The sequence below is a fragment of the Paraburkholderia sp. SECH2 genome, assembly GCF_030464795.1.
GTDB lineage: Bacteria > Pseudomonadota > Gammaproteobacteria > Burkholderiales > Burkholderiaceae > Paraburkholderia > Paraburkholderia aspalathi.
Genome location: NZ_JALPRH010000002.1, coordinates 323,525 through 437,671 on the forward strand (window position 1 = coordinate 323,525; position 114,147 = coordinate 437,671).

Sequence of the window (114,147 nt, forward strand, 5' to 3'; positions counted from 1 at the left end):
TGAGCTCAAAGTTATCCGGCACGTTATCGAGCGTAAGGCCGTGTTCGTGCGCATGCGCTTGGGCGAATGGGGCGCCGTCGATCGTGGCGCTGACGAACTCGAGTTGTTCGCCCATCAGTTCGAAATTCGCGGCGTGGGACGCGTCCGGGTTGCGGCACACCCGCATCGTGTTCCTGACGACGGTGCGTTCGGGGATCAGATCGAACTCGAGTGCGACGGTGTCGATCAGGAAGGCGGGCGGCGCGTAATCGGCGCGGCGGATCACATTGGGCGTTGCGGTATCGGCCATGGCGTTCTGTAGTGATGGGACTCGAGCCGTCAAGCGTGCTTATGGCGCGCGAGCCGGGCTTGTCGAGCCATTGTACAAAGGCTCGGCGGATTGTGCGGCTCGAACTTTTTGCCGATTCGCCTGGTCAGCGTATTATCGGCGCGCGCGTGGAATAAAAAAGGCCAGCGCGTCGTTGAAATCGAGTGGCGACAGGCGCAACGCTAACAATCCAGAAGCAAACTAAAGGCCTTAAGAGGTAGACCATGAACATTAATCGATGGACCCGCCGCGCCACACTGCTGCTGGCCACGCTGACGGTGCTGCTGTCGGGCTGCACGAGTTACGTGACCTCGCAGGTCACGGCGTTCTCCGACTGGAGCGGCAACGACGCCAGCCGTACCTATGCGTTCACACGGGCGGGCGATCAGCAGAACAATCTTGAACTCACCACCTACGAGCGCCTTGTCGGCAACGAACTCGCCACGCATGCGTTCCGTCAGGTCGACACGTCCCAGGCGCGTTATCTGGTCGGGCTCTCGTACGGGATTCGCTCGGACATGGTGACGGTTGCGCAGCCGGTGTATTACAACCCCTGGCCGGCGCCGTACTGGGGCCGGCCGTTCGATCCGTGGGGACCGTGGGGTGCGTTTCCGACCGCCTATGTGAACCAGAGTTACCCGATCTTCACGCACCTGCTCGGCGTGCGGATCACCGAGCGAGCCAGCGGCAAAGAGGTCTATAACGTGACGGCGCGCAACTCGGACGAAGAATCGTCGCTGGTGAGAGCCATGCCGTATCTGGCGCGCAGCGCGCTGGCGGACTTCCCGCTCGGCAACGGCGTCGTCCATACCGTGAAGCTTCCCGTCGACAAGAACGGCGGGGTCTCGAACGAAGTCGCGACGACGGGTGCCGCGCCCGCGGCTGCACCAGCCTCGGCGCCGGGTGCGAAAGTCGTGCAGTAAGCGCAAAAAGCACTGTAAGCACTGCACCGGCACGGCGAACAGTATGCGCTGCGGCGCAACAAAAACGGCCCGGCAGGTCATTCTGCCAGGCCGTTTTGCTTTGCTGCCGGCGCGAGCGTGTCTTTGACCGGAAGTGGGTAGCGCCACCGCGATATGGCAAAAACGACGTTACGGTAAGCCTCCGTAAGTCGCGCACGAGAATCGAAAAATGCACGGCATTTCACTCAGCAGGCCGGCCCCAAAGCGTTGAAATGTTCCGAAACGAAACACTTGTTTAGAAAGTTAAATGAAAGTATTCGCGTCTATTTGCTGACGTAGCAGCGCCCATCTGGCCCGCGGAGCTCGCCGCAAGGCGGCTTTGCAGACTGCTCACGATCGCGCAAGGGCCGCCAGGCCTATATTTTGACGTTGTCCAGGCATCCGTCGCACCTGCGATACGGATACAGATAGATACGTCTTTTGTGGCTGATTTAATCCACAATATTCAGTATGATTCCGGCGACCACAGGGAGCCTGAGTCAATCCATCAGACTAATTGGCGAAGGCGCCTAAATAATCGGGGCCACGTGCCGTTAAAACGCTGAACCCTATATAAGAAGATTGGATTGACCCCGGCTGGAGATTGTCGTTCCGCGCGGCGCGCATACGCTGTGACGGCTGCGTATTCCGTCAGGCGCCCTCAGCCTCTCCTCGCTTCTACGCGCGAACACCGATATGCCCGATCTGCACTGGACCATTCCGGTCGCTCGCTGGTCTAGCTGGCCTGCTGCCGCATCTGCCGCACCCGACATCGGCTTCATCGAGCCGATCGTGCGGCGTCGCCTGAGCACGCTGTCCAGAGTCGCCCTGAAGGTAGCGCACGACTGTGTGGCGCAAGATGAGGTCCGGGTCGTGTTCGCTTCACGTCACGGCGAATTGCGGCGCACCACGGACATCCTGCGTGCCATCAGCGCGGGAGATCCGGTCTCGCCGACCGCTTTCAGCCTCTCGGTGCTGAACGCCATGACCGGCGTGTTCGGCATCGCGCGCGGCGATCGTTCCGCTGCCAGCGCGATCTCGGCCGGCGCCGAGACGCTCGGCTACGCGCTGCTGGAAGCGTACGCGCAATATGCAACGCAGCCCGGGGCACCAGTATTGCTGGTGTACGCTGACGAACCGGCCGATCAGGCGTACGGCACGATCGAAGACGAAGTGCAGGGCGGCGCGATCGCGATCCTGCTGAACGGCGAAGCGGCGACGGGGCAACTGGTCTGCACGTTGTCCGGCGCGGGTGACGAGGCAGCCGTGGCCGCGCAGGAGGCAAGCACGGAAGAACGTTTCACGACCCAGAGTCAGGCGCTGCAGCACTGTCTGGAAACGGGTAGGCCCGCCGTCTGGCAAGGCGCCGGCGCGGCCTGGCATTGGAGGTGGCATGAACGCGCGGCTTGATTACGTTTGGCGGTTCTGCGCGACAGGCATGGCCTTCGTGGTGTTCGGCATCTGCGGCGTGCTGTTTTCGGTGCTGGTGTTTCCGCTCGCGTGGCTGTGGCCGCACCGGGCGTCGCGTCAGCGCGTGGTGACGACCGTGATTCACTGGTTTTTCCGCGCGCTGGTCGCGGTGTTGCAGCGCATCGGCGTGATGGAGCTCGAGGTATCGGGTGGGCAGGCATTGCGCGCCGGCGGCCCGGCGATCGTGGTCGCCAATCACCCGACCTACCTGGACGTGATGGTGTTGTTGTCGCTCACGCCGCGCGCCTGTTGCGTGGTGAAAAACGCGCACTGGGGCAACCCGTGTTTCTGGGGGATCGTGCGCTCGGCGGAATATGTGAGCAACGCGGATCCGTCGGAACTCGTCGAAGCCGGCGCGCGACAGCTGGCAGCGGGCTACACGATGATTATTTTTCCCGAGGGCACGCGCAGCCCCGCGCCGAACCGGCTGCACGCGTTTTCACGCGGGTTCGCGCACATGGCATTAAAGGTCGGCGCGCCGATCGTGCCGGTGCTGATGGACTGCGATCCGCCGGCGTTCACCAAGCAGATGCGCTGGTATGACGTGCCGGCGCGCGCTTTCAGGATCCGTGTGAACGTGCTCGAGCCGCTTGGCGTCGAGCAACTCGCCGACCACGACACTTCACCGTCTCTCGCGGCGCGCAGCGTGACCAGCGCCATCGAAGCTCACATTACTCAGCACCTGTTCGATTATGGATTCTTTAAAACTGGAAATTAAACAGCTTCTGATCGAAGCCCTCGATCTGGAAGACCTGAGTCCGGCCGATATCGACGACGACGCCCCGTTGTTCGATACCGACGGCATCGGTCTCGACTCGATCGACGCGCTCGAGATCGGCATCGTGCTGCGCAAACAATACCAGCTGACCATCGCCGCGAACGACGAACGCACCCGCGAGCACTTCCGTTCGATCAGCACGCTGGCCGCGCTGGTCGCGAGTCAACGCGAAACGGCGCATGCTGTGAACGAAACCACAAGAAAAGGGGATTAATCGTGAACGAGGCAGAGATTCTTGAGCGCATCCGCGCCATCTTCAAAGAGAACTTCGCGATCGAGCCGGAGCGCGTGACGCCAGACGCGCATCTCTTCGAGGACCTCGATCTCGACAGTATCGACGCCGTCGACCTCGCGATCAAACTGCAGGAAATGACCGGCCGCCGCATCAAGCCGGAAGAATTCAAGTCGGTGCGCACGGTCGGCGATGTGATCGGTGCGGTCGAATCGCTGCTGGCGGCACAAGGCTGATGCCATCCGTGCGCTCGCGAATGCAAGCGGCGGCGAGCCGGCCCGCCGAGGCTTCGCCCGGCACTGAGCGCCACTGGGCCAAAACGGTGGTGCAGGTTCTGTTGAAACTCGCGTATCCCGCGTTGATTCTGTGTGCCTGGCGCTGGGACACGCCGCGCTATGTCGGCTGCATGCTGTTTGCGATTCTGTGGCTGCAACGCTGGGCCGGCAGCGGTCCAGTCGCGACCTCGCTGCGCCGGCTCTCCACGATCGACTGGACCGTGGTCGGCTTGCTGAGCTGCGCCTCGGCGGCCATCGTGTTCACCAACAGCGAACTGCTGCTGCGCCTCTATCCTTCGCTCGTCAATCTGGGTCTGCTGATCGCGTTCGGTGCGACGCTCGTGCGCGGGCCGTCGATGATCGAAAAATTCGCGCGGCTGGGCAATCCGGATCTGCCGCCGGGCGCCGTGCGCCATACGTGGCGCGTGACCCAGGTGTGGTGCGTTTTCTTCGCGCTGAACGGCGCGTTCTCCGCTTATACGGCGCTCTATTGGAGCCGCGCAAACTGGTCGCTCTATAACGGCGCGATCGCTTATGGGTTGATCGGCGTGCTGCTGGTAGCCGAGGTCATCTGGCGTTATCTGGTGGTGCTGCCGCGAGCCGCGCGTTCGGAGGCGGCATGATCGCGTTGCACGACCTGTTGTCGGCGGGCCATGGGGCCGCCGTCGTGAATGCGCCGGTATGCCGCGACGGCGCGACGGTGCTCGACCGCACAGCGTTTCGCGCTCGTGTGTCGACGCTGGTCACGCTGATGCAAACGCAAGACGCGCGCCGCTATGCGTTGTGTATCGATGATCCGTTCGATTTCGCCTGCGCGCTGTTTGCGCTGTTCGCGTGCGGCAAGGAGCCGGTGATTCCGGCCAACGCGACGCCGGGCTATCTCGCCGATCTGGCCGATGTGTACGACGCCGTGCTGACCGACGCCGACCTGCCACTTGGCGTGGGAGACGCAGACGCTGATGCTTCGCACACGATCGATCCGCAAGCTCCGTTGACGCTCTACACTTCCGGCAGCAGCGGCGCCCCCAAACCGATCCGCAAGACCCTCGCGCAATTCAATGCCGAAGTGCACACGCTCGAAAAGCAGTGGGGCGCTTTGGTCGGCGATGCGACGATGCTCGCGAGCGTGCCGCATCATCACATCTACGGTTTGTTGTTTCGCGTGTTATGGCCGCTTGCAGCGGGCCGCGCGTTTGACCGCACCATCAGCATCGAGCCTTTGCATCTGCAAGCGCAGATCGAGCAATGCGGCGCGACGGTGGTTGTCTCGACGCCCGCGCAATTGTCGCGTTGGCCTGCGCTGCCCGGCTTCGCCGCGTTGACGCCGGCGCCGCGCGCGTTCTTTTCTTCAGGCGGCCCGCTCGCCCTGGAAGCCGCACAGGAATACGCCGCCGCTTATGGCGCTGCGCCGCTCGAAATCTACGGCAGTACGGAAACCGGTGGCATCGCGTGGCGTCGTCAGGATCATACCGATGCCTGGCAGCCGGTCGTCGGCATTGAAGTGCGCCGCGACGAAGACGGCGCGCTGAATGTCCGCTCGCCGCATCTGGATCACACCGGCTGGCATCGCACGGACGACAAGATCGCGTTCGACGCCGATGGCCGCTTCCGCCTGCAAGGCCGCCTCGATCGCGTGCTCAAGCTGGATGGCAAGCGCGTGTCGTTGCCGGAGCTCGAAGCGCGTCTCGCGCTGCATCCGTATGTTGCGCAAGCGGCGATCGTGCCGCTGGAAGGCGCCTCGCGCGAGCGCGTCGGCGCCGTCGTGGCGCTGACGGAAGCCGGCTGCGAGGCATTGCGCGGCGATGGCCGCGTGCAACTCGCGCGCACCCTGCGCCGACATCTCGCTGCCTATTTCGATGTGGTGGTGCTGCCGCGTCATTGGCGTTTCCGCCTCACGTTGCCGTTCGACGCGCGCGGCAAGCTGCCGGTGGCCGCTGTCGCGGCGGCATTCGAACCGCGCGCGGATGGCGTGGAAGTGCTCGCCGAAGCCCGCAGCGCCGACACGTTGCACTACGAACTGCGCGTGCCGCCGACGCTCGTGCATTTCGCCGGCCACTTCCCCGGTCTGCCGATCCTGCCGGGCGTTGTCCAGGTGCACTGGGCCATGCATCTGGCCGCTGAACACGTGCCCGCCGTGCGAGCACTGGCATCGGTCGATCGCCTCAAGTTCATGGCGCCGGTGCCACCGGGCGCGGTGCTGAATCTCACGCTCGCACACGACGCCGCGCGTGGCCGCGTGCAGTTCGCGTACCGGCTGAGCGGGCGTGAATGCGCGTCCGGTGTGATCGTGTATCGGGAGCCCGCATGATGCGCTTCGCTCCTTGCATCGTCATTCCGATTTATAACCACAAGGACGCGATCGGCGCGACCGTTGCCCATCTCGCGGTGCACGGCTTGCCGATCTTTGTCGTCGACGACGGCAGCGATGAAGCGACCCAGTTGGTGCTCGCTTCGCTCGCGCAACAGTACGCGGAGCAGCTTACGCTCCTACGTTTGCCGGTCAACGGCGGCAAAGGCGCGGCGGTGATGGCGGGACTACGTGCCGCACGCACCGCGGAGTACACGCACGCTCTGCAGATCGATGCCGACGGCCAGCACGACGCGACGGACGTGCCACGTTTCATCGACGCGGCGCTTGCCGAACCGGGCGCGGTGATCCTCGGCCGCCCGGTCTACGACGAGAGCGTGCCGAAATCGCGCCTCTACGGCCGTTATCTGACACACGTGTGGGTGTGGATCGAAACGCTCTCGCTGACGATCCGCGATTCGATGTGCGGCTTCCGTCTGTATCCGCTTGCGCTTGCTTGCGAGCTGATCGACAGCGTGCAACTGCCGACGCGCATGGACTTCGACATCGAAATTCTCGTGCGTCTGCACTGGCGGCGCGCCGCGTTCCGTTCGATTCCGACGCGCGTCATCTATGCAAGCGACGGCGTCTCGCATTTCGACGTGCTGTGGGACAACGTGCGCATCAGCCGCAGCCACACGCGCCTCGTGTTCGGCATGCTGTGGCGTCTGCCGATGCTGCTCGCGCACAAAGTGATGCCACGCCGTTCGGCTATTGCAAGTGAGGCGGTCAAGCAGGGCGATCAGAACGAACCCGGCCAGCACGCTGAACAAAACGAACAAAGCCCCCAGGACTGGTGGCGAATCGCCGAACGCGGCAGCCATCTGGGCATGTCCTTGCTCGCCCTCAGTTGCAAGTTATTCGGCCGCCGTTTCACCGCGCTCTGGCTGCATCCGATCGTCGCGTATTTTCTGCTGACGGGTCGTGCCGCACGCGAGGCGTCGAGCAACTACTTCACGCGTCTCGGTGCGGCCGCACCGCACGGCGATACGCCGCGCCCGGGTTGGCTGTCCGCCTATCGCCACATGCTGGCGTTCGCGCAATCGGGTTTCGATAAGCTCGCGGCGTGGTCCGGTCGTGTCAACAACGCCGACGTCAAATTCGAAGACCCATCGGCATTCGAAGCCTTGGTGGCGAGCGGCAAAGGCGCGCTCGTGATCGGCGCACATCTCGGCAATCTGGAAATGACCCGCGCGCTCGCCGCGCAGGGCGCCTACGCGAAAGTCACCGCCGTGGTCTACACCGAACACGCGCGGCGTTTCAATAGCGTGCTGGCGTCGGCGAATAGCCAGTTCGCGCGGCATCTGCTCGAAGTCAGCGACTTCGGTCCCGAGACTGCGATGATGATGCAGGAGCGCGTCGATGCGGGCGAGCTGCTGGTGATCGTCGGCGACCGCGTGCCGGCCCACGAAGCGGGTCGCACGACCGAAGCGCAATTTCTCGGCTCGACTGCGCCGTTCGCGCAAGGCCCCTACGTGCTCGCACATGCGTTGGGCTGCCCTGTCTATCTGTTCTTCTGCCTGAAAGAGCGCGACGGTTATCGTTTGTATTTCGAACCGTTCGCCGAGCGCATCGAGTTGCCGCGCCGCGAACGCGCGCAGCATCTTGCCGCGTGGGCGCAGCGGTACGCGGCGCGCCTCGAACACTATTGCCGCAAGGCACCTTATCAATGGTTCAATTTCTTCGATTTCTGGGCCAGCCCCAAGCGAGGCACACATGGCCGAACATGATCTGATCGAGGCGCAGAGCGCTAGCGCAAGTGAGAACACCCGCGCGAACGCGGCAGCGGTAACGATCGGCGGCCGCAAGCTGACGATCGAAGAAGTCGTTGCGATCGCTCACCATCGCGCACCGGTTGCGTTGAGCGCCGATCCGGCGTGGCGTGCGCGCATCCAGCGCGGCGCGGATTTTCTGCGCCGGCATCTGGCGTCGGGCGCGACCGTGTACGGCGTCAACACCGGCTATGGCGACGCGTGCGTGGTCGACGTGCCGATGGAACTCGTCGAAGCGTTGCCGTTGCAGTTGACGCGTTACCACGGCTGCGGCATGGGCCAGTATCTCGACGACGCACAAACGCTCGCGGTGATCGCCGCGCGACTCAACTCGCTGGCCTATGGTTTCTCCGGCGTGCGCCCCGTGTTGCTTGAACGCCTTGCCGATCTGATCAATCATCGCGTGTTGCCGCGCATTCCGTCGGAAGGCTCGGTCGGCGCAAGCGGTGACCTGACGCCGCTCTCGTATGTAGCCGCCGCGCTCGCCGGCGAACGCGATGTGATGTTCGAAGACAGTCTGCGCAACGTGCGCGAAGTCTGGGCCGAACTGGGTCACGAGCCACTGACGCTCGCGCCGAAAGAAGGCCTTGCGCTGATGAACGGCACCGCGGTGATGACGGGCCTCGCCTGTCTCGCGTTCGCGCGCGCCGATCATCTGACGCGCCTCACCGCACGTCTCACCGCGCTCTCTACCGTGGCACTCGACGGCCGCGCCGCGCACTTCGACGCAATGCTGTTCGAAGTGAAGCCGCATGCAGGCCAGGCCGAAGCCGCGGCGTGGATTCGCGACGATCTGAGTGGGCGCGACGATACGCCGGGGCATCGTCTACAGGACCGCTATTCGATTCGCTGTGCGCCTCACGTAATCGGTGTTGCGCGCGATGCCTTGTCGTGGGTGCGCCGCGATGTCGAGAACGAACTGAACAGTGCGAACGACAACCCGCTGATCGACCCCGACAACGGGCGTGTGCTGCACGGCGGCAACTTCTACGGCGGCCATATCGCGTTCGCGATGGACTCGCTGAAAGTCGCGGTCGCCAATCTCGCCGATCTGATGGACCGGCAGCTCGCGCTGCTGGTCGACGTGAATTTCAATAACGGCTTGCCGCGCAATCTGTCGGGTGCTGCGCCCGCGCGCGCAGCGATCAATCACGGTTTCAAGGCGGTGCAGATTTCGTCGTCCGCATGGACGGCCGAAGCGTTGAAGAACACGATGCCCGCCAGCGTGTTCTCGCGTTCGACCGAAGCGCACAATCAGGACAAGGTCAGCATGGGCACGATCGCTGCGCGCGACTGTTTGCGCGTGCTGGAGTTGACCGAGCAGGTCGCCGCCGCGCATACGCTGGCGACGGTGCAAGCCGCGCGCCTGCGCTTGAAGATCGACAGCGCCACGCCTGTTCCCGCGCCGCTGCAAACGTTCATCGATAGCGTGACGGCGCAGTCGCCGTTCGTCGACGAAGACCGCGCGCTGGAAAGCGACCTGCGTGCGCTGACTGCGCGCATCGCCGCCTGCGATCTGTTGAACGACTATCGCGGAGGCCCGAACGCATGAGCGGCTCCCCTAAAGTGTTGACTGCCAGCGCGATGGTCGAAGTGCCGTTTCACGACGTCGACGCGATGAACGTGTGCTGGCATGGCCACTATCTGAAGTACTTCGAGATCGGCCGCGCGGCGCTCCTGCGCACGTTCGACTACGACTACCGCGAGATGCAGGCTTCGGGTTACCTATGGCCGATCGTCGAAGCACATCTGAAGTATGTGCGCCCGGCTACTTACGGCCAGGCGCTCGAAGTGCGCACGCAACTGCTCGAACACGAAAACCGACTTAAAATAGGCTATGAAATTGTCGACTGCGCATCCGGTACGCGATTGACGAAGGGCTACACGATCCAGGTCGCGGTCGATGCCGCGACGCAGGAATTGCAGTTCGTGTCGCCGCCCGTCGTATTCGAAAAGCTGGAGCGCGTATGGGGACGATGAGCTTGCGCGGTGTGGCAGCGGGAGCGTTGCTCACGCTAGGCACCCTAAGCGTATCGAGCCTGGCAGCATGGCCGCTGGTGGCGTCTGCGGCTGAAGCCGCGCAGTCCGCCGGCAACCCGGCACTCGTCTCGCAGATCGCCTCCCACCTTGCCCAGGCCAAGGGCGTCCGCGCGCAATTCACGCAAACGCAAACGCTCGCCGCGATGAAGCAGCCGCTCGTCAGCACGGGTTCGCTGCTGTTCTTCCGCGATCGTGGTGTGATCTGGCAGATCGACACGCCTTACAAAGCCACCTACGTGATCACCGACGCGGGCGTCGCCGAAGTCGACGCCAACGGCCAGCGTGTGACCGCTCACAGTGCCCAGGGCACACGCGGCGTCGCGCAGGTTTCGAAGATGATGCGCGCGATGCTAGGCGGCGATCTGTCGGCGCTGTATTCGCAATTCGACGTGCAGGCCGAAGGCAGCGCCGCGCAGTGGCGCATGCAGCTCACGCCGAACCAGCCGCAGATTGCGCAGTCGATCAAAGGTTTGCAAATGAACGGCGGCGACTATCTGCAGAGCTTGCGCATCACGCTCGCGAACGGCGACATCACGAAGCTCGACTTTGCGAAAAGCGCTGCGGTGAGCGAACCAACGTCGGCTGAGCGTAGCCTTCTCGGAGCGCCGTAATGCAGGTGCTGCAACAGCGGTCCGCGAAACAGGCGTGGGGCATGCGCGCCGCGTGGCTGCTGCTCGCGCTCGCCGCGGCGCTGTATTGCGGTTGGCGTTTTGCGGGACCCTCACCGCTGCAGACCAATCTGCTGGCGTTGCTGCCTGCCACGGAAGCGGATCCGGTCGCCGAGAAGGCGGTCGATACGCTCGCGAGTGCGCTGGGCGACCGCACGGTTTTCCTGGTCACCAGCAACGATGACGCGCACGCCAAAACGGCTGCGAAACAACTCGGCGCATCGTTGCAGAAGAGCGGGGCGTTCGGCTCGGTGACGGCGGAGTTGCCGCCGTTCGATCTGTCGCAGATCGCCGCGCTGTATATGCCGTATCGGTTCGGTTTGCTGGCGCCCGCTGACCGCGCGGCACTCGCGCAGAGCAATGCTGCAAGCCCCACGCTGCACGACGCACTTGCACAACGCATCTACAGCCCATTGCACGGCGGCCTGACCACGCCACTCGCCGACGATCCGTTCGGTTGGCTCGAACACTGGCTCGGCGGTTTGCCGCTCGCCACGTCGAATCTCGAACTCGAAGACAACATGCTGGTGTCGCATCGCGGCAACGCGACCAGCGTGCTGATCGTCGCCACGTTGCCGGGCTCGGCCTACGAATCGAAAACGCAGCACGCCGTGCTCGCCGCGCTTGCGCAGGGTGAAAGCAGCTTGAAGCAGGCGTTCCCTGACGTGTCGGTGGCGAGAACCGGTGCGGTGTTCTACGCGGAGTCGGCACGCAGCGCATCGGAGCATGAGGTGCATCTGATCGGCGTCGCGTCGCTGTGCGGGATTGCGTTGCTGATGATGTGGGTGTTCCGCTCGCCACGTCTGTTGCTGCTCGGTTTCGTTTCGACGGCGCTCGGCATCGTCTGTGCGCTCGCGGTGACGATGCTGGTGTTCGGTCAGTTGCATCTGTTGACGCTGGTGTTCGGCGCGAGCCTGATCGGCGAAGCGGTCGATTATTCGATTCAGTATTTCGTGGTCTATCTCGGCGCGCAGCGCGATTGGGATTCGCGCCGTGGCGCGCGTGCCGTGCGCCCGGCCTTGACGGTCGCGCTTGCCACCAGCCTGCTTGGCTACGCGATCCTCACGTGGGTGCCGTTCCCGGCGCTCAAGCAGATAGCATGCTTCGCGATTGCGGGCATTGTGACGGCGTATGCCTCCGTGCTGTGGCTGTTGCCCGCGTTGCTCACGCGCCCGCCGAAGCGCGGCCCGCGGCATCTGTTCGCTGGTGCGGCGCGTGTGCTGACGGTCTGGCATCGCACGATCGGCGGCAAGCGCGCGTGGTTTGTCGCAGCGTTGTTGCTGATCGTGGCAATTCCCGGCTGGTTGCGTCTGACGAGCGACGACGATATCCATCTGCTGATCCAGCGTGATCCTTCGCTGGTCGCGCAGGAAGACAAGGTGCGCGCGGCGGTGGGTGTCGATAACAGCGCGCAGTTTTTTGTCGTGCGCGGCGAGACGCCGGAAATCGTTTTGCAACGCGTCGAAGCGCTGGGTACGAAGCTCGACGGGTTGAACGGCCCCGCGAACAAGGTGGGCAGCTATCAGTCGGTGGCGCAATTCGTGCCGTCCGTGAAGCAGCAAAACGCAGACCGTGCATTGCTTGCGCAGCACGTATTCAACAATCCCGCGGCGTTGCGTGCCACGCTGCTGCAGGCGGGCTTTAAAGACGAAGTCGCCGATGCCTGGCTCGCCGCGTATGCGAAACCGCAGCCGCTGCTTACGGTCGAGACGTGGCTCGCCGCACCGTGGTCGCAGCCCTACAGGCATCTGTGGCTGGGTGAAGTCGATTCGGCCACCAAAGCGTATGCGTCAGTCGTGGTTCCACAAGGCGTGACGCCGCAGAACGAACCTGCGCTAATCGCCACCGCGCAGGCGCTGCCCGGCGTCGTATTCGTCGACAAGGCGGCGAGCGTCTCGAAGCTGTTCGGCGCGTATCGCGTGGATAGCGGTTGGTGGCTCGGCGGTGCGCTCGCGCTCGTGCTCGTCCTGTTGATGCTGCGCTACCGCGCGCGCGGCGGCATTGCCGTGACGTTGCCGGTGCTTCTCGCAGTCGTCGTCACGCTTGCGGTGTTCGGTTACGCTCACGTGCCGCTAAATCTGTTCAACTGGCTCGCGCTGATGCTGGTGCTCGGCGTTGGCGCAAACTATGCGGTGTTTCTGCGCGAAGGCTGCTTGCGCGCGGACGCCGATCTCGGCGCGGTGTGGACCGGTGTGCTGCTGTCGTCGGCCACCACGCTGTTGTCGTTCGGCATGCTCGGCATGAGTGCGATGCCCGCGCTGAAGAGTTTCGGCGCCACGCTCGCGCTCGGCATCCTCGTATCGGTGCTGCTCGCGCCGATCGGCATGCCATCGGAATCAAGGAGGGCCGCATGAAGGCGCCATCAGTTTATTTGCACGCGCTCGGCATGATCAATGCGCTCGGCGGCGACCTCGATGCAATCGTCCCGGCGCTTGTTGCCGGTCACGCACCCGGTATGGCGCATGCGCATACGGGCATTGGCGAAGCATTTGTCGGCAGCGTACTCGCGCCGCTCGATCTGGCGCCGCCCGCCGGGCTCGCACGCTACGACTGCCGCAATAACCGCTTGCTGCTGGCCGCGCTGACGCAGATCGCGCCCGCGGTCGACGCGGCTCGCGAGCGTTACGGCGCGCAGCGGATCGGCGTGGTGCTCGGCACCAGCACGTCGGGTATCGAAGCGGCCGAAGCCGCATTCGTCTATCAGGCACAAGCGGGCAAGCTGCCCGCAAACTTCAATTACCGGCAGATGGAGATCGGCACCGCCGCGCCGTTTGCCGCCGCCGCGCTTGGCGTGCAGGGCCCGGCCTTCACGATCTCGACCGCTTGCACCTCGAGCGCGAAGGCCTTTGCGTCGGCGCGCCGTTTGCTGCAATTACGACTGTGCGACGCGGTGGTGGTGGGCGGTGTCGATTCGCTGTGCGAGTTGACGGTGCAGGGTTTCGCCTCGCTCGAATCGACCAGCGGCGTACGCACCAATCCGATGAGCCGCAATCGCAGCGGGATCAACGTCGGCGAAGGCGCAGCCGTGTTTCTGATGAGCCGCGAAGAAGCGGCGGTGCGGCTCGCGGGTGTCGGTGAATCGAGCGATGCACATCATATTTCCTCGCCGGACCCCCAGGGTGTGGGCGGCGAACTCGCGTTGCAGGCGGCGTTGGCCGATGCGGGCGTCGCATCGTCGGCCATCGGCTATGTGAATCTGCATGCCACCGCCACACGCAAGAACGACGAGATGGAAGCGAAGCTGATGGCGCGTGTCTTCCCCAACGGCGTGGCAACAAGCGGCACGAAGCCGCTGACGGGTCACCAGCTCGGCGCGGCAGGCGTGACCGAACTCGCCTTCGCATGGCTGACGCTGGCGGGCGCGAATGGCTCGCAACCCGTGCCGCTGCCGCGCCATCTGTGGGACGGCGAGGCGGATCCGGCGTTGCCGACGTTGGACCTGGTCGAAACGGAACGCTTTTTGCCGCAAGGCGCGGGACCGCAGTACGTGATGAGCAATTCGTTTGCGTTCGGCGGCAGCAATGTCAGCCTGATTCTTGGACGGTGACGCGCACGATGACCCAGACGCCCTCCATTCAGGATCTCATCCGGCAACCGATCGAAACGATCATCCCGCATCGCGGCACCATGCTGCTGATCGATGCCGTGAGTACGTTCAGCGAAGAGGCACTGAGCGCCCGCGCGACCGTCCATGCTGACGCCTGGTATGCCGACGCAGACGGTGCGATGCCCGCGTGGATCGGTATCGAGCTGATGGCGCAGACCATCGCCGCGCACGTCGCGCTGCTGGCCATGCGCGGCGGCGGTCAGGCGCGTCCTGGTGTGCTGCTCGGCTCGCGCAGCTATCGCGCGTTACAACCGTCGTTCGCCGGCGGCGCCCAGTTGCTGATCCATGCAACAGAATTACTGCGCAGCGAAGAAGGCCACGGCGCCTACGAATGCACGATCCACCATGGCGACGTGTGTTGCGCCGAGGCGGTCATCAAGGTCTTTCAGCCGCGCGATTTTCAGTCATTCATCGAAGGGAGTTTCAGTTCATGAGCCGGCGTGTTCTCGTTACCGGCGCAAGCCGCGGCATCGGCCGCGCGATTGCGTACAAGTTGGCCGCCGACGGTTTCGCGGTGTCGGTGCATTGCCGCACGGGTCGCACCGAAGCCGAAGCCGTGGCAACGGGCATCGCCGCACAAGGCGGGACGGCGCGCGTGCTGCAATTCGATGTGCGCGATCGCGCCGCGTGCCGTGAAGTGCTCGAAGTGGATGTCGTGGCGCACGGCGCTTACTACGGCATCGTATGCAGTGCGGGCGTGACGCGCGACGCCGCGTTCCCCGCGCTCACCGAGGAAGACTGGGACATCGTGATCGAAACCGGTCTCGACTCGTTCTACAACGTCGTCCATCCGCTGACCATGCCGATGGTGCGGGCGAAGAAGGGCGGGCGCATCGTCACGATCGCGTCTGTCTCCGGCGTGATGGGCAATCGCGGCCAGGTCAACTACAGCGCGGCGAAGGCCGGCCTGATCGGCGCATCCAAGGCGCTCGCCGTCGAACTGGCGACGCGCAACATCACCGTCAATTGCGTCGCGCCGGGTTTGATCGATACCGGCATGCTCGACGACATGCCGCTCGAACAGGCATTGAAGACGGTGCCGATGAACCGCGTCGGCCAGCCTGCCGAAGTGGCGTCCGTGGTCAGCTTCCTGATGTCGGATGCGGCCTCGTATGTCACGCGTCAGGTGATCGGCGTCAATGGTGGGATGGTGTGATGAAACGTGTCGTCATTACCGGCATGGGGGGCGTCACGGCGTTCGGTGACGACTGGAACGCAATCGAAGCACGCCTGAAGAGCGGCGTGAATGCGGTGCGCCGCATGCCCGAGTGGGATTACTTCGAGTCGCTGCACACGCGGCTCGCGTGCCCGTTGCCGGGCTTCACGGTGCCCGCGCACTATCCGCGCAAGAAAACCCGCTCGATGGGGCCGGTGTCGATGTACTCGGTGCGCGCGAGCGAACTGGCGCTCGCCGATGCGGGCCTCGCCGACGACACCAGCATCAAGGACGGCCGCATGGGCGTTGCCTACGGTTCGTCGTCGGGCTCGGTGCAGCCGATTCGCGCATTCGGCACGATGCTCGAAACCGGCTCGATGAGCGACGTCACGTCGAACAGCTACGTGCAGATGATGCCGCACACCACGGCGGTGAACGTGAGCCTGTTCTGGGATCTGAAAGGGCGGATCATTCCGACCTCGTGCGCGTGCGCATCGGGCAGCCAGGCGATCGGCTACGCGTATGAAGCGATCCAGAGCGGCAAGCAGACGCTGATGCTGGCTGGCGGCGCGGAAGAAATGTCGGGCCCGGCGGTCGCGGTATTCGACACGCTGTACGCCACCAGCACGCGCAACGACGAGCCGCATCTCACACCGCGTCCGTTCGATGCCGCGCGTGACGGTCTCGTGGTGGGCGAAGGCGCGGCGACGCTGGTGCTCGAAGAATACGAACACGCGGTGGCGCGCGGCGCGCGGATTCATGCGGAGATCGTGGGCTTCGGCTGCAATTCGGACGGCGCGCATATGACCCAGCCGACCGCAGAAACCATGGCGCTGGCCATGCAGCTCGCTTTGAAAGATGCGCAACTGGCGCCCGAGGCGATCGCCTATGTGAACGCGCACGGCACCTCCACGGACCGCGGCGACATTGCCGAAAGCCATGCAACCGCGCAGACCTTCGGCGCGCGCATGCCGATCAGTTCGCTCAAGAGCTATGTCGGCCATACGCTTGGTGCATGCGGTGCGCTGGAAGCGTGGTGGACCATCGAGATGATGAAGCGCAACTGGTATGCGCCGACCTTGAACCTGGAGAACGTCGATCCGGCCTGTGCGCCGCTCGATTACATCGTCGGCACGGGTCGTGAGATCGACGCCGAACATGTGATGAGCAACAACTTTGCATTCGGCGGCATCAACACGTCGCTGATTTTCAGGCGCGTTCGATGAGCGTGCCGCTGCAACGCGTGGTCGTCACCGGCATGGGGATCGTGTCGTGCCTCGGCAATACGCTCGACGACGTGTCCGCCGCGCTGCGCGCGGGCCGCTCACGCATCGAGCGGATCGACGCGTGGCGTGAGCGCGGCTTCGGCTCGCAGGTGGCGGGCGTCGCCTCGGTCGCGCAGGAGCCGCCGTTCGATCGCAAGCTCGAACGCTTCATGGGCGACACCGCGCGCTTTGCGTGCCACGCGGCGAAGAAAGCGATCGACGATGCCGGGCTCGACCTCGCCGCCTTGCGCTTGCCGCACGCCGGCACGGTGATCGGCTCGGGCGTCGGCACGATGTCGAGTTACGACGTGTCCATGTCGATTGCGAATACCCGCGGCGTCGATAAAGTGCCGCCGTATACGGTTCCGCATGCGATGAGCAGCACCGCGTCGGCCAACGTCGCGCAGGTGTTCGGTCTCGAGGGCGTGAGCTATTCGCCATCGTCGGCGTGCACGACGTCGGCGCTCGCGATCGGCCAGGCGATGCAGTTGATCCAGACCGGTCGCCAGCAGATTGTGCTGGCCGGTGGCAGCGAGTCCTTGCACGACAACATGACGTTGATGTTCGACGCGATGGGCGCACTGTCGCGCAACTTCAACGACACGCCGCAGCATGCTTCGCGTCCTTACGACACGGCGCGCGACGGCTTCGTGATCGCCTCGGGCGGCGGCGTGCTGGTGCTCGAATCGCTCGATCATGCGTTGGCGCGTGGAGCCCGCATTTACGCCGAGCTGACCGGTTTCGGCGACTGCACCGACCGCGCGGGCATGGTCACGCCGCATGCGGCAGGCATCGCACGTGCGATGCGTGGCGCGTTGGGCGAAGCGGGCAAGCGCCCGGATTACGTCAACACGCATGCACCGTCGACGCCGCTTGGCGACGTCGAGGAATTGCGCGCATTGGTTGGCGTATTTGGCGCCGACGTCCCCTCGTTCTCGTCGACCAAAGGCATGACCGGACATCCGCTCGGCGCTTGCGGCGCGCACGAGGCGATCTACACCTTGCTGATGATGCGCGACGGTTTCATCGCGGGGACGACGGGCATCGAGACGCCGGAGCCGGGCGTCGACGGCATGCCGCTCGTGCGCACGACGCGCGACGCTCGCATCGGTTCGGCGATGTCGATTTCATTCGGGTTCGGCGGCAGTTGCGCAAGCCTGATGTTTGAAGGGTGGCAGGGCGGTTGAACCGGCCGCGATTTTAAAAAACGAGGGCAATAAAAATGAAAAAAGTTTTTGTGCTGGGTGCGTTGGCGGCGGTGGTGCTGACGCAAGCGGGATGCGCCACAGATGTTAAATCGGTACCGCTCGCGGCGGCCGGCGGTCAGTCACGCGGGGGCGTGCCGGTGTATTTCGGTCAGCAGAGCCACCCGGCGGTGACGGAGAGGCTTGGCGACGTGTCCTACTCGGTGCGGATCGCGCGCAAGGTGGCAAGTCCCGACGATGCATGTCATGAGGCGCTTGCCGAAGCCGTGCAGAAGCTGCGCGCGGCAGCTCGCGAACGCAACGCCAACGCCGTGATCGACGTATCGACACGTTTTCATAGCACCCAGAGCAACTCGTCGACCGACTTCACCTGCGGCGTGAGCCCGAGCGCGGCGGCCATCGCCGTGAGCGGCCAGCTCGTCGTGCTGGAAGCGAACTAGGTCGAATCGAATTTAGAACTCACTAAAGCAACAAAAACCACTCAGGAGTCTCGATGAAACGCAATCTGCTGTTTGCCGCGCTGTTCGCTTCGCTCGCCACGCTGAGCGCTACTCAGGCCTTTGCCCGCGACACGGTTGATAACTATCCGGTTGCACCGGCGCTGCAAAGCGAACCGGGCAAGGTCAGTGACGACATCGCGCTGTACTTCGCGGGCCAGCAGCATCCGGCCGTGCTCAAAACGATCGGTGAATTCGCGACCAACAAGAAGACCAATGCCTTCGGCAAGAGCGACCTGGCAGCGTGCCAGCACGTGTTCCTTTCAGCGGTGATCGAGTTGCAGGAACGCGCGCGCAAGGAAGGCGGGAACGCCGTGATCAACATCAAGAGCAACTACAAGAATGAAGTGCGTGAGAGCGCGACGGAGTTCACGTGTGGCGCGGGCGCGGTAATTGCTGGTGTGGCGCTGAAGGGCGATGTGGTGACGCTGCGCGGCAAATGATCACCGAAGTGGTGTTGAGCGTGCAAACAAGCGTGCAAATAAGTACGTCGTGATGCTTACCAGTGCGGGGGTATACCACCGCACTGGCGAAATTCAGTCTGCCTTGACTGCAGCGACATTGACCAGCGTTTCACGACGCTTGCCAGGTTGCGGGTGGTACAGGCCGAGGCGCTCGAAGAGCCCGAAGTCTTTCGCGCGGCTCCACCAGAGATACGGCAGCGAGACGTTGCGCTGCTCGAAGCGGAAACCGCCGCGGCGGATCATGTCGAGGTAGCCGTTGGCGCTTTTCTGCACGTGCATGGGGTGACGGAACAGCAGCCGGATCACCCACGATTTGATGTACGCGTCGGTGGATTCAGCGAACAGCAGGATGCCGCCCGGTTTGAGCACGCGGCGGAATTCGGCGAGTGCGCGGTCCTGCTCGACGAGATGGTGGAAGGTTTGATGACAGAACACGATGTCGGCGCTGGCATCGGGCAGCGGCAATTGCGCGCAGTCGCCGTGCAGCACGTCGATATCGGCGAGCTTGTCGCGGCACGCGCGCGCTGCATTGGCGGCAAGCGCGAGCGATGGTTCGTGGAAATCGACGCCGACAAGGCGGCGCGGCTTGAACGCGTCGGTAAGCAGGTGAAATGAAATGCCTTGCCCGCAGCCGACGTCGACGATCACCGGCGCGGCGGGCAAGGGCGCGTCGATCAGGCGTTTGAGGTCGTTGATCGCGACCCGCAGGACGTGATGTTCCCACGTGTAGGTGCGCAGGAACCAGATTCCGAAGGCCGTTTCCGGTACGAAAGGCACGCTGGATGTTTCGGATGGCGACACGCTGGACTCCGACGAAATTTGTTCTTGCTGTGAAGCGTAATTGTAACGAAAAGTAAGGATGCAGCGTAATGCTGTTCAGTGCAAGCAAACGATTGAGGCAACCTTGAGTACACATTCGTCAAAGCGCATAACCGTCGACGTAGCGATCATTGGTGCGGGTCCGGCAGGCGCAGTCGCGGCGGCGCTCCTGCGCCGGTCGGGCCGGTCGGTGCTGGTGCTGGAGCGCCAGCATTTTCCGCGCTTCTCGATCGGCGAAAGTCTGCTGCCGCAAAGCATGGCCTACCTCGAAGAGGCGGGCATGCTGCAGGCGGTGGTCGAAGCCGGTTTCCAGTACAAGAACGGCGCGCATTTCATTCACCGCGGCCGGTCGTCGGCGTTCGACTTCCGCGACAAGCATTCGCCGGGGTGGGGCACCACGTACCAGGTCGAGCGCGCGGTGTTCGACGATATTCTGATTCGCTGCGCGGCCCAGCAGGGCGCCGACGTGCGCTTCGGCCATACGGTGCGCGCGATGCAAACCGGGGAGAATGGCAACAAGCCGGTACTCGACGTGATCGACGAAGCGGGAAGCGCGTATGAAGTGGAGGCGCACTTCGTGTTCGACGCGAGTGGCTTCGGCCGCGTGCTGCCACGCTTGCTGAATCTCGAAGCGCCTACGCGCATGCCGACACGTGCCGCGATCTTTACGCACGTACGCGATGGCATTCCGGTCGGCGTGACCGATCGCAACAAGATCTGCGTGGCGACGCACCCGGAGCGCCGCGACGTGTGGTTCTGGATGATTCCGTTGGCGGGTGGCCGTTCGTCGGTGGGTTGCGTGGCGGAGGCCAGCTTCCTCGACGTGCCGGAAGCTGAGCGCGACGCGAAACTGCGGGCATTGATCCAGCAGGAGCCGACACTCGGGCCGTTGATCGGCAATGCACCGTTTCTGATGCCGGTGCGTCATATCGGCGGATACGCGGCGAACGTCGAGCGCTTGCATGGACCCGGCTACGCGTTGCTCGGCAATGCGGGCGAATTTCTCGATCCGGTGTTCTCGTCCGGCGTAACGATCGCGTTGCGTTCCGCGCATCTCGCGGTGCAGACGTTGAGCCGGCAACTCAATGGCGAGCAGGTCGACTGGTCGGCTGCTTACGACGTGCCGTTGCGTAAGGGGATCGATACCTTCCGCGCGTTTGTCGAACGCTGGTACACGGGCGAGCTGCAGGACATCATTTTCTATCCGGACCAGACGCCGTCGATCCGTCGCATGATCAGCGCGGTGCTGGCGGGTTATGCATGGGATGAGTCGAATCCGTATGTCGCCGATCCGGTGCGGCGCTTGAATGCGTTGCACGACGTGTGCACTCACGCTTGACCGTTGATCGCACTGCACGGTGCGGGCAAATGAAAACGGCGCTTCCTCAAGGAAGCGCCGTTTTTCATTCAACCGCCTGAATTAGCTCAGGCGTTAGCCCACAGATCCAATCAGGCCGCGATCTTCGCCGCGCGCGGCGCATGCTGACGCACGCCGTCGCGACGATGCACGCGCTTGCCCGCGGCATACGTTTCATAAATCGCGCGGTCGTCGCCGAGCAGCGCGAACGCGAACAGCAGTTCTTCGAGCGACTCGGTGCGTGCGGTACGGCGCGCGAGCAGCGGCGTGGCTTGCGGATCGAGCACGACGAAATCGGCTTCCGACTTCGGCTTCAGGGTGCCGACCTTGTCGGCCAGATCGAGCGCTTCAGCGGCACCTGCGGTGGCGAGATAGAACATCCGCGTGGCCGTCAGATGATGACCCGTCAGACGCGCGACCTTGTGCGCTTCGTTCATCGTTTGCAGCATCGAGAACGAGGTGCCGCCGCCTACGTCGGTTGCCAGCGCGATCGGCATGCCGGCTTCGTCGGCCTTGTCGAAGTCGAACAGGCCGCTACCGAGGAACAGGTTCGAGGTCGGGCAATGCGAGGCGACCGTGCCGGTTTGCGCCATGCGCTTGCGGTCTTCCTCGTCGAGGTAGATGCAATGGCCGTACACCGCGCGGCGGCGCAGCAGGCCGTAGTGATCGTAGATGTCCAGATAGCTGCGGTGGCCCGGGAACAGATCGGCGACCCATTTCACTTCGTCGGTATTTTCGGCGACGTGGCTCTGGATGAAGATGTCCGGATGCTTGCCCGCCAGCACGCCGCACGCTTCGAGTTGCGCTTCGGTCGAGGTCGGCGCGAAACGCGGCGTGAGCGCGTACATCTGGCGGCCACGGTTGTGCCAGCGGCCGATCAACTCGGCGCTGTCGTCATAACCCGATTGCGCGGTGTCGCGCAGAAACTCGGGGCAGTTGCGGTCCATCAGTACCTTGCCGGCCACCATGCGCAGATTGCGCGCTTCGCTCTCGGTGAAGAGGGCGTCGGCCGATTCCTTGTGGACCGTGCAATACACGAGCGCGGTGGTCGTGCCGCAAGCCAGCAGTTCTTCGACGAAGAAGCTCGCCGTATCGCGCGCATACGCCGGATCGGTGAAACGGCGCTCGGTCGGGAACGTGTACGTGTCGAGCCACGGCAGCAGACCCGGCGCCGGCGACGCGATCATGTCGGTCTGCGGGTAATGGATGTGCGTATCGATGAAACCCGGCACGATCAGCTTGTCGCGCATTTCCTGCACATGGGTGCCCGGCGCGAGTTGAGACGCGAGCGCTGCATACGCGCCCGCCGCGACGACATGGCCGTCTTCGATGATCAGCAAACCGTCCTCGTTGAAGACCGCCGCGTTGGGCGATTGCGCAGGGTCGCCGTTGAAGGTCAGCAGTTGTGCGCGGAACGCTGATTGTGTCGGTTGAGTCATGGAAAAACCGTCTCCGTATTTGTGAGGAGCTAAACAGCGCAGACGGCGGCTTGATTCCAGGTGTGAAACGAACCCGTGCCGCCGCCGGCTGCCATTCATTGGCCCGTCATTGCGGGCCGCCTGGGTGCCAGTGCGCGTCGAGCTTCGCGATCAGTTCGCTGCGTTGCTCGGGCGTGACGAACGACGCTTCGAAGCTGTTGCGGATGATCGTGTAGACCTCGGCATCGTTGAGCTTCAACGCGTCGATCGTGGCGAAATAGTTGGCGTTCACGTAACCGCCGAAATAAGCCGGATCGTCGGAATTCACCGTGACGGCGACGCCGCGATCGAGCAGGTCCTTCAGCGTGTGCTTGGTCATGTCGTCGAACACGCAGAGCTTGAGGTTCGACAACGGACACACGGTCAGCGCGACGCGCGAATCGGCGAGGCGCGTGACGAGCGCCGGATCTTCGATACTGCGCACGCCGTGGTCGACGCGATCCACTTTGAGCAGATCGAGCGCTTCGTAGATATACGACGGCGGACCTTCTTCGCCCGCATGCGCGACCAGTTTCAGACCGAGCGCGCGTGCCTTGGCGAAGACGCGTTCAAACTTCGAAGGCGGATGGCCGCGTTCGGACGAATCGAGACCCACGCCGATCAGGCGATGCTTGTACTGCTCGAACAGCGGCAGCGCTTCTTCGAACGTGGCGAGCGCGTCTTCTTCCGATAGGTGGCGCAGGAAACACAGAATCAGCTTGCTCGTCATGCCGCGCTTTTCCGCATCGGCCAACGCGCGATCAATGCCGGCGACGACGGTCGCGATCGGCACGCCACGTTCCGTATGCGTCTGCGGATCGAAGAAGATTTCGCTGTGGATCACGTTATCGGCGAGGCAGCGTTCGACATACGCCGTCGTCATGTCGTAGAAGTCCTGCTCGTGCAGCAGCACGCTCGCGCCGGCGTAGTAGATGTCGAGGAACGATTGCAAATCGGTGAACGCATACGCGGCGCGCAGCGCTTCGATCGACTCGTACGCGAGCTTCACGCCGTTGCGTTCGGCGAGCGCGAAGATCAGCTCGGGTTCGAGCGAGCCTTCAATATGGATGTGCAACTCGGCCTTCGGGGCGCGAGCGGCTTTCTCAATGAGTGCCGTGGGGGTAGCGGTTGTTGTATTCATGGTCGGTCAGCATTTAGTTTGGAGTCGGTTCGCGCCGGATGCGGGATGCAGGACAGGATGCAATCGCTGTGAGGCGGCAGGTCGATTGTGCGGCAAATCAGACCGTCTGCGCTGCGTGCGCGCCCGCATTCGCCTCCACTGCCTGCAACACTTGAGCCGCCGCGGAGATCGCAATGATCTCCGGCGACTTGTCGACGATACCGTCGACGCCGAGCGGGCACTTCATCCGTGCAATCTGCGAAGGATCGATGCCACGCGCGGCCAGCCGATGTTCGAACTGCTTGCGCTTGCTGTGCGAGCCGATCATGCCGAAGAACGCGAAATCGCCACGCCGCAGAATGCGCTCGGCCAACTCGAGATCGAGCGCATGGTTGTGCGTCATCACGATGAAGTACGTGTGCGGCGCAGCCTTATCGATGGCTTCGTCGGGTGCATCGTTCGGATCGATCTTTACGTTCGGCGCATGCAGCGTTTCCACGGGCGGAAACTGCGCGTCGCGCTCGTCGACCCAGCGCACGGTGCAAGGCAGCGTGGCTAGCACGCGAACGAGCGCCGCGCCCACGTGACCGGCGCCGAACAGCACGACCTGGAAGTCGCCTGGCGCGATGGTCTCGGTGAGCAGCGCGCCGCTGTCGTCGAAGCCGGCGCCGTCCCACAGCAGGCAGTCGGAGGCATCGACACCCGGCTCGGGGTCGGACAGCATCACCGCATCCGGTGCGGGGCCGAATGATACGCTACGCACCGTCGAAAGGCCCGCGGCCACGCGTTTCGCGAGGGAGGTGATCCAGCCGAGGTCGCCGATGTCGAGGCGCTCGAAGGCGAGAATCACGGCGCCGCCGCAGCACTGACCGAGACTGGGGCCAAGCGCGAAACGTTCGAGGCGGCGCATATGCGGCGAGCGCATGCCGTCGCGCAGCACCTGGCGCGCGGTCTCGATGGCTTTCCATTCGAGGTGTCCGCCGCCGATCGTGTGCTTGGCCGAATCGCGCGTGACGATCATCTTGGTGCCGGCTTCGCGGGGCGCCGAACCTTCGACGCGTGCGACCGTCACCAGCACGGCGGCGTCGCCGTGCGCGAGCAGTTGTTGCAGGTCAGGTAGCCAGGCTTGCATCCGGCGGTTCTCCATACGTGGCCGCACGGGGTGTCCGTGCGGCCGGTTGAGTGTGGCGCAACGCGTTCGTGTCGCGTCGGGCCCAGGTTTTAAGTTGCTTAACGTCGTTCAACGCTTCATCAAATTGCTAAACCGGCGTGGTGGCGGTTGTGGTTGTGACTCCCACCGTCGCTTCCGTTGCTTGTTCCGTTGGCTGTGCTGTTGCGGGTTCCGTCGCCGTCGCGGGCGATTGCAAAGCATCCAGCGCGTCGAGAATCGCTTCGGGTGTCGCCGGTGCGCGAAGCTGCGGCGCGTTTTCCGCACCCGGCACCGCGGCCGCAACCGCGTCACGAATCGCGAGGAATACCGAGAACGGCAGCAGCAGTGGCGGCTCGCCTACTGCTTTCGAGTGAAACACGGTCGGCTCGACGTTCTGATTCTGATAAAGCCGCACATTGAACGCCGCGGGCGTATCGCTGACGGCCGGAATCTTGTAGGTCGACGGCGCGTGCGTCATCAGGCGGCCATCGCGGTTCCACCACAATTCTTCGGTGGTGAGCCAGCCCATGCCCTGAATGAAGCCGCCTTCCACCTGGCCGAGATCGATCGCCGGATTGATCGATTGGCCGGCGTCGTGCAACACGTCCGCGCGCACCAGTTTCCATTCGCCGGTCAGCGTGTCGATCACCACTTCCGACACGGCCGCACCGTACGCAAAGTAATAAAACGGGTGACCGGTCAGCGTTTTCGCATCCCAGTGCACTTTCGGCGTCGTATAGAACCCGTCCGACCACAACTGCACGCGCGCCAGATACGCGGCGGCGACCAGTTGCTCGAATGGCATCGCACCGCCGTTCACCGACACTTCACCGCTGGCGAATTCCACTGCATCGGCGCTGCCGCCGAGTTGCTTCGCCGCGAGTGTGGCAAGCCTGTCGCGAATGGTCCGCGCAGCGGCTTCGGCGGCTTTGCCGTTCAGGTCGCTGCCCGTTGAGGCGGCGGTCGCCGAGGTGTTGGCGATCTTCGACGTATCGGTCGCCGTCACGCGCACGCGGGAAAGCGGCAGGCCAAGCTGGTTCGCGACGACTTGCGCGACCTTCGTGTTCAGCCCCTGACCCATTTCGGTGCCGCCGTGATTGACGAGTACGGAACCGTCTTTGTACACGTGCACCAGCGCGCCGGCCTGATTCAGAAACGGCACGTTGAACGAGATACCGAACTTCACCGGCGAGAACGCGAGACCGCGTTTTAGCACCGGACTTTTCGCATTGAACGCGGCGATCGCTTCACGGCGCGCGCGGTAGTCGCTGGTTTCGAGCAACTCATCCGTTAGCGGCACGATGATGTTGTCGTCGACGCGCTGTCCGTACGGCGTCGTGTCGCGTTCGCCGATGCCGTAGTAGTTGGCGAGCCGCACGTCGAGCGGATCGCAGTGCAATTGACGTGCGATGCTGTCGAGCATCACTTCCATCACCAGTGCGCCTTGCGGGCCGCCGAAGCCGCGGAACGCGGTGTTCGATTGCGTATTCGTCTTGCAGCACAGCGCGACGATGTCGACGTCGGACAGGTAGTACGCGTTGTCGAAGTGACAGACGGCACGGGTCGCGACCGCACCGGACAAATCAGCGGAATAGCCGGCCCTCAAGGCGATTTCGACGCGCGCGCCGAGAATGCGGCCGCTGTCGTCAAAGCCTGCTTCGTATTCGTAGACCGCGTCGTGGCGCTTGCCGGTGATCATGAAATCGTCGTCGCGGTCGGCACGCAGTTTGACCGGCCGGCGCAGCAGTTTTGCCGCCAGCGATGCCACGCACGCGAACACCGCCGATTGCGATTCCTTGCCGCCGAATCCGCCGCCCATCCGCCGGCATTCGCACACGACGTTGTGCGCCGGCCAGCCGAGCATATGCGCGACGACCTGCTGCATTTCGCTCGGATGCTGCGTCGAGCTGTAGACGAGCATGCCGTCCATTTCCTTCGGCACGGCGTACGCGATCTGGCCTTCGAGATAAAACTGTTCCTGGCCGCCGACTTCGAACGTGCCGCGGATCTTATGCGGCGCGGCGGCGATTTTCGCATCGGGTTCGCCGCGCCTCAGATGGAGCGGCGGCAGGACGAATTGCTTATTCGCCTTTGCTTCGGCTGGCGTGAGGATGACCTCGAGCGGCTCATATCGCACGACGTCATCGCTTTTGGCCAGCGCTGCGGCGCGCCGCGCGAGCTCATGACTCTCGGCGATCACCGCGAACACCGGTTGGCCGAGATACAGCACTTCGTCTACAGCGAGAATCGGATCGTCGTGCAGCACAGGTCCGCAATTGTTCTCGCCAGGGATGTCTTCGGCGGTCAGCACGGCGATCACGCCAGGCGCTTTTCTGACAGCGTCCAGATCGAGCGACACGATCCTCGCGTGCGCATGCCGCGACAGCCCAAGCGCCGCGTGCAGCGTGCCTTGCAATTCGGGGACGTCGTCGGTGTAGGTGGCTTCGCCGCTCACATGCAGCGCGGCTGATTCATGCGGCAAGGAGATGCCGATCGCCGTCTCGCTCTCCTGAGCGGCGGCGTGCTTGTCAGCCTGCTGCGCAGCATGTTCGACGAAAGCATCGGTCCGGTTCATCACGACGACTCCTTCGCAACGGCCGCGTCGGGCGCGCCGGCTTCGTACGCGAACGCATTCACGTCGAAGAGGGCGAGCGGCGCGTCATCGCGCGTTTCGAGGTGGAAGCGCCACAACACATTGCGCGCCACCTTCAGTCGATAGGCGCTCGAGGCGCGCATGTCGGTGAGCGGCTGGTAATCGGCGACGAGTGCGTTCATCGCTTGCCGCGTGGTGCTTTCGTTCCATGTCGCGCCAATCAGCGCGGCCTCGGTTTGCGCGGCGCGTTTGGGCGTCGCGGCCATGCCGCCGAACGCGATGCGGGCGTCCCTGATCGTGCCGTCTTCGCCGATGTGCAGCGCGAATGCGGCGCACACCGCGGAGATGTCCTGATCGTAACGCTTTGACACTTTGTACGTGCGGAAGCGCAGATCGCGGGCCGGACGCGGCACGCGCAGCGCCGCAACGAATTCGCCTGCCGCGAGGGCGGTTTTCTGATAGCCGAGGTAGAAGGCGTCGAGTTTCAGCGCGCGGGTTTTGGCGCCGTGGCGCAACACGACTTCGGCGTCGAGCGCGAGCAGCGCAGGCATCGAATCACCGATTGGCGAGCCGTTCGCGACGTTGCCGCCGAGCGTGCCGGCATTGCGGATCGGCAGCGACGCAAAGCGCGTCCACAGTTCGGCCAGTTCGGGGTAATCGGCGGCGAGCGCCGCGTAGGCGTCTTCGAGCGTGACGGCGGCGCCGATCGTCAGCGTCTGCGCATCGCGTTCGATCGTCTTCAATTCGGCGACGTTGCCGATGTACAGGATGTCGCCGAGATCGCGGAACTGCTTGGTGACCCAGAGGCCGACGTCGGTGCTGCCTGCCAGCAGGCGCGCTTGTGGATGCTCGGCGCGCAGTTTGGCGAACGCGTCGAGCGAGACCGGTGCATGGAACGTGGGCGAGCCGAACGCAGTGCCGCGCGTATCGGGCGCGCTGTACTCGAAGGTGTCGCGGCGTTGGATCTCACGCAGCTTGTCGGCGACCGCTTTGCGGTCCAGCGTCACGCGTGGGTATTGCGGGTAGTCGAACATCTTCTGCGACGCGTCGACGATCGGCCGGTAGCCGGTACAGCGGCACAGATTGCCGGACAGCGCGGCGTTGATCTCATCGCGGGTGGGCAGGCCGGCGGCGGCCGGCTGGTTTTCATACAGCGCCCACATCGACATCACGAAGCCGGGGGTGCAGAAACCGCACTGCGAGCCGTGGCAATCGACCATGGCCTGTTGGACGGGGTGCAGGGCGCCGTCGGCGGCGCGCAGGTCTTCGACGGTGAAAAGGGCTTTGCCGTCCAGCGTCGGCAGGAACTGAATACAGGCGTTGACCGCTTTCAGCGCGAGCCCGCCTTGTGCATCCAGTTCGCCGATGACCACCGTGCAGGCGCCGCAGTCGCCTTCCGCGCAGCCTTCCTTGGTGCCCGTGCAATGCAAATCCTCGCGCAGGTGCTGCAGCACGGTGCGCGTCGCCGGGACGCCCGCGACCTCACGGACGGACCCCTGGTGATAAAAGCGGATGGTTTGCGTTGTCATGGCGAATCCGAAAGACAGTGCGGACCGGGCGCGCGTTACGCATGGGGTCGCGCCAAAGCCGGCCTCGCGCACGTAGATCGCCATCCAGTTCCGAAGATAGCATTACCTTGTCCCGAAAAGATTTCCCAACCCGCATGAAGCTTATTCGGAAGCGGTCATGTAATTAATACGATTCGCGCCGCGGTGGGAAGTTGCTTAAAGCGTGGCGGAACGGGGAAAACGAGGCAGGATGGGGCAGCGCGGAGAATGACGGAGGCCGGGTGCTGACTCGCGGGCGGCCGGAAAGAGGGGCTGGCTGTATTTACGGGGCCGGAGCAGATGTGAAAACGCCGGCCTTCGAACCGCCCTGGCAGGCGGGGCAAAGGTCGGCGTGAGGCCGGCTATTCCGATCGGAGCGGCTGGAACAGCCGGTTCAGGCGATCCGGCGGCGATTCTTGATCAGGCTCAGCGCCAGCGGCACGAAAGCGACGACGAAAGCCACCAGCGACCAGGTGGGCAGCGACAGGCCGAGAATCGGCGGATAGGCCGTTTCGCAGAGGCCTGCCACCTTGAAGACGCCGGGCAGCCACTGCGCGGGCGGCAAGCTGTCGACCACCGGCTGCAGCGCGTCAAAGCCACAGCTGAAGCCCGGATTGGCCTGCACATACACGTGCCGCGCGGCAGTCACGATGCCGCCCAGAGCCGACAGGGCCGCCAGCACTTCCAGCAGCCGCACGCCGCGCCAGCTGTTAAAGCGTGCGCCGAGGAATGCAAAAATCGCGATCAGCAGGAAGAAATAGCGCTGGATGATGCACAGCGGGCACGGGTCTTCGTGCAAGCCGTATTGCAGATACAACGCGCCGGCGACGAGGCCGACGCAGATCAGGCCAAGCAGAACCAGCAGGGAGCGCTCGCGGCGCAGCATCGCATTGTCGTTATTCATGGGTCGTGTGGCTGTCTGGAAACGGAAAGGGCAGGTGCCCGCGATTCTAGCGCGAACCCCCGCCCTGGCGCTTATCACGCTTTTAAGGCGCAATCCTCGCTCGGTGTCTGCTCCGTGTCCCGTTCAGCGCCCCCACTCAGCGAATCGCGTTGAGCACCGCTTGGGCGCCGCGGCCGATGGCCAGCAAAGCGTCGTCGGTGTGCGGTGCGCCTGCCAGCATCAGGCCGACGGGCGCGTCGCCGCGCAGATGGCAAGGCAGCGACAGCGCGCAGGTGTCGAGGAAGTTGAACACGCTCGGGTTGCGCAGGATCAGCGCGTTGGTGCGGCCGAAAGCTTCATCGTCGTCGATCAGGTCGGCTACGCGCGGCGGCACCACCGGCACGGTCGGTGCGACGACCGCGTCGAAACGCTGCCACAGCGTGCGCGCGGCTTCGTCGAGCATGGCCTGGCGCTCGGCGAGCAGGTCCAGATAGTCGACGGCGCTGGCCGGCTGGCCTTTCAGGATCCGCACCAGCACGCGCGGATCATATAGGTCGCGGTGCTTTTCCAGCAGCGGACGGTGCCATGCATACGCTTCGATCGGCGAAAAGCCGAAGCGGTTGATCTCGGGCAGACGGTCGAGCGGCGCGAAGCGCACTTCCGTGACGATCGCACCGGCCGCTTCCAGATGCTTGAGGGCAGTATCGATCGCGGCGGCGACTGCCGGCTCGACGCCGTCGGTCACGAAATTGGTCAATACGCCAAGGCGCACGCCTTCGAGCGGCCGAGCCGCCGGAATGCGCGGCTCAAGCCCGGCCAGCATGCGGTCGACCAGCGCGCAGCACGCCACCGAGACGCCGATCGGACCGAACGAATCCAGCGTGGAAGAAAGCGGTACGCCGCCTTGCTTCGGAATGCGATCAGCGGTCGGCTTGAAGCCTGTCAGGCCGCACAGCGCAGCCGGAATACGGATCGAACCACCGGTATCGGTGCCGAGCGCGACGGCGGCCATGCCGTCCGCGACCGACGCCGCCGCCCCCGAGGAGGAGCCGCCCGAAATCCGCTCGTCGCCCTTCACGCCGCGCTGATACGGCGACAGCGGATGTCCGTAGTGCGGGTTCAGGCCGAGCCCGGAAAACGCGAACTCGCTCATGTTGGTACGCCCGACGATTACCGCGCCCGCCCGTTTCAGGCGCGCAACCGCGACCGCGTCCGCCTTGGCGGCGGGCGCGTCGGCCAGCACCACGGAACCCGCTCGGGTCGGCTGGCCTTCGATATCGAACAGGTCTTTGACCGACACCGGAATCCCGGCAAGCGGCGAGAGCACGGTGCCGGCGGCGCGCAGGCGGTCGTGCGCATCGGCGGCGGCGCGGGCGCTGTCGGCGTCGACGTGCATGAAGGCGACCGCACCCTGGCCCGCCGGATCGGCGATCCGTTCGAGCGCGGTTTCAACGAGCGCGCGGCTGGTGGTGCGGCCCGCGGCGAGGTCGGCGGCAAGCTGGGCTAGCGGCGGGAAGGGCGTGAATTCGGTGGCCATGATGTCGGGAAGGACCAGGTTAGATGCGCGGTTAAATGCGCGGTTAGCTTGAGTTCACTTTGTAGCGGGTTCCCGCTGACTGCGCAGCCGGGCCCGCGTTCGGGGTCAGTCAAATCCGGTTGAATAATGTCGCGCGGAACGCTTCGATATGCTTTTGCACCGATTGGCGGGCGCCTTCGGCATCGCGTTCGCGCAGCAGGCGAAACAGCTCCAGATGTTCTTCGTGGACGTCTTCGAGATGATGCGGCTCGGACAGAGAAATGAACCAGAAGCGCAGCGAGCGTTCATGCAGCCCACGCAGAATGTCGGCCAGCACCGGGTTGCGCGACGCCGCCGAAATCGCCAGATGAAACTCGCGGTCGATATCCATCATGCCCTCGATATCATGCGCGGCGACGCACACCGACGAGCGGTCCAGCAAGGCCTGCATCGCGTCGAAATCGTGTTGCTGCGCATGGCGCGCGGCCAGCTCGACGCAGTAGCTTTCGTTGACGAGCCGCACGTCGATGATCGCCAGCACGTCGTCGAGCGAAACCGGCCGGACCATGATGCCCTTTCTCGGCATGATGGTGAGCATGCCTTCGTGCACCAGCCGGTGCAGCGCCTGATGTACCGGTGTTCTGCCGATGCCCGTCAGCACCATCAATTCCGCTTCGTTGAGCACCTCGCTCGGCCGCAAACGCATCGTGATGATCTCGCGCTTGACGAAGGCATAGGCCTGCTCGGCGAGACTCGCCGAGGCGGTTTCGCGGGGGGCACTGGAACGGCGGGCAGTCTGCAAAAGCGTCATGTGAAGAAGGTGCGGGCGGTGTCGTCCGCATTGTAGAGCAAGGTTTTGCGCGGACGGCGCCGGGTGGGCGTTTGCTCACCGGCGCCGTTTGCGCATGACGCGTAGTTAGTTCTCACACGTCACAGCAATCACGGAAATCCTGGCGTGTCAGGCGCTCCTCGGCGTCACCGCCGCGGCATGTTGCACCTTGACGCGCGGCATCATCAACGTGACCAGCCCGCCGACGATCAATGCTCCCGCGATCAGCACCAGCCCGAAGGTCACGCTATGCGTCGCATCCTTCACGATGCCGAGCACATACGGGCTCACATAGCCGGCCAGATTCGCAATCGAGTTGATCACGGCGATGCCGGCCACGGCCGCGGTGCCTTGCAGGAACGTAGTGGACATCGACCAGAAGATGCCGAAGCCCGCCAGAATGCCGATATAGGCGATCGACAAACCGGTGACGGCGAGCGGAATCGAGTTGGTCACCGAGGCGCTGCCGAGCAGGCCCGCCGCGCCGATGAAGCAGCATACGGCGTAATGCCAGCGTCGTTCGCCCGTGATATCCGACGAGCGGCCGATCAGGATCATGCCGATGCCCGCCGCGAGATAGGGAATCGCGGTGACGAAGCCGTTCGTGACGAGATTCGTGACGCCGAGGTCCTTGACGATCTGCGGCAGCCAGAACGAAAAACCCGCATTGCCGGTGACGAGGCAGAAGTAGATCAGCGTCAGCAGCCAGAAGCGGCCCGAGCGCAACGCAACCGCCAGGCTCTGTTCGGCGCCGGCCGCTGCCGCCGCCGTGTTTTCGCGCGAGAGGCGGCCGAGGATCACGCGCTTTTCGTCGTCGGTGAGCCAGGCGGCTTCGCCGGGCGTGTTGCGCAACACGGCGAGCGCCCAGAAGCCGGCGAGGATCGACGGAATTCCTTCGATCAGGAACATCCACTGCCAGCCGCGCAAGCCGTGCGCTTCATGCAGCGCCGACATCAGAAAGCCCGACAACGGCGCGCCGATGATCCCTGCCACCGGAATTGCCGCCATGAACACGGCGACCATCCGCGCGCGCCGGTCGGACGGAAACCAGAAGGTCAGATACAGCACCACGCCCGGCACCAGCCCGGCCTCGGCGACGCCGAGGAAAAAGCGCAGCACGTAGAACATCGTTTCCGAGCGTACGAACATCATCAGACACGACAGCAGCCCCCACAGCATCGTGATGCGGGCGATGGTGGCGCGCGCGCCGAACTTCTTCAACAGCAGATTGCTCGGCACTTCGAACACGAAATAGCCGAAGAAAAAGATCCCCGCGCCGAGTCCGTACGCCGCGTTCGAAAGGCCGAGGTCGCCGGTGAACTGCAGCTTCGCGTAACCGATGTTGACGCGGTCCAGGTACGACAACACGTAGACGAGAAACAGGAACGGCATGATGCGCCAGGTGATCTTGCGCAGAGCGGCGGCTTCGAGCCACGCGTCGGAAGACGCATCGGCGTCGGCGGATAGCGAAGGGGGATTCATGGGTGCCTCATTCGACGATAGGTAACGCGTGCACGCGGTAAGCGTGGCGCAGCGTGCGGTTCAGGACGGGGTCGTGCAGTTCGAGTTCGAGCGCGTCGCCGTCGGCCATCCCGACGATGCCGCCTTGTACCGCCAGCGTGCCGCAGAACATCGCGGCGCCTTCTGCCACGGGTGCGCGTTCCAGCAGATCGGCGGCCGGCAGCAGCGACGCGACGCTGCCTTGCTGATAGACGCGTCGCTCGCCGTTCTTTGTCACCGCGAAGGCGCGCAGTTCGAGTTGATCCCAGTGACCGGCGACATCGTCGAAACGCCATGCGTCGCGTGCGACCGGTTTCGGGCAAACCTGTTTGGAGACCGTGACGCCATAAGCCTCGACTTCGCGGTCGGTATGGTCGGAGCCGACGGTGACAAGTAGCCCCGCTTTCGAGCGCACCAGCACGCACTCTGCTTCACCGCTCGACTTCACGCCCACCACGTCGATCTGTTCGGCCTGTGTCAGCAGTTCGGCGCCGAGGCGGTAGAAGCAGGGCGTGGTAGACGGCCGCTTCACGCCGAGCTCTGCCAGTTCGGCGATGTGATGCTCGATCGCTGCCTGATCGCGCCCGGCCCAGCCGGCGATCGTCAGACGATTCACTTCGACGATATCGGCGCGACTGTCGCCGGAACGATCTACAACATTGAAGGACACCTGCATCACTCGACTCCCAAGAAAATATGCAGCAAATATTATTGTGATATTTCACTGGTGTCCAGCGTGTCAAAAAAGTTTCGGGTCAACGGCCCCGCCGTAAGGTTAGCGATCCGGCCAACCCCACGTCCTTTCGGCTTTTGCGCGATTTGGTGCGCCGCACGAGTACGTTACACTGCGTTTTTGAGACATTACTTTTTGTAAGGGACATATCCATGCATCACGGCATCGGCTTCATTCAGGATCTGGCGGTCGTGATGGCGCTCGCCGGCGTCGTCACCGTGCTGTTCCATCGCCTGAAGCAGCCGGTGGTGCTGGGCTATATCGCCGCGGGCGTGATCATCGGGCCGTACACGCCGCCGTTCCAGCTGATCCACGACGAGCAGACCATCCAGACGCTCGGTGAACTCGGCGTGGTGTTCCTGATGTTTTCGCTCGGACTCGAATTCAGCCTGCGCAAGCTGTTCAAGGTCGGCGCGACGGCGATCGTCGCGGCGCTCTCCGAAATCGTGCTGATGCTATGGATCGGCTACGAGATTGGCAGCGCGTTCGGCTGGAGTTCGATGGACTCGCTGTTCCTCGGCGCGATTCTCGCGATCTCGTCGACGACCATCATCGTCAAGGCGCTCTCCGAACTGGGCCTGAAGCGCGAGAGCTTCGCGCAACTGGTGTTCGGGATTCTGATCGTCGAGGATATTCTCGCCATCGCGATGCTGGTGCTGCTCTCCGGCATCGCGCAGACAGGGCAGTTGAGCGCGGGCGTCGCCGTCGTGACACTTGGCAAGTTGTTGCTCTTCATGACGGTGTCGTTGGTGGTGGGCATTCTGCTCGTGCCGCGCGCGTTGAACTACGTGGCGCGCGCCAAGAGCGACGAGATGCTACTGGTCTCGGTGCTCGGCTTCTGCTTCGGCTTCTGTCTGCTGGTGGTGAAGCTCGATTACAGCATTGCGCTCGGCGCGTTCCTGATCGGCGCGATCATGGCCGAGTCGCGCCATCTGCATCGGATCGAGCATCTGATCGCGCCGCTGCGCGACGCCTTTTCCGCGATCTTCTTCGTGACGATCGGCCTGATGCTGAACCCGGCCGTGTTGGTCGACTATGCCTGGCCGATTGCGGTGATTACGGTGGCGGTGATCATCGGCAAGATCGTGTCGTGCGGACTCGGCACTTTTCTCGCGGGCAAGGATGGGCGCACGGCGATGCGGGTCGGCATGACCGTTTCGCAGATCGGCGAGTTCTCGTTCATCATCGCGTCGCTCGGTCTCACCTTGAAGGTGACGAGCGCGTTTCTGTATCCGATCGCGGTGGCCGTCTCCGCGTTGACCACGCTTTTCACGCCATATCTAATTCGTGCCGCCGATCCGCTGACGCAGCGTCTCGGGCAGGCGATGCCACGTACGCTCGTCAACGTGTTCGGCATGTACGGGCAGTGGCTACGTAGTTTGAGCACGGGAACCGGCGAGCCGACGCTGTTCAGCATGACGCGGCGGATCATTCTGCAGATCGCCGTCAATCTCGCGCTGGTCGCAGCGATCTTCCTGATCGTGTCGTATAGCGCGCCTCACACCAGCACCTTGCTCGCGCACTGGGTGAGCTCCGAGCCGATGCAGCGCGTCGTGCTGTGGAGCATCGCGCTGGTGCTGTCGATGCCGTTCCTGGTCGCGGTCTATCGCAAGACCAAGTCGCTTGCGTTGCTGCTCGCCGAAGTGAGCGTACAGCCGGCGACGGCGGGACGTTTCACCAGTGCGATTCGTTACGCGATCTCCGATCTGGTGCCGGTGGTCTCGATGGTCGGCGTGTTTTTGCTGGTCGCGGCGCTCTCCAGCAGCATCTTGCCGCCGACGGGCCTCCTGACCGTGGTGCTGGTGTGCGCTGCGTTACTGTTGGCGCTGGTGTGGCGCTGGTGCGTGAAAATCCACGCGGCAATGCAGATCGCCCTGCGCGAAACGCTCGAAGAACAGCCGGATCCCTAAGTTAGACGATCTGTGTCTTGAATCGCAACAATGTGAGCAATTGTGTGCGGGTTTGCCGGGCTTGCCGCGCTAGCGGATAATCAGGGCATATTCATTCGTTCGCGTGGAAGGCGCCTGTCTGACTGTCATGAGCGAAAACAAACCTGAAAACGCCGGTAAGCCCGGCAGCCCATCGTCGCCTTCGGCGACGCCAACGCCCTCGACGTCGTCAACACCGTCCGGCGCAACTCCCGGCGCGTCGAAGTCCGACGTCTTGCCGCCTGAGCCGGCGGTCACGTTACCGCTTTCCCACGAAGATTCCATCCAGTCGCCGATCAAGGACGTAGTCACGCCGTCGGCTGCATCGCCTGCTGCCGAGGAGGCCGCGGCGAGATCGTCGACCGACGACCCTGACAGCGCATCCACCGTCACCCCCACCGATGCGCAAACGGCGCGGCAACGCGACGCGGCTGAAGCACGCAGTTCAGCGGCTGCATCGACTGCTCAGCAGGAGGCCGAGGTTCACGAGCGCGCGGCACGCAAGGCGGGACAGGTCTACAAGAGTCCCGTTACACGCCCCAGCACGCTCGGGAGCAGCGAACCGCTCGCCGGTGAATTGAGCGCTCCGGCCGACGAAGCTGCCCTCACCGCAAACGAGGAGAAAGCGGAAGAAGCGGCCGCTGGCGCCCGTCGAGCCGGCTCGCCGCCGCCGGGTTTCGGCGCCGCGCCTGACTTCACCGCAACGAACCCGCCGCCGCCGAATGCGTTGCCGCCTTCGCCGCCGCGCTATCTGAAGCAAAGCGATTCGGCGTGGACCGTGTTCGGCCGCATCATCGCGGCGCGCGCGCGTCAGCTGTTCGATCGCGCGGGTCAACGGATCACGCAGCGCACGCTGCGCATCGGCGTGTCGGCGCGTATCTTTCACCCGGAACCGGGCGCGAAGGGACTTCGAGGCAAGACGCTGCAATACCTCGAGGAATCGATTGCGCACTGGGTGATGTCGCGCGATGTACTGGTGTTCATGATTCCGACGGTCGGCCATCAGGGCATGCTGCACCCGAGCAATATCCGCTTGCGCGACTACGCGAAGCATCTCGACGGTCTGCTGCTGCAAGGCGGCGCGGACGTCTCGCCGCAATCGTACGCGGAACAGGCAACGAGTCCTGAGTGGCCGGGCGACCGCGTGCGTGACATGTACGAACTTGAGCTGCTGCATGAGTTCATCGAGTCGGGCAAGCCGGTGCTCGGCGTGTGCCGTGGTTGCCAGTTGATCAATGTGGCGTTCGGCGGCACCTTGTACCAGGACATCGCCACTGATGTGCCGACTGCCGGCGCGCACGTCAACGAGAACTACGATCAGCATCGGCACAGCATTCATTTCCCGGATGGCTCGACGCTGGCCAATATGTTCCCGGGCCGGCGCGAGGCGATCGTCAACTCGATTCACCATCAGGCGGTCAAGACCATTGGCCGCGATCTGAATATCGAGGCGGTGTCGGCGTCGGACGGCATCATCGAGGCTGTGCGCTATCGACGTGCGCCGTTTGTGATGGGCGTGCAGTGGCACCCGGAGTTTCATCGCGCGGGTGGTCCGGAGCTGCTCGATTGCACGCCGTTGCTCGATACCTTCCTGCGGGTGGCGCGCGAAACGCGGTTTTAAGGGCTCGCCTTTAAGCTGCGCTTTCGAGTTTCGCGTCCGGTCTTTCAAGCACGATAGTCACGAGCCGCTGCCATGTTCGGCGGCGGCTCGTTGTCGCGCTACCTATCTCCATATTTCTGCTCTTCTTGATGTTGGATTCGCGCGAACGCCATGCAGATTGGGAAACGTCTGCACGACGTCATGCGCGAGTCAAATCGTTGCGTTTTTGTCTTATCTGAAATCTTTTATTTCGCGACGGATACGTCCATCCGGCCAAATCATTCGTTATCGATTTATCTCGATTTAAAGTCCGTCAGCGAGACACTTGAATGCTTCGCTTGACGGCTAATCCGCGCGATAATCCAAGGCTGTTTTGGATTTGCATGGAGCATGCACGTATGAAGTACCCCTTAATTGTACGGCGCGCCATGTTGCTCGCGGCCTCGTGTGCGCTGTTGCAGCATGGTGGTTTCGTACTGGCAGCGCAAAGCGACGAAACCGCGCCTCTCGTCGGCACGCGGCCGGCCATCAACACGCTCACGCCGCAACCGGTCGCTGCTGCGCTGCGTAGCGCAGCATCCGCCACACCGGCTAACGTCAGCGATGCGCAAGGCAACGTCGCCGAACTGATGCAGATGATTCACGAAGCGAAGCTGAGCGAATTGCGCACCACATATAACGGCAGCTACGGCGCGAGTCTGTTTTTCTATCCGCAGGAAATGACGTACTACGTCGCGCTTTTTCAGGACAAACATTTCTGGCGCGTAATCAAGTCGGAAGACGTAGGCCGTGCCGAAGCGGTCTATGCAGGTTTCGTCCAGCAGACGGCGCAACTCGCGGACGTCGAGATTCGCCGTACGCAGTTGCGGGCGCAGAAGGCGTATATCGAAGACATCATCGCGTTATCGGAAGAACGCGCGAAGCGCTTGCAGGCCGATCTCGATGTCGCGCGCACGCAGCAGGCCAAGGTCAACGACTACCAGCGGCAGGCGCAAGGCGAGGCGGCGGCGCTGCGCGCGGAAAAGGAAAAGGCACAGGCGCAGTTGCGTCAGGTACAGGGCGAAGTGATGCAGTTGCAGCGGCAAACCGAGTTCGGATTGCCGACACAGAAGTAGGCGTAAGAGCGTAAAAAAGCCCGGCCATGAAGGGCCGGGCTCAGACCGCTGATCAACCCCACGTTTTTCGGAGCGTGGGGTTTTGTTTTTTTGCGCCCCGCGTTGGATGACGATCAAACCAGGCGCACGTACCTCATCGATCCAGCCGGTACACATAGCGCAACGCAGTAATATCCACGCCGCCCATATGATCCGGTTCGGCGCCGACGAACTGCCAGCCTTGCCGTTCATAAAAGCCGATCGCCGGTGTGTTGCCTTCGAGCACGTAGAGATACAACTGCGTTTCGCCTTGCGCGCGCGCCCAGTCTTCGGCAGCACGCATCAACAGCTTGCCAGCGCCGATGCCCTGGTGCCCAGGCAGCGCATGCAGGTTGTCGAGCAGGACACCCCACGCGGACTCCGGCTGTCGTTCGACGCAGACAAAACCGATCGGCTCGTCCGCGAGCTCGGCGATCAGCACGATGCGGCGTTCGCCGCCCGGTGCGCGCAGGCGCGCTTCCCAATAGGCGGCGCGCTCCCGCGTCACCTCGCCGTCGAGGAACGCGTCCGGCAGCAGGCCGCGATAGGTCGCCTGCCAGCTGGCGCTATGAATCGAGGCGATCAGCGCCGCATCCGCGAGGGTCGCAGGGCGCAGTGAAAGTGCGTGGGAGGTTTGCATCGGGATGGTGGTCAACGGGAATGGCCTGTCTGCGAAAAGTCTACCGCAAGGGTGAGCAGATGTTGACTGTAATGAAAATGTATGGAATACGCGACAGCGCCAGGAACGGTAACATTACGTGTTGCGGGTTCCCGGTATTTCACAACGTTTACCCTGATACCATGCAAATGTGTTCAGCATGAAAATGCAGCGCCCCCGGCGCGTTCTAATAATTGAGTTGCCCGCGGCATCCGCTTGCCGAACGCAGTGGATCGTTTCAACTGCCTGAGCGCCGCCCGTCTGCGTGGCGACAGGCTTATCAGAGAATGTCATGTCTACTGCGTCACACGCCACTTCCTCATCCGAAGAATCCAAGTTCAAGACAGTTTTCCGCGTGGTCAGCGGCAACTTTCTTGAGATGTACGACTTCATGGTCTACGGCTATTACGCGTCCGCGATTGCCAAGACCTATTTCCCGAGCGGTAACGAATTTGCCTCGCTGATGCTGTCGCTGTCGGTATTCGGCGCGGGCTTCCTGATGCGGCCGCTTGGCGCAATCGTGCTGGGTGCTTACATCGACCATCACGGCCGGCGCAAAGGCCTGATCCTCACTCTCGGCCTGATGGCGCTCGGTACCCTCACGGTCGCGTCGATACCAGGCTACGCGACCATCGGCGTGCTAGCGCCCGTGTTAGTGCTGGGCGGCCGGCTGCTGCAAGGCTTCTCCGCCGGGGTCGAACTGGGCGGCGTGTCGGTCTATCTGTCGGAGATCGCCACTAAGGGCAACAAGGGCTTCTATTGCGCATGGCAGTCGGGCAGCCAGCAGGTTGCCGTGGTGTTCGCCGCGTTGATCGGCGTGGTGCTCAACAAGGTGCTGCCGGCTGACCAGATGACCGCCTGGGGCTGGCGCGTGCCGTTCCTGATCGGCTGCCTGATCGTGCCGTTCCTGTTCCTGATCCGTCGTTCGTTGCAGGAAACCGAGGAGTTCAAGGCGCGCAAGCATCGTCCGAGCATGGGCGAGATCATGAAGACGATGGCCGCGAACTGGGGCATCGTGCTGGGCGGTATGGGCATGGTCATCATGACCACCGTGTCGTTCTACATGATCACGGCCTACACGCCGACCTTCGGCAAGGAAGTGCTGAAGCTGTCGTCGATCGATACGCTCGTCGTCACCGTCTGTATCGGTTTGTCAAACCTGATCTGGCTGCCGCTCGCGGGCGCGTTGTCGGATCGCGTCGGCCGCCGTCCGGTGCTGATCGCCTTCACGATCCTGACGATCATCACCGCATACCCGGCGCTGCAATGGCTGGTCGCCGACCCGTCGTTTGCTCGCCTTCTGGCAGTCGAGCTGTGGTTGTCGTTCCTGTACGGCAGCTACAACGGAGCGATGGTGGTGGCGCTGACCGAAGTGATGCCGGTCGAAGTGCGGACCGCCGGCTTCTCGCTGGCCTACAGCCTGGCTACGACGATCGGCGGCTTCACGCCGGCCATCTCCACCTTGCTGATTCACACCACCGGCAACAAGGCCGCGCCTGGCCTGTTCCTGGGCGTGGCGGCGATTTGCGGACTGATCGCGACGCTGGTGCTGTATCGCACGCCGGAGTCGCGCAATCAGTATCGCGCGGCTTAAGCGTCACCGTTCACCCGGACAAACAAAAACCCCGCGCTCGTGAGAGCGCGGGGTTTTTTCTTGAGCGTTGCGTCGGCACCGAATTCGCTGAATCCGGCCCAGTTAGCCGCGGCGCAATTCGTTAGCCACTGCCTCCACCACGTCGCCCCATTCGCCGGGTTGCGGCTGGCGCAACAGCGTTGCGCCCGGATACCACGGACTGCGCGACTCGCCGACGAACCAGCGCCAATCCGCAGCGAACGGCAGCATCAGCCATAGCGGTTTTTTCAGGGCGCCGGCCAGGTGAGCGATCGACGTATCGATCGACACGACCGCGTCGAGCCGCTCGATGATCGCCGCGGTATCCGCAAAATCGCCGATCCGCTTATCGAAGCGATGAATCGACGCCGCATGCGGATGCGCGTCGAGCGCCGCGTGTTCCTCGGCGCTCAGTTCAGGTTGCAGCACGATCCAGTCGATCCCTTCGAGCGCGAAAAGCGGAGCGAGCGCGGCGAGCGGCATCGAACGGGTTTCGTTCTGCTGGATGCGTCCTGACCACGCGATGCCGATCTTGCGCTTTGCGTGACCGCCGAGCGAGCCGCGCCATTTGCGGCCGTAAGCCGGCGGTGCGCTGAGGTAGGGCGTGCGGTCGGGAATCGTGTCGTAGGTTGTGCCGAGCGCGAGCGGCAAGCTCAGCAGCGGGCATTGCAGATCCGCCGCTGGACGCGGTGTGCCCTGGGCGATCAGCGTCACGCGCCACGCTTGCGCGGCCGGTGCAAGCAGCGGCAGCAGTTGCGGCTGCACTTCGAGTACAACGCGCGCGGCGCGCTGCGCGACCAGCGGCACGAAGCGGACGAATTGCAGTGTATCGCCGAAACCCTGTTCGGCATGAACGAGGAGCGTGCGTTGTTCAATCGGCTCGCCGTGCCAGCGCGGCAACGTCTGAATGACCGGATGCGCGGTGGTTTGCAGCCGCCATTCGTATTCCGGCAGCCCACGCGCGAAATCGCGCAACGCGAGCCAGGCAAGCGCGCGGTTCATGTGCGCGGAGGCGAGATCGGGGCGCAAGCGCAGCGCCTGATCGAAGGCCCGCACTGCAGCGGCATGCGCGCCCAGTGCCTGGTGTGCGGTGCCGAGACTCAGCCATGCAAGCGCGAACTGCGGATCGAGACCCACCGCGCGTTCGAGATACGGCAGCGCTTGCGCATGGTGTCCCAGCGCCGCGAGCGCGTTGCCGAGCCCGAAGATGGTGGGCGGCAGGTTCGGCTGCAGGGCGAGCGCTGTCTGGAAAGAGGCAACCGCTTCCGCGTGGCGGCCGGTGGCGTCGAGCGTATTGGCGAGATTGAAGTGCGCGGCGACGAAGCGCGGTTCGGCTGCCAGTGCGGCCCGAAATCGCGGGATCGCCTCGTCCGCACGGTCGAGCGCGTTCAGCGACATGCCCATGTTGTTGAGCGCACCCGCATGCCCAGGGCGCAGTTCGAGCGCGCGCTGGAACGACGCGATCGCCTCCGTATGCCGGCCGAGCGCGTGCAATGCATTGCCGAGATTGTTATGCGAAGACGGGTCGTTCGGTTGCAGGCGCAGCGACTTCTCGAAGGCGTCGGCGGCGTCTTCGTGGCGGCCCACCGACGCGTACGCATTGCCCAGGTTGTAATGCGCCATCGGGAAAGACGGCGCAAGCGTCAGCGCATTGCGGAACTGTTCGATGGCGTCGTCGATCTGGCCGAGCGCCTTCAGCGCATTGCCGAGGTTCAGCTGCAGCGCGGCGTCTTCCGGGCGCAGGTTCACCGCGCGCCGCACGAGCTCGGCGGCTTCGGCGTGCTGACCCTGCTGGTGGCGCAGGACGCCCAGCAGGTGCAACGCATCGACGTGCACGGGGTTGCCGTCGAGCGTCGCGCGGTAGCCGCGTTCGGCGTCGTCGAGGCGGCCGTCACGATGCGCCGCGAAGGCGCGGTCAAATACTTGTTGCATGACGGAGGGGTGGCATTCGGGTGAGGCAGAGGCCGCATTTTCCCACACTCGCCGGGCCGCTCTCCAAATTGACCTGTTGTCCCGATATCTGTAACATATGAATACCTGTTCATATGTATGTCAATGATGCCGCTTGCCATGGCTTCCGCTATCTCACCCGTCAGCGTCGAAGACCGCCCGGTGGAGACGATCGTGCCGCTGGCCGACCTGTTTCGCCTGCTTGGCGATCCGACGCGTTTGCGCATCGTGCTCGCGTGCGTCGACGAGCGGCGCGCGGTCGGCGCGATTGCGGAGGGGCTGGGGCTGTCGCCGTCGCTGGTGAGCCACCATTTGCGGCTGCTGCGCGCGGCGCGGATCGTGCGCGCAGAGCGGCAGGGCAAGCAGGTGTTCTATCTTGCCGCCGATCGCCACATCAGCGCGATGCTGGCCGGCATGCTCGAGCATGTCGCTGAGCCGGCCGGCGAATTTTCTTTGGACCCGTCATGAAGAAAGTTACCACATCGAACCGGGCCGCCGAAGAGCGCGAGGACGATCACGCGCCGGTGTGGCTCGAGGGGGAATTCGATGGCATCGATGGGGAAGATGCGCAAGGCGAGGGGAAGGGCGGCGATGCTCGCGATCAGGGCGAGCTTCGGCACGGCGCAGGGCGCCCGGATGCTGACGATGCACGTGCGAGCGGCTTGCAGGGGCACGGCACGCAGGGACACGAAGCGCATGAGCGCGAGGCAAGCACGCACGGTATTCGTGAGCAGGGCGCGCATGATCACGGCGCGGACCACAGCCACAGCGTCGACGGTCATAGCAGCCACGCCGGGCACAATCACGGCAGTCATGCCGACCATAGTCACAGCGACCACGCCCACGGCAGCCACGCCGGCCACAGCCACAACCACAGCGGCCACAGCCACGCCCACGCACCCGCCCCAGGCCACGGCCGCGCGTTCGCACTCGCCGTCGGGCTGAACGTAGCAATCGTGGTGGTTCAAGCCGTCTACGGCGTGATCGCGCATTCCACCGCGCTGCTCGCCGACGCCGGCCACAATCTCTCCGACGTGCTCGGCCTGCTGCTCGCCTGGGGCGCAACCTGGCTGGTCGCGCGTCGTCCGTCAGCACGCTATACCTTCGGCTATGGCAGTTCGTCGATCCTGGCGTCACTCGCCAACGCGGGGCTGCTGTTGTTCGCGTGCGGCGTGATCGTCGCCGAGGCAATCGGACGCCTGATGAATCCGGCACCCGTCGCGGGACTGGTGGTGTTCGTCGTCGCGACGGTCGGCGTGGTCGTGAACGGCTTCTCGGCGTGGCTCTTCATGCGCGGCCAGAAGGAAGATCTGAACATTCGCGGCGCGTTCCTGCATATGGCCGCGGACGCTGCTATCTCGGCCGCGGTCGCGATCAGCGGCCTCGTGATTCTCTACACCAACTGGACGTGGCTCGACCCGGTGATGAGCCTCTTCGTGGTCGCGGTGGTGGTGGTTGGCACGTGGGGGCTGCTGCGCGATTCGGTGCGCATGGCGCTCGACGCCGTGCCGCCCGGCGTCAGCCTGCAGGACATCCGCGACTATCTCGCCGGACAGCCCGGCGTGACCGACGTGCACGACCTGCACGTCTGGGCCTTGTCGACTACCGGCAACGCGCTTAGCGCGCATCTGGTGATGCCGGCAGGTCACCCCGGCGACGAGTCGATCGACGCCATCGTCGTCACTCTGCGCGAACGTTTTTCGATGCAGCACGCTACGCTGCAAGTCGATCTCGGCACCACCGAGCACCGATGCGCGATGGATCATTCCCACGATTGATGCAGCGCACCGTTGAGCGGCTTATCGGCGGCGTACACTAGAACGGTCTGTTGTCTCCGGAGTCCCGTATGGACGCTGCCGCACACGATGCGTCGCCGGTGCTGATCGTTGGGGCGGGTCCGACCGGACTCGCCGCGGCAATGAGTCTGGCGCGTGCCCACATCCCCGTGCGTCTGATCGACAAAGCGCTGCAACCGAATCCGTATTCACGGGCCATCGGCATTCAGGCGCGCACGCTTGAACTGTTTGAACAGCACCGCCTGATCGAGCCGTTTCTCGACCTCGGTCATCGCGCACGCATCGCCAATCTTTTTTCCAATGGCATGCGTCTCGCGCGCCTCGATTTCGATCCGCTGCGCACGCGCTATCCCTATCTGCTGTTTCTCGATCAATCCGTAACCGAACGTTTGCTGACGGAGCATCTCGCGACGCTCGGCGTGACAGTCGAACGCGGCGTTGAGCTGATGATGTTCGTGCAGGGTTCCGCCAGCATTCAGGTGACGCTGCGCCGCGCGGACGGCCATACCGAGACTCTGCGCCCGTCGTACGTGATCGCGGCTGACGGCGCGCATAGCACGATCCGCCATCGGCTCGGTTTGAGCTTTGCGGGCAGCACCTTCGAGCAGACGTTCCTGCTGGCCGATGTGCATGCCGAAACCGATTGGCCCGAGGACGAATTCCATATCTTTGCGTCGGGCGAGGGTCTCGTCGCGCTGTTTCCGATGGGTCATGGCCGTCATCGTCTGATTGCGGACCATCCGGTCGAACCGACCCCTGTCCCGCCGCCGGCCACGCCCGCGGTACTCGGCGAGCCGCCGCTCAACCACGTCTCGCCGCCGTCGCTCGAAGAATGCAAGGCGCTGATCACCCGGCGCGTGCGGGAACGCGTCGACGTGTCGGACCTGGCATGGTCGTCGTATTTTCATTTGAACAGCAGAATGGTGGATCGGCTGCGTGTAGGCCGCATCTTCCTCGCCGGGGATGCGGCTCACGTACACAGCCCGGCCGGCGCGCAAGGAATGAACACGGGCATTCAGGAAGCGTTCAATCTCGGCTGGAAGATCGCGCGCGTTCTGAAAGGCGCGGCGCCTGACCGTCTGCTCGACACGTACCACAATGAACGGCATCCGATCGAACGCGACGTGCTGCGGCAAACGGGCTTCATCACGCATATGGCCGAGGCCGATCATGGACCGCTGAAGCTGCTGCGTGAGCGCGTGATGCCGGTGCTGGCCGCGCTCGGCCCGCTGCGCGATGCGGCGCGTATGACGATCAGCGAGTTGTCGGTGCAGTATCGGCGCAGTCCGCTAACGCTTGAACGTCTGCTCGACGGCGGCCCGCGTGCCGGCGAGCGCGCACCGGATGCGTTGGTGCACGTAGTGGATGGGCCGCTTGGCCGTGCGCCGGGCGTCGGTTGCATTTTCGATCTGCACGATCCGGCGTTCTTCTCGTTGTTCCTGCTGGTCCCGCCGCTCGCAGTGGACGACACACCGCTTGATCCGGCCGCGAAGCACGCACCGCCGCCGGACCCGGAACTGGAGCGGCTGGCTGTGGAAGTCGAGCGATTGTTGCCGGGCGCGGTGCGCATCTGGCGCGTGACCGATACGAGCGGCGAGGGCGGTCCGGCGCTGTCCGAATCGTATGGACGCACACGGCCGTCGTTCTATCTGGTGCGGCCGGACGGCTACATCAGCGCGCGCGGCCGCACGGGGTCCGACCTGCACGGCTTGCTGCGCCACTGCGAAGCGTGGTTCGCAGTGGGTGGCGTGATACCGGAGCAGGCGGCGCTGTGAGGTGGTGCTGACACGAACACGCCTCGCGCGCGTCGTATCCGCCGGCCGACCGGCCTTCGCTTAAACCGCAGCCGGCGTCAAGCTGTCACGATGCTTGACGAGCGCTTCCCTGACGATGCCCGACATCTCGACGCCACTCGCATCCGGCTCATCGAGTTCCGCCAGCAAAGCGCGCCGCATGCGCGGCTCCCAGAAGCGGCGGATATGATCGGCGATGCCGGCGAGCGCTTCCTCACGATCCGGCATCGAATCGAAAAAATCGCCGATCCGGTTCGCCATGTCGATCAGATTCTGACTGTCCATGGCTTGCCTCACTTACCCGACGTTGCGTTGGCCAACTCACGCTGCTTCAGCAGATCGAGCTGCTCCGTGTTGAAGCGCGAATAGTCCTGCTGCCATTGCGACGGCTGTTCGACCGGCATCACCTGCACCGCCGTCACCTTGTACTCGGGACAGTTGGTGGCCCAGTCCGAGCTATCGGTGGTGATCACGTTCGCGCCCGATTCGGGGAAGTGGAACGTCGTGTAGACGACACCCGGCTGCATCCGCTCGGTCACCTTCGCGCGCAACACGGTTTGTCCCGCGCGCGATTCGATGCCGACCCAATCGTCATTCCTGATACCGCGTTCTTCCGCATCGTGCGGGTGGATCTCGAGACGGTCTTCGTCGTGCCAGCGCGAATTCTCGGTGCGGCGCGTCTGTGCGCCGACGTTGTACTGCGACAGGATGCGGCCCGTGGTGAGCAGCAGCGGGAACTTGCGCGTGACCTTTTCCGGCGTGGCGATGAACTTCGTGATCACGAACTTGCCCTTGCCGCGCACGAAGGTGTCGATGTGCATGGTCGGCGTACCGTCGGGCGCGTTCTCGTTGCATGGCCACTGGATGCTGCCGAGTTCGTCGAGCTTCTTGTACGACACACCATGGAAGGTCGGCGTGAGACGTGCGATCTCGTCCATGATCTGCGACGGATGCGCGTAGTCCATTTCATAACCGAGTGCGCGCGCGAGCATCACCGTGACTTCCCAGTCGGCGTAACCCGGCACCGGCGGCATCACCTTGCGCACGCGCGAAATGCGGCGTTCCGCGTTGGTGAAGGTACCGTCCTTTTCGAGGAACGACGAGCCCGGCAGCAGCACGTGCGCGTACTTCGCGGTCTCGTTGAGGAAAATGTCCTGCACGACGATGCATTCCATCGAAGACAGCGCGGCCGACACGTGATGCGTGTTCGGATCGGATTGCACGATGTCTTCGCCCTGGCAGTACAGGCCCTTAAAGGTGCCGTGCACGGCGGCGTCGAACATATTCGGAATGCGCAGGCCCGGTTCGGGCTGCAGTGTGACGTTCCATGCTTCCTCGAACAAGGCGCGCGTGATCGAATCGCTGATGTGGCGATAGCCCGGCAGTTCGTGCGGGAACGAGCCCATGTCGCACGAACCCTGCACGTTGTTCTGACCGCGCAAGGGGTTCACGCCGACACCTTCGCGGCCGATGTTGCCGGTCGCCATCGCCAGATTCGCGATGCCCATCACCATCGTCGAGCCTTGCGCGTGTTCGGTGACGCCGAGGCCGTAGTAGATTGCGGCGTTGCCGCCGGTGGCATAGATGCGCGCGGCTTCGCGGATGGACGCGGCGGGCACGCCAGTGAGTTCCTCCGTCGCTTCCGGCGCGTTCTCGGGCAGGGCGACGAACGCACGCCATTGCTCGAACGCGCGCGTTTCGCAGCGCTCGGCGATGAACGCTTCGTTCAGCAAGCCTTCGGTCACGATCACATGCGCAAGCGCATTGACCACTGCCACGTTGGTGCCAGGACGCAATTGCAGATGATGCGAGGCCTTGACGTGCGGCGTATCGACGATATCGATGCGGCGCGGATCGACGACGATCAGCTTCGCGCCTTCACGGATACGGCGCTTCATACGTGAGCCGAACACCGGGTGGCCGTCGGTCGGATTCGCGCCGATCACCATGATGACGTCCGCCTTGTCGACCGAGGCGAAGGTTTGCGTACCGGCCGATTCGCCGAGTGTGGTCTTCAGACCGTAGCCGGTCGGCGAATGGCACACACGTGCGCAGGTGTCGACGTTGTTGTTGCCGAACGCGGCGCGCACGAGCTTCTGCACGAGATACGTTTCTTCATTTGTGCAGCGCGACGACGTGATGCCGCCGATCGAATCGCGGCCGTGCTTCGCCTGAATGCGGCGGAATTCCGACGCCGCGTACGTGAGCGCTTCTTCCCAGCTGACTTCACGCCACGGATCCGTGATCTTCGCGCGGATCATCGGCTTGGTGATGCGGTCCTTGTGCGTCGCGTAGCCCCAGGCGAAGCGGCCCTTCACGCACGCGTGGCCTTCGTTGGCCTGGCCGTTCTTGTGTGGCACCATCCGCACGACCTGGTTGCCCTTCATCTCGGCCTTGAACGAGCAGCCCACGCCGCAATAGGCGCACGTGGTGACCACCGAATGTTCGGACTGGCCAAGCATGATGACGGTCTTTTCCTGCAAGGTCGCGGTCGGGCACGCGGCGACGCACGCGCCGCACGATACGCACTCCGATTCCATGAACGGCTTGTTTTCGCTCGCGGCGACGCGTGATTCGAAACCGCGCCCGGCGATGGTCAGCGCGAACGTGCCTTGCGTTTCTTCACACGCGCGCACGCAGCGATTGCAGACGATGCACTTCGATGGATCGTACGTGAAGTACGGATTCGATTCGTCCTTCTTGTCCTTCAGATGGTTCGCGCCGTCAAAGCCGTAGCGTACTTCGCGCAAGCCGGTGACACCCGCCATGTCCTGCAATTCGCAGTCGCCGTTGGCGGGACAGGTCAGGCAGTCGAGCGGGTGATCGGAGATGTACAACTCCATCACGTTACGGCGGAGCGATTGCAGACGATCGGTTTGCGTGCGGACCTTCATGCCGGCTTCGACAGGCGTCGTGCACGAAGCGGGGTAGCCGCGCTTGCCTTCGATCTCGACGAGGCACAAACGGCACGAGCCGAACGGTTCGAGCGAATCGGTTGCGCAGAGCTTGGGCACGTTGACACCGGCTTCGACGGCGGCGCGCATCACGGAAGTGCCGGCCGGAACCGTCACTGCCTGGCCGTCGATTTCCAGCGTGACGTCGACGTCGGCATGACGCGCGGGAGTGCCGTAGTCGGTGTCGTCAAAGAACGAACGGGGCGCACGTTGCGCTTGTGCTTGCGATTTGCACGCGCAATTACCGGAGCCGCAGCCGCCACTCAAAGGGACTTCCTTCGGGGCACCGGCAGGGGAGTTGAGCACATCGGACATGTGAGGCTCCTGGGTCAGGCCGCAGCCGCTTTGGGCGCGTGGTCGTGTACGTTATCGAGACCGAAGTCTTCGGGAAAATGGTCGAGCGCGGACAACACCGGGAACGGCGTCATGCCGCCCATCGCGCAGAGCGAACCGGATACCATCGTGTCGCACAGATCGCGCAGCAACTGCACTTGCCGCGTGGACGTATCGCCGTTGCGGATCCGTCCGATCACTTCGACACCACGCGTCGAGCCGATCCGGCACGGTGTACATTTGCCGCACGATTCCAGCGCGCAGAAGTGCATCGCGTATTGCGCGAGTTCGGCGAGATTCGACGTGTCGTCATGCACGACGATGCCGCCGTGGCCGACCACCGCGCCGACGGCCGCGTACGCTTCGTAGTCCATGGGGATGTCCCACTGGCTTTCCGGCAAATACGTACCCAGCGGGCCGCCGACTTGCACGGCGCGCGCCGGGCGTCCGCTTGCCGTGCCACTGCCATAGTCATAGAGCAATTCGCGCAGCGTGACGCCGAACGCCAACTCGACCAGACCGCCTTGCTTCACATTGCCGGCGAGCTGGAACGGCAGCGTGCCACGCGAACGGCCCATGCCGAAATCTTTATAGAAAGCAGCGCCACGCGCGAAGATGATCGGCACCGTCGCGAGTGTGATGACGTTGTTGATCACGGTCGGCTGGCCGTAGAGGCCGACTAGCGCCGGCACCGGCGGCTTCGCGCGCACAATGCCGCGTTTGCCTTCGAGCGATTCGAGCAGCGCGGTTTCCTCGCCGCAGACATAGGCGCCTGCGCCCTTCGCGACGAACAGTTCGAAGCGATGCGCTGCCGAGCCGAGCACGCTATCGCCGAGCCAGCCAGCGGCGCGCGCCTTGGCGATCGCGGCTTCGAGCGTCGCGATCGAGTGCGGATATTCACTGCGCACGTAGATGTAGCCGACTGTCGCGCCGGTCACGACGCCCGCGATGATCATCCCTTCGATCAGCACGTACGGATCGCTTTCCATCACGAGGCGGTCGGAGAAGGTGCCGGAGTCGCCTTCGTCCGCATTGCAGACGATGTATTTCTGCGCCGCTTTGGCGCCGCGCACCGTGCGCCATTTGATGCCGGCAGGGAAGGCTGCACCGCCGCGGCCGCGCAGGCCGGATTCGATCAGCGCTTCGCAGGCGGCGTCGCCGTCGGTTTGCAGGGCTTGCTTGAGACCGTCGAGGCCGCCGTGAGCGACGTAATCGTCGACGGACAGCGGATCCGTGATGCCGATCCGCGCGAAGGTCAGACGCTGCTGCTTCTTCAGATACGGGATGTCATCGACTACACCGACACGGCGGGCGTGCTCGCCACCTTCGATAAAGCCGGCGTCGAACAGCGCGGCAACGTCGCTCTCTTCGACGTTCGCATAGCCGACGCGGCCTTCAGCCGTCGCAACTTCGACGAGCGGTTCAAGCCACAGCAACCCGCGCGAACCGTTGCGAACCAGTTCGATTGCAATGCCGCGGCGTGCGGCTTCGGATTCGATCGCTTGAGCCAGTGCATCGGCGCCGAGCGCAAGCGCCGACGAATCGCAGGGTACGTATATGCGCGTCATGCCGTTACCTCCACGCATTTGCTGGCGGCGGCGAAGAGCGCGTCGAATTTCTGCGGCGTCACTTTCGCATGGAGCGTGCCGTTGACCATCATCGCCGGCGATAGTGCGCATTGGCCGAGGCAGTAGACCGATTCCAGTTCGACCGTCTCACCATGCCGATGCTCCGCGTCAAAACGGCAGCCGGTGTGCGCCTCGATATGCTGCGCGAGCGCCTCGGTGCCCATGCTGCGGCATGCTTCGGCGCGGCACAGTTGCACCGTGACGGGCGCCGCGGGCTGCGTGCGGAAGTGGTGGTAGTAGGTGATGACGCCATGCACTTCCGCGCGCGACAGGTTCATGGCACGCGCGAGAGGCGCAACCGTGTCGGGCGGCACGTAGCCGAGTTCGTCCTGAATGGCGTGCAGTACCGCTAGCAGCGACCTGCCCGGTTGCGCGTGACGCTGCACCAACTGCTCCGGCGCGACGGCGATGGAATCGTCCAAGTGGGGGCTCCTCCAAAGTCATATATGCACTTGTTATTCATAATGCGTGCACTTATGCTTCGTATATTCGATATGGGATAGCCGAACAATAGGCGGGTGATTCGCCTCATGCAATAGGAAAGAGTTGAACATATATGATCAGGATCGAGTGCCAGGCGCAGCTGGTTGTGAAGGGCCCGGATGGCCGTGAGGCAAGCCTGTCGGACGTCGTGCCGTTGCTCGCGCTGGTGGACGAGTCTGGCAGCATCGCGCAGGCGGCGACGCTTAAGGGTTTGTCCTACCGTCACGCGTGGGGTTTGTTGCGCAGCATCGAGGAGCGTTTGGGTGGTCCGCTGATCGCGAAGGAGCGTGGACGCGGCTCGGTGCTGTCCGAGCTCGGGCAGGCCGTGTTGCGCGCGCAGCGTCTGTGCGGCGAGCGGCTCGACGGCAACATGCAGGCGCTCGCGAGCGAAGTCGCCAGCGAATTGAACCGCTGGCTCGCGCCGGCGGCCGACGACGTCCGCATCTACGCGTCGCACGGTTACGCCGTGGCGGCGCTGGTGACGGCATTGGTCGCGAACGACTTGCCGGTCGATATCAAATACCGCGACAGCGCGGACGCGGTGAGCGCGCTCGCCCGGGGCGAATGTGATCTGGCCGGTTTTCACTTGCCGCTAGGCGAGTTTCGCGCGGCCTGCGCGGATACCTATCGACGTTGGCTCGATCCGCAGCGCCACGTGCTTGTGCATCTGACGAAGCGCAAGCAGGGCCTCTTTCTCGGCAAGGGAAATCCAAAGGGCATCGGCGGCCTGAGCGATCTCGCGCGCGACGACATTCGCTTCGTCAATCGTCAGCCTGGTTCCGGCACGCGCATGCTGCTCGATCTCGCGCTACGAAAAGTCGGAGTCGATCCGGATCGGGTCAACGGCTATGCATCGGCGGAACTCACGCACTCGGCGATCGCGGCGTTCGTGGCAAGCGGCATGGCGGATGTGGGTTTCGGCGTCGAGCCGGCAGCGCATCACTTCGGGCTCGACTTCATTCCGATCGTCGACGAAGACTATTACTTCGCCTGCGACCGCGCCCGGCTGGAGCGCGCGCCGCTCGCAACGGTGATCAACTTGCTGCGCGGCGCGGCATTTCGGCATAGCGTTGAACAGCTCGAAGGTTACGATCCACGCGACTGCGGCAAGCTGCTCGATCTTGATGCGGGGCTAGGCCCTGGTGCGGCGTAAGCGACTGTAAACAAATTGGTGCCGTCGCCGCTGCGAGGGGCGTTTGTTTGGGATAATCTCTATCCTTCCGCTTACGCCTTAACCGCGCGCTACGCCGCGCTGAACCGATATGAAAGTTCTTCTTCACGCATGTGCTGCGGCAGCGACGGCCGGGGTGCTTCTCGCCACCGCTTCGGTTGCTTTCGCACAGAATTCGCCAGGTGTGCCGGGCGGTATCCTGCAAGATCAGTTCCGTCTTGCCGAGCATCCGCAGATGCCGTTTGCGGCGTCCACGCCCTCGGACAAATACCAGTCCAACAAAAAATCAGCCATGCGCAAGCGCGGCGACAATGGCGATCCGAACGGGTGTAATTTGCAGTGTCCTAAAGACGAATAAGCGAATCAGCGCTTTCATGTTCCGTTTTGTATTCGTTCGAGACGCCGGCTTGCAGCCGGCGTTTTTCGTTTAAGTTTTTTTATAAGGTCTCTCGGTTCTGGCCCATCGTTCAGCGGCTGTCGGTTATGGCTTCGCCGTGTGCCACATGTCCTTGAAGCCGTCTCCCTTCATGTCGCCCGCTTGCTTGTCGGCCGCGTAGCGATACAGCGGATGGCCTTTATAAGCCCATTGCTGTTTGCCGTCGGCCGAAGGAATCACGGTCCAGTCGCCTGAGGGCTTGTCCGACGTGCTCGCCATGGCCGCCGGCCAGTTAGTCATGCAGCCGCCGGTGCAGGCGCTCATGCCGGGCTTGGTGTCTTTGTCGAAGGTATAGAGCGTCATGCCGTCCGCGGTGACGAAGCGGCCGTCGACGATCTTCGGGGCCTCGGCAAAAGCGGTCTGTTGCAGTGCGAGGAGAGTCAGCGTGGTGAGGCATAAGAGAGTCTTGCGCATGATGTCGGCTCCTGGTTTTGATGTTGGTCTCGCGCGGAACGCAGTGTGCGGTCGTGCGTGCGGAATAAACGATTGGACGGATGCGTTTATTCCCTTGGCCTCACGCGGCTTTTTTCGACACCCGCCATACGCGCCAGCAAAAAGGCCCGCTCGATGAGCGGGCCTTCTGTTTTATGCGCAGGCAACAAAAAACCCGCAAGCAGCAGGCCGCTTACGGGTTTTGAGTCTTGATGATGCAGCTTGAAACGATGTTCTGGTGGAGGCGGCGGGAATCGAACCCGCGTCCAGAAGCACTCTACGACTAGTTCTACATACTTAGTTCTGTCATTTGATTTAACCACCACGACGCGGACGAACACGCTGCGTGACGGCGATTCACTAGATTTTCGACCTTGGCGTCGTGACGCCACCAAGACTTAACTGACGTATATGACCTCTGTCGGTATTGCTACCGGTCTTGCGACTCTAGCCCGTCAGTGAACTAGGCAGAGGACGGCGGCCCTTAGGCTGCCAGTGCGAACGTTTCGTCGTTTGCAGTTACGTTTTTCCCATTGATTAACGAGGTGACGGGTCCTCGGTATGCCCTAGCCGCTTCGCAACCCCTGTCGAAACCAGGTCGCCCCCGCGGTTCGTTGCCCAAAATATCTGGGCCAGACGGAGATTTTACAATAGTTTGACGGCCACGTCCTGGGTGATTGGCTTGATGGCTGGCCGTGTGCTGGTGCGCTGTCAATGCGAAGCCGCAAGCCGCCGCCATGCGTTGCGTGTGGCCTGTCTGCGGTGTTCGCTATTTGCGTTCAGCTGTTCAACCCCTCAGCCGATGTCGCGCAGCAGCTTCTGCAATTCCGCTGGCGAGTGCACGACATGCTGCGCGTGCCATTGAGTCGGCGGAATGTCGTTGCCGCAGTAACCATAGGCGGCCGCGATGGTCTTCATGCCGGCCGCGAAACCCGCCTGCACGTCGCGCAGGTCGTCGCCGACGTAGACGATGCGCTCGGGCACGACATCCAGCTCACGCGCGGCGTGCAACAGCGGCGCGGGGTGCGGCTTCGAATGCGGGGTCGTGTCGCCGCTCACCACGCAGCCGGCGCGCTCTTCGAGGCCGAGTTGCGCGATCAGCGGCTCAGTGAGCCTTGCCACCTTGTTCGTCACGATGCCCCAGCGCACGCCCCGCGCATCGAGATCGTCGAGCAATTCGGGAATGCCGGGAAACAGCGTGGTCTCGATGCATAAGTCCGCTTCATAGTTGGCGAGAAACTCCTCACGCATCGACGCGAACTCGTGATCGTCAGGGCCGATGCCGAACGCCCCCCCGATCAGACCGCGCGCGCCCGCCGACGCGAGCGGCCGCAGGTCTTCGAGCGGCACCATCTCGAGGCTGCGATCGTGGCGCATCTTGTTGACTGCGGCCGCGAGATCGGGCGCGGTGTCGGCCAGCGTGCCGTCGAGGTCGAACAGGACAGCCTGGCAAAGACCGAGCGCGTCGTCGTTGTCTTCGCGTTGGGGCAGGGGCGTGGGATCGCTCATTGATTGGATTGAGTCCGGGCAGGTCGAGGCGGATCAGACGTCGCGGCGGCAGGCGAGCATGTAGTTCACGCTCGTGTCGGCGGACAGCGTGAAGTGCTTGCTGAGCGGGTTATAAACGATACCTTTGATGTCGACTGTACGCAGGTCGGCAGCGCGCACAAAGCCGGCCAATTCCGACGGGCGGATGAACCGCGCGTAGTCGTGCGTACCCTTGGGCAGCATCCGCGCGATATATTCGGCGCCGATCACCGCAAACAGATACGACTTCACATTGCGGTTCAGCGTGGAGAAAAACACCCAGCCGCCGGGTTTCACGAGCGTTTTGCATGCTTCGACAATGGCGGCCGGTTGGGGCACGTGTTCGAGCATTTCCATGCAGGTGACGACGTCGTAAGTGCCCGGTTCGCGGGCGGCGAGTGCTTCGGCGGCGATTTCTTCGTAACTGACGGTTACACCACTTTCAAGGCTGTGAAGATCCGCCACGCCGAGCGCTTGGGTCGACAGATCGATTCCCTTCACATGCGCCCCCAATCCCGCCATCGACTCCGACAGAATGCCGCCGCCGCAGCCGATATCCAACACGGTTTTGCCGGCGAGATGTGCGTGCGCGTCGATCCAGCTTAGACGAATCGGGTTGAGTTCATGCAGCGGTTTGAATTCGGCATTCGGGTCCCACCAACGATGCGCGAGGTCGCTAAATTTCTGCAGTTCGTGGGGATCGGCGTTGGTCATAGCGGAAGCTGCCTCGATGAGAGCGTTGAGCGGGCGCTCGAGGATAAACCCTAAGTATATAGGCCGGGCGACGGGGCGGCAAAATGCCGCGCGGTGGCTGGCGCGTCCTGTTCCGGCAGATCGGGCGCGTACTCGGAGGAGAAGGCGAGTAGCGCCCGCAGCTGCGGCATAAAAAAAGCCCCGCCGAAGCGGGGCTTTGATACTGCGGTAATTTGTAGCTTACTGCTTCGAAGTACCGACAACTTCGACTTCCACGCGACGATCCGGTGCGAGGCAAGCGACGAGTTGCTTGTGGTTCTTCTGGTTGCAACCGGTCGTGACCGGGTTGCGCTTGCCCTTGCCTTCCGTATAGATACGGTTGGATTCGATGCCCTTGCTCACGAGGTACGACTTCACAGCTTGAGCACGGCGCAGCGACAGGCGGTCGTTGTACTTGTCCGAACCGATACGGTCCGTGTAACCCGTTGCAACGATGACTTCCAGGTTCAGCGAGCCGACCTTCGATGCCAGATCGTCCAGCTTTTCCTTGCCAGCCGGCTTCAGGATGGCCTTGTCGAAGTCGAACAGAGCGTCAGCTTGATACGTAATCTTTTGGCTCGTAATAGCCGGTGCAGGTGCGACCGGAGCCGGCGGGGTCGGAGCCTGGGCAACCAGGGCGCCATCGCACTTAGCGTTGGCCGTTGCCGGCGTCCAGAATGCATCGCGCCAGCAAAGCTCGTTCGTGCCGTTCATCCACACGTATTCGCCGGTACCATTCACCCAGTTGTCGTTCGTAGCTTGTCGCGACGCCGGCACCGATTGCGCCATGGCGGATGCAGCCATAACTGCGGTAGCTGCAATGAACGCGAGCTTTGAAAGTTTATTCATATTTCTCCTCTCGAAATTGAGATTACCGCAGGTTTACTGCGAGCCTGTTGACGAAGACAAGTCATACATTGCTCGAAGTATAACATCGGTGTAGAACAAAAAACGTGCTGTGTAGACTTCGAGCAGTGTCTAACTCTTTGTGCGTTGGCATTTTGCCATATCGTTCCCTTCCAACGATAAAAAAATCTGCCCCCGATCAAATCACCCTCCAATTGTGGTGCATGCGCAACAGAAGCAATCCGCTGTAGGCACCGCCAGTCATGGCTGAGCGGCGAATTGCCCCACGCACAAATCGAGCCTGCCCCGACTTCATCTTGGGGCGTTCAGGCGCCGTTCCCGCTCGTCTGCTAATAGGTATACGTACCCCAGCCGGGGGCGGATGCGCGGCATGTTAGAATCGCGTGATGCGTTGCGCCTGCAATGCTTACGCGAAGGCGCGGCGAGGTGAGGTCAGCTTCACGCCGTCGCCTTGGCACGTAAAAGATACGGATAATGGATCAATTCGCCAAAGAGACTCTGCCAATCTCCCTAGAGGAGGAAATGCGCCGTTCGTATCTCGATTACGCGATGAGCGTGATCGTGGGGCGTGCGCTTCCCGATGTTCGCGATGGCCTGAAGCCGGTGCACCGGCGCGTGCTGTACGCGATGCACGAACTGAACAACGACTGGAACCGGGCGTACAAGAAGTCGGCGCGTATCGTCGGCGACGTCATCGGTAAATATCACCCGCACGGCGACACGGCTGTTTACGACACCATCGTCCGGATGGCGCAGAACTTCTCGCTGCGCTACATGCTGGTGGACGGTCAGGGCAACTTCGGTTCGGTCGACGGCGACAACGCCGCGGCAATGCGGTACACCGAAATCCGCATGGCGAAGATCGGCCACGAGCTGCTGGCCGATATCGACAAGGAAACCGTCGATTTCACGCCGAACTACGACGGCAGCGAAAACGAACCGGCCATCCTGCCGGCGCGTATCCCCAATCTGCTGATCAATGGCTCGTCCGGTATTGCGGTCGGCATGGCGACCAACATCCCGCCGCACAACCTCAACGAGGTTGTCGACGCATGTCAGCATCTGCTGAAAAACCCGGAAGCCACGATCGACGAACTGATCGAGATCATTCCGGCGCCTGACTTCCCGACCGCCGGCATCATCTACGGCGTGGCTGGCGTGCGCGATGGTTACCGCACCGGCCGCGGCCGTGTGGTCATGCGCGCGCTCACTCACTTCGAGGAAATCGACCGCGGTCAACGCATGTCGATCATCGTCGACGAGTTGCCGTACCAGGTGAACAAGCGCTCACTTCTGGAGCGCATCGCCGAACTGGTCAACGAGAAGAAGCTCGAAGGCATCTCCGACATCCGCGACGAATCCGACAAGAGCGGCATGCGCGTCGTGATCGAACTGAAGCGCGGCGAAGTGCCGGAAGTGGTTCTCAACAATCTGTACAAGGCGACCCAGCTTCAGGACACCTTCGGCATGAACATGGTCGCGCTGGTCGACGGCCAGCCGAAGCTGCTGAACCTGAAGGAAATGCTGGCGTGCTTCCTGTCGCATCGCCGGGAAGTGCTGACGCGGCGCACTGTATACGAACTGCGCAAGGCCCGCGAACGCGGTCACGTGCTCGAAGGTCTGGCAGTCGCGCTCGCCAACATCGACGAATTCATCGCGATCATCAAGGCCGCGCCGACACCGCCGATCGCCAAGCAGGAATTGATGGCGCGTCCGTGGGATTCGTCGCTGGTGCGCGAAATGTTGTCGCGCGCCGAGACGGAAAACGCGTCGGCCGGTGGTCGCGAGGCTTATCGCCCTGACGGTTTGAATCCGTCGTTCGGTATGCAGTCCGACGGCCTCTACCGCTTGTCCGACACCCAGGCTCAGGAAATCTTGCAGATGCGTCTGCAACGCCTGACGGGTCTGGAGCAGGACAAGATCATCGGCGAGTACCGCGAAGTGATGGCGCAAATCGCCGACCTGCTGGACATTCTGGCTCGCCCGGAACGCATTACGGCAATCATCGTCGAGGAACTGACGTCGATCAAAGCCGAATTCGGCGACGCGCGCCGCTCGAAGATCGAGCTGAACGCAACCGAACTGAACACCGAAGACCTGATCACGCCGCAAGAGATGGTCGTGACCATGTCGCACGCGGGCTATGTGAAATCGCAGCCGCTGTCCGAATACAGTGCGCAGAAGCGGGGCGGCCGCGGCAAACAGGCCACGGCGATGAAGGAAGACGACTGGATCGACACGCTGTTCATCGCGAACACGCACGATCACATTCTGTGCTTCTCGAATCGTGGTCGCGTCTACAGTGTGAAGGTCTACGAAGTGCCGCAAGGTTCGCGGAACTCGCGCGGCCGTCCGATCGTCAATATCTTCCCGCTGCAGGACGGCGAGAAGATTACGGTTGTCTTGCCGGTCAAGGAATTTTCGGCTGACAAATTCGTCTTTATGGGCACCGCGTTAGGAACCGTAAAAAAGACGCCGCTAGAAGCCTTTGGCCGCGTGTTGCGCAAGGGTATTATTGCGGTCGGTCTGGATGACGGCGACTACCTGATCGGCGCCGCGATCACAGACGGTCAGCATGACGTGATGTTGTTCTCGGATTCCGGCAAGGCAGTTCGCTTCGACGAAAACGACGTGCGCCCGATGGGCCGCGAGGCGCGTGGCGTACGCGGCATGCAACTCGAAGACGGCCAGAGCGTGATTGCGTTGCTGGTGGCCGGCGACGAGCAGCAGTCGGTGTTGACCGCAACCGAAAACGGCTACGGCAAGCGCACGCCGATCATCGAGTACACGCGTCACGGGCGCGGCACGAAGGGAATGATCGCGATCCAGACGTCGGAGCGTAACGGCAAGGTCGTCGCCGCGACGCTGGTGGATCAGGAAGCGCAGATCATGCTGATCACCAATACGGGCGTGCTGATTCGTACGCGCGTATCGGAAATCCGCGAAATGGGGCGCGCAACCCAAGGTGTTACACTCATCAGCCTTGACGAAGGGACCAAGCTTTCAGGTCTGCAACAGGTTGCTGAGGCGGAAGCAGATATCGATGTGGAAGGCGACACCGAAGGTCCTGCCGAAGGCGACAACGGCGGTGAAGACGGTGGTGCGGCCTGATTCGCGTCGGTAGCTTTCAGTCTCAGTTATTGGTTGAAAGCTGCGCAGGGAACAATGGCGTGTCGGGCCGATACGCATCCCGCGCAGCTTGCAGTTCAAGTTAATTTCTCTTAGGGAGTAATGATGCAAAAACGATTCAAACAACTGATGTTGCTGGCTGCTCTCGTGCCGACCTTCGCTATGGCTCAAGCGCTTCAGAGCCCGGCCCCGGCGGCTCCGGCTGCTGCCGCTGCACCGGTTGATCCGGCCAAGCAGGCTGCAATCAAGGACTTGCTGGACGCAATCGACGCACAGAAGCTCGTCGGCGCGATCGGCAACAGCGCCCAGATGCAAGCCAAGCAGCTGGTTCCGGCTATCCTGTCGGACGCCCTGAGCGAAAACAAGACGATGACGGACAAGCAGAAGCAGGCTTCCGTCCCGACGCTGCAAAAGAACGCAGTGCCGAAGCTGGTTGACGGCGCAGGTCAAGTGTTCGCAACGGACAGCTTCCGCCAAGACGCCATGCAAGCTCAGTACGACGCTTACGCGAAGTACTACAGCACGTCGGAAATCAAGGATCTGACCGCGTTCTACAAGAGCCCGACTGGCCGCAAGTTCATCCAGGTGCAAGACCAGGTTGGCCGCGACGTCGTGAATGGCTTGATGCAAAAGTACATGCCGCAATCGATCAAGGCAACGCGCGACCAGGCTGACAAGGAAGTCGCTTCGGTCAAGCCGGCTAAGTAAGTTGGTTAAATGAGTTGGCTAAAAAAGCCGGCGAGTTGAACCAAAGGGTCGAAAGGCTGCGCTGACATCGCGCTAGCCGCCGCTCCGCAAGCCATATGGCGTGTCGGGTTTGGCGGGTTGGCGGTGACAATGCGATAATGGCCGTTTGCGCACACGCGCAGACGGCCATTTTCTTTTTGGGTGCGGAAATATTGCCAAACGCGCGTCGTCAAACTCGCGTTGTCGAGTTCGCGTCGCAAGCTTTGCAATGGCTGCCTTCGCGGCTGCCAACTTCGCCGATTTTTGCGCGATCTGTTCGTTTTTCGCGCCAGCTTCCAGGATCTCACGATGCGCGTCTTTAATTTCTCCGCCGGCCCCGCGGCCATGCCCGAAGAAGTGCTGCGTCAGGCAGCCGACGAGATGCTCGATTGGCACGGCAGTGGCATGAGCGTGATGGAAATGAGCCATCGCGGCAAAGAATTCATGTCGATCCACGAGGAGGCGCTCGTCGATCTGCGCGACTTGCTCGCGGTGCCAGCCAGCCACCGCATCCTGTTCCTGCAAGGCGGCGGTCTGGGCGAAAACGCAATCGTGCCGATGAATCTGATGGGCGCGAAACCGCGCGCGGATTTCGTCGTGACGGGTTCCTGGTCGCAAAAGTCGCTGAAAGAAGCACAAAAGTACGGCACCGTGCATCTGGCGGCGAGCGGTCAAACGGCCGAGGGCTTCACGCGCGCACCGGCGCGCTCGGAATGGCAGTTGTCGGACGATCCGGCATACGTACATCTGTGCACCAACGAAACGATTCACGGCGTCGAGACGTTCGAGATTCCCGACCTCGGCGATATTCCGCTGGTGGCGGACGCCTCGTCGCACATCCTGTCGCGCCCGATGGACATTGCCAAATACGGCGTGCTGTTTGGCGGTGCGCAGAAGAACATCGGCATGGCGGGTGTGACCGTCGTGATCGTCCGCGAAGATATGCTAGACCGCGCGCAGGCGATCTGCCCGTCGGCGTTCGAATGGAAAACCGTCGCCGAGAACAACTCGATGTACAACACGCCGCCCACGTATGCGATCTACATCGCGGGGCTGGTGTTCAAGTGGTTGAAGAAGCAGGGCGGCCTTACCGCGATGGAAGCGCGTAACCTCGAGAAATCGAAGCTGTTGTACGACACGATCGATTCGAGCAGCTTCTATCTGAACAAGGTCGAGCGTGGCTCGCGCTCGCGGATGAACGTACCGTTTTTCCTCGCCGACGAGTCGCGCAACGAAGATTTCCTGGCCGGCGCGAAAGCGCGGGGAATGGTGCAGCTAAAGGGCCACAAGTCCGTCGGCGGCATGCGGGCGTCGATTTATAACGCCGTCCCGCTCGAAGGCGTCAAAGCGCTTGTCGAATACATGAAGGAATTCGAACAGCGCAGCGCCTGATCGTCTTCGATATTCAGGCACGCGCATCCTTTCCAGCACGCATTTGTGCAGTAGCTACCGGCAGGGCCGTTTTCACGCATGGACGACGAACTCAATACCCGACTCAAACCCCTTCGCGAACGCATCGACGCGCTCGACGCGCAGTTGATCGCGCTTCTCAATCAGCGTGCCGCGGTGGCGCTCGAAGTGGGCGAGGTGAAGAAGCATTTCAACGCACCGGTGTTCCGCCCCGAGCGCGAGCAGCAGGTGATCGCGCGCTTGCAGGATATGAGCGCGGGCCCGCTGGCCAGCGAGCATATCAGCGCGATCTGGCGCGAAATCATGGCCGCGAGCCGCGCGCTCGAAAAGAGTATCAAGGCCGCGTATCTTGGCCCGGTTGGCACGTACAGCGAACAGGCGATGCACGAGTACTTCGGTCAGTCGATCGAAGGTCTGCCGTGCCCGTCGATCGACGAAGTATTTCGCTCGGTCGAAGCAGGCGCCGCCGAATTCGGCGTCGTGCCGGTCGAGAATTCGACCGAAGGCGCGGTGTCGCGCACGCTGGATCTGCTGTTGCAAACCCAGCTCACGATCGGCGGCGAACTTGCCTTGCCGATTCACCACAATCTCCTGACGCTGAACGGCGGCCTCACTGGCGTGACGCGAGTGTGCGCGCACGCGCAGGCGCTTGCCCAGTGCCAGCGCTGGCTTGCGACCAACGCGCCGCATCTCGAGCGTCAGGCGGTGTCGAGCAATGCCGAAGCCGCGCGCATGGCGGCGGAAGATCCGACGGTTGCGGCCATCGCAGGCGACCGCGCGGCGACTCATTACGGTCTGCAAGTCGCGTACGCCCTGATCCAGGACGATCCGCACAACCGCACGCGTTTCGTGATGATCGGCAAGGAGCGCACCGGCGTCAGCGGGCACGATCAGACGTCGTTGATCGTCTCCGTGGCGAACGAGCCGGGCGCCGTGTTCAAGTTGCTGGAGCCCTTGGCGCGCCACAGCGTGTCCATGACCCGTTTCGAGTCGCGTCCGGCGCGCGTCGGCACGTGGGAGTACTACTTCTACATCGACGTCGAAGGCCATCGCGACGAGCCGGCGGTTGCCGCCGCACTCACCGAACTCGGTCAGAAGGCCGCGTTCCTGAAGATACTCGGCTCGTATCCGCGCGCCCGTTGATGTCGGCCCAGGCGCGCGCACGCGGTCTGGGCGCGCCTGTCGCAGGTCCACTTATTACTAATTAGTCGTTCGGAGATTTTCATGACAACGTCCTTCGGTCCTTCCTATGTGCGCGCGATCGCGCCTTACATCGCCGGCAAGCCGATTTCGGAAGTGGCCCGCGAGTTTGGCCTCGACGAAGCGACCATCGTGAAGCTCGCGTCGAACGAAAATCCGCTAGGCATGCCGGAATCGGCGCAACGCGCCATGGCGCAAGCGGCCAGCGAACTCGGCCGCTATCCGGACGCGAATGCATTCGAACTGAAGGCAGCGCTGAGCGAGCGCTACGGGGTGCCGGCCGAGTGGGTCACGCTCGGCAACGGCAGCAACGACATTCTCGAAATTGCCGCGCATGCGTTCGTCGAGAAGGGTCAGTCGATCGTCTACGCGCAGTACTCGTTCGCGGTCTACGCGCTCGCCACGCAAGGCGTGGGCGCAAATGCGATCGTCGTACCGGCCGTCAAGTATGGCCACGACCTCGACGCGATGCTCGCCGCGATTACCGACGACACCCGCCTGATTTTCGTCGCGAACCCGAACAACCCGACTGGCACGTTCATCGAAGGCGCCAAGCTCGAAGCGTTTCTCGACAAGGTGCCGCGCAACGTGGTCGTCGTGCTCGACGAGGCGTACACGGAATATCTGCCGGAAGAAAAGCGCTACGACTCGATCGCGTGGGTGCGCCGCTATCCGAATCTGCTGGTCTCGCGCACGTTCTCGAAGGCGTTTGGCCTGGCCGGCCTGCGTGTCGGCTTCGCCATCGCGCAGCCGGAGTTGACCGATCTGCTGAACCGTCTGCGTCAGCCGTTCAACGTGAACACGCTGGCGCAAGCCGCGGCGATCGCAGCGCTGAACGACAAGGCGTTTCTGGAAAAGAGCGCGGCCCTGAATGCGCAGGGCTATCGCCTTTTGACCGAAGCGTTCGACAAACTCGGCCTTGAGTATGTGCCGTCGGACGGCAACTTCGTGCTGGTGCGCGTCGGCAATGACGACGCAGCGGGCAACCGCGTCAACCTCGCGTTGCTCAAGCAGGGCGTGATCGTTCGTCCGGTCGGCAACTACGGTTTGCCGCAGTGGCTGCGCATCACGATCGGCCTGCCGGAAGAAAACGAAGCGTTCCTCGCGGCGCTCGAAAAGACCCTCGCCACCGCGTAAGCGATTGACCTTGACCCGCGCGCCTCACTTTCTGAAGGCGCGCTTTTTCAGTGACCGACGTGGCCGCGTTTTCTTTTAATAAGCTGGTGATTTTCGGTGTCGGCCTGATCGGCGGATCGCTCGCGCGCGCGCTGCGTGAGCGGGGTGAGGCGGCAGGCGCGCGAACCGTGGTGGGTGTCGGGCGTTCGTCCGCATCGACGGCGCGCGCGCTCGAGTTGGGTGTGGTCGATGAAACCGCGGCGTTGGGTGACGACGCGGCGTTGCGGGCGGCGTTGTCCGGCGCCGATTTCGTGCTGCTTGCCGCACCTGTCGCGCAGACTCAGCCGTTGCTCGAACGCATTGCGCCGTTTCTCGACGCAGGCACGATCGTCACCGATGCCGGCAGCACCAAGTCGGACGTGGTGGCTTCCGCGCGCGCGGCACTCGGCGCACGCATCGGCCAGTTCGTGCCGGGGCATCCGATTGCCGGCCGTGAGGCGAGCGGCCCGGATGCGGCGTTGCCCGATTTGTATGTGAATCGCAATGTCGTGTTGTGTCCGCTGCCGGAGAACGTGCCGGAAGCGGTCGAACGCGTTGCCGCGATGTGGCGTGCAACCGGCGCTTGTGTGCGGGAGATGACGCCCGAGCAGCATGATCGCGTGCTCGCATCGGTCAGCCATTTGCCGCACGTTTTGTCGTTCGCGCTGGTCGAGCAGATTCTCAATTCGCCCGACGCCGCGCTGAAATTTTCATTCGCCGCCGGTGGCTTCCGTGACTTCACGCGTATCGCCGCGTCGAGCCCGGAAATGTGGCGCGATGTGTGCGTGGCGAATCGCGCCGCGCTGCTCGACGAACTGGATGCCTACACGGCGGTGCTCGCGCGCTTGCGCGCGGCGATCGAATCCGGCGACGGCGCAGCGCTCGAAGCGGTGTTCGCGCGCTCGCGCGTCGCGCGCAGCGAATGGCAGGAACAGCGCAGTGCAGGGGCCGCCCTCGGCGACGCCTCGAAATAACCGGAACTGGACTCAATCATGGAATTCCTCGATCTCGGACCATTTTCTCGTGCGTCCGGCACGGTTCGTTTGCCCGGCTCGAAAAGCATTTCGAATCGCGTGCTGCTGCTCGCGGCGCTCGCCGAAGGCGAAACGACGATCACGAACCTGCTCGACTCCGACGACACCCGCGTGATGCTCGACGCGCTCGAAAAGCTCGGCGTGCGTCTGAAGCGCGAAGGCGACACCTGCGTCGTGACCGGTACACGTGGCGCGTTCACGGCGCGCACGGCCGATCTGTTTCTTGGCAATGCCGGCACGGCGGTGCGCCCGCTGACTGCGGCACTCGCCGTGAATGGCGGCGACTATCGTATCCACGGCGTGCCGCGTATGCACGAGCGGCCGATCGGCGACCTGGTCGACGGTTTGCGGCAGATCGGCGCGAAGATCGACTACGAAGAGAACGAAGGCTATCCGCCGCTGCGGATCCGTCCGGCGCAAATCACGGCTGACGCACCGATCCGCGTGCGCGGCGACGTGTCGAGCCAGTTCCTGACTTCGCTCTTGATGACGTTGCCGCTGTTGCGCACGGAAAGCGGCGTGACGACCGTGCAGGTGGACGGTGAGCTGATCTCGAAGCCGTATATCGAGATCACGATCAAGCTGATGGAGCGCTTCGGCATCAAGGTCGAGCGCCATGAATGGCACCGGTTCATCGTGCCGGCGGGGCAGCGCTATCAGTCGCCGGGCACGATCATGGTGGAAGGCGACGCGTCGTCGGCGTCGTATTTCCTCGCGGCCGGCGCGCTTGGTGGCGGCCCGCTGCGGGTGGAAGGCGTGGGCCGCTCCAGCATCCAGGGCGACGTCGGTTTCGCCGATGCGCTCATCAAGATGGGCGCGAACCTGCAGATGGGCGACGACTGGATCGAAGTGCGCGGTGTCGGCAACGACAACGGCAAGCTCGATCCTATCGACATGGACTTCAACCTGATTCCGGACGCCGCGATGACGATCGCCGTCGCCGCGCTGTTCGCGGACGGCACGACCACGCTGCGCAACATCGCGAGCTGGCGTGTGAAGGAAACCGACCGGATCGCCGCGATGGCCACCGAGCTGCGCAAGGTCGGCGCGAAGGTGCAGGAGGGTGAGGATTTCCTCGTCGTCACGCCGCCTGAAAAGCTGATTCCGAACGCTTCGATCGGCACCTACGACGATCACCGCATGGCGATGTGCTTCTCGCTCGTGAGCCTGGGCGGCGTGCCGGTCCGGATCAACGACCCGAAGTGCGTCGGCAAGACGTTCCCTGACTATTTCGAGCGCTTCACCGCGCTCGCTCAACCCTGATTCGCTCCTGAATCGACTGACGTGCGACTTTTTCGATGAAACCGATCCGTCCCTTTCACCAAACGCCCGTCATTACGATCGACGGCCCCAGCGCCTCGGGCAAAGGCACCGTGGCCGCGCTGGTTGCCGCGAATCTTGGCTTCCACTTGCTGGATAGCGGCGCGCTGTACCGGCTCGCCGCGCTGGCCAGCATGCGCTACAACATCGTGGCGGATGACGTCGAGGCGCTGGTCAAGTTGATCGACGATCTGCACATCACCTTTCGCGAGGGGCTGGCGCAGCTCGACGGCGCCGACGTATCCGCCGACATTCGCGCCGAAGAAGTCGGCAGCCGGGCCTCGGCGATTGCCGTGCACGCGCCCGTGCGAACCGCGCTGGTGGCCCGTCAGCGGGCTTTCCGTAAGGAACCGGGGTTGGTCGCCGACGGCCGCGACATGGGCACGGTGATCTTCCAGGACGCCGTGCTGAAGGTCTTCATGACCGCCAGCGTCGAGGCCCGTGCGGCCCGCCGGCATAAGCAATTGATCCAAAAAGGATTTTCTGCTAATATAGATGACTTGCTCCGGGATTTGCGTGAGCGCGACGAGCGTGACAGTCAGCGCACGGCCGCGCCGCTCAAGCCCGCAGCGGATGCAAAGCTGCTTGATACCTCCGCATTGTCGGTCGACCAGGCGGTCGAACAGGTGGTGCAGTGGTATGAAGCATTGGTCCCGCATGCCTGATGTCCGAGTGGCATCTGAACAGCGGGCGCAGTAGAAAGTAGTGAGAAGTAACGTTGTCAGTAGGTGCTCCGCGAGTGTCGTGGAGCGTGTATTAACCCCTTAACCCCGCGTGGCATTCGCATTCTTGGCCGAAGTTGCTGACCGTCCGGCCAGCCGGGCACCGCGAGCACCATGCAAATTTTGATTTTTATGTCCGACCTGCAAACTTCCAACCCGAATACCGAATCTTTTGCGGCTCTGTTCGAAGAGTCGCTGACCAAGCAAGACATGCGCGCTGGCGAGGTGATCTCCGCCGAAGTCGTGCGTGTTGACCACAACTTTGTGGTCGTCAACGCTGGTCTCAAGTCCGAAGCCTACATCCCGCTCGAAGAGTTCCTGAACGACGCGGGCGAGGTAGAAGTGCAGGCGGGCGACTTCGTTTCCGTCGCGATCGACGCGCTGGAAAACGGCTATGGCGACACGATCCTGTCGCGCGACAAGGCGAAGCGCCTGGCTTCGTGGCTGTCGCTGGAAAAGGCTCTCGACAACAACGAACTCGTGACCGGCACGATCACGGGCAAGGTCAAGGGCGGCATGACCGTCATGGTCAACGGCATCCGCGCGTTCCTGCCGGGTTCGCTGGTTGACACGCGTCCGGTCAAGGACACGACCCCGTACGAAGGCAAGACGCTGGAATTCCGCGTCATCAAGCTCGACCGCAAGCGTAACAACGTCGTGCTGTCGCGCCGTGCTGTGATCGAAGCGACCCAAGGCGAAGAGCGCGCAAAGCTGCTCGAAACGCTGAAGGAAGGCGCGATCGTGGAAGGCGTGGTGAAGAACATCACCGATTACGGCGCGTTCGTGGACCTCGGCGGTATCGACGGCCTGCTGCACATCACCGACATCGCATGGCGTCGTGTGCGTCACCCGAGCGAAGTTCTGTCGGTTGGCCAGGAAGTCACCGCGAAGATCCTCAAGTTCGATCAAGAAAAGAACCGCGTTTCGCTGGGTATCAAGCAACTGGGCGACGATCCGTGGGAAGGCATTTCCCGCCGTTACCCGTCGGGCACGCGCCTGTTCGGTAAGGTCACCAACATCACCGACTACGGCGCATTCGTCGAAGTCGAATCGGGCATCGAAGGCCTGGTTCACGTGTCGGAAATGGACTGGACGAACAAGAACGTTGCACCGTCGAAGGTTGTTCAGCTGGGCGACGAAGTCGAAGTCATGGTTCTCGAAATCGACGAAGACCGCCGCCGTATCAGCCTCGGCATGAAGCAATGCAAGCCGAACCCGTGGGACGACTTCAGCCGCAACTTCAAGAAGGGCGACAAGCTGCAAGGCGCAATCAAGTCGATCACCGACTTCGGCGTCTTCATCGGTCTGCCGGGCGGCATCGACGGTCTGGTTCACCTGTCGGACCTGTCGTGGTCGGAAACGGGCGAAGAAGCAGTTCGCAAGTACAAGAAGGGCGACGAAGTGGAAGCGATCGTTCTCGGCATCGACGTCGAGAAGGAACGCATTTCGCTGGGCATCAAGCAGCTCGAAGGCGACCCGTTCAGCAACTTCGTTGCAATGAACGACAAGGGTTCGATCGTCGACGGCGTGGTCAAGACGGTAGATGCGAAGGGTGCAGTGGTTCAGCTGTCGGCGGAAGTCGAAGGCTACCTGCGTGCTTCGGAAATCGCACAAGACCGCGTGGAAGATGCTCGCAACGTGCTGAAGGAAGGCGACAAGGTCAACGCGATGATCATCAACATCGATCGCAAGTCGCGTGGTATCAACCTGTCGGTCAAGGCCAAGGATTCGGCTGAGCAACAGGAAGCGATCCGCGGCCTGGCTTCGTCGGATTCGAGCTCGGCTGCTACCGGCACGACGAACCTTGGCGCGCTGCTGAAGGCCAAGCTCGACGGTCAGAACCAGTAATTGAGGAACGCCCCCAAACCTGGCGCCTCGCGTCAGGTCCCCCGCGAGGGGGAGCATAAGAACATGGGGGCGGCCCGGCGTTTTCTTGCGAGGTCTGCTGCAGTATGACCAAATCGGAATTGGTCGCCCAGCTGGCTACGCGATTTCCACAGCTTGTACTTAAAGATGCGGATTTCGCGGTGAAGACGATGCTTGATGCGATGTCGGAGGCGCTTGCCAACGGTCATCGCATTGAAATTCGTGGCTTCGGCAGCTTCGGCCTTAATCGTCGTCCCTCCCGTGTCGGGCGTAATCCGAAGTCGGGCGAGAAGGTGCTGGTACCTGAGAAGTACGTACCGCATTTCAAGCCGGGCAAGGAATTGCGCGAGCGGGTAGATCGACGTTCGGGCGAGCCGTTGAAGGCCGACGAGCCGGATGACGACGACCTGTAAATGCTTCGCTGTGCGGTTCGCAGCATGGCATTGGTAGCGTCAGCGGCCAAAGCCAGACGGCAAAAGACCAGAAAAAGCGCCTTCGGGCGCTTTTTTTTCGTCCGCATCTTTTCTCCGCCTTTTGCCCGTTTTTTGTTCGCTTTTTCGTCCGCTTTGTCGTCCCTTAAGCCCGGCACATTCCCCAATCGAACACACCTGCCCATGCATCCGCTTGCGGTAAGGTAAACCTCGCGTAAGTCCTCTATCAGCCAGTTCCTGCCCAGCCGCGAGGGCATCCATTACAATACGGGTCACTTCGGCGCGGGCAACACCGTGGCGCGACGCGTCATCAAGCCGGCGTCACCCCGCAACTGCCGTCAAGAGACCTATTCATGAAATTTATCGTCTGGCTGATCCGTGTACTGGTGTTCGTGCTCCTGCTGGTGCTCGCACTCTCCAATACACAAACTGCTACGCTGAATTTCCTCGCGGGTTACGCGTGGTCGGCGCCTTTGATTCTGATCGGCCTCGCGTTCTTCGTGGTGGGGCTGCTGGCCGGGCTGGTGTCGTCCATGCCGGGCATGGTGCGCCTGCGCATGGAGAATGGCCGGCTCAAGCGTGAGTTGCGTGTGGCGCGCGAAGCTCCTGTGGTGGTCGAACAACCGCCCATGCCGCCGCTGATCTAAGTTGTCTTCTGCCGCGCTTCTGAAGCGCGGCTTCCCGCTTCCGCTTTCCCGCACATTTGCATTAATCGCATGGATCTAGACTTCTGGTGGCTGCTTGTCATACCCGTCGCTTTTGCGTTCGGCTGGATGGCCGCGCGCTACGACCTCAAGACGCTGCTGTCCGAAAGCGCCAACCTGCCGCGTTCGTATTTCCGCGGCCTGAATTTCCTGCTCAATGAGCAGCCCGACCAGGCGATCGACGCGTTTATCGAAGTCGTCAAGCTCGACCCGGAAACGATCGAGTTGCACTTCGCGCTCGGGAATCTGTTCCGCCGACGCGGCGAGACGGACCGCGCGATTCGCGTGCACCAGAACTTGCTGAGCCGCACCGATCTGCCGGTCACCGAGCGCGATCACGCGCTGTACGAACTGGGTCAGGACTTCCTGAAGGCCGGCTTGCTCGATCGCGCAGAGGAAACCTTCCGCTCGCTCGAAACCGGCAATTACGCGTTGGGTGCGCAGCGTGCGCTGCTCACCATCTACCAGATCGAGAAAGATTGGGTTAAGTCGATCGATATCGCGCGCCATCTGGAAACAATGGGCGCCGAGTCGCTCGACAAGGACATCGCGCAGTTTCATTGCGAGCTCGCCCAGGAAGCGCTTCAGCAGAAGAACGCAGATGAGGCGCGCCGTCAGCTTGGCTTTGCATTGAAGGCGAACCCGACCAACGTACGCGCCACGATCCTGTTCGGCGACGTGGACGCGACGGCCGGCTCGCAAGAGGCCGCGATCGTCCAATGGCGGCGCGTCGAGGAACAGAATCCTGCCTATCTGCCGCTCGTCGCTGAAAAGCTGATGAAGGCCTATGAGGCGCTCGGCCGTCCGCAGGATGGCGCCGATCTGCTCATCACTTGGGTGGACCGCTATCCGTCGAACGATCTGCTCGACGTGACCTATCAGCACATTGCGGCGGTGCGCGGGCCCGACGCCGCTCACGCGCTGGCACGCTCGCAGATGCAGAAGTCGCCGAATCTGGCGGGCATGACGCGTCTCCTGGAAGCGCAGGAAGCCGTCGCGGAAGAGCCGCGCAAGAGCGAGCTCGAACTGATGCGTACGCTGATTCGCCAGCGCACAAAAAATCTGCCACGGTATACGTGCCAGAATTGTGGTTTCAGGGCGCGGCTGTTCTACTGGCAGTGCCCGGGTTGCAGCGGTTGGGAAACCTATGCCCCGCGTCGCGTCGAACCGATCACGGCGTCGAACTGATAGCGAATGGAATTGCATAGCCGCGCCGCAACGACGGCGGCCCGTCGGGCGGAATAGGCCCGGCGGGATCATGACGGCCTTGTTCACTACGAGAAACCCTCACCGGAACCCTCTACCGGAAAGCGTATGAAAATCACCATTATCGGCACGGGCTATGTTGGCCTCGTCACCGGCGCGTGCCTCGCCGAAATCGGCCATGACGTCTTCTGTCTCGACGTCGATCCGCGCAAGATCGAAATCCTCAACAACGGTGGCGTGCCGATCCACGAGCCGGGTTTGCTGGAGATCATCGCTCGTACGCGCGCGGCTCGCCGCATCACGTTTTCGACGGATATCGAAGCGAGCGTGGCGCACGGCGAGGTGCAGTTCATCGCTGTCGGCACGCCGCCCGACGAAGACGGCTCGGCCGATCTGCAATACGTGCTCGAAGCGGCGCGCAATATCGGCCGTACGATGAACGGCTTCAAGGTGATCGTCGACAAGTCGACGGTGCCGGTCGGCACTGCGCAACGTGTGCGCGCGGTGGTCGAAGAGGAACTGGCCAAACGCGGGCTTGCCAATAGCGAACAGCATCGCTTCTCGGTCGTGTCGAATCCTGAGTTTCTGAAGGAAGGCGCGGCGGTCGACGACTTCATGCGTCCCGATCGCATCGTGCTTGGCAGCGACGAAGATGAAGCCGGCCTGCGCGCGCGCGAGCTGATGAAGCGTCTGTACGCGCCGTTCAACCGCAACCACGAACGCACGCTGCACATGGATGTGCGCTCAGCCGAGTTCACGAAATACGCTGCCAATGCGATGCTCGCTACGCGCATCTCGTTCATGAACGAGATGTCGAATCTGGCGGACCGGGTTGGCGCGGATATCGAAGCGGTACGCCGCGGGATCGGCTCGGACCCACGCATTGGCTACCACTTCCTGTATGCCGGCGCTGGCTACGGCGGTTCGTGCTTCCCGAAAGACGTGCAGGCGCTGATCCGCACCGCCGCCGAAACCGGCCACAATCTGCGCATCCTCGAAGCCGTTGAGGAAGTGAACTACAAGCAGAAAGACGTGCTGGTGAACAAGATCACGGGCAAGCTCGGTGAGGATCTGAGCGGCCGCACATTCGCCGTGTGGGGCCTCGCGTTCAAGCCGAATACCGACGACATGCGCGAAGCGCCGAGCCGCCGCGTGATCGCTGAATTGCTGGCGCGTGGCGCGCAGGTTCGCGCGTACGATCCGGTCGCGGTGGCCGAAGCGCGCCGCGTGTTCGCCATCGATCTGCACGATGCACCGGACCAGCTCGCGCGTCTCACGTTCACGAGCACCCAGGACGAAACGCTCACCGGCGCCGACGCGCTGGTGGTCGTCACCGAATGGAAGGAATTCAAGAGCCCGGATTTCGTGCACCTGAAGTCGGTGCTGAAGTCACCGCTGATTTTCGACGGCCGCAATCTGTACGAGCCGGACGCGATGACCGAACTCGGCATCGACTATCACTCGATCGGACGACCCTATGCCCAGCCCTCTGAACTTCCGGCCGATGTCTCCAGCAATGCCTGAAGCCGCTCAATCCACACCCACGTCCGCACTGACCGTAGTGCCGCGCGAACGCCTCGGTGCGGCGCGCGTGCTGGTGGTTGGCGACGTGATGCTCGATCGCTACTGGTTCGGCGACGTGAACCGTATTTCGCCGGAAGCGCCGGTGCCGGTCGTGCATGTGCAGCGCCAGGAAGACCGCCTCGGCGGCGCGGCGAACGTCGCGCGCAATGCGGTGGCGCTCGGCGCGCAAGCGGGTTTGCTGTGCGTGGTCGGGCACGACGAGCCCGGTGAGCGCATCGTGCAACTACTCGCCGAAAGCGGGGTGGCGCCGCATCTGGAACGCGATCCGGATTTGCTCACCACGATCAAGCTGCGCGTGCTGTCGCGTCAGCAGCAGTTGCTGCGTGTCGACTTCGAAAACTCGCCAGCGCACGAAGTGCTCCTCGCGGGGCTCGCGCGTTTCGACGACCTGCTGCCGTCACACGACGTGATCCTGATGTCCGATTACGCGAAGGGCGGTCTCACGCACGTCACGCAGATGATCGCCAAAGCGCATGCAGCGGGTAAGCCGGTGCTGGTCGATCCGAAGGGCGACGACTGGGAGCGCTATCGCGGCGCCACGCTGATCACGCCGAATCGCGCCGAGTTGCGCGAGGTGGTCGGGCAGTGGAAATCCGAAGAAGATCTGATCGCGCGCGTGACCAAACTGCGTGCCGATCTCGAGTTCAAGGCGCTGCTGCTGACGCGTTCGGAAGAGGGCATGACGCTCTTCGCCGATGACGGCATCCTGCACACTTCGGCTGTCGCACGCGAAGTGTATGATGTATCGGGCGCGGGCGACACCGTGATCGCCACGCTCGCCGCCATGCTCGGCGCGGGTCTTACGCTCGTCGAGGCGGTCGGGCTCGCGAATCGCGCGGCCGGCATTGTGGTCGGCAAACTCGGTACCGCCACCGTTACCTACGACGAACTTTTTCATTGATGCAGCCCGCCGGGTTCCCTTCTTTTCGCTCCAGTTTCAGCGGCGCAAATGAGGAACCTGCGAGGCGTCAACTGAGCTCATTACTGCAACCGCAGGATCATCATGACCCTCATCGTCACCGGCGCGGCCGGCTTTATCGGCAGCAATCTCGTGAAGGCGCTCAATGAGCGCGGTGAACAACGCATCATCGCGGTCGATAACCTCACGCGCGCGGACAAGTTCAAGAATCTCGTCGACTGCGAGATCGACGACTATCTCGACAAGACCGAATTCGTCGAGCGCTTCAAGCGGGGCGACTTCGGCAAAGTGCGCGCGATTTTCCACGAAGGCGCCTGCTCGGACACGATGGAAACCGACGGCCGCTACATGATGGACAACAACTTCCGCTATAGCCGCGAAGTGCTTGATGTCTGTCTCGCGCAGAACATCCAGTTTCTGTATGCGTCTTCGGCGGCCACGTATGGCGGCTCGAGCCGCTTCGTCGAAGAGCGCGAAGTCGAGCAGCCGCTGAACGTGTACGGCTATTCGAAGTTCCTGTTCGACCAGGTGATTCGCCGCGTTCTGCCCACCGCGAAGAGCCAGATCGCCGGCTTCCGTTATTTCAACGTCTACGGGCCGCGCGAGACGCACAAGGCGCGCATGGCGTCGGTGGCGTTTCACAACTTCAACCAGTTCCGCGCCGAGGGCAAGGTCAAGCTGTTCGGCGAATACAACGGTTACGCCGCAGGCGAGCAGACGCGCGATTTCGTCTCGGTCGAAGACGTGGTGAAGGTCAACCTGTTCTTCTTCGACAATCCGGACAAGTCGGGCATCTTCAATCTGGGTAGTGGCCGCGCGCAGCCGTTCAACGACATCGCGAGCACGGTGGTTAACACGTTGCGTGCTTTGGACAATGAGCAGCCCTTGTCGCTCGCGGAGCAGGTGCAGCGCGGGTTGATCGAATACATTCCGTTCCCCGATGCATTGCGCGGCAAGTACCAGTGTTTCACGCAGGCCGACCAGACGAAGCTTCGTGCCGCCGGTTACGACGCGCCGTTCCTGAGCGTGCAGGAAGGTGTCGATCGCTACGTACGTTGGCTATTCGGCCAGGTGTAAATCTTTCGGATACCTCTTTAAACTGGAATCTCCCGGTTGGTGATGGTCGCCAACCGGTTGTACGAGGGAGATTCCATATGTTTCGAAAAATTCTGGTTACCGCGGCCATGCTGGCCGCTTTTGGCCACGCATACGCGGCGGTCGACGTCAACACGGCTAACGAGGATGCGCTGCGCGGCATCAAGGGCATCGGTCCTGCCAAAGCGAAAGCCATTCTCGACGAGCGTGCAGCACATGGTCCGTTCAAGGACCCGGCCGATCTCGGCAAGCGCGTCAAAGGCATGGGCGGGCATACCGTCGAGCGCCTGCAGGCGGAGGGTCTCGCTGTCGGTCCGGCTGGCGCGGCTGCTAACCCGCAGGCTGCGGCGTCTGCACAGAGCAAAGGCGCGGCCGCTGCGGGTAATGGCACCAACGCGGCCAACTCGACTAGCGCGGCCGCAACTCCAAAGAACGCCACTGTGGCGGTGAAGAAATAGCCTGACGCGGGCCGTGCGCGCGAGGCGGGTCACCTCGCGCGCACGGTCTCGCGCCTGGCCTGTTACCGTCGTTCCCCTTCATGGTCGGAGTGGGTAAGAACACTCCTTCAGCTGTCATGCAGATGACTGGCTCCCGCGGTTCTCAGCCGCGGGCTTTTTGCGTTGCGCGCGCCCGTCGGTCAGCACCTGCATCCATGCGGCCAGAAGGGCCGCACGGCAGCCGTGCGCACGGTGGTTTAGAATCAATAGATTGAAAACTCCGCGCATCGACAGCACCAGAACCCATATGGCTTACAAAACGATTGAAGACACGATCGGCAATACGCCGCTCGTGCAACTCGTCCGGCTCCCTGACGACGAGATCCGCAGCCGCAATAACGTGATCCTTGCAAAGCTCGAGGGCAACAATCCTGCGGGTTCGGTGAAGGACCGTCCGGCGCTGTCGATGATCAAGAAAGCGGAAGCACGCGGGCGTATCAAACCGGGCGACACGCTGATCGAATCGACCAGCGGCAATACCGGCATCGCCTTGGCGATGGCTGCGGCGATCCGTGGCTACAAGATGGTGCTGATCATGCCGGAAGACCTGTCGGTGGAGCGCCGTCAGAGCATGGCCGCGTACGGTGCGCAGATCGTGCTGACACCAGTGACGGGCGGCATGGAATACGCACGCGATCTGGCCGAACAGATGCAGCGCGAAGGCAAGGGCATCATCCTCGACCAGTTCGCGAACCCGGACAATCCGGCCTCGCACGTCGAAGGTACCGGTCCGGAAATCTGGCGCGACACCGAAGGGCGCATCACGCACTTCGTCTCGTCGATGGGTACGACCGGCACGATCATGGGCGTGTCCAGTTATCTGAAGGAACAGAATCAGGCGATCGAGATCATCGGTGCGCAACCGGAAGAGGGTTCGCGCATTCCGGGCATTCGCAAATGGCCGGAAGCCTATCTGCCGAAGATTTTCGATCGCAGCCGTGTAGACCGCGTCGAGAACGTGAGCCAGGCCGCCGCCGAAGCGATGGCGCGGCGCATGGCTTCGGTCGAAGGGATCTTCGCCGGCATCTCGTCGGGCGGGGCCTGTGAGGTGGCGTTGCGCGTCGCGCGCCAGGTCGAGAACGCGACGATCGTGTTTATCGTCTGCGATCGGGGTGACCGGTATCTGTCGACGGGTGTGTTCCCGGCTTGATTGCGCTGCGGCGCATTGAGTGGCCCCTCAAAGCGAGTCGGCCAATAAAAAAGCGCCGGTTTAACCGGCGTTTTTTTTATGTCGCTTGCTATCGCTCGTGATGCAGTCAGGGTCTGACAACCGCCGCCGCTCTGCTCATGCTCATTGCGATGCGGCGACCGGCGGCGCAGCAGTGCTGGTGGCGCTCGCAGCATCGCTTGCTTCCATCTGAGCCTTGACCCGCTCGCCCAATTGATAAACCGCAAGCGCATAAAAGAAACTGCGGTTATAGCGCGTCAGCACATAGAAGTTCTTCAAGCCCAGCATGAACTCGGTACCACGCCCCGGCGACGGCAGATCCACCACGGTCACCGGCGTGCCGGCTTCCGACGCGATATCGACATCTGGCTCGTTCAGCAACAGTCCGGCACGCAGCAATTGGTTCAGCGGCCAATGCGGCTCCGGCTTGCCGTCGGCAGCCGCTTGCGCAACGCCCAGGCTGCCGGCGTCCGTGCCGATCTTCCACACCACCGGCCGGCCGTTTTCCCAGCCGTTCTGGCGCAGATAATTCGCCACGCTGCCGATCGCATCCGCCTGGCTCGTGCGCAGATCGATCTGCTTGTTGCCGTCGTAGCTCACCGCGTATTGCACGATGCTGCTCGGCAGAAACTGCGGAATGCCAATCGCGCCGGTGTAGGAGCCGAGCACGGTGGTCGGATCGATTTGCGAATCGCGCGTCCAGACCAGGTAATCTTCAAGATTCTTGCGGAAGGTCGCCTGGCGATCCGCACGATTGGCGGTGTTCGGGTAGTCGAAGCTGAGCGTGGTCAGCGCGTCGAGCACACGGAAGTTGCCCATGAAGCGCCCATAGATCGTCTCCACGCCGATGATGCCGACGACCACTTCCGGCGGCACGCCAAACTCTTCGTAGGCACGCTGCAGCGTGGCCTGGTTGGCGCGCCAGAAACGCACGCCGGCGTTGATGCGCACCTGGTCGAGAAAGCGCGACTGATACACGCGCCAGTTCTTGACCGACGGCGAGGGCGACGGCGTGACGAGCTTGACCGCGGTGGCCGAATAGCTCACGCGAGCGAATAACGCATGCAATGCGGCTTCGTCGAAGTCATAGCGCGCGGACATGTCGCTGATGAACGCATCGACATTCGGGTTATTCGCGTAGCGCTGCGGAATGATCTCTTCTTCGAAGGTTTGCCCTTGCGGCACTGCCGGCTGCGGTTGGCTTTGCGCGAGCAGCACCGGTGGCTTTTTCGCGGCGCTTTGCGCCATCGCCGGGCTGGTTGCCATGAACATGCACGATGCGACGGACAGTGCGGCGGTTGCGGTCTTCATGCGTAGCCGGTTTCGTGCAGACAGAGCAAGCTTGACGGTCATAGTGAGCTAGGGGCGCAGTGCGAAAGAGACAGGGGGGAACGGACAGGGCAGTATACCCGACGCTTTCTGCAAAACTGTGCCTGGCGCGTCACAGTCGCATGGTGTGGTAACTTGGCAAATGTTGGCGCGCCCAGTGTGTGCGCCCATGGACGGAGACACGCCGCGCGCGCCTTGAAAGCGCCGCGCCGCAGACGAGAATCATGGCAACAGGCTTCTATTCCCACGCCGATTGTTTGCTGCACGATATGGGGCAATGGCATCCCGAATGCCCGGCGCGCCTGCAGGCAATCGAAGACCAACTGATCGCGAGCCGCATCGACTCGCTGATCGAGCGCGAGTCGCCGCCGCTCGCCGATGACGCCGCGCTGTTGCGCGTGCATACGCAAGCCCACGTCGATTACATCCGCAGCCGGTCGCCGGTTGAAGGTCTTGCCGAAATCGATCCCGACACGTCGATGAACCCGTACACCTTGCAGGCCGCGTTGCGCGCGGCCGGCGCCGCGGTGGCCGCGACCGACGCCGTGATCGAAGGCCGCTACGACAACGCGTTCTGCAGCGTGCGCCCGCCTGGCCACCATGCGGAGCCGGCGCGTGCAATGGGCTTCTGCTTCTTCAACAACGTCGCGATCGCCGCGCGTCATGCACTTGAAGTGCACGGCATGCAGCGTGTGGCGATCATCGATTTCGACGTCCATCACGGTAACGGCACCGAAGCCGCCTTTTCAGGCGATTCGCGCGTGCTGATGTGCAGCATCTTCCAGCACCCGTTCTATCCGTTCAGCGGCGCCGACAATCAGGCGCCCAACATGTGCAATGTGCCGATGCCGGCGCGCTCGAAAGGCATGGCAGTGCGCGAGGCGGTCGACATGATGTGGCTGCCGCGTCTGCATGAATTCAAGCCGGAGATGATCTTCATCTCGGCCGGCTTCGATGCGCATCGCGAGGACGATCTCGGCAACATGGGTCTCGTCGAAGACGATTACGCTTGGATCACCGATCAGATGCGCGAGATCGCGAAGCGCTATGCGCAGGGACGGATCGTCAGCTGTCTCGAGGGCGGGTACAACCTGTCGGCATTGGGGCGCAGCGTGGTGGCGCACGTGCGCTCCCTGGCCGGAATCTGAGTTGTCACGCGACAGAATGCACTAACGTCGCGAAATGCAGGAATTCAACGAGGAGCGAGCCATGAATGCCGAGGTGCGCAGTGCGTCGCTGGTCGACATCGAACACGACGCCTACGGCGTGCCGGGCGTCGTCCGTTTGACGATGAACCGGCCCGATGCCTTCAACGCGCTTTCCGAGGCTCTGCTCGACGCGTTGCAGTCGGCGCTGACGGCGCTGGCGGAGTCCGACGCGCGGGTGGTGGTGATCTCAGGCGCGGGCCGCGCGTTCTGCGCGGGACACGATCTGAAGGAAATGCGCGCGGAGCCGTCGTTGGCTTACTACCAGGCGTTGTTCGCGCGCTGCACGAAACTGATGCTGACGATCCAGCGCTTGCCGCAACCGGTGATCGCCCGCGTGCACGGCATCGCCACGGCGGCCGGCTGCCAGCTGGTCGCGATGTGCGATCTGGCAGTTGCTGCCGACACCGCGCGCTTTGCCGTCTCGGGCGTCAACCTGGGTCTTTTCTGCGCGACGCCTTCGGTGCCGCTGTCGCGCAATCTGTCGCGCAAGGCGGCGCTCGAAATGCTGCTCACCGGCGATTTCATCGACGCTCTCCAGGCGAAGCAGCAGGGACTCGTGAATCGCATTGCGCCGGCCGACGCGCTCGATGCAGAGGTCGCGCGGCTCGCGAAGAGCATCTGCGCGAAACCCGTCGAAGCGGTGAGCGCCGGCAAGGGCCTGTTTTATCGCCAGCTCGAAATGGGGATCGAAGCCGCGTACCAGTTAGCCGGCCAAACCATGGCCTGCAACATGATGGACGACTCCGCGCTCGAAGGCGTGCAGGCGTTCATCGACAAACGACCACCCGACTGGAAGCGCTAGCCAAGCCGTTTCTGGCGGCGGGCCGGGTTTAGTACTCGTGTGTGCGGAAGCCCGAACTTCTGCAAGCCGTTCGGCGCTCAGACTTTAGGCAGCCGTTTCTCGATCCAGTCGATCAGCGCGCCAATCACCCGATCCCGGTCGAGATCGTTCATCGTCTCGTGATAGCTGTCTTCGTGCATCGTGAGCGTCTTGTCGGGCGATCCTGCGTGCGCGCCGAAATCGCGGCTGCCTTCGGGCTCGGTGAGCTTGTCGGCGGTGCCGTGATACACCAGCAGCGGTACGCGCAGGCCCGCACGGCCGCGTTCGATGCGCGCCATCGCCTGCAACAACTCCGCGCCTGTGCGCGCGGGAATCGCGCCGTGATGAACCAGCGGGTCATTGCGATTGGCGTTCACCACGGGCTGAAGGCGCGACAGCAAAGCCGCGTCGATTTTCATCGCCGGGAAGGTCGGCCAGATGCGGCTGATCACCTGGCTTACCTTGAGCATCCAGCGCGGCACATCGCGGCCGGGCGCGAGCGCGGGGCTCGACAGGATCAGACCGCTCAACCGACGCCCGCTTGCCTCGAGCCGTTCGATTGCGTAAAGCGCCGCAACAGCGCCGCCCATGCTGTGGCCCATCAGGAACAGCGGAGCGCAACTGGTCGCCGCTTCATCGAGCAAGGCCTGAGTATCGAGCAGATAGTCGTCGAACCGGTCGACCCACACGCGTTTGCCCGGCGCATGCCCATGTCCGCGCAAATCGATAGCGACGAGTTCGATGCCGGCCGAGTTCAGCCGATCCGCCAATGCCGCATAACGCCCGGCGTGCTCCGCGAGCCCGTGTACCAGCGCGACCGTGCCGCGCAGCGGCGTCGTAGCGGGCCAGCGATACAACGGCAGTTCGACGCCGTCGCTCGTCGTGACCGTGGAGCGCAGCGCGGGGGCGCCTTTCGGGGCGTTCGCTGCGGGACGCACATTGCCGGATCGGGTTGTTTCCATGTCTGCCGTTTATCCTGGATGGGTCCTGATTTCGATTTGCCCGATCATAGTCGCAGCGGGCGCGCACGCGCGAGCATCTCGCGCCGGGCACGCCTCTAATGCTCTGTGGTTATGAAAAGATCGAAATTGATTATTAAAGGGAATGACGACGCTGCGGTAGAATTGCGGCCTCAAATCCCAATAAAAGCAACGGCGGCCGCTTGTCGGGAGCGCACAACGCTCGTTGGCAAACTCGGCCGTTTCGTTTTTCCATGATCGAAATACGCAATATCTCTCAGCGGTTCGCCGGACCCCGGGGCTGGGTCGAAGCGCTGCACAACGTCAATCTGTCGATTCCGGCGGGTGAGGTGTTCGGCATCATCGGCCGCAGCGGCGCGGGCAAGAGTACGCTCGTGCGCACCATCAATCTGCTGACGCGTCCGAGTGAAGGCAATATCGTCGTCAACGGCCGTGATCTGACGACGCTGCCCGCCGCGCAATTGCGCGAGGCGCGTCGCGAAATCGGCATGATCTTCCAGCACTTCAACCTGCTGTCGTCGCGCACGGTGTACGAGAACGTGGCGTTGCCGCTCGAACTCGCCGGCATGAAGCGCGACGAGATCGAGGCGAACGTGTTGCCGCTGCTCGAACTGGTCGGCTTGTCGGCGCAGAAGGATCGTTATCCGGCGCAGATCAGCGGTGGGCAGAAGCAGCGTGTGGGTATCGCGCGCGCGTTGGCGAGCAAGCCGAAGGTACTGCTCTCCGATGAAGCGACGTCGGCGCTCGACCCGGAAACCACGCGCTCGATCCTCGATTTGCTCAAGCGTATCAATCGCGAACTCAACCTGACGATCGTGCTGATCACGCACCAGATGGACGTGATCAAGCAGGTCTGCGACCGCGTCGCGGTGCTGGATGCCGGCCGTGTGGTCGAAGAGGGTAAGGTCATCGACGTGTTCCTGCAACCGCATCATGAAGTGACGCGCGCGCTGATCGGCGATGTGATTGCGCAGGAACTGCCGCCCGCCATGAAGGCGCGCGTGGCCGAACGCCTGAAGACCGGCAGCGGTCATTTGCTGCGCCTCGCGTTCACCGGTTCGGGTGTCGATCAGCCGATCCTGTCGGAAACGATTCGCCGCTACGAACTCGACTTCAACATCCTGCACGGCCAGATCGACGAGATCCAGGGGCAGGCGTTCGGCTCGCTCGCGGTGCTCGCGGGTGGCGAACCGGGGAAGGTCGCACAGGCGCTGACCTATCTGCGCGAACAGGGTGTGGTGGTAGAGGAGCTGTCGTATGTTGAGTGAAATGTTCGATATGTTCGTCCAGTCGTTCTGGGAAACGCTTGTGATGGTGGGCATCTCCGGACTGGTCGGCGCGGCGGTCGGTTTGCCGCTCGGCGTGCTGCTGTATCTGACGGACCGTCAGGGCGTCTTGCAGAACATCGCCGTGAATCGCGTGATGGGCGTGATCGTCAATGCCGTGCGTTCCACGCCGTTCATCATCTTGCTGGTCGCCGTGATTCCGTTCACGCGTCTCGTGGTGGGTTCGTCGATCGGTACGGCTGCGGCCGTGGTGCCGCTGACGATCGCCGCGGCGCCGTTCATTGCGCGCCTGGTCGAAACCGCGCTGCGTGAGGTTGACCGCGGCCTGATCGAAGCCGCGCAGGCAATGGGTGCAACCACCAGTCAGATCGTCTTCAAGGTGCTGTTGCCGGAATCGCTGCCGGGCGTGGTCGCCGGTTTGACGATCACGTTTGTCTCGCTGGTCGGCTATTCGGCGATGGCCGGTGCGATCGGCGGCGGTGGGCTCGGCGATCTGGGCATTCGTTACGGGTATCAGCGTTTCTTGCCGGAAGTGATGGTGACGGTCGTGGTGATCCTGATCGTCTTCGTGCAACTGGTGCAGTCGTTCGGGGATTGGCTCGTGCGTCGTTTGAGCCATAAGTAAACAACAGAATCGATAGGTTCGGAAAGGTCCATCATGCAACGTCGTTTCATTCTCAAACTGGCCGCCACACTCGGCGCCGCGTCGCTGTTCGCTGCCGCCACCGTGGCTCACGCTGACGACACGATCAAGGTCGGTGTCACCGGCGGTCCGCACGCGCAGATCATGGAAGTCGTGAAGACGGTCGCAGCAAAGAACGGTCTGAACATCAAGATTGTCGAGTTCTCCGACTACGTGCAGCCGAATGCGGCGCTCGCCGGCGGCGACCTGGACGCGAACAGCTACCAGCATGACCCGTACTTGCAGGCCCAGGTGAAAGACCGCGGCTACAAGCTGATCCGCGTCGCCGATACCGTCACGTACCCGATGGGCATCTATTCGAAGAAGGTGAAGACGCTGGCTGAATTGCAGCCGGGCGCGAAGATCGCAGTGCCGAACGATCCGACCAATGGCGGCCGGGCACTCCTGTTGCTGCAGAAGCAGGGTCTGCTGAAGCTGCGCCCGGACGCGGGCCTCAAGGCGACGCCGCTCGATATCGTCGACAACCCGAAGAAGCTGAAGATCGTCGAGCTCGACGCCGCGCAGATCCCGCGATCGCTGAACGACGTGGATGCCGCCGCGATCAATACGAACTTTGCGATGGAAGCGGGTTTGAAGCCCAAGCAGGACGCCATTGCGATCGAAGACCCGAAGGGTCCGTACGTGAACATCATCGCAATCCGCGAAGCTGACAAGGGCAAGCCGTGGGTTGCGAAGCTGGTCGCGGCGTATCATTCGCCGGAAGTGAAGCAGTTTGTCGAAAGCAAGTTTGGTGGGGCGGTGATCACCGCCTGGTGAGTTGGCGGCCGGTTTATCGGCCGTTTCGCCTGACAAGACACGACGGCAATGCAAAATTAGAGTCGTAAGTCTTAACCCGGGGTTGTCTCCCGGGTTTTTTCGAGATTAAAATAGAACGATCGTTCGTTATTGCCGTCACGCCGCTGAGGAGCGATATCCTTCTGCTAGAGCGCCCGCGACCAGGCTGCCATGAGGGCAGTCGCTATAATGTCCGTTGGGTTGACGTATTCGTAACTTTGGAGCGTGTGCATGAAAATCCTGGTGCCAGTCAAGAGAGTGGTCGACTACAACGTGAAAGTCCGGGTGAAATCGGACGGCACGGGCGTCGACATCGCGAACGTGAAGATGTCGATGAATCCGTTCGACGAAATCGCGGTTGAAGAAGCCGTTCGTCTGCGCGAAGCGGGCGTGGCGACCGAAGTGATCGCCGTGTCGGCGGGTGTCACGCAAGCGCAGGAAACGCTGCGCACGGCGCTGGCAATCGGCGCGGACCGCGCGATCCTGATCGAGTCGGGCGAAGACCTGCAGCCGCTGGCAGTCGCCAAGCTGCTCAAGGCGCTGGTCGACAAGGAACAGCCGCAGCTGGTGATCCTCGGCAAGCAGGCCATCGACGACGATTCGAACCAGACCGGCCAGATGCTGGCTGCACTGGCGAACCTGCCGCAAGCTACGTTTGCCTCGAAGGTTGTCGTCGCTGACGGCAAGGCTACGGTGTCGCGCGAAGTCGACGGTGGCGCGGAAACGCTGTCGCTGAGCCTGCCGGCCGTGATCACCACCGACCTGCGCCTGAACGAGCCGCGCTACGTCACATTGCCGAACATCATGAAGGCGAAGAAGAAGCCGCTGGAAGTCATCAAGCCGGAAGACCTCGGTGTTGATGTGACGCCGCGCCTGAAGACGCTGAAAGTCGTTGAGCCGCCGAAGCGCTCCGCCGGTGTGAAGGTGCCGGATGTGAAGACGCTGGTCGAGAAGCTGAAGACCGAAGCCAAGGTGCTGTGAGGAGACGGACGAAATGACGAATCTGGTAATTGCTGAACACGACAACGCGTCGATCAAGGCCGCGACGCTGAACACGATTGCAGCCGCGCAGAAGATTGGTGGCGATATTCACGTGCTGGTGGCAGGGCACAACGCACAGGCTGCGGCGGATGCGGCAGCGAAGATTGCAGGTGTTTCGAAGGTGTTGCTGGCTGACGCCGCGCAACTCGAAGCGGGTCTGGCGGAAAACGTCCAGGCAACCGTGATGAACATCGCGAAGGACTACACGCACATCCTCACGCCGGCGACCGCCTACGGCAAGAACATCGCACCGCGCATCGCCGCGAAGCTCGACGTCGCGCAGATCAGCGACATCACCGCAGTGGACAGCGCCGATACGTTCGAGCGCCCGATCTATGCAGGCAACGCGATCGCCACGGTTCAATCTCAAGACCCGATCAAAGTCATCACAGTCCGCACGACCGGCTTTGACCCGGTTGCAGCAGAAGGCGGCAGCGCAACGGTCGAGAAGATCGAAGCGGCAGCCGACACGGGCCTGTCGCAGTTCGTGAGCCGTGAAGTGACGAAGCTGGATCGTCCGGAACTGACCTCGGCGAAGATCATCGTCTCGGGTGGCCGTGGTCTGGGCAATGGCGAGAACTACACCAAGGTTCTGGAGCCGCTGGCGGACAAGCTGAACGCAGCGCTGGGCGCATCGCGCGCGGCCGTCGATGCGGGCTTCGTGCCGAACGACTATCAGGTCGGCCAGACGGGCAAGATCGTTGCGCCGCAACTGTACGTCGCAGTGGGTATCTCGGGTGCGATCCAGCATCTGGCCGGCATGAAGGACTCGAAGGTCATCGTGGCGATCAACAAGGACCCGGAAGCGCCGATTTTTAGCGTCGCCGATTACGGTCTGGTGGGCGACCTGTTCACGGTCGTGCCGGAACTCGTTAGCGAGCTCGGCTAACAGCCACAGCGCCATGTAAAAGGCGTCTGGCAGCACACAAAGGGCGTGGGACCTATCAAGTCCGGCGCCCTTTTTCATATCGACAGGCAGGAGGAGAACTGAAATGAGCTATACGGCGCCCATCAAGGACATGCTGTTCGTGATGAAAGAACTGGCCGATCTCGAAGATATCGCGACGCTGCCAGGCTTCGAAGATGCGAACCTCGACACGGCGCAAGCCGTGCTCGACGAATCGGCGAAACTGTGCGGCGAAGTGCTGGCGCCGCTGAACGTGGAAGGCGATCGCAATCCGAGCAGCTGGAAAGACGGCGTGGTCACCGCAACGCCCGGTTTCAAGGACGCATTCCGCCAGTTCGGCGAAGGCGGCTGGCAAGGCGTGCAACATCCGGTTGACTACGAAGGCCAGGGCCTGCCCAAGCTGATCGCCACAGCCTGTATCGAGATGCTGAACGCGTCGAACCTGTCGTTCGCGCTGTGCCCGCTGCTCACGGACGGCGCCATCGAGGCGCTGCTCACGGCGGGCAGCGAAGAGCAGAAGCAAACGTACGTGCCCAAGCTGATTTCCGGCGAGTGGACCGGCACGATGAACCTGACCGAGCCGCAGGCCGGCTCCGATCTCGCGCTGGTGCGCACGCGCGCCGAGCCGCAGGGCGATGGTTCGTTCAAGCTGTTCGGCACCAAGATTTTCATCACGTGGGGCGAGCACGATATGGCGAAGAACATCGCCCATCTCGTGCTGGCGCGCACGCCGAATGCACCGGAAGGCGTGAAGGGCATTTCGCTGTTCATCGTGCCGAAGTTTCTTATCAACGAAGACGGCTCGCTCGGCGATCGCAACGACGTGCATTGCGTGTCGATCGAGCACAAGCTCGGCATCAAGGCGAGCCCGACCGCGGTGCTGCAATTCGGCGATCACGGCGGCGCAATCGGTCATCTGATCGGCGAAGAAAATCGCGGCCTCGAGTACATGTTCATCATGATGAACGCAGCGCGTTTCGCGGTGGGCATGCAAGGTGTTGCCGTGTCGGACCGTGCGTATCAGCAAGCGGTGGCGTATGCGAAGGATCGCGTGCAAAGCCGGCCGGTGGATGGCTCCGCGAAACAATCCGTGGCGATCATTCAGCACCCGGACGTGCGCCGCATGCTCGCCACGATGCGTGGTCTCACCGAAGCGTCGCGCGCGTTGGCGTATGTCGCCGCGGCTCACTGCGATATCGCGCATCGTCATCCCGACGAAGCAAAACGTGCTGAGCATCAAGCGATCTACGAATACCTCGTGCCGATCGTGAAGGGCTGGAGCACGGAGCTGTCGATTGACGTGACGAGCCTCGGCGTGCAGGTGCATGGCGGCATGGGTTTCATTGAAGAAACCGGCGCCGCGCAGTACTACCGCGACGCGCGCATCCTGCCGATCTACGAAGGGACGACCGCGATTCAGGCCAACGACCTGATCGGCCGCAAGACCGTGCGCGACGGCGGCAAGGTGGCGAAGGCGCTGCTGGCCGGCGTGGCTGAAACGATCGAAGCGCTTGGCGCACAGCAAGGCGCTGCGTTCGAATCGATGAAGAAGTATCTGACCCAGGGTCATCGCTCGCTCGCCGCGGCGGTTGATTTCGTTGTCACTAATACGAAGAGTGATCCGAACGCGGTGTTCGCCGGCAGCGTGCCGTACCTGAAGCTGGCGGGCATTGTTCTGGGCGGCTGGCAGATGGCGCGTGCGTTGCTCGTGGCCGCCGAAAAGCGCGCTGAAGATCCGTCGTTCTATGGCGCGAAGATCGCAACCGCGCAGTTTTATGCTGAGCATGTGCTGCCGCTGGCTTCGGCGTTGGAAGCTTCGATCGTCAGCGCGAAGGGTGGAGAGAGTGTGCTGGCGTTGTCGGACGATCAGTTCTGATGTTGCCTTTCTGTCGAGCCAGGTAGCGAAGGCTCGCGCGTAAAAAACAAACGGCGCCTTATTCAAGGCGCCGTTTGTTTTGTCAGACCGGTTTGTCTGCGATGACGAACCGGCGTAACCGCTCGCGAAGCGTTAAAACATTAAACCTTAGGCATAAGCCGGACGATGCGCACCGCCGATCTCGCCGAGATAGCGATGCACCGACAGATCGTCCGCCTTGATGGCCGGTTGCTTGCTCGACATCACGTCGGCCAGCAACTGACCCGAGCCGCACGACATCGTCCAACCCAGCGTGCCGTGACCCGTGTTCAGGAACAGGTTCGGCACAGGGGTGCGGCCGACGATCGGCGTGCCGTCCGGTGTCATCGGGCGCAGACCAGTCCAGAAGGTGGCCTTCGACGTATCGCCGCCGCCCGGGAACAGATCGTTCACGCACAGTTCCAGCGTTTCGCGGCGCGCCTGGCGCAACGATTTGTCAAAGCCGACGATCTCCGCCATGCCGCCGACGCGAATCCGGTCGTCGAAGCGCGTGATCGCGATCTTGTACGTTTCGTCGAGCACGGTCGAAATCGGCGCGGATGCTTCGTTGACGATCGGCGCCGTGATCGAATAACCCTTGAGCGGGTAGACCGGAATCTTCACGAGACCGGACAGGAATTTCGTCGAGTATGAACCGAGCGCGACGACGAACGAATCCGCGCGCACCAGTTCATCGCCGCACTGCACGCCGGCGATGCGGTCGCCCGCCATGGCGAGGGAGTCGATCGGCGTGTTGTAGCGGAATTTGACGCCCAGTTGCTCGGCCATCGCGGCGAGGCGCGTGGTGAACATCTGGCAGTCGCCGGTTTCGTCGCCCGGCAGGCGCAGGCCGCCCGTCAGCTTGTGCGACACCGCGGCGAGCGCCGGTTCAGCTTGCGCGAGTTCGGCCGCCGACAGCAGTTCATACGGCACGTTGGCTTCCTGCAGCACCGCGATGTCTTTCGCGGCGCCGTCGAACTGCTGTTGCGTGCGGAACACCTGCAGCGTGCCGCCGGTGCGGCCTTCGTACTGGATGCCGGTTTCGGCGCGCAGCGCTTGCAAACAATCGCGGCTGTATTCGGCGAGGCGGACCATACGGCCCTTGTTCACCGCATAACGCGCCGACGTGCAGTTCTGCAGCATCTGCCACATCCATTGCAACTGGAATTGGGTGCCGTCCAGGCGAATCGCCAGCGGGGCATGTTTCTGGAACATCCACTTGACGGCCTTCAGCGGCACGCCCGGCGCAGCCCACGGCGACGCGTAGCCCGGCGAGATCTGGCCGGCATTGGCAAAGCTGGTTTCGAGCGCCGGGCCGGCCTCGCGGTCGATGACGGTCACTTCATGGCCGGCGCGCGCGAGGTAATAAGCACTCGTCACTCCGACAACGCCACTGCCCAAAACGACGACTCGCATAGCTGCTCCAGGATGTTCAATAAGAGGTCTGAGGACGGTGCGCTCGTCGATTCGTTTGAATTCATTCGATTAACGAGGTGTAACGCTGTTCGCCCAGTGATAACCGCTATACTATTAACAGTCAGGTAGGTTTTGTTATTGTATTTTCAAGATTTTCAGCAAAAACACCATGCGTACACAGCGCCAACCGATCCGGGCTCTCGACAAACTCGATCACAAGATTCTGCGGCTCCTGCAGCAGGACGGCCGGATGGCGATGAAAGACCTCGCCGAGCAGGTCGGGCTGTCCGTCACGCCGTGCATCGAACGCGTCAAGCGGATGGAGCGCGACGGCGTGATCACTGGCTACCACGCGCGTGTGAACCCGGCTGAGCTGGGCGCGGCGCTGCTTGTATTTGTCGAGATCACGCTCGATCACAAGAGCGGCAACATGTTCGACCAGTTCCGCCGCGAGGTGCAGAAGATCCCCGAAGTGCTGGAGTGCCACCTCGTCTCGGGCGACTTCGACTATCTGATCAAGGCGCGTATCGGCGAAATGGCCGACTACCGGAAGCTGCTGGGGGACATCCTGCTGCAACTGCCCGGCGCGGTGCAGTCGAAGAGCTACGTGGTCATGGAAGAGATCAAGGAAACGCTGACGATTGCGGTTGGCGATTAGCTCGCGCAGGAGTTGTGTAGCTGGGCTCGACAAACGGCGTAAACACTGTATATTTGTACAGGTGTTTTGCGCCGTTTTGCTTTTTTGCGTGCTCCAGCCGTGACCGACTCCGACACCCACTCCGCCAACGAATTTCCGATTGCTCCGCCCACGCCTCGCAAGGGGCGCGGCGCGGTGACGAATCTGCAAGGCCGTTACGAAGTCGACCAGCGTGAAGTGGTGGACGACGGCTGGCTTGCGTCGCCGGAGGAAGACGGTGAACCCAAGGTCTTGCGCACGCAGGTTTTCGAAGAGCGGGCCAAGACCATTCTTACGCGCAACGCTTCGCCGGATATTCCGTTCAGCGTGTCGCTCAATCCGTATAGGGGCTGCGAACATGGGTGCATCTACTGCTTCGCGCGGCCCACGCATAGTTATCTGGGGCTGTCGCCGGGGCTCGACTTCGAAAGCCGTATCTACGCGAAGATTAATGCGCCTGAGTTGCTCGAGCGCGAGTTGTCGAAGAAGTCTTATGTGCCGGAGCCGATCGCGCTTGGCGTCAACACCGACGCCTGGCAACCCGTCGAACGCGATTTGCGCCTTACGCGGCGCGTGGTCGAGGTGCTCAGCGAGCGTGGACAACCGTTCGCGGCGATCACCAAATCGTCGCTGATCGAACGGGATATCGATCTGCTTGCGCCTATGGCGGCGCGCGGGCAGTTCATGGCGGCGATCACCATCACCACGCTGGACGCCGATATCGCGCGCACGCTTGAGCCGCGTGCGGCCACGCCGTCGCGGCGGTTGCGCACGATCCGTACGTTGAGCGAGGCGGGTATTCCGGTTGGCGTCAGCATCGCGCCGGTGATTCCGTTCGTCACCGAGCCGGACATGGAGCGCGTGCTGGAAGCGTGTGCGGAGGCAGGCGCAAGCAATGCGAGCTACATCGTGCTGCGTTTGCCGTGGGAAGTTGCGCCGCTATTCAAGGATTGGCTCGCGGCGCATTTTCCCGATCGGGCTGACCGGGTGATGAGCCGCGTGCGCGATATGCGGGGCGGGAAGGACTATGACTCGAACTTCGCCACTCGAATGAAGGGGGAGGGTTTGTGGGCGGATTTGCTGAAGCAGCGCTTCCACAATGCTGTGCGCCGGCTTGGGTTAAATCGGCGCGACCGCGGCATTCTGGATATGTCGCACTTTCGCCGGGTTGAGCCGGTGCGCGCTGAACCTTCGCCGCACGACAATCCCCAATTGAGGCTGTTTTAGCGCGGCGCGCAGTGGGTCATTGCGACAGTGCTTTGGCGGCCTGAACCTGACCTTCGAAGTAAGTCTGGAACGAGATCGCGAGGCCTGTCATCAGCAGGAACGCGCCGATCAGCAGTGAAAAGATCACGATGAAAATGACGGTCCAGCCAGAGCGGCTTTTGCGCTGGGTTTGTGCGTTGAACTGCGCGTCCCATTTTTCATCCGGACGCAGGCCGTAGACGATCGCGGCCAGAAAAGCGGAGAGCAGCGAAACGGCGCCGAAAAACGCGAGCACCCAGCCGAGCATCGAGGCTCGTTCACTCGCCACCACCAGCATGGCGCCTGGAATCCCGATCAGCGTGCCGAGCAGGTGCGCCCAGCCGTAGATGTCGCGCAAGCCGTACAAATAGAAGCGGTGTGCGCCGATGCTGCCGAAGAAGAAGGCCAGCGCTGCGGTAATCGTCTTGGATCTGAAATGCGAGGAAGTCGAAGCAAGGGTGGACATGTAGGCGAGGGCAGAGTGACAACAGGCTATCGGAAGGAACGGGGCGCCGGTGGGCGGGCCGACGCGCATTCTACGCCCGCGGCACGCATACGGCTAAGGCTGAGGCGCTGAATAGGTCACGCGATAGACCGCGCCGGCGTAGTCGTCGCTGATCAGGAGCGAGCCGTCAGGCATTGGTTGCACGTCGGCGGGGCGACCCCATACCGATTCGCCCGGCTGGAGCCAGCCTTCGGCAAAGACTTCCTGGCGCGTGTTGCTGCCGTCCGGGTTGGTGATCACTCGCACGACACGGTAGCCGACCTTTTTGCTGCGATTCCACGAGCCGTGTTCGGCAATAAAAATATTGTTGCGATACGCGGCCGGGAACATCGAGCCGCTGTAAAAGCGCATGCCGATCGCGGCGACGTGCGCGCCGAGTTTGACAACCGGCGGCGTGAAGGCGCTGCATGGATGATCTTTGCCGAATTCGGGGTCGGGCGTGTCGCCGCCGTGGCAGTACGGAAAGCCGAAATCCATGCCGGCGCGCGGAGCGCGGTTGAGTTTGTCGTCCGGTACGTCGTCGCCCATCAGGTCGCGGCCGTTATCGGTGAACCACAACTCATGCGTCACCGGATGCCACGCAAAGCCGACGGTGTTGCGAATGCCGCGCGCCACGACTTCATAATGGCTGCCGTCCGGGTCCATGCGGCCGATCATCCCAAAGCGGTCGCGGCCCTTCAGGCAGACGTTGCAGGGCGCACCTTGCGGCACGTACAGCTTGCCATCCGGGCCGAAAGCGATGAATTTCCAGCCATGATGGGTCTCCGTCGGCAGTGAGTCGGTGACCACGACCGGCTTGGGCGGATCATTCAGATGGGCGTCGATCGCGTCAAAGCGTAGAATTTTCGACACTGCGGAGACGTACAGCGTTCCATCCCGCCATGCCACGCCTGCCGGCGTTTCCAGGCCGGAGGCGATCACGTGGCGAGCCGTGACGCGCCCATTCTGCAATTCGAGCGCGTAGACGTGACCGTCAAGGCTGCCTATATAAAGAATGCCCTTCGGCGAGAGCGCCATGGCCCGTGCGCTTGGTACGGCGTCCGAGAGGACCTCGATGTGGAAGCCGGGCGGCAGTTTAATGCGCTCGACCGGCAGCGCGGCCAGCACCGGCAGGGCCGTGGCGGCGAGCAACAACGCTGCGCCCGCTCGCAAGGCCTGAACGCGGGCGGCGCGCAAAAAGCCTGTAATCGGCGAAAAGCCGGCAACTCGCCGAAAGACGGCGCATGAAGCGAAAAAAAACGCAGGTGGCGGCAGGAGTTTCACGGGCGTTCCGTCAGGTAATTCGGGCGTTCCGGCGTGTTTCGAGGCCTTGGCCTGTATGGCCGGCACAACCCCGTCGTGCAGTTTATCCCGGTAAGTGTTTGTTATGGCGTCGGTTTCCCGCTATAATCGCGTGTTTCAGTCGTTCCGAACCCCGGTTTTCAAGGATTCTAGTATGGTCATCATCCGCTTGGCTCGTGGCGGCTCCAAGAAGCGCCCGTTCTACAACATCGTCGCAACCGATTCGCGTAACCGTCGTGACGGCCGCTTCATCGAACGCGTTGGTTTCTACAACCCGGTCGCTACGAAGGGTGAGTCGCTGCGTATCGCTCAAGATCGCCTGACGTACTGGCAAGGTGTTGGCGCACAACTGTCGCCGACCGTTCAGCGTCTCGTGAAAGAAGCGCAAAAGGCGCAGCCGGCTGCTTAATGGTAGCTAGCATGCGTATCGTCGTCGGTTCGGCCGGCGGCTCGCGCAGCTTGCGTGAGCAGTCCGATGCGCGAGTTTTGCTGAAGCAGACGTCGAAGTTGGCAGCGAGGTTCTCTTATGTCTGAACGTGATTCCGGCAATTCAGGTCGCGTAAAGGCAAAAGCGGCAGCCCCGCGCGCGAAGACGTCTGGTCAGGCGCCGTTCGGTGCATTCGTCCGCAAGCCGGTCGAAGCGGCCGAAGGGCAGGCGAAAGCCAAAGTTGCAAACGCCGCTTCCAGCGCAGCAGAAATGCGAGCGGAAACGGTGGAAAGCTGGCCGGCCGATGCGGTCGAGGTCGGTGCAATCGTCGACGCTTACGGCCTCAAAGGCTGGGTCAAGGTAGCCGCGCATGCGGATGCCGGCCACGGCGGAGACGCATTGCTAAGCGCGAAGCGCTGGTGGTTGCTGAAAGGCCACGAGCGCAAGTCGGCGCCGTCATTACAGGCAAAAACGCATAGCGACAGTATCGTTGCCCATCTGGGCGGCGTAGCTGACCGCGATGTGGCACTGGCACTGCGCGGCACGCGCGTTTATATTAGCCGCAGCGAATTTCCGGCCCTCGGGGCCGACGAATTCTACTGGGTCGACCTGCTCGGCCTGGATGTGGTGAACGTTGCCGGGGTCCACCTCGGCAAGGTTGCAGACATGATCGACAACGGTGCGCACTCGGTGTTGCGCATCGAATATCCGGATACCGACAAAAGCGGCAAGCCGGTCACCGGCGAGCGTTTGATCCCGTTCGTCGGCGTCTTTGTCAAAACGGTGGATCAGGCGGCGAAGCAGATCATCGTCGACTGGGAAACCGATTACTAAATAACTCGCTGACTGGAGAGAGCGATGCAGTTCGATGTCGTGACGCTCTTTCCTGACATGTTTCGTGCGCTGACCGACTGGGGCATCACCAGCCGTGCGGCGAAGCAGGAGCGCTACGGGTTGCGCACGTGGAATCCACGCGATTTCACTACCGACAACTACCGCACAATCGACGATCGCCCCTACGGCGGCGGCCCCGGCATGGTCATGCTGGCCAAGCCCCTGGAAGACGCGATCGGCGCGGCGAAAGCAGCGCAGGCGGAGCAGGGCATCGGCGCGTCGCGCGTCGTGATGATGTCGCCGCAAGGCGCCACGCTGAATCACGATCGCGTCATGCAGTTCGCGGCTGAGCCCGGTCTGATCCTGTTGTGCGGGCGCTATGAAGCGATCGATCAGCGTTTGCTCGACCGTGTCGTCGACGAAGAGGTCAGCCTCGGCGACTTCGTGCTGTCAGGCGGCGAATTGCCGGCGATGGCGTTGATGGATGCCGTGGTACGTCAGTTGCCCGGCGTGCTGAACGATTCGCAGTCGGCGGTGCAGGACAGTTTCGTCGACGTGCTGCTGGATTGTCCGCATTACACGCGTCCGGAGGAATACGACGGCCTGCGTGTGCCTGATGTGCTGCTTGGCGGCCATCATGCGGAAATCGAAGCGTGGCGTCGGCGTGAAGCCTTGCGCAACACGTTGAACAAACGGCCCGATCTGATCGTGAAGGCCAGAAAGAACAAGATGTTGAGCCGTGCCGACGAGGCATGGCTTACGAGTCTCGCGAAGGAAGTGTCGAAGGCGTAAGGCCTTGGGCTTTCGAGCGGACATAGGCGGTGCCGCGCATGCGTGTACGGCGCCAGATGTGAACCCATCCTCTATCGGGGCCGTAGCCGAGCAGTTTTCTGTGAGGCAGGTACGAACGCCGACAAGATGGACCTAGGAGTCAGTGATGAATCTGATTGCAATACTCGAGCAGGAAGAAATCGGCCGCGCCCTCGGCGAGAAGACCATCCCCGAATTCGCCCCCGGCGATACGGTGATCGTCAGCGTGAACGTGGTTGAAGGTACGCGTAAGCGTGTTCAGGCTTACGAAGGCGTCGTGATCGCCAAGCGTAACCGTGGTCTGAATTCGTCGTTCATCGTCCGCAAGATTTCGTCGGGCGAAGGCGTCGAGCGTACGTTCCAGACGTACTCGCCGCTGCTGGCAAGCATCGTCGTGAAGCGTCGTGGCGATGTGCGTCGTGCGAAGCTGTACTACCTGCGCGACCGTTCGGGCAAGTCGGCTCGGATCAAGGAAAAGCTGGTCGCCAAGAAAGACCGCGCTGCTCCGGAAGCGTAAAAGCTGTAAGAAAAAGCACCCCTCGCGGGTGCTTTTTTGTTTGCCAGGTCAAAATAGCGGAATGTCCCCTAACCGCTCATTCCGAGAGACCCGTTGATCCGCCCCGCCTTTGAGCCTGAAACTCTACCTGTCGAAGCGACGGGTGCCGATCTGCCACCGGTGGTTGCCGGGCGCCTGACGCCGGACGGTCTGCGTGCGCGCTTCGAGCAGCGTCTGAGCTGGACGCCTGAGCCGATTATCGAAGCACCGTGGCGCGATACGCACGTCGATCCGCGCGTTGCCGCCGTGCTGGTGCCGCTGGTCGTGCGCGACAACGGCCTCACCGTCCTCCTGACTCAACGTGCCGACCATCTGAACGACCACGCCGGCCAGGTGAGTTTTCCCGGCGGCCGTCATGAACCGTTCGACGCGGATGCAACCGCCACGGCGTTGCGCGAGGCGCAGGAAGAGGTCGGTCTCGATCCGTCGCGCGTTGAAATTCTCGGTGCGTTGCCCGACTATCTGACGGGCACCGGTTTTCGTGTGACGCCCGTGATCGGTCTGGTGCATCCACCCTTCACGTTGAAAGCGGATGCGCTCGAGGTGGCCGAAGTCTTCGAGGTACCGCTCGCTTTCCTGATGGACCCCGCGCATCACGAAGAGCGCGTGTTTCGTTACGAAGGCGGCCAGCGCCGCTTTTTCGCCATGCCCTATCCGCGGGCCGAGTCGGCGGAAGCTGCGGACCGCGAGGGGCAGGTGGGCGGCCACTATTTCATCTGGGGCGCGACGGCGGCGATGCTGCGCAACTTCTATCGCTTTCTCGCGGCTTGAATCGCCGCGGGTTGTGCACTTGTTGGGTGTTTGTCAACGTCCGTGCTCAGTGGCATCCGACCCTGTGCTATCGTTATAAAACAATCGTAAAAACTCGAAAAGCACGGCGCATCGCATGACTTTTTTCTCCGTATTGCTGGCTCTGATTATTGAACAGGTCCGCGCGCTGTCGCTGAACAATCCGGTGGCGGCATTGCTTCAATACCATGCGGAGTCGGCGGCGCACGGATTCGATGCCGGCAAGCCCAAGCATGGCTTGCTCGCGTGGCTGGTGGTGGTGGTGCCCTGGACGCTGGCCGTCGCGCTCATCTACTACGTGCTTTATCACATTCACTTCGCGCTGGCGTTCCTGTGGAACGTCGCGGTGCTGTACTTTACGCTCGGCTTCCGGCAGTTCAGCCACTACTTCACGGATATCCATCTCGCGTTGAACAACGACGACGTTCCGCGCGCGCGTGAAATCCTGAATGAATGGACCGGGCTCGATACCGTGGATATGCCCGTCAGCGAAATCGTGCGTCATACGCTGATTCACGCGGTGGTCGCCTCGCATCGCCATGTGTTCGGCGTGTTCTTCTGGTTCCTGATTCCGGTCGGACCGGCGGGCGCGGTGCTGTATCGCATCGCCGAGTATCTGGCGCGCACGTGGGCACGGCCGGTCGACGATCGCACCGCGGCGTTTTCGAGCTTCGCGCAACGTGCTTTCTTCGTGATCGACTGGGTGCCGGCGCGGCTCACATCGCTGGGCTTTGCGATTGTCGGCAATTTCGAAGACGCGATTTATGCATGGCGCAATCACGCGCGTCAGTGGCCGGATGCGAACGACGGCGTGTTGCTGGCTGCGGGAAGCGGCGCGTTGGGCGCGCGATTGAGCGGACCGCTTGCCGAACCCTCGAGCCTCGATGCGCTGACCACGGGCGACGGCGGCCCGATGCAAGTCGGCGACGACTGCACGCCGCGTACGCTGCAATCGGCGGTGGGTCTTGTGTGGCGTGCGGTGGTGCTATGGATGATTTTGCTGTTGATGCTGACGATCGCGGTGTGGCTTGCCTGATGCAGCTCGCTTGAATCAGCGCGCAAATAACGCAACGCAGAAAAAAGCCGGGTCATGAGAACCCGGCTTTTTTATTGCCCACGGCACGGCGGTTTTACCGCGCCGCACCTGAGTCTCAACCCCTTCACCCATCCAGCGGATCCCGCGCCGTCCCACACTGCCAACACACCGTGAACTGCGCCTCAAGCGTCTCCCCGCACTGACGGCATCGCCACGAAGGCGACCCCGCAGCCGGGCCATGCGAAGCCGCATCGATCAACCGCCGTGCCATCACCTCATCGCGCTCATCCACAAGCCACAGCTCCGGCGCGCACTGATCCGCCGGAATATCGCCGAGCGCGCCGTTCAGATAGCGGTTGTGCAACTCGCAAGCGATGCCCGCCGTCTCCAGCACATTGACCCAATGCTGTCCGATGATCAGATTCGGCGCGCGCATCAATTTCATCGTGAATCCATGGTTTGACAGCGGCGCGCGTTAGCGCACGATCTGGCTGGCTTCGTGCACCAGTTGTGCATACAGGGCATGCCGTTCGCGCCGGATGCGGCCATCGGCGACCGCTTCGAGAATCGCGCAACCCGGCTCCTGCAAGTGATGGCAGTTGTAGAAGCGGCAGTTCGGCAGCAACGGCCGGAACTCGGGAAACGCGCGTTCGAGCCGGCCTTCGGTCAGATGGTGCAGGCCGAATTCCTGGAAGCCCGGCGAATCGATCAACGCACCTCCGTCGGCGCCAGGCAAAGGGTAGAGCCGCGTGAACGTGGTGGTGTGCCGGCCGCTGTTCAACGCGGTCGAGATCTCGCGCGTCGCGACTTCGGCATCCGGAATCAACAGATTCACCAACGTCGATTTGCCCATGCCGGACTGGCCGAGCAGCAGCGTCGAGTGACCTTGCAGATGCTCGAGCAAAGCGGGGTGCGCGGCGTCAGGCTGCGTCTTGATCGACACTTCGACCACGGTGTAGCCGAGCGCGCGGTACGGCTCGAGCCGCTTACGCGCGCCCTCCAGCGCGCCGGTCACGTCGATTTTGTTCAGCACGATCAACGGCTTCAACTCGTTTGCCTCTGCGGCGACCAGCGCGCGGCCGAGCAGGTCTTCGCTGAAATGCGGCTCGGTTGCGAGCACGATCAGCAACTGGTCGAGATTCGCGGCAAAGAGTTTCGACTTGTACTGATCGGAGCGATACAGCAGATTGCGCCGCTCGCCGATTTCGACGATCACACCCTGATCCGCCGAAGTCGGTTCGTAAATCACGCGGTCGCCAACCGCCACTTCGCTGCGCTTGCCGCGCGGGAAGCATTGAAGCATCGGACTGCCGTCTTCCGGCGCGACCAGGTAGTGTCGCCCATGAGCGGCAATCACCAGGCCGCCTACGCGCGTGCTGGACGGTGCGCGCGGCGCTTTCGGGGAGCGGCCGCTCATGCGTGCCGCAGCAGGCGGTCGATCCGCTGCGACGCCGGCGGATGCGAGTAATAGAACGCGGTGTAGAGCGGATCGGGCGTCAGGGTCGACGCGTTGTCCTCGTACAGCTTGACGAGCGCGTTGACGAGGTCTTGCGCATCGGTTTGCGTCGCGGCGAAGGCATCGGCCTCGAACTCGTGCTTGCGTGAGCTCAAGCTGCCGAGCGGCGTGACGAAGAACAGGAACACCGGCAGCGCGAGGAAGAACAGCACCAGCGCGAGGCCGCTATTGCCGCCGATCAGCGACGGCCGCACGCCCAGCCCTTCATAAAACCACACGCATTGCGTCAGCCAGCCGAGCAGGGCGAGCATGACGAGGCTGATCGCGAACATGACGACCATCCGCTTGATCACGTGACGGCGCTTGAAGTGGCCGAGTTCGTGCGCGAGCACCGCTTCGATCTCGTTGCCCGACAGGCGCGCGAGCAGCGTGTCGAAGAACACGATCCGTTTGGCCGCACCGAAGCCGGTGAAATACGCATTGCCGTGTGCCGAACGGCGGCTGCCGTCCATCACGAACAGGCCCTTGGCGGCGAAACCGCAGCGCTTCATCAACGCTTCGATGCGGCTTTTCAGCGCCTCGTCCTTGAGCGGCTCGAACTTGTTGAAGAGCGGCGCGATAAACGACGGATACAGCACCAGCACGAGCAACTGGAACGCGACCCAGACGATCCACGTCCACAGCCACCACAGGCTGCCCGCCTGGTTCATCAGCCATAGCACGACGAACAGCAGCGGCAGGCCGAACGCCGCGCCGAGCAGGACGCCCTTGAGACGGTCGAGGAAGAAAATACCCTTGCTCATGCGGTTGAAGCCGAAGCGTTGCTCGACCACGAATTGCCGGTAGTACTCGAACGGCAGATCGATCACGCTGGTGATCGCGATCACCGCCGCGACCAGCGCGATCTGACCGGCGTAGCCGCGGCCCAGCCAGTCGGAGATCGCCAGATCGAGCGCCTGCACGCCGCCCAGCAGCGTGAGCCCAATCAGCACTGCCGCGCCGACGACGATCTCGATCATGGTGAGGCGTGTGCGTTCGACGGTGTAGTCGGCGGCGCGCTGGTGCGCGGTGAGCGCGATGGTGCCGGCAAACTGGCTCGGCACCTGCTCGCGATGGCCGGCGACGAAGCGGATCTGCCGCGACGCGAGCCACAGCTTGGTGCCGACCATCGCCACGACGGCGACGACGAACAGAACAGTGAAGTACAGGGTAGGCATCCGGGGATTCCGTGGTATCTATGCGAGAATTATATGTTTCTTCCCGCCTGGCGGCGGGGGGATAAGATCAAACCCGGCTTTAACCAATCTCATACGAACATTCGCCGCGGCAAGCGCGCTTCCGGAGAAGCCGTCTGCGCGGCCATCAGGGCTGCCTTCATGACTGACATCCTCGCCTCCACCGAACAGCCGCCGCTCGTACGCAGCGACATGAATCTCGTCTGGCTGGACATGGAAATGACCGGGCTCGAGCCGGACACCGACCGCATCATCGAAATCGCGGTGGTCGTGACGAATTCGACGCTCGACCGCCTGGTCGAAGGGCCGGTGCTGGCGATTCATCAGAGCGACGAAACGCTCGCCAAAATGGATCAGTGGAACCAGAACACGCATGGCCGCTCGGGGCTGATCGACCGCGTGAAGGCGTCGACGGTGAGCGAAGCCGACGCGACCGAACAGATTCGAGAATTTCTTGGCGCTTATGTTCCGCCGGGCAAATCGCCGATGTGCGGCAACTCGATCTGCCAGGACCGCCGCTTCATGGCGCGCTGGATGCCGGATCTGGAACGCTTCTTCCATTACCGCAATCTCGACGTCAGCACGCTGAAGGAATTGTGTCGCCGCTGGCAGCCGGCGATCTACAAGGGTTTCCAGAAACGCGCCATGCACACGGCGCTGGCCGACATCCATGAATCGATCGACGAGCTGAAGTACTACCGCGAGCACTTCCTGATTCCGAAGGCGCCGGAAGCGCCGGCGGCGGAGTAACGCAGCCGCGGCTGTAGCTGCGGCGGTTGCGCTGTTAGTGGAGTAACGTCGCCGCGGCTTTGAACTCAACCCTGCCGGGGGGCGCGCACCGCGTTCTTCGGCCGGAACGCCTTCACCACGTCGGCGTTCGTTTCCACATACGGGCCGCCGATCAGGTCGATGCAGTAAGGCACCGCGGCGAAAACCCCCGGCACCTTCACGGCGCCGCCCGCGTCCGCGTCACGCAAGCCTTCCAGCGTTTCCTTGATCGACTTCGGCTGCCCCGGCAGGTTGACGATCAGCGCCGCGTGATCCGCGGTTTCGCGGATCACCGCCACCTGGCGCGACAGAATCGCGGTCGGCACGAAATTCAGGCTGATTTGCCGCATCTGCTCGCCGAAACCAGGCATTTCCTTGGTCGCCACCGCCAAAGTCGCTTCTGGCGTCACGTCGCGGCGCGACGGGCCGGTGCCGCCGGTGGTCAGCACCAGATCGCAACCCACTTCATCGACCAGTTCGATCAGCGTGGTGGAAATGGTGGGCGCATCGTCCTGAATCAGGCGCGTGACCACCTGGAACGGCGAGGTCAGGGCGGCGCCGAGCCATTCCTGCAGCGCCGGAATGCCTTTGTCCTCGTAGACGCCCGTCGACGCACGATCGCTGATCGACACGAGGCCGATCACGATTTCGTCCGGATGATTACGGACCAGATTGCGCGTTGCCTTATTCGTCGCGGTCGTCATCGTCGTCTTCCAGCGCGTCTTCTGCATCGGAATCGGTGTCGGCAGACGGGCCGTCGGCGTTCTTGATCCACTGGAACAGCTCGCGGAAGTAGCGCGGCGGCTTGCTTTGCTGCGCTTCCTTGCGGGCGTTGCGGATCAGCGTGCGGCCTTGCTGCGGATCGGCGTTCGGGTGCTGGCGGATGAATTCGGTCAGCGCGGCGTCGTCGGCGAGCAGCTTTTCGCGGGTGCGCTCGATCCAGTGCAGCTTGGCCGTTTCCGCCTTGTTGACGCCGTTATAGGTGTCGAGCGCGGTGCGCAGGGCGGCGGTTTCCTCGTCCAGCAGCGAGCGCATCACGCGCCCGACGTACTGCACCTGGCGGCGCTTGCCTTCGTGATCGGTGATGCGGCGCGCTTCGCGGACGGCGTCGTCGAGCTTTTCGGGCATCGGCATGCGCTTGAGCGCGTCTTTCGGCAGGGCGATCAGCGCCGCGCCCAGTTCCTGCAGCTCGTGCATTTCGCGTTTGAGCTGAGACTTGCTGGGGCGGTCGTAGCCGTTCTCGTCGACTTCCGGCTCGGCGGATTCGATGGGTTGAATGCGGGTTTTGCGTGTCATACCGATATTGTAGCGTGCCGCGCACGCCGGACCCGCCGTGCTGCTGCGCACAAGTGCGCTCGCCGGCTCCGGCGGACGCGGCGAATGCCAGGTACGGCTTCGCAACCCTTGCTATGATCGCGGGATGCGTGACTACGCAAACGCGCACGCAAATGCACCAGCAAATGCGCACGCAGGTGCGTGGCATGGGCGAACACACAGGGCCGCTCGGCCCCGAACAGGACGGCAACGACAATGGCAGCAGACATGGACGTCAAGCAGCGCTTTTTTCCGCATACCCAGGATGAACTGAAGGAAATCGCCTCGGACATCCTTCGTCACGCGAAGTCGCTCGGCGGCACCGACGCGGCGACCGAGATCTCCGAAGGCGACGGCCTGTCCGTCTCCGTGCGGCGCGGCGAAGTCGAGACGATCGAACACAACCGCGACAAGATGGTCGGCGTGACGGTGTTCATCGGCAACAAGCGCGGCAACGCGAGCACCTCGGATTTTTCGTCGCAAGCTTTGAAGGACACGGTCGCGGCGGCGTACAACATCGCCCGCTTCACCGCGGAAGACGACTGCGCGGGTCTCGCCGAAGCCGACCTGCTCGAAACCGCGCCGCGCGATCTCGATCTGTATCACCCGTGGAATCTGACGGCCGACGAAGCGGTGGAAATCGCCCGTCGCTCGGAAGACGCCGCGTTCGCCACCGATCCGCAGATCAAGAACTCGGAAGGCGCGAGCGTCTCGGCGCAGCACTCGCAGTTCGTGCTGGCCACCTCGCGCGGCTTCCTTGCCGGCTATCCGTACTCGCGCCACTACATCGCCTGCGCGCCGATCGCCGGCAGCGCGCGCAACATGCAGCGCGACGACTGGTACACGTCGACCCGCAGCGCGGCCGACCTCGCCGATCCGGAAGCGGTGGGCCGCTACGCCGCGCAACGGGCGCTGTCGCGCATCGGCGCGCGCGGGCTCGACACCCGCAAGGTGCCGGTGCTGTTCGAAGCGCCGCTCGCCGCCGGCATTCTCGGCGCGTTCGTCCAGGCCACGAGCGGCGGCGCGTTGTACCGCAAGACCTCGTTCCTCGTCGACAGCCTCGGCAAGCCGGTGTTCGCGCCGCACGTCCAGGTGGTCGAAGATCCGCACGTCGCGCGTGCAATGGGTAGCGCGCCGTTCGACGAAGAAGGCGTGCGTACGAAACAGCGTTCGGTGGTGAAGGACGGCGTGGTGGAAGGCTACTTCCTGTCCACTTACTCGGCGCGCAAGCTCGGCATGCAGACAACCGGTAACGCCGGCGGCTCGCACAATCTGTCGCTGCGCAGCTCGAAGACGCGCTCGGGGGACGACTTCGAAGAAATGCTGAAGAAGCTCGGCACGGGTCTGTTGCTGACCGAACTGATGGGGCAGGGCGTGAACTACGTGACGGGCGACTATTCGCGCGGCGCGTCGGGCTTCTGGGTCGAGAACGGCAAGATCCAGTATCCGGTCGAGGAAATCACGGTGGCGAGCACCTTGCAGGAGATGTTCCGCCATATCGTCGCGATCGGCGCGGATACGATCACGCGCGGCACCAAGGAAACGGGCTCGGTGCTGATCGAACGGATGACGATCGCCGGGCAATAAGCAGGTCGATCAAGCGCTGGCCGGCTGCACAACGGCGCTGCAAACAGAAACGCCACGCAAGCAAAGCGTGGCGTTTTTTTATGCGTGCACGATGAGTGGCGGCGAAAGACGAATGGCAAATGCGCGAAGCGAACCGCAGCCCCTCAGTCAGTCCCGCTGCAACACCCTCAAGTGCCCTTGCGCTTATACGTCACGAACGCGTAATCGAAGTCATTCGGCGCGTCGGCGCGATGCGTTTCGTGCGCGACTTCTTCCCACTCGTTTTCATCGAGTTCGGGGAAGGTGGCGTCGCCTTCGAAGTCGGCGGAGATTTCGGTGATGATCAGCTTGTCCGCTTGACGCAAACCTTCCGCATACAACTGCGCGCCGCCGATCAGAAACGCTTCCGGCGCCTGATCCTGGGCGGCCAGCTTCAGCGCGTCTTCGAGCGTGGTGGCCGCGTCGCAGCCCTGAAAGCGCCGTGCGGCATCCCGTGTCACGACAATGTTGCGGCGTCCCGGCAACGGCCGGCCGATCGATTCATGCGTCTTGCGGCCCATGATGATGGGCGCGCCCATCGTGGTGCGCTTGAAGAACGCGAGGTCTTCGGGAAGTCGCCAGGGCAACTGGTTGTCGCGGCCGATCACGCCGTTATTGGCGCGAGCGACGATCAAGGTGAGCGTCGTCATCGAATGGAAAGGGGAACGTAACCGGGATGATTCTACCTGAGGCGCGACGCCGTGCCGCCATGCAAGTCGGCGGGGCACCGGCCGGGCAGCCGGTACCCCGCCAGGCGCCGCATCATTCGTGAGCAGCCTCGTCGGCGACGCTCGGTTCAAACGACGCTTTGTCATCAACGGCGACCAATTCCCGCAGTCCATGGTGACCCATCAGCCGGTACAGCGTGACGCGCGAAATATTCAGGTCGATCGCCGCCTCGTTCAGCCGATGACGATGCCGCAGCAGCGCAGCTTCGATCGCGCGTTTCTCGGCGGCTTCGCGCGCCTGCGAGAGACTCATGGTCTCCTGCTCGGTGAACTGCGCAAGGTCGAGGTCTTCGGCGGAAATCAGCTTGTTTTCCGCCATCACGATCGCGCGGCGCACCCGGTTGATCAGCTCGCGCACATTGCCGGGCCAGCCGTAGTTGTACATTGCCTCGATCGCCGATGGCGTAAAGCCGCGGATCTTGCGCGCGCTGTCGGTCTTGAACTTGTGCATGATGTGATGCGCAAGAATCTCGATGTCCTTGCCGCGGGCGCGCAGCGGCGGCTCGTCGACACGCAGCACGCACAGGCGGTGGAACAGGTCGGCGCGGAACCGGCCGTCGCGCATCGCGATCTCGAGATCCACGTGGGTAGCGGAGATGATTCGCACATCCACGGGAATCGATTCGCGGCCGCCGAGCCGGTCGATCTTGCCTTCCTGCAAAAAGCGCAGCAGGCTCGCCTGACTTTCCAACGGCAGGTCGCCGATTTCGTCGAGCAGCAGGGTGCCGCCGTCCGCGGCCTCGACCCGGCCGATCTTGCGCTGGTTCGCGCCGGTGAATGCACCGCGTTCGTAACCGAATAGTTCGGATTGCAGCAGATGGTGCGGAATCGCGCCGCAGTTGATGGCGATGAACGGCGCCTTGCGGCGCGGCGAGCGTTCGTGGATCGCCAGTGCCGTGAGTTCCTTGCCGGTGCCGGATTCACCCGAGATGAACACGCTGGCGTCGGTATTGGCGACTTTGCGAATCGTGCGGAAGAGTTGCTGCATCGCTTCGCAGGTGCCGACCATTTCATCTTCGTCGTCGGCAGCGGGCGCGGCAGGCGGAATCTCATCGGCATCGCACAACGTCACCATGCCGAATGCGTGACTGGCGAGGTAGTCGATCGTGGCGTTGGCCACCGGTGTCTTGACGTAGTCGAAGCAGTAGTGGCGGATCAGGCGCCGCACGTTGGCGTCGGCGAGGCGTTCCGAAGTGGCGAGCGCAATCCAGCCGATCTGCTGTTGACGCAGGCTCGCTTCGAGCCCGCCAAGATCGCGCGGCGCAAAGCTGGCCAGGTCGACGATGCCGGCGTATATCACGTCGGGCTTGAGCAGGCGCGAGACCTCATGCGCTGAGCGGGCCACCATCACATGCCAGCCGCGGCTCTTCAGATGGGCGGCGAGCGCTTCGTCCGGCGTGCGCGCGACGTACAGCAGCGACCGATCGGTCCGCGCATGCAGCAGACCGCTCCCATTCGCGGCGGGGGACGCCTCGTGCGAGCATCCCATAGCGGCCTCCTGAGGTCGCGCCAAAGAGACTTCCGACGGCCGTCCCACGAGGACTTCCGCTACCCGTGTCACAGAAACATCCGACGCTCGGGCAATCGACAGATGAGTGCCGGAGGGCGGTGTAACGCTGCTCAAATGGGGTGATTCGCGCACGATCAACCTCGTATCGTTGACACGTCAAAAAGTGTAGGGAAAACGCACACCGATCACGAAGTTCGGCGTGTCGGGCGTGAGGCCGACCGATACCGAACCGTTGATCGTCAAGTGCTTGTTCACTACGTGATTCAAGCCGAAGGTCAGTGCGGCCGCGGTGGTCTCGCTGCCCGGCACCTTCGAATAGGTTCCGCCTGGCGACTTGGTCTGCGACTCGGGTTCCAGCGCCATGGTGTACGAAATGCTGGCGGAATCCTTGTCTGAGAACGCGAGCGCCACGCCGCCGCCGAATTGCACGACGTCGCCGATCTTGACCGTCGCCGGTTCGGTCTGACCGATGACCGACGAGATGTCCTGGAACGAGCGGGCAATGTTGTAGGTGTACGAAACGCTGCCGAACAGCACGACCGGATCGTAGGTCTTCAACAACGACAGGCCCGCCGTGATGTTCCAGAAGCCGGTGCCGGTGGGCAGCTTGGTGGGGGCGACGAGGTTGGTGTTGTTGGCATCGACCTGCGCCAGCTTGATGCCGAACGGCGACGTACCGGTCGGCGCCTTGATGCGCAGGCTGCCGACCACATCCGGCAGATTGTTGGTTTCCTTCAGGAACTGGTAGTAGATCCCGAAATTGACGTCGCCAATATTGCTCGAATTTGCCGAGGCATCCGAGACCGTATTCGCCGCTCCGCCGGCTCCGCCGACGATGAAATTGCTGTGCCGGTAGACATAGGGCACGTCGACGTCGACGCTGATGCGGTCGGTCAGACCGTAGCGCGTGTCGAGGTCGGCCATCACCTGGTGCGACTTGGTCTCGCCGAGGTTGATGTTGCCGAGGAAAATCGCGTCGAGCGCGAGGAAGCCGGACAGTTGCAACTGGCGGCGATCGTAGTAGGTATCGTTGATACCCCAGTCGAGGGTCAGCTTGTGCTCGAACAGCGGCGTGTGCTGCTGGCTTTGCACCACTGCGTCTTCCGATTGAGTGCGCACCGGTTGCGCGGCCTTCTGCGTCTGGCCGATCGCGCCGCTGCCGTCGGTCGCGGCCGGCAGGCCGCCACCACCACCGCTGCCTTCCGGCACGGGCGGCGTGACCGGCACACCTGTCGCGGTACCCGTGGCGCCCCCCGGCGCGGGAGTACCCGGGTTCACCTGGGCAAGCGGTGGCAACGGCACAGGCAGGCCGTCTGCGCCAGGCTGCTCGGCGACCGCCGCGCTGCCGGCCTGCTCACCGTAACCCGGTGCGCCGCGGCCGCGCTGCGACATTTCGAGGTTCGTGACCTGCCGTTCGAGTGAGATGATCTGCTTTTGCTGCTCGCTGACAACACGCATGAGCGTGTTCAGCCGTTCTTCGACCGATTGATCGGCGAGCGCTTGCGCGCTGGCCCCCTGCGATAGCGCAAACAGCATGACGGCGGCTGGAATAGCCGCTAACGCCATGCGCGGCGCCCCGTTCTTTGAGAATCTGATCATTTTTGTTCCCCCGGTATTCTGACTGCGCGTCGCATGTCTCCTTGTGCATCACGCTGTCGTTTGGTACTGCGGTCTCCTTCCTGGTCGGGTGGCGGCCCGTGTTATCTCCTTACCGTGTTTTGCAGGGCTTGTAGGACGCCAATCTGGCGCAGCATCGAGGCCGACATCGGTTGCGTCTGCAAATGCAGTTGCAACTGGTTGGCGACTTGCTGGTTATTGCCTGCGATCTGCAAGAGTTGGGCAATCTTGCCGGCCTGCAGCGCACTGGACGGCGCGATGGTTTGGGTCGCGATACCGCTGGGCGTCTGCAACGAAATCGAAATGCCGCCGTTGGCGAGACTGACGGAGGCTTTCACCGAGCCGTTCGAATTGCTTGCGGCGGCCGACGTTGCGTTGTTATAGGACCCGCCCGCTAGGCTGCCAGGCGAGGCGTCGAAATCGATCAGCGCCTGGTTCGTCCCGAGGTTGCCGTTGCCGGCCACCTGGGTAATCTGCGAGACGCCGTTGACGCTGACGTTCTGCCCGCCGGTTGCGCTGGCGTTGCGGTTGGCGCCGCTGCCGCCGCCCATGTTCGGACCGGTCACGGAGGCCGTTGAATTGAACTGGACGTTCGGCTGGTTGGGCGTGTTCGTACCGATGGCGAGCGAGCCCGAGGCGACAGCGGTGGCGCCGTTCGGCAACTGCCATTGCGACAGCAGGGTGATAACGACACCCGAAATGATGTCCCCAACGATGCCTTTGCCGGTCTGGTTGGCGAGGATGGCGTCGTCGACAGGTTGCAGCTTGAGCGCGCCGACGTCTTCAAACACCGTAGATGTCTGCTCGGCAGCGTGTGCGACTGATGCGAGGCCGCACGTTGTGAAACACAACGCACAGCCAATGGTGAGTAAGTTTCGGTCCATGATGAGTCAGAACAACTCTGCCTTGATCAAACCGTATTCAACAAAGGGAGTCGCAGCCGTGCCGTTTTCCAGTGCACGTTCACGCAGCTTGAGCGCGAGCGACTCGTTGCCTTGCAAGAGCGGAGAATCCTCCATAAATGGCTTGCCGACGACCGCGAATACGAGGCCGTTCCATTTCTTGACGAAGTCGTCTTCCATGACGATGCGGTTGCCGAGCGCTGGGTCGGCAATGAAGACGCGGCTGTCTTCCGCGTGCTTGACGATCACGAAGTGCTCGTAGCCGTCGCTGTTCATCAGCACGAGCACAGGAATCTGCAGGTGATAGAGCGCTTCAGGGGTCACGCGGAAACCCCGGCCACGCAGGCCGATCGTTTCGACGAACTTCTTCATGTCAAGCATCGAGAAACCGTTCTTGACCACCACCTCTGGTGTCGAAAACACCATCATGCGTTGGATCATTTCGGGTTCGGGAATGTCGATGCCGTAGCCGTACTTCAGCAACGTGGCCAGAGCGGCCGAGCCGCAGCTGTAGTCGTAACGCTGCGAAACGATGTGGTTGTAGCGGATCTCGCGGATCGAACGCACGTTCACGTCGAACGGCACGCCCGCTGCTGCGTTCATGGAAAGGGCACTCTGCGCGTGACCCGTCTGCGAAAGCACGAGTCCAGCGAAGAGTGTCAGGAAAAAGCCGTGCGTTACCCTGCTCACCCCGAACATGGTATGTCCCCCCCTGCGGAGACAGCCGGCCAGCACGAGGCTGACCGGTGTCTTCCTGCGATACTGCTTTAGTTACTGATGCGACACGCTGGCGACTGCAAGGCCGTTGTGTTGCAGGTTGCCTACACCCGACGCGATATTCACCCCAATGTTGCCGCTTGCATTGGACAGAGCGCCTGCACCGAGCATCGACGAACCGGTGAAGTTGCCGCTGACGCTTGCTCCTGCGGTCTGGCAGTTCTGGTCGGATGCGATGACTTCGCCGCCGTCCTTGCCGCCCTTATGACCCCAGCCCATGCCGCTGCTGCTGCTATCCGTGGTGGCCGAGGCGGCGAGGCTGTTGTTTTGCACGTTGCCGACACCCGACGCCACGTTCACCCCGATGTTGCCGGTCGCGCCCTTCAGCACGTCGGCTCCGACGCTGGCGGTGAAGTTGAAGTCACCAATCCGCGCCTTGCCGTCCGACGATTGCGTCGAGTAGATCTGCGCAGTGCCGAACACGGGGCCGACGTCCATGTTGGACAGGGCGGCATCATTGGATTGCGCGTTGTCGACACCGGTGGCCATGTTGACGCCGATATTGCCGTTCGCGGTTTGCAATGCGCCGTCGCCGATCGCAGCAGACATCACCGTTGGTTTTTCGGTGTTGATGTGCTCGGTGATGCTGCCGTAGACATTCACTGTGCCTGCGCTGATGCTGTCATGCGCGCTCCAGCCCCATGCGTTGGCGCTCGCGGAGACATGGCTGGCCTTGTAGTAGCCCGAGGCGCTTTGTTCCGCAGCCTGCGCGAAGTAGCCGGACGAATGTTCCTGTCCCCATGCGGCCTGGTGTCCCGAGGACTGCTCGGCGAAGTAGCCGCCGAAGTTATCCGAGGAGTGCGTGTTCAGTGCGGCGGCGAAGCCTGCCGCTACCCCGCCGAAGATCACGCCATTGCCGCCGCCGAGACCAGCGATGAAGCCGGCTGCCAGATAGCCGTTCGCGCTGTTGTGGGTGTTGACGTGGCTGCCGCCGGCAACCGATGCTTGGTAGCCTTGCGAGAAGCCGCTGCTTTCGCCGAAGCTGTGGCCTTGTGCGTAAGCTGCAGCCGATTGTTCTTGCGAGCCTTCGGCAAACGAGCCAGCGCTGTACGACGAGTGAACCGCGTAGTTCGAGCCACCGCCGCTGCCATTGAACCAGGATTTGGTCGAATCGATCGTCGTGGTTACGTGGCCGCTGGTGTAGGTCTGCGGAGGCGTCTTCATGTTGACGCCACCGATGTCTACATTCTGGGTGTTGTTGACCGTGGCGCCGGAGCTGCTCGACACATTGACGTGGCCGCGCAAGGTAATGAAACCGAATTCGCCAATGTCGGTGTAGATGTTGGTTGCCGTAAAGAGCTCAGCCGGGTCGCAGCCGGCCGTGCATTCGGCGTAAGCCGAGCTTGCTGCCAACGTCGACAGGACGGCCGCTGCAATGAGAGTGCGCTTCATGATGACGCTCCGATAAAGAGTGTGGCTCGTTAGAAAAAGGTGCCCGCCGGGGGACGGAGCACAAAACTGTTTGAACTGACGTTACCTGAGCCGGCTGTCTGGTTGATCTGAACGATCCCACTGACGTTTTTGAGCGCATCCGTACCGATGGATACCTCGCGTACGTCGTGGTTTTCGCCAGACCTTCCCAGACCGCCGCCCTTGGCGGTCGTAGCGGATAGCACCCCATCCGCTACGATCTCCGCTCCAATCGGTCCAGAACCAACTACGGCGCTGTTCCGCTGAAGATTCCCTACACCCGCCGACTGATTCACTTCGATAAGGCCAGAGGTGTTTGAAAATGCGTTACTGCTGATCGTGCTTTTCGCAGCCGCCGTCTTGGCGTTGGTGGCCGCGCCCTGCAAGCTGCCGATCAGGTTGAGAGGCGTGGCTCCGTTGGTGAACACGCCTTGATTCGCTTGTGCGTTATCGAGTCCGGAGGTCTCGTTGATGGCGATGACCCCGAGGCTGCCGCTGACCGCGCCTTTGCCGATAGCCGACTCCGCGTCGATCTGGGCCGGCAGCGACTGGGCATGGGCCGCGAAGCTCGCGCAGCCAAGCACTGCCCAGGCAAGCAGGGGCCAGCGCGACTGTTTGCGTGACGGAAGGCGCTTGGCCGGTGCGCGTGACGTTGTCATTTCATGGCTCCTAGAGCTGCGCCCAAGGGGGCGAGTGCACTGCTGACCGACTGGGCAATCGAGCTGCCGATCCCACCTGCGCCGCCGAAGCTGGCGCCCGCGCCGACCGGAACGTTGTTGCCGGCGCCCGCCAGCATGTGTGTGATGCCGTTGGCGCCGACCAGTGCAGGCATATAGCCGTTGCCGGCGATGCCGGCCGTGCCGTGCGCGCCGTTCAGGTCGAGATCGCTCGCCATCGTGCCGATCGCGCCATCGAAGGTCGCTCTCGGGAACGTCTGGACCTGGACCGCGATCGGGTCCTGGCTCTTCGGCACCGGCACGAACGCATCGCGTGGCGTGATGTCGCGCTCGATAATGAGGTTGCCCGGCTGCGTCAACTGCTGCGCGGCGGCACTCGTTACGGCGCCGGCAGCGAGCACGCCGAGCAGCGCGCACAGCACGGCTGCCGAGGGGCGGCTGCTGTTCGGCTTCTGGGTTGAGGCGTTCATGTCAGTTCCTTGCGGGCGGACGATCGGTCGGTGCGGTCTTGGGCAGCGAGCGGCGCGTCGTGCTAATTTCTCTGGTAGCTCGTGACGTTGCCTTGAGCGGAGCGGGCGACGTCGACGGGAACCGGCAACTGCGACGGCGGGGCAATTTCGTCCCACAGCGTTACGCCGTTGCCACTGTTGTTAAAGCCGCGCATCAGTTGCGGCGTTGCTGAAACCATCAACATGCCGCCGAAGCCGCCGCGTTGGTGGGACAGCGCCTGATCGTCCAGCACGAGATCGGTCATAGACGCGGCGTCGGCGGAAATGCTCAGCGCGTTGCCGGCCAGATCGCTGCGGGGCGCGGCGCTGTCGTTCGTGGCGGCCACGGTGTTGTCCACCGCGGCGGCGCTTGTCGTATGCGTGACATCCGCAACCGTCGTGGTCGGCGAGGCCACCGCTGCGAGCGTCGTGCTCGCGAGGGTGGCGGAACCGGCATCGGCGGTTTCGGCCATCGTGGCGGATTGAGGCAGCGCGAATTCCTGTGCATTGACGCCAGCGGACAGCACGGTCAAGGTCACCGCGGCGGCGCATAGTGCGGCGCAAGGTGCAATGCTGCTCAGGTCGATGCGGAAAGCGAGTCGCATGATGTGTCTCCTTGGTGCACAGCATTTAGCGAAACGTGTGCCATGAGTCGCAATCCATTGGTGCGTCTGGATGTGACCCGCATACCGCGGAGTAACAGGTAAGAAATCGGACAAAAACGTTTCAGTGCTGAAACGGCAGGCAGAAAATACCTGTAATTCGTTAAATCCGACGGTATGAAGTACCTTCGGGTCTACGCTAGGAAAAGCGCTTCCACAATGCTTTTATTCATAAGCTGAATAACTATTTATTGGCCGCTTGGCCTTGCTGGGCAAGGGGTCCCCGATTAAATTCGCATAATTGTTTTCCAAGCGGCGCGTGTATAGTAAGCTCTCGAAAACAGCTTCAGATTTAAAAAAGCCCGCTAACGGGCCGTCTCAAACACACACGCCGCTTTCTTGGGGATCAGCTGTCCGCACGGAATGGAATGGCCGTTCGGTTTTTGCTATATCGCGAATCCCGAACGAGTCAGCGTGTCTGAACTGAAGTTCAGGTGCGTGCGTCATCCTTAACGTTCGTTGACGAGAGGATCTGAATAATGGAACCCGCAACGCGGCAACTGATTTACGTTTCACGCGATCCGAGCGCGGAACTGAATACTCGCTTCCATCAGCGCGGCTGGCATGTCGAAGTCGTGGGGTCGGCGCGCGATGTGCGCCGTGCTGTTCGCGCCGGAATGGCAGCGGGCGGCTTGCTCGATCTGTCTAGTGATTTTCAGCCACACGAAATCGCCGCCTTCGAGTCCTGTCTGACCATGCCGAACGTCGGCTGGGTTGCGGCAACCACGCCTGGACAATTGCAGGACGCGGCCTT

At 62.9% G+C, this 114,147-nt stretch carries 106 protein-coding genes and 1 other RNA gene (2 of these 107 only partly in view); 65 read left to right on the forward strand and 42 right to left on the reverse strand.

Features of this window, described 5'->3' with window-relative positions:
• Positions 1–289, reverse strand: the start of a protein-coding gene (pepN, locus tag M0D66_RS05870) for an aminopeptidase N (RefSeq protein WP_266209417.1). 2,408 nt of this gene lie to the left of the window's left edge; only the first 289 of its 2,697 coding nucleotides appear in the window; it begins with the start codon at positions 287–289; its stop codon lies beyond the left edge, outside the window.
• A 242-nt stretch (positions 290–531) separates the two neighbouring features.
• On the opposite strand from pepN, the gene M0D66_RS05875 reads away from it, so the two are divergent.
• The 19 genes from M0D66_RS05875 to M0D66_RS05965 all read left to right on the forward strand — a co-directional run bounded on the left by M0D66_RS05875 (position 532) and on the right by M0D66_RS05965 (position 19,003).
• A complete protein-coding gene (locus M0D66_RS05875; RefSeq protein ID WP_200618122.1) occupies positions 532–1,230 on the forward strand; it encodes a DUF4136 domain-containing protein in 699 nt (232 codons plus the stop codon).
• A gap of 714 nt (positions 1,231–1,944) precedes the next feature.
• Positions 1,945–2,658 carry a beta-ketoacyl synthase chain length factor gene (locus M0D66_RS05880; protein WP_093639090.1) on the forward strand — a complete coding sequence of 238 codons (714 nt, stop codon included), beginning with the start codon at positions 1,945–1,947 and terminating at the stop codon, positions 2,656–2,658.
• Positions 2,642–3,436: a 1-acyl-sn-glycerol-3-phosphate acyltransferase gene (locus M0D66_RS05885; RefSeq protein ID WP_093639093.1), complete on the forward strand. Its 795-nt coding sequence runs from the start codon at positions 2,642–2,644 to the stop codon at positions 3,434–3,436. Before M0D66_RS05880 ends, M0D66_RS05885 begins: the two co-directional genes overlap by 17 nt.
• The gene (locus M0D66_RS05890) at positions 3,411–3,710 is read left to right on the forward strand and encodes a phosphopantetheine-binding protein (RefSeq protein ID WP_054037294.1); all 300 of its coding nucleotides are present in this window, start codon (positions 3,411–3,413) and stop codon (positions 3,708–3,710) included. The genes M0D66_RS05885 and M0D66_RS05890 overlap by 26 nt, the downstream gene beginning before the upstream one ends.
• A gap of 2 nt (positions 3,711–3,712) precedes the next feature.
• A complete protein-coding gene (locus M0D66_RS05895) occupies positions 3,713–3,964 on the forward strand; it encodes an acyl carrier protein (protein ID WP_093639096.1) in 252 nt (83 codons plus the stop codon).
• Entirely contained in the window at positions 3,964–4,626 is a 663-nt protein-coding gene (locus tag M0D66_RS05900; protein ID WP_093639099.1) for a hypothetical protein, read from the forward strand. The genes M0D66_RS05895 and M0D66_RS05900 overlap by 1 nt, the downstream gene beginning before the upstream one ends.
• Entirely contained in the window at positions 4,623–6,311 is a 1,689-nt protein-coding gene (locus tag M0D66_RS05905) for an AMP-binding protein (RefSeq protein WP_266209422.1), read from the forward strand. The genes M0D66_RS05900 and M0D66_RS05905 overlap by 4 nt, the downstream gene beginning before the upstream one ends.
• On the forward strand, positions 6,311–8,080 hold the full coding sequence (locus M0D66_RS05910) for a glycosyltransferase (RefSeq protein ID WP_093639286.1): 1,770 nt from the start codon (positions 6,311–6,313) through the stop codon (positions 8,078–8,080). Before M0D66_RS05905 ends, M0D66_RS05910 begins: the two co-directional genes overlap by 1 nt.
• Positions 8,067–9,674 (forward strand): histidine ammonia-lyase, encoded by a 1,608-nt coding sequence (gene hutH / locus M0D66_RS05915; protein WP_211708616.1) that lies wholly within the window; start codon positions 8,067–8,069, stop codon positions 9,672–9,674. Before M0D66_RS05910 ends, hutH begins: the two co-directional genes overlap by 14 nt.
• A complete protein-coding gene (locus M0D66_RS05920; RefSeq protein WP_093639108.1) occupies positions 9,671–10,102 on the forward strand; it encodes a thioesterase family protein in 432 nt (143 codons plus the stop codon). The genes hutH and M0D66_RS05920 overlap by 4 nt, the downstream gene beginning before the upstream one ends.
• Positions 10,090–10,773 (forward strand): outer membrane lipoprotein carrier protein LolA, encoded by a 684-nt coding sequence (locus M0D66_RS05925; RefSeq protein ID WP_211708617.1) that lies wholly within the window; start codon positions 10,090–10,092, stop codon positions 10,771–10,773. Before M0D66_RS05920 ends, M0D66_RS05925 begins: the two co-directional genes overlap by 13 nt.
• Complete coding sequence (locus M0D66_RS05930; RefSeq protein ID WP_266209425.1) at positions 10,773–13,184, forward strand: MMPL family transporter; 2,412 nt, start codon at positions 10,773–10,775, stop codon at positions 13,182–13,184. Before M0D66_RS05925 ends, M0D66_RS05930 begins: the two co-directional genes overlap by 1 nt.
• The gene (locus M0D66_RS05935) at positions 13,181–14,377 is read left to right on the forward strand and encodes a beta-ketoacyl-[acyl-carrier-protein] synthase family protein (RefSeq protein WP_266209427.1); all 1,197 of its coding nucleotides are present in this window, start codon (positions 13,181–13,183) and stop codon (positions 14,375–14,377) included. Before M0D66_RS05930 ends, M0D66_RS05935 begins: the two co-directional genes overlap by 4 nt.
• An 8-nt stretch (positions 14,378–14,385) precedes the next feature.
• Positions 14,386–14,871, forward strand: a complete 486-nt coding sequence (locus M0D66_RS05940) for a hotdog family protein (RefSeq protein ID WP_266209429.1) — start codon at positions 14,386–14,388, stop codon at positions 14,869–14,871.
• Complete coding sequence (locus M0D66_RS05945; protein ID WP_093639119.1) at positions 14,868–15,593, forward strand: 3-ketoacyl-ACP reductase FabG2; 726 nt, start codon at positions 14,868–14,870, stop codon at positions 15,591–15,593. Before M0D66_RS05940 ends, M0D66_RS05945 begins: the two co-directional genes overlap by 4 nt.
• Complete coding sequence (locus M0D66_RS05950) at positions 15,593–16,819, forward strand: beta-ketoacyl-ACP synthase (protein ID WP_256455450.1); 1,227 nt, start codon at positions 15,593–15,595, stop codon at positions 16,817–16,819. The genes M0D66_RS05945 and M0D66_RS05950 overlap by 1 nt, the downstream gene beginning before the upstream one ends.
• A complete protein-coding gene (locus tag M0D66_RS05955) occupies positions 16,816–18,045 on the forward strand; it encodes a beta-ketoacyl synthase (protein ID WP_093639125.1) in 1,230 nt (409 codons plus the stop codon). Before M0D66_RS05950 ends, M0D66_RS05955 begins: the two co-directional genes overlap by 4 nt.
• A gap of 35 nt (positions 18,046–18,080) precedes the next feature.
• Positions 18,081–18,503 carry a signal peptidase gene (locus M0D66_RS05960; protein WP_093639128.1) on the forward strand — a complete coding sequence of 141 codons (423 nt, stop codon included), beginning with the start codon at positions 18,081–18,083 and terminating at the stop codon, positions 18,501–18,503.
• A 53-nt stretch (positions 18,504–18,556) separates the two neighbouring features.
• Entirely contained in the window at positions 18,557–19,003 is a 447-nt protein-coding gene (locus M0D66_RS05965) for an excinuclease ABC subunit A (RefSeq protein ID WP_200618137.1), read from the forward strand.
• Between the two features lie 93 nt (positions 19,004–19,096).
• Here the strand turns inward: M0D66_RS05965 and M0D66_RS05970 are convergent, their stop codons facing one another.
• Positions 19,097–19,825, reverse strand: coding sequence for a class I SAM-dependent methyltransferase (locus tag M0D66_RS05970; RefSeq protein ID WP_266209433.1), 729 nt, complete (start codon positions 19,823–19,825; stop codon positions 19,097–19,099).
• Positions 19,826–19,928: 103 nt separating this feature from the next.
• On the opposite strand from M0D66_RS05970, the gene M0D66_RS05975 reads away from it, so the two are divergent.
• Positions 19,929–21,182 carry an NAD(P)/FAD-dependent oxidoreductase gene (locus tag M0D66_RS05975; RefSeq protein WP_266209435.1) on the forward strand — a complete coding sequence of 418 codons (1,254 nt, stop codon included), beginning with the start codon at positions 19,929–19,931 and terminating at the stop codon, positions 21,180–21,182.
• A 110-nt stretch (positions 21,183–21,292) separates the two neighbouring features.
• On the opposite strand, the gene guaD is transcribed toward M0D66_RS05975, so the two are convergent.
• The 10 genes from guaD to M0D66_RS06025 all read right to left on the reverse strand — a co-directional run bounded on the left by guaD (position 21,293) and on the right by M0D66_RS06025 (position 34,474).
• Complete coding sequence (guaD, locus tag M0D66_RS05980) at positions 21,293–22,639, reverse strand: guanine deaminase (protein WP_200650563.1); 1,347 nt, start codon at positions 22,637–22,639, stop codon at positions 21,293–21,295.
• Between the two features lie 106 nt (positions 22,640–22,745).
• Positions 22,746–23,798, reverse strand: a complete 1,053-nt coding sequence (locus M0D66_RS05985) for an adenosine deaminase (protein WP_200650564.1) — start codon at positions 23,796–23,798, stop codon at positions 22,746–22,748.
• A gap of 97 nt (positions 23,799–23,895) precedes the next feature.
• Complete coding sequence (gene xdhC / locus M0D66_RS05990) at positions 23,896–24,909, reverse strand: xanthine dehydrogenase accessory protein XdhC (protein WP_266209439.1); 1,014 nt, start codon at positions 24,907–24,909, stop codon at positions 23,896–23,898.
• Between the two features lie 127 nt (positions 24,910–25,036).
• A complete protein-coding gene (gene xdhB, locus M0D66_RS05995; RefSeq protein WP_266209441.1) occupies positions 25,037–27,502 on the reverse strand; it encodes a xanthine dehydrogenase molybdopterin binding subunit in 2,466 nt (821 codons plus the stop codon).
• Positions 27,502–29,049 (reverse strand): xanthine dehydrogenase small subunit, encoded by a 1,548-nt coding sequence (xdhA, locus tag M0D66_RS06000; RefSeq protein ID WP_266209443.1) that lies wholly within the window; start codon positions 29,047–29,049, stop codon positions 27,502–27,504. The genes xdhB and xdhA overlap by 1 nt, the downstream gene beginning before the upstream one ends.
• 412 nt (positions 29,050–29,461) lie before the next feature.
• A complete protein-coding gene (locus M0D66_RS06005) occupies positions 29,462–29,971 on the reverse strand; it encodes a disulfide bond formation protein B (RefSeq protein WP_093639150.1) in 510 nt (169 codons plus the stop codon).
• 136 nt (positions 29,972–30,107) lie between these two features.
• Entirely contained in the window at positions 30,108–31,487 is a 1,380-nt protein-coding gene (locus tag M0D66_RS06010) for an amidase (protein WP_200650567.1), read from the reverse strand.
• 109 nt (positions 31,488–31,596) lie between these two features.
• A complete protein-coding gene (locus M0D66_RS06015) occupies positions 31,597–32,277 on the reverse strand; it encodes a GntR family transcriptional regulator (RefSeq protein ID WP_054037259.1) in 681 nt (226 codons plus the stop codon).
• 147 nt (positions 32,278–32,424) lie between these two features.
• Positions 32,425–33,777 carry an MFS transporter gene (locus tag M0D66_RS06020; protein ID WP_211702150.1) on the reverse strand — a complete coding sequence of 451 codons (1,353 nt, stop codon included), beginning with the start codon at positions 33,775–33,777 and terminating at the stop codon, positions 32,425–32,427.
• Positions 33,778–33,784: 7 nt separating this feature from the next.
• Positions 33,785–34,474, reverse strand: a complete 690-nt coding sequence (locus M0D66_RS06025; protein ID WP_266209448.1) for a DUF2848 domain-containing protein — start codon at positions 34,472–34,474, stop codon at positions 33,785–33,787.
• 206 nt (positions 34,475–34,680) lie between these two features.
• Between M0D66_RS06025 and M0D66_RS06030 the strand changes: the two genes are divergently transcribed.
• The 3 genes from M0D66_RS06030 to M0D66_RS06040 all read left to right on the forward strand — a co-directional run bounded on the left by M0D66_RS06030 (position 34,681) and on the right by M0D66_RS06040 (position 39,171).
• On the forward strand, positions 34,681–36,438 hold the full coding sequence (locus M0D66_RS06030) for a cation:proton antiporter (RefSeq protein ID WP_266209449.1): 1,758 nt from the start codon (positions 34,681–34,683) through the stop codon (positions 36,436–36,438).
• 127 nt (positions 36,439–36,565) lie between these two features.
• Positions 36,566–38,077, forward strand: a complete 1,512-nt coding sequence (locus M0D66_RS06035) for a gamma-glutamyl-gamma-aminobutyrate hydrolase family protein (protein WP_093639168.1) — start codon at positions 36,566–36,568, stop codon at positions 38,075–38,077.
• Between the two features lie 377 nt (positions 38,078–38,454).
• The gene (locus M0D66_RS06040) at positions 38,455–39,171 is read left to right on the forward strand and encodes a DUF2968 domain-containing protein (protein ID WP_211702158.1); all 717 of its coding nucleotides are present in this window, start codon (positions 38,455–38,457) and stop codon (positions 39,169–39,171) included.
• 133 nt (positions 39,172–39,304) lie between these two features.
• Here the strand turns inward: M0D66_RS06040 and M0D66_RS06045 are convergent, their stop codons facing one another.
• Positions 39,305–39,829, reverse strand: a complete 525-nt coding sequence (locus tag M0D66_RS06045) for a GNAT family N-acetyltransferase (protein WP_093639174.1) — start codon at positions 39,827–39,829, stop codon at positions 39,305–39,307.
• A gap of 310 nt (positions 39,830–40,139) precedes the next feature.
• Between M0D66_RS06045 and M0D66_RS06050 the strand changes: the two genes are divergently transcribed.
• A complete protein-coding gene (locus tag M0D66_RS06050) occupies positions 40,140–41,441 on the forward strand; it encodes an MFS transporter (RefSeq protein ID WP_093639177.1) in 1,302 nt (433 codons plus the stop codon).
• Between the two features lie 102 nt (positions 41,442–41,543).
• Here the strand turns inward: M0D66_RS06050 and M0D66_RS06055 are convergent, their stop codons facing one another.
• The gene (locus M0D66_RS06055) at positions 41,544–43,391 is read right to left on the reverse strand and encodes a tetratricopeptide repeat protein (RefSeq protein ID WP_266209450.1); all 1,848 of its coding nucleotides are present in this window, start codon (positions 43,389–43,391) and stop codon (positions 41,544–41,546) included.
• A 138-nt stretch (positions 43,392–43,529) separates the two neighbouring features.
• On the opposite strand from M0D66_RS06055, the gene M0D66_RS06060 reads away from it, so the two are divergent.
• The 3 genes from M0D66_RS06060 (at position 43,530) to M0D66_RS06070 (ending at position 46,980) form a co-directional block, all read left to right on the forward strand.
• Complete coding sequence (locus tag M0D66_RS06060; protein WP_093639183.1) at positions 43,530–43,877, forward strand: helix-turn-helix transcriptional regulator; 348 nt, start codon at positions 43,530–43,532, stop codon at positions 43,875–43,877.
• On the forward strand, positions 43,874–45,187 hold the full coding sequence (locus M0D66_RS06065; protein ID WP_266209451.1) for a cation diffusion facilitator family transporter: 1,314 nt from the start codon (positions 43,874–43,876) through the stop codon (positions 45,185–45,187). The genes M0D66_RS06060 and M0D66_RS06065 overlap by 4 nt, the downstream gene beginning before the upstream one ends.
• A gap of 68 nt (positions 45,188–45,255) precedes the next feature.
• Complete coding sequence (locus M0D66_RS06070; RefSeq protein ID WP_093639186.1) at positions 45,256–46,980, forward strand: FAD-dependent monooxygenase; 1,725 nt, start codon at positions 45,256–45,258, stop codon at positions 46,978–46,980.
• 60 nt (positions 46,981–47,040) lie between these two features.
• Here M0D66_RS06070 and M0D66_RS06075 read toward each other — a convergent pair whose 3' ends face one another.
• The 4 genes from M0D66_RS06075 to M0D66_RS06090 are packed head-to-tail and all read right to left on the reverse strand — an operon-like array spanning position 47,041 to position 52,335.
• Positions 47,041–47,283, reverse strand: a complete 243-nt coding sequence (locus M0D66_RS06075; RefSeq protein ID WP_266209452.1) for a formate dehydrogenase subunit delta — start codon at positions 47,281–47,283, stop codon at positions 47,041–47,043.
• An 8-nt stretch (positions 47,284–47,291) separates the two neighbouring features.
• Positions 47,292–50,267, reverse strand: a complete 2,976-nt coding sequence (gene fdhF / locus M0D66_RS06080; protein WP_200618154.1) for a formate dehydrogenase subunit alpha — start codon at positions 50,265–50,267, stop codon at positions 47,292–47,294.
• Positions 50,268–50,281: 14 nt separating this feature from the next.
• Positions 50,282–51,853, reverse strand: a complete 1,572-nt coding sequence (locus tag M0D66_RS06085; RefSeq protein ID WP_266209454.1) for an NADH-quinone oxidoreductase subunit NuoF — start codon at positions 51,851–51,853, stop codon at positions 50,282–50,284.
• Entirely contained in the window at positions 51,850–52,335 is a 486-nt protein-coding gene (locus M0D66_RS06090; RefSeq protein ID WP_093639199.1) for an NAD(P)H-dependent oxidoreductase subunit E, read from the reverse strand. Before M0D66_RS06090 ends, M0D66_RS06085 begins: the two co-directional genes overlap by 4 nt.
• 134 nt (positions 52,336–52,469) lie before the next feature.
• On the opposite strand from M0D66_RS06090, the gene M0D66_RS06095 reads away from it, so the two are divergent.
• Positions 52,470–53,549, forward strand: a complete 1,080-nt coding sequence (locus tag M0D66_RS06095; RefSeq protein ID WP_093639202.1) for a substrate-binding domain-containing protein — start codon at positions 52,470–52,472, stop codon at positions 53,547–53,549.
• 109 nt (positions 53,550–53,658) lie between these two features.
• Complete coding sequence (locus M0D66_RS06100; RefSeq protein WP_200618156.1) at positions 53,659–53,925, forward strand: hypothetical protein; 267 nt, start codon at positions 53,659–53,661, stop codon at positions 53,923–53,925.
• 123 nt (positions 53,926–54,048) lie between these two features.
• Here the strand turns inward: M0D66_RS06100 and M0D66_RS06105 are convergent, their stop codons facing one another.
• From M0D66_RS06105 to ompA, 5 genes are all read right to left on the reverse strand, one after another.
• Positions 54,049–54,417: a hypothetical protein gene (locus M0D66_RS06105; protein WP_093639206.1), complete on the reverse strand. Its 369-nt coding sequence runs from the start codon at positions 54,415–54,417 to the stop codon at positions 54,049–54,051.
• Between the two features lie 254 nt (positions 54,418–54,671).
• Positions 54,672–55,041, reverse strand: a transfer-messenger RNA (tmRNA) gene (gene ssrA, locus M0D66_RS06110).
• A 189-nt stretch (positions 55,042–55,230) separates the two neighbouring features.
• Positions 55,231–55,944 carry an HAD family hydrolase gene (locus M0D66_RS06115; protein WP_093639209.1) on the reverse strand — a complete coding sequence of 238 codons (714 nt, stop codon included), beginning with the start codon at positions 55,942–55,944 and terminating at the stop codon, positions 55,231–55,233.
• A 33-nt stretch (positions 55,945–55,977) separates the two neighbouring features.
• Positions 55,978–56,676 (reverse strand): bifunctional 2-polyprenyl-6-hydroxyphenol methylase/3-demethylubiquinol 3-O-methyltransferase UbiG, encoded by a 699-nt coding sequence (ubiG, locus tag M0D66_RS06120; protein WP_093639212.1) that lies wholly within the window; start codon positions 56,674–56,676, stop codon positions 55,978–55,980.
• Positions 56,677–56,895: 219 nt separating this feature from the next.
• A complete protein-coding gene (gene ompA, locus M0D66_RS06125; RefSeq protein WP_054037229.1) occupies positions 56,896–57,543 on the reverse strand; it encodes an outer membrane protein OmpA in 648 nt (215 codons plus the stop codon).
• 540 nt (positions 57,544–58,083) lie between these two features.
• Here ompA and gyrA point away from each other — a divergent pair.
• The 17 genes from gyrA to cysM all read left to right on the forward strand — a co-directional run bounded on the left by gyrA (position 58,084) and on the right by cysM (position 77,709).
• Positions 58,084–60,672 carry a DNA gyrase subunit A gene (gene gyrA, locus M0D66_RS06130; RefSeq protein WP_234486501.1) on the forward strand — a complete coding sequence of 863 codons (2,589 nt, stop codon included), beginning with the start codon at positions 58,084–58,086 and terminating at the stop codon, positions 60,670–60,672.
• Between the two features lie 123 nt (positions 60,673–60,795).
• Positions 60,796–61,398 carry a DUF2059 domain-containing protein gene (locus tag M0D66_RS06135; protein WP_054037403.1) on the forward strand — a complete coding sequence of 201 codons (603 nt, stop codon included), beginning with the start codon at positions 60,796–60,798 and terminating at the stop codon, positions 61,396–61,398.
• 327 nt (positions 61,399–61,725) lie between these two features.
• Positions 61,726–62,808 (forward strand): 3-phosphoserine/phosphohydroxythreonine transaminase, encoded by a 1,083-nt coding sequence (gene serC / locus M0D66_RS06140; RefSeq protein ID WP_093639299.1) that lies wholly within the window; start codon positions 61,726–61,728, stop codon positions 62,806–62,808.
• A gap of 78 nt (positions 62,809–62,886) precedes the next feature.
• Entirely contained in the window at positions 62,887–63,969 is a 1,083-nt protein-coding gene (gene pheA / locus M0D66_RS06145) for a prephenate dehydratase (RefSeq protein ID WP_093639221.1), read from the forward strand.
• Positions 63,970–64,050: 81 nt separating this feature from the next.
• Positions 64,051–65,163, forward strand: a complete 1,113-nt coding sequence (gene hisC, locus M0D66_RS06150; RefSeq protein ID WP_200650576.1) for a histidinol-phosphate transaminase — start codon at positions 64,051–64,053, stop codon at positions 65,161–65,163.
• A gap of 50 nt (positions 65,164–65,213) precedes the next feature.
• Positions 65,214–66,155: a prephenate dehydrogenase/arogenate dehydrogenase family protein gene (locus M0D66_RS06155; protein ID WP_266209475.1), complete on the forward strand. Its 942-nt coding sequence runs from the start codon at positions 65,214–65,216 to the stop codon at positions 66,153–66,155.
• 18 nt (positions 66,156–66,173) lie between these two features.
• Positions 66,174–67,478 (forward strand): 3-phosphoshikimate 1-carboxyvinyltransferase, encoded by a 1,305-nt coding sequence (aroA, locus tag M0D66_RS06160; RefSeq protein ID WP_266209477.1) that lies wholly within the window; start codon positions 66,174–66,176, stop codon positions 67,476–67,478.
• A gap of 35 nt (positions 67,479–67,513) precedes the next feature.
• The gene (gene cmk / locus M0D66_RS06165) at positions 67,514–68,200 is read left to right on the forward strand and encodes a (d)CMP kinase (protein ID WP_093639232.1); all 687 of its coding nucleotides are present in this window, start codon (positions 67,514–67,516) and stop codon (positions 68,198–68,200) included.
• A gap of 171 nt (positions 68,201–68,371) precedes the next feature.
• Complete coding sequence (rpsA, locus tag M0D66_RS06170; RefSeq protein ID WP_028200080.1) at positions 68,372–70,105, forward strand: 30S ribosomal protein S1; 1,734 nt, start codon at positions 68,372–68,374, stop codon at positions 70,103–70,105.
• A 104-nt stretch (positions 70,106–70,209) separates the two neighbouring features.
• Positions 70,210–70,536: an integration host factor subunit beta gene (locus M0D66_RS06175; protein WP_028200079.1), complete on the forward strand. Its 327-nt coding sequence runs from the start codon at positions 70,210–70,212 to the stop codon at positions 70,534–70,536.
• Positions 70,537–70,907: 371 nt separating this feature from the next.
• Positions 70,908–71,201: a lipopolysaccharide assembly LapA domain-containing protein gene (locus M0D66_RS06180; protein WP_054037219.1), complete on the forward strand. Its 294-nt coding sequence runs from the start codon at positions 70,908–70,910 to the stop codon at positions 71,199–71,201.
• Positions 71,202–71,270: 69 nt separating this feature from the next.
• The gene (gene lapB / locus M0D66_RS06185; protein WP_200650579.1) at positions 71,271–72,446 is read left to right on the forward strand and encodes a lipopolysaccharide assembly protein LapB; all 1,176 of its coding nucleotides are present in this window, start codon (positions 71,271–71,273) and stop codon (positions 72,444–72,446) included.
• A gap of 126 nt (positions 72,447–72,572) precedes the next feature.
• Positions 72,573–73,988, forward strand: coding sequence for a UDP-glucose/GDP-mannose dehydrogenase family protein (locus M0D66_RS06190; protein WP_200650580.1), 1,416 nt, complete (start codon positions 72,573–72,575; stop codon positions 73,986–73,988).
• Positions 73,942–74,949, forward strand: coding sequence for a D-glycero-beta-D-manno-heptose-7-phosphate kinase (rfaE1, locus tag M0D66_RS06195; protein ID WP_093639303.1), 1,008 nt, complete (start codon positions 73,942–73,944; stop codon positions 74,947–74,949). Before M0D66_RS06190 ends, rfaE1 begins: the two co-directional genes overlap by 47 nt.
• 102 nt (positions 74,950–75,051) lie before the next feature.
• Positions 75,052–76,044, forward strand: a complete 993-nt coding sequence (rfaD, locus tag M0D66_RS06200; RefSeq protein ID WP_093639241.1) for an ADP-glyceromanno-heptose 6-epimerase — start codon at positions 75,052–75,054, stop codon at positions 76,042–76,044.
• A gap of 77 nt (positions 76,045–76,121) precedes the next feature.
• Positions 76,122–76,520, forward strand: a complete 399-nt coding sequence (locus M0D66_RS06205) for a helix-hairpin-helix domain-containing protein (RefSeq protein WP_093639245.1) — start codon at positions 76,122–76,124, stop codon at positions 76,518–76,520.
• Positions 76,521–76,806: 286 nt separating this feature from the next.
• On the forward strand, positions 76,807–77,709 hold the full coding sequence (cysM, locus tag M0D66_RS06210; RefSeq protein ID WP_256455431.1) for a cysteine synthase CysM: 903 nt from the start codon (positions 76,807–76,809) through the stop codon (positions 77,707–77,709).
• A gap of 141 nt (positions 77,710–77,850) precedes the next feature.
• On the opposite strand, the gene mltB is transcribed toward cysM, so the two are convergent.
• Positions 77,851–79,038 (reverse strand): lytic murein transglycosylase B, encoded by a 1,188-nt coding sequence (gene mltB, locus M0D66_RS06215; protein WP_266209493.1) that lies wholly within the window; start codon positions 79,036–79,038, stop codon positions 77,851–77,853.
• 242 nt (positions 79,039–79,280) lie between these two features.
• On the opposite strand from mltB, the gene M0D66_RS06220 reads away from it, so the two are divergent.
• Both M0D66_RS06220 and M0D66_RS06225 read left to right on the forward strand, forming a co-directional pair.
• On the forward strand, positions 79,281–80,204 hold the full coding sequence (locus tag M0D66_RS06220) for a histone deacetylase family protein (RefSeq protein ID WP_266209495.1): 924 nt from the start codon (positions 79,281–79,283) through the stop codon (positions 80,202–80,204).
• Between the two features lie 61 nt (positions 80,205–80,265).
• Positions 80,266–81,066 carry an enoyl-CoA hydratase gene (locus tag M0D66_RS06225; protein ID WP_200618165.1) on the forward strand — a complete coding sequence of 267 codons (801 nt, stop codon included), beginning with the start codon at positions 80,266–80,268 and terminating at the stop codon, positions 81,064–81,066.
• A 77-nt stretch (positions 81,067–81,143) separates the two neighbouring features.
• Here the strand turns inward: M0D66_RS06225 and M0D66_RS06230 are convergent, their stop codons facing one another.
• A complete protein-coding gene (locus M0D66_RS06230; protein WP_266209497.1) occupies positions 81,144–82,046 on the reverse strand; it encodes an alpha/beta hydrolase in 903 nt (300 codons plus the stop codon).
• 251 nt (positions 82,047–82,297) lie between these two features.
• Here M0D66_RS06230 and M0D66_RS06235 point away from each other — a divergent pair, with 251 nt between their 5' ends.
• From M0D66_RS06235 to M0D66_RS06260, 6 genes are all read left to right on the forward strand, one after another.
• Positions 82,298–83,332, forward strand: a complete 1,035-nt coding sequence (locus tag M0D66_RS06235; protein WP_054037202.1) for a methionine ABC transporter ATP-binding protein — start codon at positions 82,298–82,300, stop codon at positions 83,330–83,332.
• Positions 83,322–83,975 carry a methionine ABC transporter permease gene (locus tag M0D66_RS06240; RefSeq protein WP_054037200.1) on the forward strand — a complete coding sequence of 218 codons (654 nt, stop codon included), beginning with the start codon at positions 83,322–83,324 and terminating at the stop codon, positions 83,973–83,975. Before M0D66_RS06235 ends, M0D66_RS06240 begins: the two co-directional genes overlap by 11 nt.
• Positions 83,976–84,008: 33 nt before the next feature.
• Complete coding sequence (locus M0D66_RS06245; RefSeq protein WP_266209498.1) at positions 84,009–84,809, forward strand: MetQ/NlpA family ABC transporter substrate-binding protein; 801 nt, start codon at positions 84,009–84,011, stop codon at positions 84,807–84,809.
• Between the two features lie 249 nt (positions 84,810–85,058).
• Entirely contained in the window at positions 85,059–85,808 is a 750-nt protein-coding gene (locus M0D66_RS06250; protein ID WP_172316903.1) for an electron transfer flavoprotein subunit beta/FixA family protein, read from the forward strand.
• A 13-nt stretch (positions 85,809–85,821) separates the two neighbouring features.
• Positions 85,822–86,757, forward strand: coding sequence for an electron transfer flavoprotein subunit alpha/FixB family protein (locus M0D66_RS06255; protein WP_093640641.1), 936 nt, complete (start codon positions 85,822–85,824; stop codon positions 86,755–86,757).
• A 103-nt stretch (positions 86,758–86,860) separates the two neighbouring features.
• On the forward strand, positions 86,861–88,651 hold the full coding sequence (locus M0D66_RS06260; RefSeq protein ID WP_266209499.1) for an acyl-CoA dehydrogenase: 1,791 nt from the start codon (positions 86,861–86,863) through the stop codon (positions 88,649–88,651).
• Between the two features lie 147 nt (positions 88,652–88,798).
• Here the strand turns inward: M0D66_RS06260 and M0D66_RS06265 are convergent, their stop codons facing one another.
• On the reverse strand, positions 88,799–90,085 hold the full coding sequence (locus M0D66_RS06265; RefSeq protein ID WP_200623000.1) for a D-amino acid dehydrogenase: 1,287 nt from the start codon (positions 90,083–90,085) through the stop codon (positions 88,799–88,801).
• Positions 90,086–90,254: 169 nt separating this feature from the next.
• Here M0D66_RS06265 and M0D66_RS06270 point away from each other — a divergent pair, with 169 nt between their 5' ends.
• Positions 90,255–90,743, forward strand: a complete 489-nt coding sequence (locus M0D66_RS06270) for an Lrp/AsnC ligand binding domain-containing protein (RefSeq protein ID WP_054036112.1) — start codon at positions 90,255–90,257, stop codon at positions 90,741–90,743.
• A 99-nt stretch (positions 90,744–90,842) separates the two neighbouring features.
• Positions 90,843–91,988, forward strand: a complete 1,146-nt coding sequence (locus tag M0D66_RS06275; RefSeq protein WP_200653469.1) for a PA0069 family radical SAM protein — start codon at positions 90,843–90,845, stop codon at positions 91,986–91,988.
• A gap of 16 nt (positions 91,989–92,004) precedes the next feature.
• On the opposite strand, the gene M0D66_RS06280 is transcribed toward M0D66_RS06275, so the two are convergent.
• Together M0D66_RS06280 and M0D66_RS06285 are read right to left on the reverse strand one after the other, a co-directional pair.
• A complete protein-coding gene (locus tag M0D66_RS06280) occupies positions 92,005–92,472 on the reverse strand; it encodes an NINE protein (protein ID WP_093640629.1) in 468 nt (155 codons plus the stop codon).
• A 93-nt stretch (positions 92,473–92,565) separates the two neighbouring features.
• On the reverse strand, positions 92,566–93,663 hold the full coding sequence (locus tag M0D66_RS06285; protein WP_266210425.1) for a sorbosone dehydrogenase family protein: 1,098 nt from the start codon (positions 93,661–93,663) through the stop codon (positions 92,566–92,568).
• A 283-nt stretch (positions 93,664–93,946) separates the two neighbouring features.
• Between M0D66_RS06285 and rpsP the strand changes: the two genes are divergently transcribed.
• The 6 genes from rpsP (at position 93,947) to M0D66_RS06315 (ending at position 98,244) form a co-directional block, all read left to right on the forward strand.
• Positions 93,947–94,201: a 30S ribosomal protein S16 gene (gene rpsP, locus M0D66_RS06290; protein WP_006476550.1), complete on the forward strand. Its 255-nt coding sequence runs from the start codon at positions 93,947–93,949 to the stop codon at positions 94,199–94,201.
• Between the two features lie 117 nt (positions 94,202–94,318).
• A complete protein-coding gene (gene rimM / locus M0D66_RS06295; RefSeq protein WP_200564642.1) occupies positions 94,319–95,053 on the forward strand; it encodes a ribosome maturation factor RimM in 735 nt (244 codons plus the stop codon).
• A gap of 24 nt (positions 95,054–95,077) precedes the next feature.
• Positions 95,078–95,845 (forward strand): tRNA (guanosine(37)-N1)-methyltransferase TrmD, encoded by a 768-nt coding sequence (gene trmD, locus M0D66_RS06300; protein ID WP_266209500.1) that lies wholly within the window; start codon positions 95,078–95,080, stop codon positions 95,843–95,845.
• A 145-nt stretch (positions 95,846–95,990) separates the two neighbouring features.
• On the forward strand, positions 95,991–96,380 hold the full coding sequence (rplS, locus tag M0D66_RS06305; RefSeq protein WP_012433948.1) for a 50S ribosomal protein L19: 390 nt from the start codon (positions 95,991–95,993) through the stop codon (positions 96,378–96,380).
• Between the two features lie 93 nt (positions 96,381–96,473).
• The gene (locus M0D66_RS06310; protein WP_266209501.1) at positions 96,474–97,190 is read left to right on the forward strand and encodes a CoA pyrophosphatase; all 717 of its coding nucleotides are present in this window, start codon (positions 96,474–96,476) and stop codon (positions 97,188–97,190) included.
• Positions 97,191–97,305: 115 nt separating this feature from the next.
• A complete protein-coding gene (locus M0D66_RS06315; protein ID WP_093640616.1) occupies positions 97,306–98,244 on the forward strand; it encodes a CobD/CbiB family protein in 939 nt (312 codons plus the stop codon).
• Between the two features lie 124 nt (positions 98,245–98,368).
• Here M0D66_RS06315 and M0D66_RS06320 read toward each other — a convergent pair whose 3' ends face one another.
• Genes M0D66_RS06320 through M0D66_RS06330 form a run of 3 tightly spaced genes read right to left on the reverse strand, consistent with a single transcriptional unit; the run spans position 98,369 to position 100,917 of the window.
• A complete protein-coding gene (locus tag M0D66_RS06320) occupies positions 98,369–98,689 on the reverse strand; it encodes a DUF2007 domain-containing protein (protein ID WP_093640613.1) in 321 nt (106 codons plus the stop codon).
• A gap of 30 nt (positions 98,690–98,719) precedes the next feature.
• On the reverse strand, positions 98,720–99,661 hold the full coding sequence (gene rsgA / locus M0D66_RS06325) for a ribosome small subunit-dependent GTPase A (RefSeq protein ID WP_211702197.1): 942 nt from the start codon (positions 99,659–99,661) through the stop codon (positions 98,720–98,722).
• Entirely contained in the window at positions 99,658–100,917 is a 1,260-nt protein-coding gene (locus M0D66_RS06330; RefSeq protein ID WP_266209502.1) for a M48 family metallopeptidase, read from the reverse strand. The genes rsgA and M0D66_RS06330 overlap by 4 nt, the downstream gene beginning before the upstream one ends.
• A 159-nt stretch (positions 100,918–101,076) precedes the next feature.
• Here M0D66_RS06330 and orn point away from each other — a divergent pair, with 159 nt between their 5' ends.
• A complete protein-coding gene (gene orn, locus M0D66_RS06335) occupies positions 101,077–101,685 on the forward strand; it encodes an oligoribonuclease (protein ID WP_266209504.1) in 609 nt (202 codons plus the stop codon).
• Between the two features lie 65 nt (positions 101,686–101,750).
• Here orn and mog read toward each other — a convergent pair whose 3' ends face one another.
• Complete coding sequence (gene mog, locus M0D66_RS06340) at positions 101,751–102,407, reverse strand: molybdopterin adenylyltransferase (protein WP_266209506.1); 657 nt, start codon at positions 102,405–102,407, stop codon at positions 101,751–101,753.
• Positions 102,388–102,999: a ribosome biogenesis factor YjgA gene (yjgA, locus tag M0D66_RS06345; RefSeq protein WP_093640688.1), complete on the reverse strand. Its 612-nt coding sequence runs from the start codon at positions 102,997–102,999 to the stop codon at positions 102,388–102,390. The genes mog and yjgA overlap by 20 nt, the downstream gene beginning before the upstream one ends.
• A 234-nt stretch (positions 103,000–103,233) precedes the next feature.
• On the opposite strand from yjgA, the gene pmbA reads away from it, so the two are divergent.
• Entirely contained in the window at positions 103,234–104,604 is a 1,371-nt protein-coding gene (gene pmbA, locus M0D66_RS06350; RefSeq protein ID WP_266209508.1) for a metalloprotease PmbA, read from the forward strand.
• Positions 104,605–104,771: 167 nt separating this feature from the next.
• Here pmbA and M0D66_RS06355 read toward each other — a convergent pair whose 3' ends face one another.
• The 9 genes from M0D66_RS06355 to M0D66_RS06395 all read right to left on the reverse strand — a co-directional run bounded on the left by M0D66_RS06355 (position 104,772) and on the right by M0D66_RS06395 (position 113,336).
• A complete protein-coding gene (locus tag M0D66_RS06355) occupies positions 104,772–105,272 on the reverse strand; it encodes a dihydrofolate reductase (RefSeq protein WP_266209510.1) in 501 nt (166 codons plus the stop codon).
• A gap of 112 nt (positions 105,273–105,384) precedes the next feature.
• Positions 105,385–106,992: a sigma-54 dependent transcriptional regulator gene (locus M0D66_RS06360; RefSeq protein ID WP_266209512.1), complete on the reverse strand. Its 1,608-nt coding sequence runs from the start codon at positions 106,990–106,992 to the stop codon at positions 105,385–105,387.
• A gap of 24 nt (positions 106,993–107,016) precedes the next feature.
• Entirely contained in the window at positions 107,017–108,459 is a 1,443-nt protein-coding gene (locus M0D66_RS06365) for a hypothetical protein (protein WP_234487017.1), read from the reverse strand.
• A 101-nt stretch (positions 108,460–108,560) separates the two neighbouring features.
• Positions 108,561–109,268, reverse strand: a complete 708-nt coding sequence (locus M0D66_RS06370; protein WP_266209517.1) for a peptidase C39 — start codon at positions 109,266–109,268, stop codon at positions 108,561–108,563.
• Positions 109,269–109,367: 99 nt separating this feature from the next.
• On the reverse strand, positions 109,368–109,982 hold the full coding sequence (locus M0D66_RS06375) for a C39 family peptidase (RefSeq protein ID WP_234487016.1): 615 nt from the start codon (positions 109,980–109,982) through the stop codon (positions 109,368–109,370).
• A 168-nt stretch (positions 109,983–110,150) separates the two neighbouring features.
• Positions 110,151–111,548, reverse strand: a complete 1,398-nt coding sequence (locus M0D66_RS06380; RefSeq protein ID WP_211702208.1) for a hypothetical protein — start codon at positions 111,546–111,548, stop codon at positions 110,151–110,153.
• Between the two features lie 29 nt (positions 111,549–111,577).
• On the reverse strand, positions 111,578–112,225 hold the full coding sequence (locus M0D66_RS06385; RefSeq protein WP_266209520.1) for a hypothetical protein: 648 nt from the start codon (positions 112,223–112,225) through the stop codon (positions 111,578–111,580).
• Positions 112,222–112,713 carry a hypothetical protein gene (locus tag M0D66_RS06390; RefSeq protein ID WP_234487939.1) on the reverse strand — a complete coding sequence of 164 codons (492 nt, stop codon included), beginning with the start codon at positions 112,711–112,713 and terminating at the stop codon, positions 112,222–112,224. The genes M0D66_RS06385 and M0D66_RS06390 overlap by 4 nt, the downstream gene beginning before the upstream one ends.
• Positions 112,714–112,775: 62 nt before the next feature.
• Positions 112,776–113,336, reverse strand: coding sequence for a hypothetical protein (locus tag M0D66_RS06395; protein ID WP_093640583.1), 561 nt, complete (start codon positions 113,334–113,336; stop codon positions 112,776–112,778).
• Between the two features lie 536 nt (positions 113,337–113,872).
• Between M0D66_RS06395 and M0D66_RS06400 the strand changes: the two genes are divergently transcribed.
• Positions 113,873–114,147, forward strand: partial view of a sigma-54 dependent transcriptional regulator gene (locus M0D66_RS06400; protein WP_093640579.1) — the 5' end (the start) only. 1,120 nt of this gene lie beyond the right edge of the window; 275 of the gene's 1,395 nt are visible here — the first part of the coding sequence; it begins with the start codon at positions 113,873–113,875; its stop codon lies beyond the right edge, outside the window.

Coding starts and splice junctions, on each gene's coding strand:
- M0D66_RS06380 (WP_211702208.1), bottom strand. CDS start 111,548: ATGAAGCGCACTCTCATTGCAGCGGCCGTCCTGTCGACGTTGGCAGCA.
- ompA (WP_054037229.1), bottom strand. CDS start 57,543: ATGAATAAACTTTCAAAGCTCGCGTTCATTGCAGCTACCGCAGTTATG.
- M0D66_RS05985 (WP_200650564.1), bottom strand. CDS start 23,798: ATGAATACAACAACCGCTACCCCCACGGCACTCATTGAGAAAGCCGCT.
- M0D66_RS06045 (WP_093639174.1), bottom strand. CDS start 39,829: ATGCAAACCTCCCACGCACTTTCACTGCGCCCTGCGACCCTCGCGGAT.
- M0D66_RS06065 (WP_266209451.1), top strand. CDS start 43,874: ATGAAGAAAGTTACCACATCGAACCGGGCCGCCGAAGAGCGCGAGGAC.
- M0D66_RS06365 (WP_234487017.1), bottom strand. CDS start 108,459: ATGATCAGATTCTCAAAGAACGGGGCGCCGCGCATGGCGTTAGCGGCT.
- yjgA (WP_093640688.1), bottom strand. CDS start 102,999: ATGACACGCAAAACCCGCATTCAACCCATCGAATCCGCCGAGCCGGAA.
- M0D66_RS05945 (WP_093639119.1), top strand. CDS start 14,868: ATGAGCCGGCGTGTTCTCGTTACCGGCGCAAGCCGCGGCATCGGCCGC.
- M0D66_RS06105 (WP_093639206.1), bottom strand. CDS start 54,417: ATGCGCAAGACTCTCTTATGCCTCACCACGCTGACTCTCCTCGCACTG.
- M0D66_RS05910 (WP_093639286.1), top strand. CDS start 6,311: ATGCGCTTCGCTCCTTGCATCGTCATTCCGATTTATAACCACAAGGAC.
- aroA (WP_266209477.1), top strand. CDS start 66,174: ATGGAATTCCTCGATCTCGGACCATTTTCTCGTGCGTCCGGCACGGTT.
- M0D66_RS06010 (WP_200650567.1), bottom strand. CDS start 31,487: ATGGCCACCGAATTCACGCCCTTCCCGCCGCTAGCCCAGCTTGCCGCC.
- M0D66_RS05935 (WP_266209427.1), top strand. CDS start 13,181: ATGAAGGCGCCATCAGTTTATTTGCACGCGCTCGGCATGATCAATGCG.
- M0D66_RS06040 (WP_211702158.1), top strand. CDS start 38,455: ATGAAGTACCCCTTAATTGTACGGCGCGCCATGTTGCTCGCGGCCTCG.
- M0D66_RS06005 (WP_093639150.1), bottom strand. CDS start 29,971: ATGAATAACGACAATGCGATGCTGCGCCGCGAGCGCTCCCTGCTGGTT.
- M0D66_RS05965 (WP_200618137.1), top strand. CDS start 18,557: ATGAAACGCAATCTGCTGTTTGCCGCGCTGTTCGCTTCGCTCGCCACG.
- rfaE1 (WP_093639303.1), top strand. CDS start 73,942: ATGCCCAGCCCTCTGAACTTCCGGCCGATGTCTCCAGCAATGCCTGAA.
- rpsP (WP_006476550.1), top strand. CDS start 93,947: ATGGTCATCATCCGCTTGGCTCGTGGCGGCTCCAAGAAGCGCCCGTTC.
- M0D66_RS05905 (WP_266209422.1), top strand. CDS start 4,623: ATGATCGCGTTGCACGACCTGTTGTCGGCGGGCCATGGGGCCGCCGTC.
- cysM (WP_256455431.1), top strand. CDS start 76,807: ATGGCTTACAAAACGATTGAAGACACGATCGGCAATACGCCGCTCGTG.
- M0D66_RS06230 (WP_266209497.1), bottom strand. CDS start 82,046: ATGGAAACAACCCGATCCGGCAATGTGCGTCCCGCAGCGAACGCCCCG.
- M0D66_RS05875 (WP_200618122.1), top strand. CDS start 532: ATGAACATTAATCGATGGACCCGCCGCGCCACACTGCTGCTGGCCACG.
- rfaD (WP_093639241.1), top strand. CDS start 75,052: ATGACCCTCATCGTCACCGGCGCGGCCGGCTTTATCGGCAGCAATCTC.
- M0D66_RS06245 (WP_266209498.1), top strand. CDS start 84,009: ATGCAACGTCGTTTCATTCTCAAACTGGCCGCCACACTCGGCGCCGCG.
- rsgA (WP_211702197.1), bottom strand. CDS start 99,661: ATGAGCGGCCGCTCCCCGAAAGCGCCGCGCGCACCGTCCAGCACGCGC.
- fdhF (WP_200618154.1), bottom strand. CDS start 50,267: ATGTCCGATGTGCTCAACTCCCCTGCCGGTGCCCCGAAGGAAGTCCCT.
- M0D66_RS06175 (WP_028200079.1), top strand. CDS start 70,210: ATGACCAAATCGGAATTGGTCGCCCAGCTGGCTACGCGATTTCCACAG.
- M0D66_RS06240 (WP_054037200.1), top strand. CDS start 83,322: ATGTTGAGTGAAATGTTCGATATGTTCGTCCAGTCGTTCTGGGAAACG.
- M0D66_RS06055 (WP_266209450.1), bottom strand. CDS start 43,391: ATGCAACAAGTATTTGACCGCGCCTTCGCGGCGCATCGTGACGGCCGC.
- M0D66_RS06255 (WP_093640641.1), top strand. CDS start 85,822: ATGACGAATCTGGTAATTGCTGAACACGACAACGCGTCGATCAAGGCC.
- M0D66_RS05920 (WP_093639108.1), top strand. CDS start 9,671: ATGAGCGGCTCCCCTAAAGTGTTGACTGCCAGCGCGATGGTCGAAGTG.
- M0D66_RS06225 (WP_200618165.1), top strand. CDS start 80,266: ATGAATGCCGAGGTGCGCAGTGCGTCGCTGGTCGACATCGAACACGAC.
- M0D66_RS06270 (WP_054036112.1), top strand. CDS start 90,255: ATGCGTACACAGCGCCAACCGATCCGGGCTCTCGACAAACTCGATCAC.
- M0D66_RS06395 (WP_093640583.1), bottom strand. CDS start 113,336: ATGCGACTCGCTTTCCGCATCGACCTGAGCAGCATTGCACCTTGCGCC.
- M0D66_RS06205 (WP_093639245.1), top strand. CDS start 76,122: ATGTTTCGAAAAATTCTGGTTACCGCGGCCATGCTGGCCGCTTTTGGC.
- M0D66_RS06135 (WP_054037403.1), top strand. CDS start 60,796: ATGCAAAAACGATTCAAACAACTGATGTTGCTGGCTGCTCTCGTGCCG.
- pheA (WP_093639221.1), top strand. CDS start 62,887: ATGGACGACGAACTCAATACCCGACTCAAACCCCTTCGCGAACGCATC.
- M0D66_RS06115 (WP_093639209.1), bottom strand. CDS start 55,944: ATGAGCGATCCCACGCCCCTGCCCCAACGCGAAGACAACGACGACGCG.
- rpsA (WP_028200080.1), top strand. CDS start 68,372: ATGCAAATTTTGATTTTTATGTCCGACCTGCAAACTTCCAACCCGAAT.
- M0D66_RS05950 (WP_256455450.1), top strand. CDS start 15,593: ATGAAACGTGTCGTCATTACCGGCATGGGGGGCGTCACGGCGTTCGGT.
- M0D66_RS06330 (WP_266209502.1), bottom strand. CDS start 100,917: ATGCCTACCCTGTACTTCACTGTTCTGTTCGTCGTCGCCGTCGTGGCG.
- M0D66_RS06265 (WP_200623000.1), bottom strand. CDS start 90,085: ATGCGAGTCGTCGTTTTGGGCAGTGGCGTTGTCGGAGTGACGAGTGCT.
- ubiG (WP_093639212.1), bottom strand. CDS start 56,676: ATGACCAACGCCGATCCCCACGAACTGCAGAAATTTAGCGACCTCGCG.
- M0D66_RS06250 (WP_172316903.1), top strand. CDS start 85,059: ATGAAAATCCTGGTGCCAGTCAAGAGAGTGGTCGACTACAACGTGAAA.
- M0D66_RS06315 (WP_093640616.1), top strand. CDS start 97,306: ATGACTTTTTTCTCCGTATTGCTGGCTCTGATTATTGAACAGGTCCGC.
- M0D66_RS05960 (WP_093639128.1), top strand. CDS start 18,081: ATGAAAAAAGTTTTTGTGCTGGGTGCGTTGGCGGCGGTGGTGCTGACG.
- rimM (WP_200564642.1), top strand. CDS start 94,319: ATGTCTGAACGTGATTCCGGCAATTCAGGTCGCGTAAAGGCAAAAGCG.
- serC (WP_093639299.1), top strand. CDS start 61,726: ATGCGCGTCTTTAATTTCTCCGCCGGCCCCGCGGCCATGCCCGAAGAA.
- M0D66_RS06220 (WP_266209495.1), top strand. CDS start 79,281: ATGGCAACAGGCTTCTATTCCCACGCCGATTGTTTGCTGCACGATATG.
- M0D66_RS06085 (WP_266209454.1), bottom strand. CDS start 51,853: ATGACGCGCATATACGTACCCTGCGATTCGTCGGCGCTTGCGCTCGGC.
- M0D66_RS05890 (WP_054037294.1), top strand. CDS start 3,411: ATGGATTCTTTAAAACTGGAAATTAAACAGCTTCTGATCGAAGCCCTC.
- hisC (WP_200650576.1), top strand. CDS start 64,051: ATGACAACGTCCTTCGGTCCTTCCTATGTGCGCGCGATCGCGCCTTAC.
- guaD (WP_200650563.1), bottom strand. CDS start 22,639: ATGACTCAACCGACACAATCAGCGTTCCGCGCACAACTGCTGACCTTC.
- M0D66_RS05885 (WP_093639093.1), top strand. CDS start 2,642: ATGAACGCGCGGCTTGATTACGTTTGGCGGTTCTGCGCGACAGGCATG.
- M0D66_RS06075 (WP_266209452.1), bottom strand. CDS start 47,283: ATGGACAGTCAGAATCTGATCGACATGGCGAACCGGATCGGCGATTTT.
- M0D66_RS06070 (WP_093639186.1), top strand. CDS start 45,256: ATGGACGCTGCCGCACACGATGCGTCGCCGGTGCTGATCGTTGGGGCG.
- M0D66_RS06060 (WP_093639183.1), top strand. CDS start 43,530: ATGGCTTCCGCTATCTCACCCGTCAGCGTCGAAGACCGCCCGGTGGAG.
- M0D66_RS05940 (WP_266209429.1), top strand. CDS start 14,386: ATGACCCAGACGCCCTCCATTCAGGATCTCATCCGGCAACCGATCGAA.
- xdhA (WP_266209443.1), bottom strand. CDS start 29,049: ATGACAACGCAAACCATCCGCTTTTATCACCAGGGGTCCGTCCGTGAG.
- M0D66_RS06355 (WP_266209510.1), bottom strand. CDS start 105,272: ATGACGACGCTCACCTTGATCGTCGCTCGCGCCAATAACGGCGTGATC.
- lapB (WP_200650579.1), top strand. CDS start 71,271: ATGGATCTAGACTTCTGGTGGCTGCTTGTCATACCCGTCGCTTTTGCG.
- M0D66_RS06100 (WP_200618156.1), top strand. CDS start 53,659: ATGAAAGTTCTTCTTCACGCATGTGCTGCGGCAGCGACGGCCGGGGTG.
- M0D66_RS06030 (WP_266209449.1), top strand. CDS start 34,681: ATGCATCACGGCATCGGCTTCATTCAGGATCTGGCGGTCGTGATGGCG.
- orn (WP_266209504.1), top strand. CDS start 101,077: ATGACTGACATCCTCGCCTCCACCGAACAGCCGCCGCTCGTACGCAGC.
- pmbA (WP_266209508.1), top strand. CDS start 103,234: ATGGCAGCAGACATGGACGTCAAGCAGCGCTTTTTTCCGCATACCCAG.
- trmD (WP_266209500.1), top strand. CDS start 95,078: ATGCAGTTCGATGTCGTGACGCTCTTTCCTGACATGTTTCGTGCGCTG.
- M0D66_RS06390 (WP_234487939.1), bottom strand. CDS start 112,713: ATGAACGCCTCAACCCAGAAGCCGAACAGCAGCCGCCCCTCGGCAGCC.
- M0D66_RS06385 (WP_266209520.1), bottom strand. CDS start 112,225: ATGACAACGTCACGCGCACCGGCCAAGCGCCTTCCGTCACGCAAACAG.
- M0D66_RS06375 (WP_234487016.1), bottom strand. CDS start 109,982: ATGAACGCAGCAGCGGGCGTGCCGTTCGACGTGAACGTGCGTTCGATC.
- M0D66_RS06020 (WP_211702150.1), bottom strand. CDS start 33,777: ATGAATCCCCCTTCGCTATCCGCCGACGCCGATGCGTCTTCCGACGCG.
- M0D66_RS06260 (WP_266209499.1), top strand. CDS start 86,861: ATGAGCTATACGGCGCCCATCAAGGACATGCTGTTCGTGATGAAAGAA.
- M0D66_RS06235 (WP_054037202.1), top strand. CDS start 82,298: ATGATCGAAATACGCAATATCTCTCAGCGGTTCGCCGGACCCCGGGGC.
- xdhC (WP_266209439.1), bottom strand. CDS start 24,909: ATGCAAGCCTGGCTACCTGACCTGCAACAACTGCTCGCGCACGGCGAC.
- M0D66_RS06015 (WP_054037259.1), bottom strand. CDS start 32,277: ATGACGCTTTTGCAGACTGCCCGCCGTTCCAGTGCCCCCCGCGAAACC.
- M0D66_RS05925 (WP_211708617.1), top strand. CDS start 10,090: ATGGGGACGATGAGCTTGCGCGGTGTGGCAGCGGGAGCGTTGCTCACG.
- M0D66_RS06035 (WP_093639168.1), top strand. CDS start 36,566: ATGAGCGAAAACAAACCTGAAAACGCCGGTAAGCCCGGCAGCCCATCG.
- M0D66_RS06280 (WP_093640629.1), bottom strand. CDS start 92,472: ATGTCCACCCTTGCTTCGACTTCCTCGCATTTCAGATCCAAGACGATT.
- M0D66_RS06190 (WP_200650580.1), top strand. CDS start 72,573: ATGAAAATCACCATTATCGGCACGGGCTATGTTGGCCTCGTCACCGGC.
- mltB (WP_266209493.1), bottom strand. CDS start 79,038: ATGAAGACCGCAACCGCCGCACTGTCCGTCGCATCGTGCATGTTCATG.
- M0D66_RS06050 (WP_093639177.1), top strand. CDS start 40,140: ATGTCTACTGCGTCACACGCCACTTCCTCATCCGAAGAATCCAAGTTC.
- M0D66_RS05955 (WP_093639125.1), top strand. CDS start 16,816: ATGAGCGTGCCGCTGCAACGCGTGGTCGTCACCGGCATGGGGATCGTG.
- M0D66_RS06095 (WP_093639202.1), top strand. CDS start 52,470: ATGATCAGGATCGAGTGCCAGGCGCAGCTGGTTGTGAAGGGCCCGGAT.
- xdhB (WP_266209441.1), bottom strand. CDS start 27,502: ATGAACCGGACCGATGCTTTCGTCGAACATGCTGCGCAGCAGGCTGAC.
- mog (WP_266209506.1), bottom strand. CDS start 102,407: ATGACGACCGCGACGAATAAGGCAACGCGCAATCTGGTCCGTAATCAT.
- M0D66_RS05900 (WP_093639099.1), top strand. CDS start 3,964: ATGCCATCCGTGCGCTCGCGAATGCAAGCGGCGGCGAGCCGGCCCGCC.
- M0D66_RS06320 (WP_093640613.1), bottom strand. CDS start 98,689: ATGAAATTGATGCGCGCGCCGAATCTGATCATCGGACAGCATTGGGTC.
- hutH (WP_211708616.1), top strand. CDS start 8,067: ATGGCCGAACATGATCTGATCGAGGCGCAGAGCGCTAGCGCAAGTGAG.
- M0D66_RS05930 (WP_266209425.1), top strand. CDS start 10,773: ATGCAGGTGCTGCAACAGCGGTCCGCGAAACAGGCGTGGGGCATGCGC.
- M0D66_RS06180 (WP_054037219.1), top strand. CDS start 70,908: ATGAAATTTATCGTCTGGCTGATCCGTGTACTGGTGTTCGTGCTCCTG.
- M0D66_RS05880 (WP_093639090.1), top strand. CDS start 1,945: ATGCCCGATCTGCACTGGACCATTCCGGTCGCTCGCTGGTCTAGCTGG.
- rplS (WP_012433948.1), top strand. CDS start 95,991: ATGAATCTGATTGCAATACTCGAGCAGGAAGAAATCGGCCGCGCCCTC.
- cmk (WP_093639232.1), top strand. CDS start 67,514: ATGAAACCGATCCGTCCCTTTCACCAAACGCCCGTCATTACGATCGAC.
- gyrA (WP_234486501.1), top strand. CDS start 58,084: ATGCGCCGTTCGTATCTCGATTACGCGATGAGCGTGATCGTGGGGCGT.